Consider the following 115,343-nt stretch of genomic DNA (forward strand, 5'->3'; position numbering starts at 1 on the left):
TATGGGTGATGGCCACCAATCCCGCGATTAGCCTACCCGATGCCGCGCGGGTGCGCGCTGCGCTGGAAAAATGCCCGCTGGTGATTGTCTCTGAGTGTGCAGCCCATACTGATTTGCTGCCTTATGCAGATATCGTGCTGCCAGCCTCGGGGTGGTCAGAAAAAGATGGCACCGTGACCAACTCCGAGCGGCGCATCTCCCGCCAGCGGGGGTTGCTGCCACCCCCAGGGGAAGCTCGCCATGATTGGTGGATCATCGCAGAAGTGGCCAAACGGCTGGGGTTTGCCGAGGCGTTTAACTACTCGCACCCCTGGGAAATATTCGATGAACACGCCCGGCTGTCTGGATTTGAAAATGGGCTAGCCGGCAGCCCGAAGCGGCTTTTCGATATCTCGGGCTTGGTGGGCCTGGGCCGGAAAGACTACGATGCCTTGGCGCCGGTTCAGTGGCCGGTGACGGCTCGAGCGCCGCAGGGAACCGCGCGCTTGTTTGAAGATGGCGAGTTCGCCACGGCCAATGGCCGTGCCAAACTGTTGGCGATTAAGCCACAGGGCCCTGAACAAGCGCTCAGCGCCGCCTATCCGTTGCGCTTAAACACAGGGCGAATCCGTGATCAGTGGCACACCATGACCCGTACTGCGCGCGCCCCGAGGCTGATGAATCACCGTGCGGAGCCGTTCATGGACGTGCATCCTGATGACGCTCAGGCCGCCAGTGTGGTGGATCAAGGCTTGGCGGTGCTAAGCGCAGCGAAGGGTGAGTTTCGGGCTCGGGTGCGGGTGTCCAATGCCCAACGCCGCGGCGAAGTTTTTGTGCCTATCCACTGGACTGACTGTTTTACCCAGCAGGCCAGAAGTAGCGCGCTGATCGGCGGCATTACAGACCCGCTCTCCGGGCAGCCGGAATCAAAGCACGGTGCCGTGGCGTTGGCCCCGCTTGCCACTGAGTGGCAGGCCACTCTGCTGGTCGCCGATGGCGCCACTGAGTTGACGCCGTGGTGTACCAGTGTCTATTGGACACGCATACCTATGCGCGGCTGCCAGCGCTGGCAACTTGCCCATACACAGTCGGTTAACGATTGGTTGGCGCAGTTGAAAGAGTGGCTGCCTGGGGAAGTGGCGGTGGTCAGCCAAGACCCCACTAACGGACGGCTGCGTGCCGCCTGTGTGGAAAATGGCAAGCTGTGCTGGTGGCTGATGGTTGGCCCGCCCAACGAGTTGCCAGGGTTAGCGTGGCTGGAAGCGCGTTTTAACGAGGCGGCGCTGAGCGATACCCATCGTCGCCGCCTATTAGCCGGCTGCGACGACGGCGCCGCGGATACTGGCCCGGTGGTGTGCAGTTGCCACCAGGTGGGCCAAACTACCATCGTCAACGCTATCCGCGAGGGCGACACCAGCGTAGAAGCGTTGGGCGCCAGACTCGCTTGCGGCACCCAGTGCGGTAGCTGTATTCCCGAATTGAAATCACTGATTGAAGAGGAGCGGCCCAATGCCCGCACTAAGCAACCCCTTACTACAGAAGTGGTTTAACGCCTTTATGCGGTTATCGCACCGCGCGCTAACGCCGTTGGTTCAGCATGCTGCAGACATACGTTTGCCACTGCGCGGCGAGTGCCGCGCCGGACAGGTTTACCTGGTCGGCGCGGGCAGCGGCGATGCAGAACTGTTAACCCTCAAGGCTGCACGCTTACTTATGCAGGCGGACGCCGTGGTGTATGACCGCTTGGTAGGTGATGACGTGCTGGCGCTGATTCCTAGCGGCAGCGAGCGCTACTACGTTGGCAAAGCCCGCGGCCATCACAGCGTACCCCAAGCTGAGATCGGCGCGCTGATGGTAAAACTCGCTGGCGAAGGTAAATCGGTGGTGCGTCTGAAGGGCGGCGACCCAGCGGTGTTTGCGCGAATGGGCGAAGAGCTGGATGCCCTGGCCGCCGCCCAGATGCCTGCGGCCATTGTGCCGGGGATTACCGCCGCTTCTGCCGCCGCTGCCTGTATGGGTATTCCGCTCACCGATCGTGGCCATGCGCAGCAACTGCGCTTTGTGACTGCCCAGCTCTGCCGCGAAGACGGTACACCGGATTGGGCATCGCTGGCGCGCAAGGATGAAACCCTGGTGTTTTATATGGGGCTTTCAAAAGTGAGTGCAATTTGCCACGGCCTACGCCAGGCAGGCCTGCCGGATGAGTGGCCGATCATGCTGGTGGCTAACGCCAGCCAGAGTGAACAGCAGTCGCTGGTAGGCTCGCTGGCGGATATGCCCGAAAAACTCGCCGCAACTCCCTTACCGTCACCCTGTTTGATTGTGGTGGGCAGCGTGGTGCAAAGGGTCGCCACATCGCCCGTTGAGCTAGCCGCCGTAGGTCATTCCAGCGAAGGTGCTCGTTAGCCGATGGCAGCGCTGACCATTTCGCTCGGCCAGCACTCTGATAAAGGGCGCAAACCAAGCAATCAGGATTTTTATGGCGCTTACCTGCCCAATGCATCCCAGCGCGCCACCAAAGGCATCGCGATCGCGTTGGCGGATGGGATCAGCAGCAGCGAGGTGAGCCGAGAGGCAAGTGAAGCAGCGGTGGGCGGCTTTCTGATGGACTACTACGCCACCCCGGCCACCTGGGCGGTGAAAACCTCAGCCCAGCGTGTACTGCAGGCCACCAACGCATGGCTTTACGCCCAAACCCGACAAAGCCAGTACCGCTACAACCTGGATCGCGGCTATGTATGTACCTTGAGTGCGATGGTGATCAAGTCCACCACTGCGCATCTATTTCATGTCGGCGATAGCCGTATCTACCAGCTGGCGGGCAATACGCTGGAGCCGTTGACCGAGGATCACCGCTTCTGGGCGTCACGGGAAGTGAGTCATTTAAGCCGCGCCATGGGCGCTGGTCAGCATCTGGAGCTGGATTATCGTGCGGTATCGCTTAGTGCAGGCGATGTGTTTGTGCTCGCCACCGATGGGGTTTATGAGTGGCTGAGAGCGACCGAAATGGCGGAACTGATTCATGCCCACTGGAGCGACCTGGACGCCGCCGCCGAGGCGATGATTACCGCGGCAATCGAGAACGGTAGCGATGATAATCTGACGGTGCAGATTGTGCGCATTGAGACACTGCCCGACGGCCTTGCAGATGAGCTTTATGCAGCACTTGGTGCGCTACCCCAGCCGCCGGAACTGCGCGCAGGAAGCGAGCTGGACGGCTACCGTATCGTGCGCCAACTGCATGCCAGCAGTCGCAGCCATGTCTTCTTGGCAGAAGAGATAGCAAGTGGCCATAAAGTGGCGCTGAAGACCCTTTCCACCGAGCTAAGCCAAGACCCGGCAAGCATCGAGCGGTTTGTGCGCGAAGAGTGGATTGCCCGCCGAATCGACAATGCCCACGTGCTAAAAGCCCCCGCGCAAGAACGCCCTCGGCACTACCTTTATACGGTGCTGGCATATATCGAAGGGCACACCCTGACCCAGTGGATGCGCGATCACCCCAACGCCGACTTAGCCACTGTAAGACCTATCATTGAGCAGATCGCTAAAGGCCTTCGCGCTTTCCATCGCCTGGAAATGCTCCACCAGGATTTACGCCCCGACAACGTCATGATCGATAATCATGGCACAATAAAACTGATCGATTTTGGCGCCGCCAAAGTGGCTGGCATCGCCGAAGCAGCGGGCGAAGACCTTGCTGGCGGCGATATTTTAGGCACCGCCCAGTACACCGCACCGGAGTATTTTCTGGGCGAAGGTGGGTCGCCGCGTGCGGATCAATACTCCCTCGCCGTTATCACCTATCAGATGCTAACCGGCACGTTGCCCTATGGTACCGAAGTGGCTAAAACCCGCACTCGGGCGGCACAGCATAAACTTGCCTATCAATCGGCACTCAGCGAAAACCGTGAACTGCCCGCCTGGGTGGATGAGGTGCTCAAAAAAGCCTTGCACCCCAACCCTCACAAACGCTACCCAGCGCTGTCGGAGTTTATCTTTGAGCTGCGCTCGCCAAGCTCTGTCATGCTTAAACGCGCCCAGTTACCACTGTTAGAACGTGACCCGGTACTGTTCTGGAAAGGTGTATCGCTGACGCTGGCGATTACGGTCATTGCCCTGCTGCTGCGCTGATGAGCGATACAGGTATGGTCAGCGCGCATCGTCAAAACGGTCAACCCGGCGTAACGTCGGGAAAAGTTTCATCCAGGCGCCGACCACGGCTAGTGTACCGACACCGCCAATAACGGCCGCAGGTACGGCACCCAATCCTGCCGCCATACTGCCTGCACGAAACTCACCTAGCTCATTGCTGGAGCCGATAAACAGCATATTGACCGCATTCACCCGCCCGCGCATCTCATCGGGGGTGGCAAGTTGGATCAGCGTCATGCGTACATAGACGCTAATCATATCGGCGGCACCCGCCACTAACATGGCTATCATTGAGAGCCAAAAAAACGTCGAAAAGGCGAACACCAGGTTGGCAATACCGAAAATGGCCACCGCCATAAACATGACCAAGCCAGCACGGCGTTTGATGCCCTTTATCCCCAGATACAACCCCATCAATAGTGCGCCGACCGCAATGGCGCTGCGTAGTGCGCCCAGCCCTTCCGGGCCAACGTGGAGCACCTCCTGAGCATAGATGGGTAGCAGTGCCACGACACCGCCTAGCAGCACCGCGAACAGGTCGAGAGAAATGGCGCCCAGTATAATCGGCTGATGGCGGATATAGCGAATACCTGCGGTGAAGCGCTTCACGGCGGTGCTTTCCAGCGCTTTGGCGGTTTCAACGTAGCGAATCGGCACCGGGAGCAGCAGTATCAGTGCGGCCATAAAACAGCCTAAACATACGCTGTAGGCGAGGCTGCCACCGCCCAAGCCATACAGAATACCGCCTAATAGCGGGCCGGCGATCACGGCGATTTTCATAATCGAGCTATTCAAGGCAATGGCCGAGGCAAGCTGTGCGCGGGGCACGATATTGGGCAGCAAACTCTGCAGGGCAGGGCCAGTAAAGGCACGCGCAGCTCCAAACAACGCCAGCACCGCGTAAAATCCAGCCACATTTTGGCTACCGTTGAGTGAAAGCGTGAGCAGTAGCGCGCTACATAGCCCTTGTACTCCCCAGCTAAGCTGCAGGATGCGCTTGCGCGAGAAGCGGTCAACGACATCTCCCGCGGGCAGCAGAAGCAGCACCATGGGCAGAAACTGGGCCAGGCCGACATACGCCAGGGCCATGGGGTCGCGGGTGATATCGTAAACCTGCCAAGCTACCACGATAGCTTGAATCTGCATGGCAAAGACGGCCGCCAAGCGGGAAAGTAAAAAGCTCAAAAAGCCCGATTGGCGGTGTAGCGGCAATAAAGGTGTTGAAGGAGAAGCTAGCGCGTCGGTAGAGGAGGTCATGGCGTCTTCATGATGGGCGAGGTTTCAATAGCAAAGGGTTGAAGTAAAGCGGTTGCCACCCCATGTTAGTTAACACGCTATCAATAGAAAAGGACGTTAATGATGCAAAATGTAATGCCTAACCCTGGTTTCGGTACCTTTCGCCTGGAAGGCGAGACGCTCAAGCAGAGTATTCATGCGGCGCTTGAGGCGGGGTACCGGCACATTGATACCGCCCAGTTTTATGGTAATGAAGCTGGCGTAGGGGAGGCAATTCGCGACAGCAGCGTACCGCGCAGCGACATCTTTCTGACCACCAAGGTGTGGTTTGATAATCTTGAACCGGCAAGGCTGAAAGCCAGCGTGGACGAAAGCCTGCAGAAATTGGGCACCGACTATGTTGACCTACTGCTGATCCACTGGCCATCGCCCAAGGATGAAGTGCCGATGGCTGATTACCTGACTGCCTTGAAAGAGGTCAAAGCGGAAGGCAAGGCGCGGAACATTGGTATTTCCAACTTTACCTGTTCACAGGTAGATGAAGCGGTCAGTATTCTGGGCAAAGGTGAAATCCTCACCAATCAGATTGAGGTTCATCCTTTCCTGCAAAACCGCACGTTAGCTGAGCATTGCGAGCAGCACGGAATTCAGGTGACTGCGTTTATGCCGCTAGCTGTCGGCAAGGTGATGGACGACCCGACCCTTAAACAGATTGCCGATACGCATGGTGTGACCCCGGCGCAAATCACCCTCGCTTGGGTTAAACAACGCAATATGGTAACGATTCCTTCATCCACGAAAGCGCGTAATATCCAAAGCAATATGGCGGCCTTTGATTTAGTCTTAAGCGATAGCGAAATGGCTGAAATCGCCAAGCTGGATCGTAATGAGCGCATTGCCAACCCAGAGATTGCGCCTGACTGGGATGAGTAAGGGAAAGGAGTAAGCACACTTGGAACGCTGAAAGTGAATAGCTGTCCTAGCAAATGCCTGCGTTTAGCAGGCATTTGTAGATTAACGGAGAAAATGATGAAACAGCGAAAAATTAACGACAACGCGCTAAAAGCGCAGCTGCGAACGCCGATGTTCAAAATGCAGCAGCAAACGCCGAAAAAAGGTAAAGGCAGCTACTCCCGTAAAGGGCGTATCACTAAGCAAGGAGCTAACCTTGGGAATAAGCAGGGATATAGCCAAGCCGCTTGAAACCCGTTTTGTCCTCGACGGCTTGGTTATATCTCTGTTATTGCTTTTCAGCTCTAAATTCAGCCAATAAAACGCCCCGGCCGCTTCCTGTGACCGGGGCGTTGGCTATCCCAAACTACTCCCACAGTGTGGACATGTTTCGTAGGTGTCGCGGGTTTCAGCCTGATAGCGTGAGTTGCGCTGACTTGGTTCCTCTACACCGTGAATAGATACCAGCTGGCCCTGCTCCCAGCGTAAGCCGATATCTTTTAACAGGTGCGGGTCATGAAAGCGCGGATCTTCGTAAAAACGCCGCTGGGTACGATAGTGGGTGAAGGCGCTGAGTAGTTTGCGGGTAATGGTTGCAATCGCCATGGGGTCGGTCTCCTGGGTTAGGAGGCCGGGCAACATCGCGATCAGGGAGTCTCAAAAATAACGATAAAACAACATAGCCGCGACACTTGCCGCGGCCAATTTCCTCTCTACATCTCTGGCGCGCGACAATAATAAGCTGATACCGCATTATTAATAATGCGATGCAGCTTATTCATTCGTGTCGCGGGGATTTGCCAGCGCATGAGAAGGTCTCTGAGAAAATATCGTTAAATAATGAAGCTGCTCTTTAAAGACAGCTCTTATCTTTTAACCGATGGTTATATGAGCGTCAACTGTTTATCAGCGGTATCCTGCCGCCTGTAACTTAAACAGCTTTGCGTATCGTCCATCAGTTTCCAGCAACGCTTCATGGGTGCCACGTTCAATAATATGCCCTTGGTCGATCACTAAAATGAGATCAGCACTGCGTACTGTGGAGAAGCGGTGCGAGATCAGTATCGCCATCTTGTCGCGGCTATGTTCGCGAAAACGGGTAAATATTTCGGCTTCTGCGGCGGCATCCATGGCGGCAGTGGGTTCATCCAGGACTAAAATATCTGCGTTCTCTCGCATATAGGCCCTTGAGAGGGCGATTTTCTGCCACTGGCCACCGGAGAGCTCTTGGCCATTTTTAAACCAGCGGCCCAGTTGGGTTTTGTAGCCATTCCCCATGCGTGTAATAAACTCATCCGCCATGCCGTGACGTGCGGCTTGCTGCCAGCGCTGTTCATTGTCAAAGGCATGGGTATCGCCAACGCCAAGGTTCTCACCCACCTGTAGCTGATAGCGCACGAAGTCCTGAAAGATGACGCCGGTACGCTCATACAGTGCTTGAGCGCTCCAGTCACGTAGGTCGCTACCGTCTAATAGAATGCGGCCTTGAGTAGGTTGGTAGAGTCGCGTCAAAAGTTTGATCAGCGTGGTCTTGCCAGAGCCGTTTTCACCCACCAACGCCAAGCTCTGCCCAGGGGAGAGGTGCAGCGAAATATCGTGTAGAACTGGATCTTGCAGAACAGAGTCGCCGCCAGGATAAGAGAAACTGACATTCTCAAAGCGCAGCCCATCCCCAGGCCGTGCTCCTTGTGTGAGCGTGCCATTTTCGGCCTCAACCGGTTGCTCCAGGTACTCATAAAGATTGGATAGATAAAGGTTATCTTCGTACATGCCGCTAATGGCGGTAAGGCTAGCGGAGAGCGCCGCTTGGCCTTGCTTGAAAACCATTAAATACATGGTCATTTGACCCAACGTCAGTGCCCCGGCAATGGTTTCAATCACCACCCAGCCGTAGGCAGCGTAAAACGTTAAGGTGCCGAGCAAGCCGAGCAGAAATCCCCAGCTTTCCCGGCGAAGGGTTAAACGACGATCTTCTGCAAACAGTTGGGTGAAAATATCGCGGTAGCGTTTAAGAAACAGCCCTTCAAGACCAAACAGTTTGACCTCTTTAATGCTGTCTTCCCGTGCAAGTACCGTCTCTAAATAAATCTGCATACGGGTTTGCGGTGAACGCCAGCGGAACAACCGAAAAGCATCGCCCGAGAATTTGGCCTCCGATACAAATACCGGCAGCGCGCCAGCTACCAGGATCAGCAGTGCCCAAGGAGAGAACTGCACCAGCAGTACCCCAAAACTACCCAGGGAGATCGCATTTTGCAGCAACCCAAAGGTTTTGTTTACCAGCGCAAGTGGGCGTGTAGACGCCTCACGCCGCGCCCGGGTGAGCTGGTCATAAAGTTCTGAATCCTCAAACTGGCTAAGTGACAGCGTGCCCGCTTTCTCCAGAATCATGACGTTGACCTTCTGACCCAATAACGCTCTTAACAGTGACTGCTGAGCAGAAAGGCCGCGCTGGGCAAGCGCGATTAACCCAATGATAAGCGCCTCAACAGCCACTAGCTTGAGAACGGGGGTAATAGACGCCAACAGGTTGGGGTTTGAAGCGGCTTGATGAGCGTCCATGGCACTGACCACGCCATCCACAATCAATTGGCCTACCCAGGCCGCCACGGCGGGCAACACCCCCGCGACCAAGGTGCACAGCGCTAACCCCAACATCATCCAGCGGGAGGTTTCCCACACCAAGCCTAGGGCGCGGCGGCTATAACGAAACACACCAAAAAAGCCGCTTAGCGGTGAGGAGGAAGTAGATTCAGAAGGTGGTGGTGACATAGTTGGACAGGCAAGCAGCTAGCAAAAAAGGAGTGCCATAATGCGGTGGTTAAGCGTGGATAGCCAGCTCAACCGCCGGTTGCCTTCAACGGCAGCGCGGCGGAGAGGAAATTACCTGTATGAATGCTTATCAGGGCAGCGATTTACCAGGGAAGCACTGCCCCGTCGGTGCGCGGCTCGGTGCCGCCTTGCAGTACGCCCGTTTCAGGGTCGCGCAGAATGATTTGACCCCGGCCAAAGCTGATAGAGTCAGCAACTTTGACGATGTCATGGCCCCGGCGGGCCAGTGCAAGCGCTAAGTGATTAGGAAAGTCGGCTTCGACTTCGATAGTTTTGCCTTTGGTCCACTTCCAGCGGGGCATATCGAGGGCCGCTTGGGGGTTAAGCTGATCTTCTAGCATCGCCGTTACCACCTGCACATGGCCTTGCGGCTGCATATAGCCGCCCATCACGCCAAACGGACCAACGGCTTGGTTATCTTTGGTGATAAAACCGGGGATGATGGTGTGGTAGGTGCGTTTGCCGGGCGCCAAAGCATTAGGGTGCTGCGGGTCGAGTGAGAATGACCAACCGCGGTTTTGCAGGCTAATGCCAGTGCCGGGAACGACCATGCCCGAGCCAAAGCCTTTAAAGTTGCTTTGAATCAGCGACACCATATTGCCGTCGCTGTCGGCCGTTGCCAGATACACCGTGCCGCCCTGAATTGGGTTGCCGTGTACTGGGTCAACCGCCTGTTCGCCAATCAGTGCCGCACGCGACTTCAAATAGTCGTCGGCCAGCATCTGATCAATGGTGGGGCGCATAGAATCAAGGTCAGTAACATGTGCGAAGCCATCGACATAGGCCAGTTTGGTGGCTTCAATACGACGGTGGAGCGTTTCCACCGGATCGCGTCCTTCTTCGCCTAAGTGCTCCAGCATACCCAGCGCTTGCAGCACGATCATGCCGCTGCCGTTGGGGGGGATTTCCCAAATATCATGGCCTTTGTAGCGCACACTAATCGGGTCGACCCACTCCGGCTGGTAAGCCGCCAGGTCTTCCTTGCGCAACAGGCCGCCGTGTTCGCGGGAAAAGGCGTCGATAGCTTCAGCCAGTTCACCCTCATAAAATGCCTTGGCATGGGTATCGGCAATCGCTTTTAGGCTTTTAGCATGGCCTTTCGAGCGCCACAGTTCACCAGCTTCCGGTGCTCGACCTTCGGGGGCAAACGTATCAAACCAAGGTTTGAAAGAAGCCTCGCTATAGGCTGAATAGTTGGTGAAGGCGTCCTTCCACATTTGATGAATAACGGGAGAGACGGGGAAGCCTTCTTCCGCCAGTGTAATAGCAGGGGCTAGCAACTCAGCAAACGGCAGCTTGCCAAAGCGCTCAGACAGTGCCGCCCACGCAGCCGGAGCGCCGGGTACCGTAACAGGCAGCATGCCGTGGTTTGGCACGGTGTCGTGGCCGAGTGCTTTCAGCGCTTCAATGGTCGCCGCTTGCGGGGCAGGGCCGCTGGCATTAAGGCCATGCAGTTTGCCGTCGACCCAGACAATAGCAAAGGCGTCGCTTCCTATCCCATTCGACGTGGGTTCCACCACGGTTAATGCAGCGGCGGCGGCAATCGCGGCATCAATCGCATTGCCCCCTTGCTGCAGTATGCTAATACCCACCTGCGCCGCTAATGGCTGAGAAGTAGCGACCATGCCACGTTTGCCGAAGGTTGCCATCCGGCGCGAGGCGCTGGGGTAGAAAAGTGCATCTTGTTGCATACCAGTTTCCTTTTAAGCAGTGCTGTTGATCTAAATTATTTGAATATCAAATGTTTTCGCGCAGAGCGGCATTCTTTAAGCGCTGGATCTTACGATCCTGATAGAGCGAAAACAGAATGGAAGCGACGGCTAACGCTAAGAAAAGCGCAGAGAGTGGTCGGGTTAAAAAGGTCATCCAGCTTTCATTAAGTTCAAGAGCACGGAATAGCTGTCGCTCAAGGTTGTCGCCGAGCACCACACCCAGTATTAGCGGCGTCAGCGGGACTTCCGCTTTCCACAGCAGGTAGCCAATGATCCCGAAGATGAATAACACCCAAATATCAAATAGGTTGTTATTCAGGGCATAAGCGCCAATGGCACATAGCATTAACACAACGGGAACGAGGATCTGTTGGGGGATCAACGATATTTTGGCGAACCAGCGCACGAGCAGCAGATTGCAAAGCACCATGACCACCGCACCGATCAGCAGGCTGGCGTAGATAGCGCCCACCAATACGGGGTTCTGCTCAAACATCATTGGCCCAGGCGTAATGCCGTGCAGAATCAACACGCCCATCATGATGGCCATAGGCAAATCGCCTGGTATCCCCAGCGCCAGCGTGGGCACAAACGCACCCCCCGCCACCGCACTATTGGAGGCTTCAGAAGCCACGATGCCACTGGGTGTACCCGTGCCAAATTTCTCTGGATGCTTTGAGAATTTCTTAGCTTGGTCGTAACTCAAAAAATTCGCTACGGTGCCACCCGTGCCGGGGAGTGCGCCCACCAAGCTGCCAATTAAAGAAGAGCGCAGTGTGTTGAGCTTTTGCCCCGCCATATCTTTGAGTATCTGGCCGTAGGGAATCGTTACGTTGGTATCGATTTTCCTGGTTTCGCTCTTCTCGTCCTTAAGCTTCTCGATATTGCCAAGTAGCTGGGAGAAGGCAAAGATACCGATCATTACGGGGAGAATTTCAAACCCAGAACCCATTGCCGGAAGGCCAAAGTCAAAGCGCAGATTGCTGTTACGGTCATAACCCACGGTGGTAATTAACAGCCCTAAAGCAGCGGCCATCAGGCCTTTGAGCAGTGCTCCGCTGGAAAGTCCTGCCACCAGTGTTAAGGCAAAAACGATTAGCGCGGTGATTTCCCAGGGGCGGAAGTTCATGCTGAAGCTGGCAATTAGCGGACCGAAGAATACCAGTACCGCCACGCTGATGAGGGTACCTAAAAACGATGCCGCGACGCCAATGCCTAGGGCGCGCCCCGGTTCGCCTTTCTGTGCCATTGGATAGCCGTCATAAACGGTAGTGATAGAAGAGGGGGTCCCGGGTATGCCCAGCATGACGCCCGATACGATCCCTCCTGAATAACCACCCACAAAAACGCCCACCATTAGTGAAACACCGCTGACAGGGTCCATGGCAAACGTGAAGGGGAAAACTACCAAGATGGCCATGGTGACGGTAAAGCCAGGGATACTACCGCCCACTATCCCAAACAGAACGCCAATAACAATCAGGCCCAGGACCGATGGCGTGCCGACCTCCGCGAGTGCTTGGAGAAAAAAGTTCGTCATTATTGTCTCCAGGTTAAGGCAGCCAAACATTCAGGCCATAGCGGAAAACGACAAATATCACGATAGCCAAGGTGCAGCTAAGGGTGAGATTGATCATCCATTTACGTCGCGTGTTGATTCCCATAAGGAGTGCAAGAGAAGCGACTAAGAAGCCTATGGTGGCTGCGATATACCCCACCACTGGCAGTAGCGCGGCATAAAGCCCAAACAGCAGAAACAGAGCGAGTATGGTGCGTCGACTTTGAAACCACTCAGTAATGAGCTGTTTTGCGCCAGGCCGTTCAGGCACTTTTACCAACAAGGAGCGCACCAGTATCAGAAGCGATAACAAACCAATCACAACTAACAAGATACGAGGAAAAAGCGCCGACCCGTAAGGTTGCCAACTGGTTGGCGGACGGATATCACCCGACTCCATCCACATGACAGCCACAATCAAGAGCAGCGCCAGCGCCAAGGCGCGGTCTTTAGTTAGCGTTAGCATTAGCGATGCCTCCGGCAACCCTAGCCCACGTAGATACGAGGGCTAGGGAATGCGTCCTTAGTTCTGGAAATCAATGTTTTCGGCAGCGGCGCTAAGCGCAGCTTCGTTTTCATCCAAGAACGCTTGATAATCATCGCCCGCTAGAAATCTCACGACAGAGCCAAATTCATTTTCGATACGGCTCTGTACTTCTTCGTTTTCCAGGGCTTTTTCGTAAGCGTTAGCGATGGTGTCGAGGACTTCCTGAGGCGTTCCTTTAGGCGCAAAAATGCCGCGACTAGTGGAGTGGTCCATCTCAATGCCTTGCTCGCGCAGGGTGGCGACATCCGGCATACTTTCAAGACGTTCTGGATGAGCGATGCCAAGGGCGCGGAAGGTGCCATCTTCAAAGAAGGCACCACCTGATGGCAGGTTAAACATGGCGAAATCAACTTCTTCCGCCATCAGCGCTGATACCTGCTGGCCAGTATCGGGGTAGCCCACTAGGCGTACGTCGGCCATATCAATGCCCGTTTCCTGGAAAAATTGCGCCCAGAAAAAGTGGTCAGTGGAGCTAGGAATCATGCTGAAACGCACTTGGCCTGGATTTTCACTCACGTAGTCAGCGATTTCATCGGCGCTCTGCACAGGGTGATTGGCATGTGCGGTTGGAATATTGATGGTTTGGGTGAGTAGTGCGATGGGTTCGAAGGCATCAAATGAGTAATCGACGGTGCCTGCTAGCTTAGAAAGCGCAATGGTGTCGTGGCTGCCAAGCAGCGTGTAGCCATCGGGGTCAGCGTCTTTCACGTTGCGGGACCCCAGGGTCGCCCCTGCGCCCGCCATATTGACGGGAACGATGGATTCACCCAGCGTCTTTTCCGCCTCTTGGGAAATGAGTCGGAAAAGAATATCGGTTGCACCCCCTGGGCCGTAAGGGATGATCAAACGGATATCCTGCTCAGGATAATCAGCCTGAGCGGTGGAGGCGATTGCCATGCTAGACGCAAGTCCGATGGCGGCGAGGGTAGTACTTAGCGTCGTGCTTAGAGTAAATGTTGAACGCGTCATTCTTATACACCTTTATAGATTGAGTTTGGTGTTGTGGGATGCCGCTCCAACTGCAGCGGCGTGGTGAGCGCGTGGTCCCGTTAGCGGGTTCTTGTTGTCACCACACAATCGTCTATTTACGAGATCGTGTGTCAGTGAGTGTTAGCCGAGAAACAGCCCTCCATAAACCAAGGCGCCCATGACGACAAAGGCGGGGTGCGTTTTGAAGCGCATCAGTGCAATAGCTGCGACTACCCCAATGATAAGAGTGTGAATTGTGCCGCTAGTGTTGAGGCTTTCGAGCAGGAACCCCAGCGTTAGCCAAGCCATCATCATGGCAATGACCGGGCGAACCCATTGGCTCATGCGTTTAACTCGGGGAGAATCGCGATGACGATACAGCAGCCCTAGTGCGCCGAGCATCAAAAGCAATGTAGGAATCACCGTGGCGGACACCGCGATGAAAGCACCGCCAATACCAGCAACTTCATAGCCTACGTAGCCCGCCATTTTGGTGGCGATAGGGCTAGGCAGCGCGTTACCTAAAGCGAGGGTTTCAGCGAACGTTTGCGCGGTCATCCAGCCGTAACGGCCAACCACTTCGGCCTCAATTAGGGGGATGATGGCGGGGCCACCTCCGTAGCCGATAATGTTCGGGATAAAAAAGGCTAAGAAGAGATCCCAGTAGATCATACTGTCCCCTCCGCTTTTTTAGTGCTCGAGGATTTAGGGCCAGAGGGGCGCAATAGGGCGGCAACTAGAATGGTGCCAATGACCCAGCCGGGGTGAATGCCGAGCCAATAGATAAGCCCCGCGGCAATAACGGCCATAGCAATGCTGACCAGCCAGCCAAGTGCAGCCTGTGATTTATCAAAAAAGTCCCAGGTGAGTTGTGCCATCATTATCATTACCACAGGAACGACCGCTTGGCCCATGCCGCGAATCCAAGCCACATCGCGATATCGGCTAAAAATGCCTAACATGACAATCATAGCCACAATCATGGGCAAGATGATGGCAATGACGGCGGCGATACAGCCGGACACACCGCCCACGCGATAGCCAATATAGCCAGGCATTTTGGTCGCAATTGGACCGGGTAGGGTGTTGCCGATCGCCAGTACGTCGGCGAACTCTTCATCGGTGAGCCAGTGATGACGGGTGACAACTTCGGCACGCACCAGGGGAATCATGGCAGGACCGCCGCCGAAGCCAAAAATGCCGACGCGGAAAAAAGCCCAGAACAGTTGCCAGGAGGTGCCGCGTATTTTCATGAACGCGTATCCCGCAAAGCTAATGAGGAGATCAGAAGCATAACCAAACCTTATTTATCGTTTGTAGGTTAAAAAATCGATTATCTTGTCTAAAATATAATATAGGTAGTGCCCGATCCGACGTCAACCGTGAAAAACTGAATGGACAGCGGGAACTGAGATGAATAAAGGATATCGTCATGAATAATTCTTTACCCAAGGTAGCAACGCCAGTAGGTCCAGCAGGTACTGCATCAAGTCGCGTATTTGATAATTTACGTAAGGATCTCGTCGGTGGACGCTTTGTAGCGGGTGAAAAGCTCGCCATCAATGCACTCAAAGAGCATTACCAAGTTGGTTTGAGCCCGCTGCGGGAAGCGCTCAATAAATTAGCGGCTTATGGTTTATTAGTTCAGGAAAATCAACGTGGTTTTCGTGTGCCGAAGCTTTCCCGGGAAGAGCTCGATGATATTGCCCACATGCGCCTAGAGATGGAAGGAATGGCGTTAGAGCGGGCGATTGCTAACGGTGATTCGCTCTGGGAGGCTGATTTATTAGCCGCGGCGCACCGCCTGAAGCGGGCCGACATCACCCTGGATAAAGGCGAGGAGTGGGAGCGTCTACATACTCAATTTCATCGTACGTTAGTCGCCCCCTGTGGCTCTGTTTGGTTATTGCGTTTTATTGAGCAGTTGCATGACCAGTTTGACCGCTACCGCCGCCTGGGGCCGAAAATGCCGACGATTCGTCAAGAGCTGGACGAGCAGCATCATCAACTCGTGGAGCTGGCATTACAGCGTGATGCCAAAGCAGCGCGTGAATTAATGGATGATCATATTCATAAATCTTACGAAGTTGCCCTAAAACGTTATCAAGAGCACGCCTAGCAGGAGAAACTGCCCCGGTAGCGACGACACAGCGTGTCTGCGGTGTGTAAACTGCTGTCAATATAATGTCAGTCGTCGCCGTCCAGATGAGTAAAGAGAGTGCTATGCACACAGATAACCAAATAGTCGCGCAAACGCTGAGCTGGGTGCGCACCTTTATTGTGGCGCATGACATTTGCCCGTTTGCGCAGCGTGAGTTGGAGCGTGAAACGATTCGTGTGGAAGTGGTGCGCTCTAAAAAAATTGAAGTGGCGCTTGAGGAGCTGATGGTGGAAGTGCAGTGGTTGGATGAGCACCCCGAAACAGAAACCACGCTGCTGGTGTTCCCGACGCTGTTTAAAAGCTTTGATCACTACTTGGATTTTGTGGAGCTTGCTGAAAGCATCCTGGTCGACCAGGGCTATGAAGGTGTTTATCAGTTAGCCACGTTTCACCCAGATTATTGCTTTGACGGTGCCGAACCCGATGATGCCTCTAATTATACCAACCGCTCTCCCTACGCCATGGTGCATCTGCTACGCGAAGAGAGCGTTGAAAAGGCTATCGAGTTTTATGGCGATACCGACGCTATTCCCGAACGCAATATTGCCAAGTTAACGGCGTTGGGCAGCGACACTGCAGAGCAGCAGCTGCAACGCTGTTTCGAATCCGTTAATCAGGTGGAGTGAATAACAAGCTGATGTTTGCCTTTAGCTTTAGCCGCATACAGCGCGTCATCCGCAAGTTGCAGAACGGTATTGATATGGAGCCCGTGGTGGGGCCACTAGGCGGCGCCTAAACTGCTTCCAACGCGTGCCTGCTCGTTATCAGGTAATAAAACGGGTTGGTCGATGGAGCTCAGCAAGCGTCTGCTAATCTCATGGGTGAGCATTTCAAGATGCTCTTCCTTGGTTTTAAGCACCATAACGAACTCATCACCGCCCATTCGGGCTACCACGTCACCGCTGCGTAATGCGCTTTTCAATCGCTGGGTAATCTCAATCAACAATAGGTCGCCCGCATGATGGCCTAGCTCATCATTGACCTGTTTAAAACCGTCCAGGTCGATAAAGATGACCGCCATACTCTGTTGGTTTCTTTCCGCCTCCGGTATCGCAAGCTTTAAGTACTGATTTAAAAACGCACGATTCGGCAGGCCTGTTAACGGGTCGGTATTGGCTAAGTCTTCTAAGCGGTTAATAGTGCTGCGCTGATCCAGTAAGCGGGTGACCATGTTGCGCATAGAGGTCGATAGGTGCTTAAGCTCTGGAGAGCCATCTTCAAGCGGAATGCTATCGGCGTGTTCGCCATCCTGCATTCTGTCGGCAGCATTTGCTAAGCGAGTGAAGAGGAGCCGCTAGTCTTGACGCGATTATCCAGCCAACTATAGCAAACAGTAATGCAAGTAATAGGCCTGTTCCCATAATGGCATCTTGCAGTTTTTCAATAGGGGCAAAGGCAGTAGCTACGGGTTGACGGCTAACCGCTATCCAATCTAAACCAGGAAAATCTTCAAAGCCGCTGCTGCGTGCATACCCTGTCACAATGCGTTCGCCGTTGGGCCATGTTTCAATCGCCCATTGTGGTGCTGTCGTGGTGGAACTAGGTATGTGGTTCAGGCTGTCTAACGATTGGTCAATCAGCGTCTCTGGGCCTAATAGCACCGTGCCGTTAGCGGAGAGCAGCAGTATCTCTGTGTCTTCCAGATATCCAGAGGGAGTAAGCATGGATTGTTGGACGTACTCAGCCCATTGCCAGCTTAAATGAACGGCCAGAACGCCTTGTAACTGTTCATTGGAACCATACACAGGGGTGGCAATATCGACAAATTGCAGAGGCTCACCGCTGGTGTTGGGCAGCAATTTTGCTTAGCCGATTCTCGAGAAGCCACCCAGCCAAGCAGTAGCGTCGTGGCGAATACCAAGGCGGCAATCAAGATGATAAAACGCGAGCGCAGCGAGAAGTGCGAGAAGCTATAGAACATTACAAAAGCTTTACCGTGGTTTGAGTCATGCTCGGATGGTTAGGGCGATCAATAGATGCTTATCAACCAAACGTTTAATTTATGTTATGAGAATGACTTTACCGGAAAAGCTTTCAATATGCGCGACGTTTGCTGCAATGAAACGGTCAGAAAAAGTGTCATGTTTAGCAAAACGTCGCAAAAAGAGTCAATGTCTAAACTGATTGAGAACAGCCTGACAAAATCGCTATAGCGCCTTATACATCACATGGGTATCGACAAAACCAAGGCGCGCGTGTCGGTAGGCATTAGGAACGGTGCCTACAATCTGAAATCCCAGCTTTTGCCATAACACGACGGCAACCTCATTCGTTGCTACAACGGCGTTGTATTGCATGGCCTGAAACCCTAACTCCCTGGCCTGCGCCTGGGAATGCTCACACATGGCACGTGCTACCCCTTTTCCGCGTGCGGCGGGCGTCACCATATAACCACAGTTACAGATGTGGTCGCCGGGGCCTGCCGCGTTGGCTTTTAGGTAGTAAGCACCCAGTAGATGACCGTGTTCATCTTTAACGACCACGCTTGTTTTAGGCGTGCTGCACCATAGCTCTCGGGCAGCTTCAAAGCTGATGTCGGGGTCAATGGCATAAGTCTCTTGCGCCTCGGCAATCGCCTTGAAAGTAGGCCAAAAGCTGGTGAAGTCTTCGTCCGACATGGGAGCGAAATGCAATGTAGACATAAATGTAGACATAGTAGTGCCGCCGTTCAACGGGCGACCTCAGCCACAATCTCGTAGCTTCGCAGCCGGTCGGCATGGTTATAAAAATCGCTGTTAATCATTAATTCATCAGCACCGGTACGCGCTTGGAACTCTTCAAGTTCGGCTTTGACCGTCTCTGGGCCGCCAATAATCGCCGCCCCTAAAAACTGGCTGACTTGGGCTTGCTCAACCGGCGACCAGTCTAGTTGCTCTACAGGCGGCTGCGACTGGGTTGGCTTGCCACGGATAAGATTCAGAAATTTCTGCTGCGCGGTGGTGGCCAAGTAGTGGGCCATCGCATCGCTTTCCGCCGCCATCACGGGCAGGCCGACCATCGCATGGGGCTTATCCAAGTGCTCGGAAGGGCGGAAATTGTCGCGATATAAGCGCAGTGCCTCAAATAAATAGCCCGGCGCAAACTGAGCAGCAAACGCAAAGGGCAAGCCCAGCTTAGCGGCCAATTGTGCGCTATAGCCGCTAGAACCCAATAGCCAGATAGGCACATGAGTGCCTTGACCAGGGACGGCTTTCACCCGTTGCTGGGGCTCTGCATCGTCTAGATAACTGCGCAACTCGTTCAGCAATTGCGGAAAGTCGTCTACGCCGGCATGAGCGTTGCGCCGCATGGCTTGCATCGTCGCACCGTCTGAGCCGGGTGCGCGGCCTAACCCCAAATCTATACGACCAGGATAGAGCGTTTCCAGCGTGCCGAACTGCTCAGCAATCACCAGTGGCGGGTGGTTTGGTAGCATAATGCCGCCGCTACCCACGCGGATGGTGGAGGTTTGCCCAGCAATATGACCGATCAGCACAGCGGTGGCAGCGCTGGCGATGCCAGCAATATTGTGGTGCTCTGCTAGCCAGTAACGGGTATAGCCTAGCCGCTCGGTTAACTGTGCCAGCGAGACGCTGTCTTGGAAGGTCTCAGCGGCGCTGCCGCCCTGGCGGATAGGGGCCAGATCAAGAACGGAAAGCGCCGCGGAAGCGAGTTGGCTCATGGGTCACCTGCAAGTTAATTCGTGGGCGCATTGAGTGAAAAATTACTTAGCGCGCTTGGTAATTACACGTTATGCGGTCAGTGAACATAAATTGCAAGGTCTGAGCCATGTAGATGTGACATGTGCCGATATGGACTGGGTGAGAGCGGAGTGACGGATCATGCTTACTCTAGCGGCGGGGTGGGGCGAATAAGAATTTCATTAACGTCCACATGGGCAGGCTGCGCAAGCGCATAAACCACGGCATTGGCGATATCACGATCTTCTAGTGCATGCTCTGGTGGTTCATTAAAGAATGGCGTGTCGACCATGCCTGGCTCAATCAACGTCACGCGCATACCGGTGCCACGTAGCTCTTCACGCAGGTTATAGCCAATCCCCGTGACCGCCCATTTCGTAGCGCTATACATCGAGCCTGGGATGGTCGTGCGGCCTGCCGCTGAGCCGGTTAATAACACATGGCCTTTGCTACGCTTTAAGGCGGGTAAGCAAGCTTGAATGGTAAGCCCAACGCCATAAATATTGGTAAGAATCATCTCACGCCATGCGTCGTGATCCGCGCCGCTAAACCCGCCGGGTGAGCCGCCGCGACCGGCGTTGGCAAAGATCGCATCCAAGCGGCCAAAGGTTTCCAGTGCATGCTCAACCATCGCCTGTTGCTGCTCAAAATTAGTCACGTCCAACTCGCAGGTCAGTACGTTTTCTGGCCCCAGTTCTTGAGCAAGTGCGGTGAGTTTTTCGCTAGAACGGGCGGCCAACACCAGTTTGTAGCCTTCGCGAGAGGCTGCTCGGGCGGTAGCCGCGCCAATACCGCTGGATGCGCCGGTAATCAATAACACGCCTTTATGCATGGGTTGCACTCCTTGCTCGTTTAACTAAGTAAGCCTTTAGCATGGCTAAGGGAGTGGCATCCTGCAAACATACCTACCTAACCATTGCGGTACGGCTCTACTACTTAACGTTAGCGGGCGTGCCCATCTTCTTTGCGTTTTAGCATTGCAGAGAGATCCAGAATAGCTTGGGCCATATCCGCCATGCTTTTGCTTTGATCCATAGAGGTTTTACGCAGAAACCGGTAGGCCTCTTCTTCGCTCATCTCTTGATGAGCCATGATAAGCCCCTTCGCACGTTCAATCAGTTTGCGTTCACGCAGCGCTTTACGGGTATTTTCAAGCTCATCGCTAAGCCCTTGTAAGCGGCTGGCCTGTGCCTGGGTGAGTTCAATCAGCGAGCGCCCTAGCGGTGAGGTTAGCGCGTTGGCTGTCAGGTCACCTAATGGTTGCGCACCCGCCAGCGTTAGTAAGTGTTCGCAGGGGGCAGGCGTAGGACGACAGGGCCCTGCTTTGGCTTTTTCCAATCCATCTTCGGCCTGAGCGATTTTGCGGTGACAAAACACACTTAGCTGAGTGATCAGTGCATCCTCAACTGTTTTCATCGAGTCGATACGTAGCGTGGTCAGTTCGTACCAGGTTTCACCCAGTGAATCAGATGTGTCTTTGGGTGGTGTGTGTGATGCCGAATGACGCTGGCAGGCGATGTCGCGTAAATGGCAAATACCGGCCAGGGTGCGAGGTGAAAGCTCCTTTTGCCATGACTGCTGCGCCTCAGGCGTAGCAAACTCTACAAAAGTGTCAAAGCAGCGCTGCTGGTCAGTCACTAGCTGATTCAATAAAGCGCGGTGCGCTTCATCGAAGTGGCCATGGGTAAAGCCGAATGCGCCACAGGCTCGCTCTTGGCCAGCTAATTCTTTGCCCTGCATTAAGTGAAAAATGGCAACCAGATGGCGAGTGATATCGGGGTCGATAGAGGAGTCAGCGGCTTCAAATACAATCGCTAGCAGCCCACTGGTCAGTTGATTAAAGGCCTGAGTGGCTGCATCAGGCGAGATGGCAAAGGTGTCGATAGCCAGACGAAGTTCATCAAGCTCATCAAGGGCATACCAAACGGCGGCAATCCGGCGTAATAAGCGAGCGGCTGCCTGAGGGCGAGCCTCTTGGCTGAGCGCTTCCAGCCGCTGGCGCATTAAGGTTTCCGCCTGCTGGCTGTGTTGGCGGTAAGTATCGCGGCGGGTTTTGAAACGCTGGCCTTGAGAGGCTAGATAGATCGTTGACGCTCCTCGTTCACGTTGGAGCATATGAATAAAGCGGCTAATGTCACCGACAATATCGGCGGTGGTGGCAAGGTGAGTAAGGTTGTCGATATCGCAACGGAGGGCGGTTAAGAGCAGTTGCTGAGCTGAAGACATAGAAATTTCCTTAACGGCTCGCCGCCTAAATGTAAACACTCCCATATCGCTACCTAGCTGGATAAGGGCGTATGGGAGTGTTCTTGAGTGTATTGGAAAGCGCTTAACGTAGCGAGAGAGCGCCTGCGCCAACGTCGTCACCAACTGCATCGCGGTAAGCTTTGGCCTCTTCAGCTTCGGTGGCGTCGCTAAAGCGTACCAGCAAAACACAGGATGCCAGTGCCAGCACCGTTATTCCCAGGTAGAACAGACCTTGCTGATAGCTCAGGCTTTCGCTGCGGAACAGAAAGGCAGCGCCGACTGCCCCCACGTTGCCGCCAGCACCGACTATGCCCGCCACCGCACCCAGGGCCTTTTTATTGATGAACGGGACGACCCCATAAGTGGCGCCTTCGGCCATCTGCACAAACAGGCTAAACACCAGCATGATACCAATCGCGAGGCTGAGTACATGCATTTGCGAGAACGCTACCAGCGCAATCCCTTCGCAAATCAGGGCAATGAACAGCCAGCGTACACGCCCCTTTAGGCCGCCTTGCTTGGCGAATAAATCAGAAAAGACACCGCCCAGTGTACGGGCAAAAATATTCATCAGGCCGAATAAGCCAGCAATCAGGCCCGCCGTGGCTAAGGTGAGGTCAAATTTATCAAAAAAGTAGATAGCGGCAATATTATTAATCGTAAGCTCTACGCCAAAGCATAGGCCGTACACAACAAACAGCGCCCATACTCGAATATCTTTGGCGGCAGCTAGAAAGCTATGTTTTGCGCCGTTTTCACCGGTCGCTTCAGGCAGCTCGCCAGTTGCGCGCAGGTCACTGAAATTACCGTTGGGTGCATCTTGAGTAAAGAACCAATAACCGATCCCGGTAAAGAACATCACAACGCCGGGTACCATCATCGCTAAGCGCCAGCCAAAGGCTTCGTTGACGCCCAGCATCAGCATGCCTGAGAAGATCAGCGGCATCAGAATTTGTGTGGTACCGCCGCCTAAATTACCCCAGCCCGCGCTGGTAGCGTTGGCGGTGCCAACCACATTGGGGGCGAACATCATTGAGGTGTGGTATTGGGTAATAACGAAGGAGGCGCCAATGGCCCCAATGGCTAAGCGCGCTAATAGAAAGGTTTCAAAACTATCGGCTAAGCCAATGCCCATCACCGGAATAGCACCTAACATCAGTAACCCGGTATAGGTTTTACGCGGCCCAATACGGTCACACAGTACGCCAATGGCTAGGCGCACAATGACGGTGATCGCCACCGAAGCAATAATAGTATTGCCGATTTGTGTTTGGGTCAGTGAAAGGTCTTCACGAACAATCGCCATAAGAGGGGCGATGCCAAACCAGCCGAAAAAGCAGATATGAAACGCAAACCATGAAAAGTGGAAAGCGCGCATTTGAGGGGTCGAAAAGTTAAGCAGCCGAATGCGGTTGGCTTTGTTGCGTATGTCCATGGGATGGCCTCACGGGGCATAAAACGAGTTGATCACTACGCTAAACGCGAAAATTAGCGCTTTGCGCCAGCAATTGACGAGTACATGCCTTCTCCATTGAAGGTCAGGCTCGACGCACTCGTACCCAGTTGGGCCTGGTCCACGCCTACCACCACTGCTGAAAATATGCAGGTAGTTTGCCAGTTGAATGTTTATTGTTAAAAATCATAATCTTAATTTGTTTTTGTTGTTTTTTTTAGTGCATTGGCGAAGTGAAGATGCTGCATGAGTGGGCATGCAGTTCTTTTTTTGCGGCATCTTGGTGCTTAAAAGGGCGTTGGCCACGCGGGTAAACATCGGCGCTCTTCGCGTAGCCCGTTATATATGTAGCCCGTTATTCATGTAGGCCGCTATTCATGTAAATAGACAGCGTCTACATCGAGCGTCGAGTATTCGCCAATGGCATCGAAATGTTCACCTAGCCAGCGTTCGGCGGCGTCTTGGCCCTGTTCAAAGAGATGGCACAGAAAAGGCCACTCGGAATTGGATTTACTCGACACAGAGAGCTCTTCCAGCGCCAGCTCACCGCTGATACGGTGAAAAAGCGCCTGCTGGTAGCAATTTTCAATTCCCTGCTCATCAAGCGCATTTTTAAGCAGCGCGACCATGCGAATCTCTTTAATCAGTGCTGAATTAAACGTGATCTCGTTGAGACGGTTCATAATCGCTGACGCAGAGGTGGGTACATCATTGCGGCTAATGGGGTTGATTTGAATCAGCAGAATATCCCGTGCGCTGCACTCTTCCATGAGTGGGAACAGTGCCGGATTGCCCATATAGCCGCCATCCCAATACGCTTCGCCGTCGATCTCTACGGCTTGGAAGATAAACGGCAAGCAGGCGGAGGCCATCACGGCGTCCACACTCATCTCTTCTCGGCGAAACACGCGCTGCTTTCCTGTGCGCACGTTGGTAGCCGCCACAAACAGCTTTAGCTGTTCGCATTTTCGGACCCGTTCAAAATCAATATGCTCAGCCACGATATCGCGTAACGGGTTAATGTTGAGCGGATTGAGCTGATAGGGCGAGGCCACGCGGCTTAACAGATCCATAGCAATAAAACCGGGTGAGTGATCCAGGCTCCAATTGCCGGTCAATATATCCAGGGGTGTACGACGGATTGGGCTTGTCATACCCGCTCGACTGACGGCTTTCCAAAAGTCGTACAGCGCCTGGCGAGCCGTCTCTTTATCACCGCGTGTTAATGCATCGGCCATGACGACACCGTTCATCGCCCCGGCGCTGGTACCGCTGATCCCTTCAATTTCAATGCGTTCATCCGCTAATAGGCGATCAATCACGCCCCAGGTATACGCCCCGTGAGCGCCACCACCTTGTAATGCGAGGTCTAGCTTTTTGACCTGTGCCATATGCTTTTTCCATTGCGACTGGTGAGAAGAGTTGTTGCAGTGAAATCAGCATGGCATAGGCTACTAAAGAAGATGAAGGGCTATTTAGCAGAAAGCTCAGGGTACTCAAGGTGCTGGCTCAGTGAGAGTTATGTTTCAGCAATGGAATGCGCGTTATGTTCAGGGGGCCCCTGCTAACGGTGAGTGATGACTGGTTGAGTAGGGCGCCTCAAATATGGCGTGTTCCATAAGATTGTCCAGCTGTAGGGCTAACTGTTGGCTGGCTTCTTCCATGACGCCTAAAGCAGCTAATTGACCATTGCGGTCGCCTAGACGGGCAAACTTCAGCGCTTCAGCACCGCTTTCATGCATGCGTCTGTGCGGCGCTGTTAATGCTAGATAAGCCTCCGTGCGGGCATAGCGTTGGTAGCCCTCACCTTGCTGGTGCCAGCGCCCTAGGCGGCATTGATGATGATCTTCTAGTGGTATGTCGGTGTTGGCAGATAATAACTGCTTATAGAGGCGACATTTCCATACTGCATGGTCAAGCTTGGCGGAGTGTAAAAACGCAGCGGTAGCACTGTGATGTATCACCTTGTGCATATGCTGAGTTTGATCCGTTAACCGATGCAATGCGTGCTTAGCTGTCTGTGCCTTTTGGGCCGTGTCTTCGTCGGCTTGGCGTTTTTTCACCACTGCTTGCGAGTGCGTTCTTACCTGGCTATTGACTTGCTCCATTAGCAGGCTGAGCTGATGGCTTAGTTGCTGCATATTAAGCGCTAAGCGATGAACGTCGTCTGCAATGGCGGCTATTCCCGGTGACTGCTGGCTAGCGGAACCAGCACTCCCAAGACCTTGGCGATGGGCCGTTTCGAGTGCTGTGCTAACCGCTAATGCTTGCGCGTGACCCGCATTGCGAGCAAGCGCTACTTGCAGTTGGCTCAGGGCGTGTAGGGTTTTAGCTAATACTAACGGCGAGGCGGGGAGCGCTTCGGCATATTCAGGATCGTGACAACGCTGATCAAGGGTGTCGATGGCATGCTCGGCAGCGGCAATCAGGTTAAACGTCTCCGTTAGGGTGGCGCGTTCCCCTGCAAGCTGGTCGGCATACTCTTGAAGGCCGTTATTGAGCGAGGCTAGCATATCCGCCCCTCTCGCTTGCAGCATGCCGATGGATTGCGACGGTTTCATTAGGCTTAACAGACGACTGCTGGGCGAGGGGGTGGCGGCGTCGAGCTGAGTGCGTAAGTCGGCGACCTCCTGTTCCAGGCGGCGAATTTTTTGAAAAGGATTCATAAAGGTGAACATGGCAGAGACACCTACGGCAGGTAGCAATATTTTGTGTTGATTTGTCACAAATTATTGCAGAGGGTTCCCCATACGCTTGGTTTAGCTGCTTTAAATGATGAAATTCAGCTGCCCATAGCCTGCGAGAATGAGATTTTTAACGTCCTCTTTATTAAGAGTCTGAAGAGCGAAGAGGCTAGCCTGGATTTCTCATAGTACCTCAGCCAGTACCGCACTCAGGCTGTAACACCGCTAAACACCTACTGGCTCGACTTACATCGGCTACTTTTTAACCACTTTCCGTCCTTCAGACACACTTCCCCCTTTCCCCCATTGCGTCGGGCCGGGGGCGCCCGAGCAGTCAGTTCGGCACCAACCGCCTGACCAGATCGGATAGCGCCGTTTTATAGGGGTAGCTGTCACTCATCAACACCCGGATGCGGCGCGTATTGCGGAGGATGACCGCGCCTACTTTGATGAGCTTGAGCCTCAGGTTGCTTGGACTCATGCGCGCGAAGGGCGTGTGCTTCAGGTAAGTCCGTAACCGCTCGAACAGCGTATAAGCGAAGCCCGACAAGATCAGCCGCCACTGATTGGCCCACCAGTGCGTGCTGGAGGTCCGGTCAGCAAACAGGCTCAGTTGTTGATCCTTGATCCGGTTCTCCATGTCACCCCGGGCACAGTACTGCTCGTAGTAAAGCTTGAAGCCGTCATCGTAACGAGAGCTGATGATAAACCGGGGATTAGAGCCTAACTCACCTTCTTCTAGGCGGGCCACCACCCAGCGTGGGTATTTCCAGGAGCGGGCTTGATACTGGAAGCGGAACGTCCCCGCTACTTTCCCTCCCACCTGCCATTGGGTCTTGCGCACCAGCATCATGGGGACGTCCACTTCCTTGAGCAGCCGGCTGTTCTTTGCGATTCCCACGATGTAGTCGACGTGATGCCGATCACACCAGTTCAGCATCCGGGGACGACAAAAGTGGCTATCACCTCGTAACACGATGCGCGTATCGGGCCAGTATTGACGGATAAAGCGTACCAGTAAGGCGAGGATCGCCCAGCTATGGCGGCTGTCGCTGCGGTCACTGGTGCGCAGATAGCTCACCAGTAAGTGGCGCCCACAGAAGACATACAGTGGGAAGTAGCAGTGGTGATCGTAATAACGGTTAAAGAACTTGCCGGGTTGCTCGCCATGCACGGGGATGTCGGTGCCATCAAAGTCCAGCACGATCTCCTTGGGTGGTTCGTCATGCTGTTCAATGAAGTGATGCCACAGCAACTCATGGGCCTTCACTATTGCTTGCCGATCGGCGTTCTGCTCCACCCGGCACAGCGTCGACTTGCCTGCCAGCGTATCCTCTTCACCGAGCGCTGTCTGAAGGGCCTGATCATAGCGCAGGGCCTCATGGTCGTTGAAATCTTCATAGCCAGCGGCGACACCGAACACCCGCTGACGAACCAACGTGTCGAGCTTATGACGAACCTGTTCCGGTGAGCGGGGATCATGAAGCACGGCGGCCAAGCGGCGTGTTAGGCGATGCTGTTTATCGACTTCACGAAGCAGGAGTAATCCGGCGTCCGACGTAATGTGGCCCCCGGAGAAGTCGGCTTCAATTTGGCGGCGAGAGAGTGGCGAGAAGGTCAGCTTTTCAGGTACCATTTTGGAAGCGGCTGTTGGTGTTGGTTTTTGGTGTAAGGCCCTGAAACGTTAACACTTTCAGCCGCTTTCTTTTATACCCTGTGAGAAATCCGGGCTAGATAGCTAAAAGACTGGGTAGCTAAAAGCCAGGATAGCTAAAAGATAGAATAGCTCAACGTCGGAATAGCTAAGCGTTTGGATAGCATCAGCGACGGGCAAGTTGAGCGGCGGCTGTGCAGCCTAGAAACGCTGAGGTGGCAAGCCACTCGGCATCAGGATAATAAGCAAATACATATTGGTCTTCTTTCAGGCTATCAATCAGTGGGTAAGTAACGTCTTCACGTACTGCGGGGCAACCATGGCTACGGCCTAATCTCCCCGTTTGGGTAATGAACGCATCGCTCACATAGTCAGCACCGTGGATCACAATGGCGCGCTCGAATGCTAGGTCGTTGACGTTAGGTTCAAGGCCTTCCAGACGCAGCGAATAGCCGTTGCGACCGTAATAGCTATTCATGGTACGAAATAGGCCAATGCTGGATTGGTGGCTATCAGGCGTGTTGGAAAATGTCTCGGCCTGGGCATCGCCAGACCCTTGGCCATGAGAAACCAGCTCCTCAAAGAGCAATTCATGCTGACGTAAATCAAATACCCATAGGCGTGGTTCGGTAGACGGCAGCGAGTAGTCAATGACTGCAAGGCGCTCGGCAGTGGGATCGGCACAATTGAGTGCCTGAGCGGCCAAACGCAATGCCTCGGGCGTTGCCTGAGGGGCGAGTTGCAATAACTGGTGATGTAAAGGCAGTACGCCGCGTGGTGGTGTAGATTCAACCTGGGCAAAGAAACTGGCGGCGTGTAGCGGTAATGTAAATAATGTAAAAGGTAGAGAAAATAATAACGTGGCAACATTTAAACGAAGAGCCATAAAAGTCGATCCTACCTGCAATATCAGTCATTATGAAAATTAGCCGACTAATATAAAAAAACAGAGTCGGCGATGTGGAAGATTATAGTAACGCAAGGAGAGGGTGATGAACGAGAGACAGCCACTAAGACGATGGGCGATAGGGAGCGCTCTGTGTCTAACGCTTACCTACGGCCCTTTAGGCATCAGCCCTGTATATGCGGATTCAGCCTCAGATTCATTGCAGCAGGCGATAGCTCAACAATTAAGCTCCGCAGACGCGCGACAACTTCCTATTACTGAGTTTTATCAACTAAGTGATGGTCAGCCCGCGTGGCAGGCAGCGGCTGCAGTTGAGTCACTGGTCGAGGCGCTAAACAGTTTGGAAAACGATGGCTTGGTGCCGACAGATTATGACGCTGATACGTTGCTTGGTGAGTTTCAGCGTAGTCAGTCGGGTGATGATGCCGCACAGGCCTCGTTTGATATCAAAGCCACTCGCTCGCTATTGCTGGCGCTGGACCATTTAGAGCGCGGTAAGGTGAATCCGCGAGACGTAGAGCCACAGTGGGACGCGCCGCGACCAGAAAGCGACTACTCGCTGCTACGTGTTGTACATGCCGTTGAAGATCGTGCGCTGGATAATGCCACCGCGCTGGCCAGGCCTTCGTCAGGTGAATATCAGCAATTGCGTGACACCCTAAAGCAACATTACCAGTTGGCAAACCTGGGCAGCGCACCTTACTTAGCCACTCGGGAAGAGTCTCTTCGGCCGGGGGATGAAGCCGACGATGTTATTGTGCTGCGCCAGCGTTTGGCACTCTGGGGTGAAACGGGCTTGATGGTGGCTGACAGCAGCGCTTATCCGCTAATCGATGTGCAAGCAGCGTCTAATCAGCGCGTGTTTGATGCGCCACTTGAATCCGCTGTGAAGCGTTTTCAGCGCCGCCATTTACTACAGGAAGATGGTGTGGTGGGTGAACAGACCCGGCTGGCGTTAAATACGCCGGTGTCGGCGCGAATCGACCAACTGCAGGTCAATTTAGAACGCGCGCGGTGGATCCACCCGATGCAGTCTGCCGAGCCACGAGTATGGGTCGATATTGCTGGTTACCGGATGCACTATGTGCGTCCTAACGGCGAGCACTGGGATACCAGAGTGGTCGTCGGCTCGCCGCATCGTGAAACGCCGATCATCCACTCCACCATTAGCCATTTAACGATTAATCCATCCTGGACCATCCCGCCGACGATCATGCGTGAGGATATATTGCCTCGCGTGCGTGCGGATATCGATTACTTGGCGCGCCAAAATATTCGGGTAATTAGTCCTTCCGGTGAGCCGCTCGTGGCAGAAGAGATCGATTGGCAGCGCCCAGGCGGCGTGATGTTGCGCCAAGTGGCGGGCTCGGGTAACCCACTTGGTCGGGTCGTGGTGCGGTTTCCCAACGATGACATGATCTATTTACATGATACCCCTGCCCGAGGGCTATTTCAGCGTAACCAGCGCGCACTCAGTTCAGGCTGTGTGCGGGTAGAGGGTGTGGCTGAGCTGGCGCAAATGCTGCTGCAAGATACCGGCAGTCGTTACCAAATGAGTTCGCTGTTAAATGGGGGGAGTGATCGTAATGTGAGCTTATCCCAGCGTATACCCATTGCACTGCATTATTTAACCGCATGGCCGAATGCGGAAGGTGAAGTGGAGTTTAGGCCTGATATCTACCGCCGTGATGCAGCGCTACTAGCCGCGCTGCAGCGGCCAGTTTAGATAGGTGAAAAATAGCGTAAGTCAATGCAAAACACCGCCTAGTGGCGGTGTTTTGCGTTTGAGTATCCGGTGGCTATGAAGCGGTCGCTAGTCGTCGCTTTCCTGCTGATAATTAGCCACGCTAACCGGCCCTGTTTCGCCGCTTTCCAGTGTGGCTAATATTGGCGCTGCTTGGTTCTGAAACGCAATAAGCGTGTCGCCGCTCAAACTGGTGTTCTCGGGTAGGGGGACGGTCATCGCATTCACTGGTGAGTTGTTAACGATGACTTCATAGTGCAGGTGTGGGCCGGTGCTACGGCCTGTGTTGCCAGACAGTGCAATACGCTCGCCCATGGTCACGCGTTCACCTTGCTTCACCAACGGCCGGGAGAGGTGCAGGTAGCGCGTCCGGTAGCCATTGTCATGACGGACGACAATATAGCGTCCTGCGGCGTGATGGTTGCTGACGCGCTCAACAACACCATTGGCGGGAGCCGTTACCGGCGTGCCAATGGGCATAGCAAAGTCGGTTCCGTTATGGGGGCTAATGCGGCCAGTCACCGGGTGTTTCCGGCGTGGATTGAAGCCCGAGCTTAACCGATAGCTGCCTTCAAACGGGTGGCGGGCAAAGGCGGGATCCAAACTTCCGCCCCCAGGCGTATAGAAGTTATCGTCGTTGGCATTGCGCACTACGGTTAAGTCCATGCGTTCGCCGTCGTATTGCACCGCGAGTACGCGAGAATCAAGCGTTTCCCCATCGATCATGTCTGACTCGACTAGAACCTGGAAGCGATCACCGCGGCGGCTGTCACGCCGAAAATCGAGTTTCTTTTCGAGCAGCTTTGTTAGTTCCGTTACCGAGCCGCTGTTCAGGCCTGTTGCCTGGGCGGAGCGTGCAAAACTACCGCTGACGCTACCGGCATAAAGGCGTTGAACAGGTTCACCTTGCCGCTCAATAGTGGTGATAGCGAAGTGGTTTGCATCACGCTCCAATAAAATACCGTCACGGGTATTTTTCATCATGCGTAAGGAAAGTAAACGCCCATCTTCGTCTAGCTGGTAATCAAAGCTGTGTCCGGCGCGCCAGTTGGTTAGCATGCGTTGGTCGGGCAAATCCTCAAGCAGGGCCAACACTTCGCTGTACCCAAGGCCTAATTCATTTTGTGCCAGCAAAGCGAACGTTTCGCCAGATTCGACGATATGCGTTTCCCACTCAGGAACAAACGGCTCTTCAGCTGCCAGTTCTAAATCCAGAAATGAGATGTCACCAAATAGCTCAACACCGTAATCCTCATAAGAAGTGGCATCGGCAATTTCAACTGATGAAGCGTCGTCTGCATCCAGCATACCGCTGGAGAGGGTGCCCAGCACAATCGCCATATGCAATGCGCCGTCATCAAGCGCGCCGTCATCAAGCCCTGCGCTACTTAGCGTTGCGATATCAAGAGCAGGCGCATCCAGGGCTGCGGCATTAAGTACCGTTACTTCGTCGCCCAAGGCGGCTTGCCCGGCCATGTCTGCTTGTGCACTGGAGATAACGTTCATATCGAGATCAACGATCTCGGTGGCGGTTAATTCGCTGAGAGGAATATTGTCGCGGGTGGCGTCGAGGGCGCGTGAAGCGCGATCGATCGCTTCTGCTACCGGCGTGCGTTCTTGACGCAGGGAAGGGACCCCCGGAGCAGAATCGCTAGGAAGCGGAACCAGCACGCTTTCAAGCGGTGTGTGTGATTGATTTAGATCTTGGTATGTCGTCAGTAACTTCTGTGTGCCCAGCACAGTGACCATAGTGGCCACAGGTAACAGTAATAATTTGTGCGTGCGGGGCAGCGAATAAAGGATTCGCAACATGGGTAAATGGACCGCCGAGTTCGTGATTAAAAGCAACAGTTAAGCGCATAAACCCAGGAACCATACCCCATGAGGGCAAGGGTGAATAGACTGTATGTCTATACATAAAATTTAATTAAAAAGAATTATGGCGACAATAGACAAAGATTACTATTTATAAACACCGTTTGCTAACAAATGTAACTGAAAAAGCAGGCTAGCTACATGCTCTGTACCAATCACCTGAATCCGTGAGACCGGCCCCCGGAAGCACTTCTAACCCACTGACCTGCATGGCAATATAGCCATTATCGCCATTCACCCAGACAGTGCCATGCCCAACATAAAGTTCCGCGCCAGTCGCCGCACCCTCACCAGCCACGCCGGGCTGTCCATCATCGGGCAATGCTTCGAGATCGCTGGCGTCGACAGCATCGACAGCCGCTTCCCCACCACGCTGGGCATGCGCACCAGTGACGTGATCAAGAGCTACCTGGGCCTGCTGTGTCTGGGCATGAGCGACTATGACGCTGTCGAGAACTTCCGCCGCGACAAGCCCTTCCAACAACTGCTGACCCTGCAGAAGGTGCCGAGCGCGGCGACGCTGCGACAGCGGCTGGAGAAACTTGCCGCCAACGACCTGCAGGCGCGCACCGCCACCTGGTCCACGACCCTGCTGTCACTGATCGAAGCACCGATCACCGCCGAGACGACGCACGTCTGCCTGGACATCGACACCTTCGTCATGGACAACAGCAACTCGAAGAAGGAAGGCGTCTCGCGGACCTACCAGAAGGTCGATGGCTACACCCCGATCGCCGCCTATCTGGGCAACGAAGGGTGGTGCCTGGGTCTGGAACTGCGGCCTGGCAAGCAGCACACCATGAAGGAGAGCAACGCCTTCCTGGAGCGGGTACTGCCTCGCGCCCAATGCTTGACCAAGCAACCGATCCTGTTACGCGAGGACAGCGGCTTCGACAGCCAGGCGCACCTGGCGCTTCTCGAACAGCAACGCCAGGTCTTTGCCGACGAGGGGCGCCGGCTCGACTATGTCGTCAAATGGAACCCGCGTGGCTCGGCCACGGCTGATCGAGATACCTGGCTGGCGGTGGCGGCGGACTACTGGGAAGAGCTGCGTCCTGGCAAGCGCCAGGCGCTGTGGACGCAGACCGTCTCGATCCACGACGACAACAAGACCGAATACGTCGTCCAACGCGTGATGCGCCTGGTCGAGCGCACCGCCGATCGCGATGGCCAGTTGCTGCTCGAACCGGACTATGAGTTGGAAGGCTGGTGGACCAGCCTGGACGAGGCGCCGGAGGCGGTGATCAAGCGCTACCAGGCGCATGCCACCCATGAGCAGTTTCACAGCGAGATCAAGACCGATCTCGACCTGGAGCGCTTGCCGTCCGGCAAGTTCGCCACCAACGATCTGATCCTGCATCTCGCCCAGTTGGCCTACAACATCCTGCGCCTGATGGGACAGCTGGGCATGACCGGCGAGCTGAGCCCGGTTCGCCACCCGGCCAAGCGGCGCCGGCTGCGCACCGTGCTACAAGAGTTGGTGCACCGTGCGGCTCTCGTGATTCACAAGGCACGGCAGATCATCCTCGACTTCGGGCAGGATATCGGGCGCATGACGGTGCTCAAGACGCTGCGGAGCCGACTGCGTTATCCACGAGGAACGCCATGCTGACCGTCAATCGGCGACACTCTATCCACAAGCAGTTCCAAGCGACACGCGATCGCCAGATATGTCGTGCCTGGCGGGTGGAAAGGCATGACAAAACGGGCCGTCAGCACCGATCAGCACGGTGGGTTTTGGCAATAACGGGCTTGCGAAAGCCAACTTGCACGGGGCGAATGATCAAAAAGTGCTCGCTGGCGGTGATAGGGAAAGTGTCGGCGCCGGCTTCACGGATTCAGGAATCATAGACGAAAACTGATTTTTCTAAAGCATAAATATAGCAAGTGTCTAAAATTTATATAGTATCCGAGTGTTCAATCTTTTCAATACCCATTACTTAAGAGGAGTAACAGGCTTTTTATACACATAGGCGGCATTGATGACTGTTTCCTGGCATTCTAGTCATGTTTTTTCGAATAATAAGCGCATTGTTCCGCTGTATTGCGTTGAGGAAATCGAAATGTCCCGGGTAACACTTTCACAATGGCAAATGTTGGCTGCCGTAGTTGACCATGGTGGCTTCGCACGAGCGGCAGAAGCCGTACATAAAAGCCCTTCTACGCTCAACCATGCCGTGCATAAATTAGAAGAGCAGCTAGGCGTTCAGGTGCTGGAACCCATTGGCCGCCAAGTACGCTTAACTGAAGCGGGTGAGCTGTTGCTTCGCCGTGCGCGCCAGTTAATTGAAAGCGCAGCCTCGCTTGAAGATGTGGCTACCAGGCTAGCCGCTGGCTTAGAAGCAGAAATAGTGGTGGCCATTGATCAGGTATTTCCAACGGGTGCTCAAGCCAAGGCGCTAGAGCGTTTTTCTGAAACGTATCCTCAGGTGCGTGTTCAGTTGCACGAAAGTGTGCTCAATGGGGGCATTGAAATGCTCTACGATGGTCGCGCAGACTTGGTGGTCTCCGGCATTGAGGCGCAAGGTTTTTTGGGCGAGCCGCTGGTGACGGTTCGCTTTGTGGCTGTTGCGCATCCTCAACATGCCCTGCATCAGTTGGGCCGCTCGTTGGATCTGCGAGACCTTGCTCAACACCGCCAGTTGGTCGTACGCGACTCAGCGCTGCGTCAATCAACCAACGCGGGCTGGTTGAAAGCAGAACAGCGATGGACCGTTACTCATCTCAATACATCGCTTGATATGCTGCGGCGTGGATTGGGATTTGCTTGGATGCCAGAAACACGTATTGGTGAGGAGTTAAAAAACGGCCAATTAAAGGTATTGCCGTTACCTGCAGGCGGTATTCGTGAAGTGCCGATTCAGTTGATTTTCCGCGACCGAGACCGGGCAGGGCCTGCGGCTCATGCGATGGCCGCTGCATTAAAACAGGCAGTAATTAGCGAGTGTGCCCAGCATGATTCGATTCACTCGAACGAAAAGGCGTAAAACATCCGCTTGAGCATCCTTGAGGCGGGGGTATGCTGAAAAAAGCGTAAGGCATCTAGCCAAGCACCCGAAAGACTTTCAGGAGACGCCCAATGGGACTGCTCGTTAATGGTAAATGGCAAAACCAGTGGTATGACACAAAAAAGCACGGCGGCGAGTTTGTGCGTGAATCCGCCCAACTACGCGACTGGGTGGGCGCCGAGCCCGAAACAGATGGCGACCGTTATCCTGCAGAAAAAGATCGCTACCATTTATATGTATCGCTTGCGTGCCCTTGGGCGCATCGAACACTGATCATGCGCAAACTGAAAGGGTTGGAGCCGCTGATAGGCACCTCCCATGTCAGCCCACTAATGCTCGACCAAGGCTGGACCTACCACCAGGGTGAAGGCGCTAGTGGTGACCCGATTAACGATGTGGACTTCCATCATCAGCTTTACACCAAAACCGATCCGCACTATACCGGCCGCGTCACGGTGCCTGTGCTATGGGACAAGCAGCGTAGTGCCATTGTGAATAATGAGTCTGCCGATCTGATGCGTATGTTTAATCATGCGTTTGATGAACTGACCGGCAACGACTTGGATCTTTACCCGGAAGACCTACGCAGCGTGATTGATGACGTTAACGCTGATGTTTATGACCACATTAATAATGGGGTTTATAAATCGGGCTTTGCTACCGAGCAGGCGGTATACGAAAAACACGTGAAAGCGCTCTTTGACGCTTTGGAACGTATGGAGGCGCGTTTAGCTGAGCAGCGATACTTGGCAGGTGAATGGTTGACCGAAGCCGATATTCGTCTGTTTACCACGTTGATACGTTTCGATGCAGTTTATTACGGCCATTTCAAATGCAATTTTAAGCGTATTGAAGACTATCCCAATCTTTCCAATTACGTGAGAGAAATCTATCAGTGGCCCGGTGTGGCGGAGACCGTCAATATGGATCATATCAAACGCCACTACTATTATAGCCACGACACGATTAACCCGACGCGGATTGTGCCAGCAGGCCCGCTGCTCGATTTTGAGCGTGCCCATGACCGTGAGCGTTTGCCGGGGCAGGGCGTACGACGCAAATAGGCCACCACAAACAATTAGCATCAAAAAGGGCCGCCTATTTAGGCGGCCCTTTAAACTTCGCTCTTCAGTCAATCTAACGATAGCGTCTAACCATTACTCGTCAGCATTTACTGCTTCACGGGTACGCTGCCAAGCACTTTCAGCACCTTCTTGGGTTGTTTGCCAAGCATCACGGGCATTGGCTTTGGTTTGCTCCCACCAATCGTTGTCATAAGCGGGGAAGGCTTCGACTTCTTCCTGGCTGGCTTCGACCATAATGCGGTGCTCAGTGTCACCGTCATCTTCCGTATCAGTTTCGAGAGTGAAGTAATCAGTGCCTACAACAATCTCGCGGCCACCTAGGCCAAGCACTGAGCCACTTTCGATCACGATCGCATTAATACGCATCTCTTCATCAAACAAGATGTCATCTACATCACCAATTTCTTCACCGGAACCGCCGGCAAAGTAGACCTCTGCATCAAGGATGTCATCGGCAGAGTACATTCCTTGCGGCTCATTTGACGCATGAGCGCCGATAGCAAAACTTCCTAGTAGGGCAGTGCCAATCGCTGTTGTGAGGATTGTCTTACGCATAGCATCTCTCCATGTGGCTACGATAAATGATCAATAAAAAATGTTTACTGAAAACTTTCCTGTAAATACAGGTACTGCAAATACAGGTTTTGCAAATATAGATTTACTGCTTATCAGCCCAGTCGTCTGCCTGACGCTCTGCTTCTTCACGCTCAAGGCCATATTTTTGCTGAAGCTTGCCGACTAACTGGTCTTTCTTACCGCCAATCTGATCCAGTTCATCATCGGTAAACTCACCCCAGCTAGAGCGAGCCTTGCCCTTCATTTCTGTCCATTTGCCTTCAATCTGATCCCAGTTCATTGCATCGCTCCTTGAGGGTAGTGAACTTGATTAGGTACTTTCTAGGTTAGACCATATCTGCATGAGCGCAAGTCCATGATTCAGTATGGTGTAAGTTAAAAGTGCTGGTCAGAAGCAAAATGCGATGTTAGGATGCGCGCTCCTCGCATGTGCTGGCCCCTCCATCACGACGGTGAGCGTTTACTTGCATAGTTATTAATGAGTAGTGATTAATAGTTATCAGCAGTATCGCTTGCGGGAACATCTCGCCAATTGCTAGATGTTCATTGCTGTGTAGATGGCGCGCCTCCAGTATTTCACCACACGGGTGAAATCGGCGCAGAAGGTCGCCACAACGGTTGGCCCGCGAATGCGGTGTTTGCCAACCGGATGCTAGGTGCGACCGGCGTCTCCGACTCCATTGATGGCTATGACCGCTACGGCGGTGCCTGTTTTCGATAATGACATACATGTATGTCGTTATGCGCTAACAGAGTCAGGGACGCTTATGATGTTTTTTGCCGGTACTTACCGGCCTACCAAGGTGTGATTAATGACCTCGACTTCTGTCGCCTCGCCGAGCTTCGGCGACCTGGCTCTTTTGCCTGCCGTTCTTTCTGCTGTTGAATCACAGGGCTATTTAGTTCCCTCGCCGATTCAAGCGCAAACCATCCCTGCGCTGCTTGAAGGCCGCGATATGCTGGGCCAAGCACAAACCGGCACCGGTAAAACTGCAGCGTTTGCATTACCGTTACTGTCACGTTTAGAACTGACTCGCCGCGAGCCGCAAGTGTTGGTAATGGCGCCAACTCGCGAATTGGCTCAGCAAGTAGCTGCCTCGTTTAGTAAGTATGGTCAAAACCTGAAAGGTCTCGAAGTGGCGACCCTATGTGGTGGCCAAGAGTACCGTGAACAGCTGGGCGCCCTTAAGCGTGGCGCGCAAGTGGTTGTCGGTACCCCAGGCCGGATTATCGACCACCTGGATCGCGGTAGCCTGAAGCTTGATGGCCTGTCCGCTCTAGTGCTGGACGAAGCTGATGAAATGCTGCGCATGGGCTTTATCGACGACGTAAAACGCGTGGTTGCCGATACCCCGAAAGATGCTCAGCGCGTGTTCTTCTCGGCCACGCTGCCGGCTGAAATTGAACGCATCGTTAACCGCTATTTGGTTAACCCGGTAAAAGTGGCGATCGAGTCAGGTACCACTACCGGCGAAAACATCGAACAGCGCATTGTACGCGTTGACGGTGGCGCTAAGCTTGAAGCCGTTGCGCGTATTCTTGAAGTCGAGCCGGTCGATGGCGCTATCGTCTTTGTGCGTACCCGTGCCGCTTGTACCACGCTAGTTGAGCAACTGACTGCCCGTGGTGTTAACGCCGCTGGCCTGTCCGGTGATCTGGACCAGAGCCTGCGTGAGCGTACCATTACGCGCTTGAAGCGTGGCAAAGTCGACGTACTGATCGCCACCGACGTAGCCGCCCGTGGTCTTGACGTATCGCGTATTACGCACGTTATTAACTACGATCTGCCGCAAGATGCAGAAGCCTACACGCACCGTATTGGTCGTACGGGCCGTGCGGGTCGTAGCGGTATCGCGATTACCTTTGCTGGCTTCCGTGAAGCGCGCAAAGTGGGTTGGATGGAGCAGGCAACCGGCCAGAAAATGACCGAAATGCCGCTGCCTGATGAAGCCGCTATTCGTGCTCATCGCGATGAAGTCTTCCATGAGCGCGTGATTGCCTCCTTGACGAAAGGCGCCGAAGAGCAGCGTGCTCTGATTGAGCGTCTGATCGAAGAAGGCCATGACCCGATCGAGCTAACTTGTGCGTTTGCCGCGATGGCGCGTGCTGATGAGCCGCCGATTGGTCGCCTACAGGCACCGCGTAAAGAGAAGCCCTCGCGTGATGGCGCTCCTGCTGGTAAGCCGGGTGCCCGTCGTGAACGCACTAGCGGCCCGACCGAAGGTATGACGCGCTACCGCGTCTCCGTAGGTCATAAAGATGGCGTGAAGCCGGGTCAGTTAGTCGGCGCTCTTGCCAACGAAGGCGGCATTGAAGGCGCGCGTATCGGTCGTATCGATATCCGCAACGCGTTCTCTGTAGTCGAACTGCCGAGCGGCTTGCCCGCAACGATTCTGACCAAGATGGCACGTGCCCGTGTGGCCGGTCGTCCGTTGGAAATCAGCGAAGACAGCGCCCCGGCTGAGCGCGCTCCGCGCCGCCGTCGTGACGAAGGCGATGCGCCGGTTCGTCGTCGCGAACGCGCTTAAGCCTTCGACGTAAGGATTAATCAGCTGCCGCCAAGCGGCCACTGAGAAAATCTCAAACGCCCCCGCTCCTTTACTGGTGCGGGGGCGTTTTTTTGCTACCTTACTCTTCATTCATTGGATTGTTTATTGTCAGGGAGGATGACATGTCTGCACCGCTACACGAATGGAATTTAGCACCTAGGGAAGCGAGGGCGTTACAGACACAGTTGGCGAAGGGGTTGGAAATATCCGACCGCTTGGCCTCTGTGAAGCATATAGCGGGAGTGGATATCGGTTTTGAAGATGGCGGCGAAACAACCCGGGCAGCCGTAGTGTTGCTGGAGTGGGACCCTGCTACCGCGCCCAGTTTAAACGTGGTGGAACAAGTGGTTCATCGTGAGCCCACCCGCATGCCGTATATTCCTGGCCTGCTCTCGTTTCGTGAAATTCCGGCGGCGCTGGGGGCGTTTGAAAAGCTCAGCGTATTACCTGAACTGGTCATGGTCGACGGGCAGGGAATTGCCCATCCACGGCGCTTAGGGGTGGCGGCGCATTTAGGGCTGTGGCTGGATTTACCCACTATTGGGATTGCCAAATCACGCCTATATGGCAAACACGCTGAGGTGGGCGAGCAGCGCGGAGACTGGGTGCCGCTTTACGCGGGGCAAGAAACTATTGGGGCCGTGCTGCGCTCTCGTGCCAAGGTAAAACCGGTGTATGTGTCACCAGGGCATCGCATCACCCTGGAAACGTCGCTTGCCTGGGTGATGCGCTGTTTAGGGCGTACCAAACTGCCTGAACCTACACGGCTTGCCGATCGCTTAGCGTCGCGGCGAGATCAGCGTTAATCGGGGCTATACAAACGCGAGGAAGCGCGTGAGCAGGCTAGCTGCGTCTGATGCATCAGTCACCTTCGCTGATAGGCTTGCAGGGTTCTCACCCTGGTCGCGCAAGATAGCGCGTTGGCGCTCTATATAGGCGCGCATGACGGGCACGCTGAACTCAGGGTGGAACTGTACGCTCCATTGGCGCGGGCCATAGCGCAGCGCTTGATGGGCGTCGTGGCTATTGTGGGCCAGCACAGTGCAGCCGTGAGGCGCCTGCATGACCGACTGCGCATGGGAAAGGTGTGCCGCAAAACTTTCCGGTAATTGACTAAATAGCGGGTCTTGTCGGCCAGCCAGCGTCAGTCGCACCGTATGAGTGCCCGACTCGCGGCCTGCTGGGTGGTAATCGCTGACACCGCCAAAAGCGGCGGCCATGAGTTGATGGCCATAGCAAACGCCCAGCATGGGCATATCGTTTGCCAACGCGTCTTGCAGCCATGGTTTAAGTGCTTCGCTCCAGGGTTCTGCATCGCTGACCATGCTGTGCGAGCCAGTGATCAGTATGCCTGCCAAGGTGTCTAGAGCGGGTGGGGTAGGGTTGCGTTGCGCGTCCCATACCTGCACCTCTAAATGCGCAGGTAGGGCAGTACTTAGCTGCTTTTCAAATAGCGTTTCAAAGTCGCCGTACTGGTCGACGACTTCTGGATAAGCATCGCCGGTTTTAACGATTAATACACAGGCCATATCACTCCCTCGGTACGATGAAACGCAAATGTTAAACAAAGGTCTTTCAGGAAGAGCACAAAGGCATGATGATAGCCTACCATGGCCTCTTGGATGGTAAGAATTCATTCGTTATTAACGACATAAGGAAACGACAATGCAACAAATTACCCGTGCGGGCGAGCCGCTGGATGTGGCTGGCACACTGCCTGCTAAAGGTCAGGCAGCACCTGAAATGACACTGACCAACACTGAGCTGCAAGACGTTACGCTTGCGACCTATGCGGGCAAGCGTAAAGTGCTTAATATTATTCCCAGTGTGGATACGCCTACCTGCGCGATGTCGACGCGTCGCTTTAACGAACTGGCCTCTAACCTTGCTGACACCGTGGTATTGGTGGTTTCGGCTGATTTACCCTTCGCTGCCAAACGCTTTTGCGGTGCAGAAGGGCTGGATAACGTTGAAACGCTGTCTACTTTCCGCCACCCAGAGTTTCGTGAAGTCTGGGGCGTGGCGTTGTGTAATAACTCGATGGAGGGGCTGTGTGCCCGTGCGGTGGTGGTGCTGGATGCCGATAATCGCGTGCTACACAGTGAGTTGGTCAGCGAGCTGAAAAACGAACCAGATTACGACGCAGCGTTAGTCGTCTTGAGCTGACAGCGGGCGTTTTCTAGCATGACGTCGTGAAGCCGTCACCAGCGCGCGAATCAAGCGCTGCTGGGGGCGGTTGAAAATTAGCCATTCGGGGTGCCACTGCACGCCAATCAAAAACTCATGTTCACGTGACTCGATGCCCTGTACCAAGCCGTCCCGGTCGCGGGCGACAATCTCTATCCCTTTGCCTGCGCCATAAACAGCTTGGTGATGCAGGCTGTTAACCCGGCACCACGTCACGCCGAGCAACCGGTGTAGCTTACTCGCGCCGACAATATCGACGGTTTTGCGCGGCAGTACCGTACGGCGTCGTTTTAGCCCTTCATGTGTGGTGTAAATATCCGGGTCTAGAGTGCCACCAAGGTGGACGTTGATTAGTTGCGCGCCCCGACAAATGCCCAGTACGGGCGTATGCAGCGGAATGAACCGCTCAAGCAGCGCAAGCTCCAATTCATCCCGTGCCGGGTCGAGGCGTACATCCAGCTGCACTTCGCCGCCGTAAAGGTGGGCCTGAATATCATCTCCGCCACCAATGATTAAACCATCTAAATGGTCAGGCTGGTGGCGTGAAGGCGATAACCGCAGCGGTTTGCCGCCATGGCGCCAGACGGCGAACCAATCAAACCACCATGCTAAGTGGCTTTTGCGGTCAGAGGTGGTAATTCCGATAAGCGGCCGAGACATGCAGGTGGTTACTCACTGTGGCAAGAAATAAAGTTGAAAAACGTGAAGTTGAAAATAAGACATTAAAAAATTAGCGCTCACGACGCAGCCAACGGACCAGTTTTTCTTTTACGCGGGTCAGTATCGGTCGGTTATGTTCGGCAATATACTCAGCGCAGCGAGCGAGCAGTACCTCCGAGTTAGCGGCAAGTTTCTCAACTTCCACCCAGCGGTTCCACTCCATTGCCGAGCCCCAACCCGGTTGGGAAAGTTGGGCGTTGGGTAAGCGATAGTGAAAAGTGGGACGTGGTTTCGTGAGCTGAGCATGTAACAACTCATGGCCATGGTCAGGGCGCAGATAAGCAAACAGTGGCAACATATCCAGCTCACGGTTGCGCGTTGGATTATGATGCAGGTAGTCGTCAATCAAGGTATCCAGATCAGGTGAGTAGCGGCTATCGAGGACCTTTAGCGCGTATGCTTTGTGAAAGGGGTTGGCATGGGGCAGCACCTCGCGGGTAATATCGACTTTAATTTCATCGCGCAGCCATCCGGCAAGTAATAAATACGCGCGCAGCATGGCAAGCAAATAGTCGGCATCAAAGCGCTCTACTTCAGGGTTTAGATGCAAACCGAACCCATACATCAAGCTAGCATCGGTGCCCTTGGCGCCGTGCTCTCGCAGTGCTTCAAACAGCGCGTCTAAATCTTCAAGTTCATTCCAGGGCACCGGCGGGCAAACAATTTCGGTAGGCACTAGGCCAGTGACCATATCACCAATCAATTCGCGGGTTTTTTGATGGAACTGGATGCGTCGTTGGTGCTGGTGGCGCGCCCACTCGCTGTCTTGAGCGTGAGGGTCTTCCAGTAGGGCTTTGTCAGGGTGAGCGTACTGAGTGTCGAGTTCAATGCCAAATTCGCCCCAGCGGGTATTCTCTACTAGTAGCCGATGAGGGCTTACCACGTTAAGCTCCCCGCCAAACAGTTCACGTACGATCATCGCCGTGTCTCGGGGTGGCAGACCAGCAAATTCAATTTCGACGCCAACCTGCCGGATATTCCCATGACTGTTTAAGCGGTTAGGTGGAGCTTGTAGCGTCATCTCGGCATCCTTGAGGTGAACGTTTAAGCATCCAGCCTATCATAGTCACGCGTTGAGGCTGAGTGCATTCCTAAGGGCTATAAACTAAAGCGGCGGTAAATGGTAAGCAGGACGCCATTCAGATTAATATTCAGGAGTAAGGCGTGCGACAGCACTGGTTAATTAGCGCGGTAATAGGCGTTGTCTTGTTTGTATTGGCGAGCCTAGTACTGACGAGCATGGCAATCACTCAGGCCCAGGCGCAAGTGGTGTCGATACCCGGTTTGGGGGGTGGCTCTGAGGAACAGGAAGTTGAGGTCAGCGGCGAAGAGTTCCAGGCCTCGTTAACTGATGTCATCACCATGCTTGAAAACGAGGAGCGGCGCACTGAGCTGCTCACGTCGCTGCGCGAGCTGCAGGTAACCGCAGATGCTGCCACCGAAGACGAGGGCGTGGTGCGCCAAGGGCTGCTGGGTGCCCTCGCCGATACGCTAAGCGACCTTGGCGATCAGGCGCAGGCAGGCGACTCACCGGTTGACCAATGGGCGCGCCAGCTGGTTCAGGGGGCGGACGATTTACGCGCCCTGAACGACGATGCCGACCAAGGCGAAGCCATTCGTGCGGTTGCTGAAGGAGCTGTCCTGGCCCTGGTTTGGATCGGGCTGCTGGTGGTAATGATTGCCTTTGGGCGCATGGTCGCTACCCGCCGAGAGTGGCCGCTGGATCTGCCTCGTGACCCCAAAGCCTGGTTAATGGCTGTGCACTTCTTACGCCGTATGCTGCCCTGGGCGTTGGCGTTTGCCTTCACGCTTGGCATTGGACAAGTGCTTCCGGACAGCCCAGGGCGGACGCTGGTGCTGGTGGTGGCCTATATCTGCCTATGCGGGCGGGCGCTGTCGGTGGTGTTTGAAACGGTCATCGCCTTCTTTAGTCGCGGCCACCGGTTTACGGCGGTTCAATTACTTCAGCAGCATGCCCTGCGTGGGATGTTTGTGATTGGTGCGTTGATTGCGCTTGGTGATGCGGTCAACTCAACCCGCTTGGTTGAAATGCTGGGCAGCGAACTGTCGAGCTTGGTCTCGGTGCTTTCCAACATGCTGGCGGCGCTGCTTTCAGCGCGGTTTATTCTTAAATTCAAACGCCCTGTGCGTCATTTGATTTGCAACCGACCGTTTAAACAACGCCGTGACGCCAGCACTGCGGTTGAGATGATCCGCTCGCTGGGTGGGCTATGGCACATTCCCGCGCTGCTACTGGTGAGTGGTTCACTACTGGCGATTTTTATTACCGTTGGCGATGTCGGCACTGCGCTGGCGCGCTCAATTATCTCTGCCAGCCTGCTGGTCCTTACGCTGGTAGTGACCGGGCTGCTGCGTCGCCAAGCGGAGCGGATGGGCAAGCGCCGTCATCGTCAGAGCCAATACCGCAAACGCTTAGAGCGTTTCGGCTTTGTCCTCGCCCATATTTTTGCATGGATGGTATTTGCCGAGCTCTCGATGCAAGTGTGGGGCAGTTCGTTCTTTGGTCTGGGCCAACAAGCAGTCGCCAGTGCCCGCATTGGGCAAGCGCTGGTCAGTCTTGGCGCCACGGTGCTGTTGGCGTGGCTGGTGTGGATCTTTGCCGACACTGCTATTCAGCGGGCGCTTACCTCGTCGGCACGCTCGCGGGGGCGGCGGGTCAACCAGGCCCGGGCGCAAACCATCACGCCGATGATTCGCAACGTCATCTTTGTGACTATCTTGATTATTGCCGTCATCGCCGGCTTGGCGAACTTGGGTGTTAACGTGACACCGCTGTTAGCCGGTGCTGGTGTGATTGGTCTAGCGATTGGTTTTGGTGCCCAAACATTAGTGCAGGATTTAATCACCGGCATCTTTATTTTGATCGAAGATTCGCTGGCGGTAGATGACTTTGTGCAGATCAATAACCACATGGGCACGGTCGAGGGGCTGACGCTGCGCACGGTTCGCCTTCGCGACTTGGACGGGATCGTGCATATCATTACCTTTAGCCGCATTGAGTCGATTCATAATATGTCTCGGCAGTTCGGCATTGCGCTGATGCGTATCCGTATTCCGTTTGATATGAAAATCGACGATGCCATTACGCTGATGCAGGAAACCGCGCAGGAGCTGCGCCGTGACCCGATGATGCGTCACTACATCTGGTCACCACTGGAGATGCAGGGGGTTCAGGGGTTTGAAGATGGCTGCCCCATCCTGCGTATGCGTTTTCGCACCGCGCCAGAAATGCAGTGGGATGTTTCGCGGGCGTTTAACTTGCTGCTCAAACAGCGCATGGAAGCTCAAGAGATTGACCTGGGTGTGCCGCGGCTCAGCATCAGTATGGAATCGCGCTCAGAAGACCGCATGGAGGCGACTGCGGGCACGTCGTTTTCGCTGGACAATGGTGCACCAGAAAGTGAGCAGGGTGAGTCAGACGCTGAGCAAGAAAGCGAAACAAACACAGACGATCATAAGAAACCCGCACCACCGAAGCCGGCACCCCGCCCAACCAAGGCAGAAATACGGCGCGATGAGCAGGCGCGCAAGCACGATGAAACGCCTAATCGCGCCGCGTCACACCGGCAAAAGCCCCCAGCACAAGGCAAGCCCCAGGCCGATACCTATGCCAGTACCGGCGGAGAACACGGCGATGAGTAACCACGGCCCGCGTAAGCGGCGCCAACGGTTATACAAAGAGACCGCGTGGTTAACGCGGTCAACCAGTTCGTCGTGACGCGAGATTGCATGATCGGGAGGCAGCGAAAAGTCATTCGCCACATCGCCTTGCCAGTGAGCGCCGTGGCTGAGTCCTAAGCGTGCGCGTAACCTGCCAATATCACTCTAATAACAGCAGCTCAAAGGGTGAAAAACGGGCAATGGACATTTCCTAGCTCCACAGATGAAGAGGCGGCAGTGATCTTGTGCAGCGCCATGATTATGTTAGCCATGGTATATCATCACGTTAGACAAAGGAGTAGGAGATTGGTGGGTTGATCAACGTTGAGCGTAAAAACAGCTTTCAGCTGCGTCTTACCCGTCGGCTCAAGGAAGAGACGTCGCATAACCTCGACGTCTATCTCTTTGTGCCTGGCGAGCTGGGCCTAAGTACTCAGCTTATCTCAGAGGAGGCTTTTTATCATGCCGCCATTCATGTATCGCGCACTTACTACAGTGACGAATACCTGCTGCCACTGGTGCATAGTCGGTTGGCCAGTCGCAATCGCCTGGGGAGTGACTCTTACCGGTTGAGTTTGAGCCTATACGCCTATCAATACGTGGAAGCGATGGAGCGCACCACGCAAGCGATGTTAGTAAGCGCCAATAAGTTACGTCATACCCGCCAACAACAGCGGGAAGAGAGTAGTGAAGAGCAAGAAAGTGCGGTTGCCTTACGTGACCAACTGCATGAAATGATCGACTTGAGTGACGGAATCCTCAAGCGCCTGCGACGCAATCAGCCGGATGACGAAAGCTTCAAAAAATACTTCGCCAATATTGATAACTACCTCTCCTGGTTTACCGAACAGCAATTACTGGCGTTAGTAGCGCATATGCCCCGTGGTGGTGAGTTTACTGAGATTCGTCGACGCTTTATCAGCGTGTGCCATCGGGAGGACGAACATCGCCGCGAACAGCAATACAACGCCGAGCGAGTAATGGCGGACCCGACGCGCATGTCGAACAAAATGCGCCTACTGCGGCGTTTGATTGAACATCCGATTACGCTATAGCAAGAGGCATTGGAATTGGGCGGCGGCGAGCAGAAAGCGGTCAAAGCCCTGGCCACGGCGGTGGTAATGGGGTTTGTGACATTAGGCGTGCTGCAGTTACGTAGCGCGTTAGGGGATCTTTCTGCGCTATTCGTGTTAGCCATGGCGCTGCTCTACGCCATGCGTGAAGTTTTTAAGGATGATTTGCGCAATACCCTTTGGCGCTTGCTGCGCAAAGGCCGTCCTAAGTGGCGTCGCCAGTATCTAGACCCCACGCGAAATGCCGTGGTGGGTCGCCAGCTGGAGTGGTTTGACTACAAGCGCTTCGCTTCGCTGAGTGATGACATCCAACAATTGCGCCGTCGCAAGGTGGCCCAGCGGGAAGAGGTAGTGCTGCACTACCGCTCAAGTTCACGTATGTCACCCACGCGCTTTTTAAGCGGCTATGAGCATACGCGCGAAACACTTAATTTGGATATTTCCATGCTCACGCGGCTAATGAGTAAAGGGAAGCACCACATCTATCGGCTTAAAGATGGCCAAGCAGTGCGTGAAAGCGTCGAACGCCGCCACCTGTTTAATCTGGTGATTCGTGAAACGGGCAGTGAAGACACGCCCTACCTTGCCCGCTGGAAAGTCGTGGTAAGTCGCTCAGGCATTGTTGATGTGGAGAAAGTGGAAGAGAGTAGTGCCACAGCGGCGAACAAACCAACCGGTAAGCAGGCATAAAGCTGCGCTAGATCAAATTAGTCTCAATGCGTTCTTTTAGATAGCCAGCTGGCATAGGCAAATTTCCAGTAGCGAACTAGGCTCAAAGAGAAGGCAGGGCGAACTGCCACTGCGGCTTAGCCTTAACGAATCAGTCTTAACGAACCAGCCTCAACGTGTCAGATTTAAGTCCAAGGGCGAGTTGCGTAAGGCTGATTTAAAGGGGGCTAGGCGCCAGGAGAAGAGCCATGCAAGCTATTGATATCATGACACCCAAAGTGGTGAGTGTGGGACCCGATACGGAAGTGCGTGACATTGCGCAACTGCTGCTAAAACACCGTATCAGCGCTGTGCCTGTCGTCGATGCCGATCACCGGGTGATCGGCATTGTCAGTGAAGGCGATTTGATGCGCCGGGTAAAAGATGACAGTGACCACGGTCACTCATGGTGGTTATCGCTATTTACGGGCGGCAAGGATGCTGGCGACTATGTCAAGACGCATGGTCGTAAAGCCCACGAAGTGATGACGCCAGATCCACTGACCGTGGAAGAGAACACGCCACTGCATACCATTGCGCGAACGCTGGAAAAACACCACATCAAACGTGTACCCGTCGTGCGTGAAGGTAAGTTGGTGGGGATCGTCAGCCGCGCTAATCTGCTGCAAGGAATTGCCAATGCGGCGGTAGCGCCGACTCAGTCACCCTCGGACGATCGACACATCCGCGAGGCCATACTGGACGAGGTGGAACACAACACCGGCGTGCAAACCGAAGGCATTAGCGTGATTGTGGATGGCGGTGCAGTCGAAATATGGGGGCTGGTCGAGTCGCTTGAGCAGAAGCAGGCGGTGACGGTCGCAGCAGAAAATGTGGCTGGGGTAACTCGCGTCGAAAACCATCTAGGGATGATGCCGCGGGGCGTGGGGTATATGTGACCTTCAGCCCGCTATTTTAATAGCGGGCTTTTCCTTCCTTACTCTCTTAAGCACTCTCTTAAGCACTCTCTTAAACACGCTCTTAAACCACTGCTTTAATCGCCTGCTCTAAGCTGTTCACGCTGCGCTCTGTGTGGTGCAGCTTATCTAGGCCAAACAGGCCTATGCGGAAGGTTTGGAAGTTATCGCCTTCATCGCACATTAACGGCACACCGCCCGCTACTTGCACGCCCGCTTGGGCAAGTTTGCCCACTAAGCCGCTATCGTCGCTATAGCACACCACCACACCCGGTGCTTCAAAGCCTTCCGCAGCCACGCTCACAAAACCGTGGCGCTTAAGCATGGCACGGACTTCACGGCCAATCGCTTGCTGCTCCTCTTTCACCTTGGCAAAGCCGTAAGAGCGGGTCTCCTGCATGATATCCCGCAACTGCCGCAGCGCATCGGTAGGCATCGTGGCGTGGTAGGCGTGCCCGCCGTTCTCATAGGCTTGCATGATGCTGTGCCACTTGCCCAGGTCGCAGGCAAAGCTGTTGCTCTGGGTGTCACTCAAGCGCTGCGTGGCCCGCTCTGAGAGCATGACCATGGCGCAGCAGGGCGAACCGCTCCAGCCTTTTTGCGGCGCACTTACCACCACATCAATGCCCAGTGCCTGCATATCCACCCACAGGGTGCCAGCGGCGATGGCGTCTAACACAAACAGGCCGCCTACCTCGCGAGTGGCCTTGGCGAGCGCTTGAATATAGTTATCTGGAAGCAGCAAACCAGCGGAGGTTTCGACCTGCGGGGCGAACACCACGGCGGGTTTTTCGCTACGAATTTGCGCCACAGCCTCATCAATGGGAACCGGCTGGAAAGGCGAATGCGAGTCATCGGCATTCAGCCGTCGCGCCTTAAGCACCGTGTGCTGGTCGGTTAAACGGCCCATCTCGATAATTTGCGTCCAGCGGTAGCTGAACCAACCGTTGCGGATGACCAACGTTTTCTGATCAACGGCAAACTGCCGCGCGACGGCTTCCATACCAAAGGTGCCGCTGCCGGGAACGATGATGGCCGAGTGAGCGTTGTAGACCTCTTTCAGCGTGGCCGATATATCGCGCATCACACCTTGAAATTGCTGCGACATATGGTTCAGCGAGCGGTCCGTGTAGACCACTGAGTACTCAAGCAAGCCGTCAGGGTCGACGTTGGGCAGTAAACCAGCCATGGCGTTCTCCAAATAAATACAGTGCTCTCATCGGCACACTTCATCAAAAATATACAGTGGCTGCTAAGAGTACGAGCAATATATGCACAAAACCAGCCCGAGTGGGGCTGGTTTTGAAAGCCAAGCGGGCTGACTTAGCGTGGCGGCAACTGCTCTGGCCCAAAGGCGTCGGGCAGCAGCGTTTCCATGGTGTAGGTTTTCATCAATTCACCGCTGCCGGAAAGTACCTTGATCTGCGTCTCTGGCGTCGCGAATTCGCGAATCCGCTGACGGCAGTCGCCGCAGGGCGTGCAGAGGTGATCGCCAGGGCCCATCACGTAGACGGTCGCCAGCTGGCGCTGCCCGGCAGTGATCATGGCGGAAATGGCCGATGCTTCGGCGCATAGGCCTTTGTAGTGCGCCACCTCCACGTTAGTGCCCGCAAACTGATGACCGTCAGGGGTTACCATCACAGAGGCCACCGGGTGCGCTGAGTAGGGCACATAGGCGTTAGCCCGCGCGCTTAACAACGTTTGAACGATCTGTTCTGATACCTGTTCCATCACTTTTCCTTTTGGCCGCTTCTGCGTGCTCTTTTCAACGTTCTATGCGCGGGCTGCGTCGTCGCGAAGAACGGTGTCCAAAGCAATCAGCATCATGTCGTCGAACGTGGATTGGCGATCGGCGCTGGAGAGCGAGTCGCCTTTCAGGATGTGATCCGACACGGTGCAAATAGTCAGGGCGCGGGCGCCAAACTCAGCGGCGACGCCGTAAAGGCCAGCGGCTTCCATCTCGACGCCGACAATGCCGTAGCGCTTAAGCATTTCAGCCATGTCGGTTTGCGGGTTGTAGAACAGGTCCGCTGAGAAAATGTTGCCCACTTTGACCGGCACGTTTTTAGCCTTGGCGGCGGCAACCGCGTGCTGGGTCAGTTCAAAATCCGCAATGGCGGCGAAGTCGTGGTCGTTAAAGCGCATACGGTTGACTTTGGAGTCGGTGCTGGCGCCCATGCCGATGACCACATCGCGCACGTTGACGTCGTCGCGTACCGCGCCACAGGAGCCCACGCGAATTAGCGATTTTACGCCGTAGTCGGTGATCAGCTCTTTGGCGTAGATGGAGACCGACGGAATGCCCATGCCGTGGCCCATCACGGAAATCTCGCGGCCTTTGTAGGTGCCGGTATAACCGAACATATTGCGCACGTCATTGACCTGGCGAACGTTCTCCAGGTAGGTGTCGGCGATATATTTGGCGCGTAGTGGGTCGCCGGGCATCAGTACGGTATCAGCGAAATCACCGGGGGCGGCGTTAATATGTGGGGTTGCCATCAAAGGTCTCCTTTAAGCGGCGCTAGCCTTTAAGCGGCGTCAGGTAAAAAGCTTGTGCCATCGGCCATGGCCGGTAGCAGGAAAAAGTCGGCCAGGGTTTGGCCAATATCGGCAAAAGTGCCGCGCTCACCCAGCGAGCCGGGGGTAAAGCCGGGGCCGTGTACCAGGATGGGGATATACTCGCGGGTGTGCTCGGTGCCGTGCCAGCTGGGGTCGCAGCCGTGATCGGCGGTGAGAATCAGCAGATCATCTTCGCTTAGCGCAGCCAGGAGCTTAGGCAGTTTGGCGTCGAAGTCTTCTAGCGCGGCGGCGTAGCCCGGCACATCGCGGCGGTGGCCATAGACCGAGTCAAAATCGACAAAGTTGGTCATGATCATGGCGCGCTCGCCTTTGTCGCGCTGGCTGGTGCGCTCGATCTCGTTGAGCGTGGCTTCCATCAGCGCATCGTGGCCGCTGGCTTTTACCTTGTGGGTAATCCCGCAGTGGGCGTAGATGTCGGCAATTTTGCCAATCGAGACCACTTCGCCACCGGCATCATCAAGCTTTTGCAGCACGGTCGGTGCCGGTGGCTCAACGCTATAGTCGCGGCGGCTGCCGGTGCGGGCGAAGGTGGTGCTGTCCTCGCCGATAAACGGACGGGCGATGACGCGGCCAATGTTGTAGGGCTCTAGCAGTTCACGCACGGTTTCGCACAGTTTATAAAGCCGCTCGAGACCGAAATACTCTTCGTGGGCGGCAATCTGAAACACCGAATCCGCTGAGGTATAAACAATCGGCTTATCGGTGGCAATGTGCTCTTCACCCAGGCGGGCGATGATCTCGGTACCTGAGGCGTGGCAGTTGCCAATGACACCCGTCAGATTAGCTTCCTGGACAATAGCGTCGAGCAGCTCGAGGGGGAAGCTGTCGGTTTTATCCAGAAAGTAGCCCCAGTCAAAGCGTACCGGCACGCCGGCGATTTCCCAGTGGCCGGAAGGAGTGTCTTTGCCACTGGAGATCTCTTTAGCGTGGGCGTAAGCGGCTTCCAGGCTGTCCGGTAGCGTCACGCCTTCGGCAACGCTGCCGGTGGCGTCGCGGTGGGCGTGGAATAGCCCCATCTTGGCCATGTTGGGCAGCTTGAGCGGGCCTGAACGGTTGGCGTTATCGGCCGCATTACGGGCGCAGGCGGCGGCGATATGCCCCAGGGTGTCGGAGCCTTCATCACCAAAGGTGGCGGCATCCGGGGCGGCGCCAATCCCAAAGGAGTCCAGTACCAGGACTATCGCGCGGCTCATAAGGCTTCTCCACGGAAGGTGTCTTGTAGCAGGGTGTCGGGGGTAGCCGCCGCTTCGCCAATCGTAAACGCGGTACGGAGCTGCTCGGCGGCGCGCTCAGCGGCGGCGTCACTGCGGGCGTGCACCATGGCGATGGGGCGCTGGCTATCCACGCGCTCACCGATTTCGACGATATCGGTAAAGCCGACGCTGTGGTCGACGCTGGCATCGTTACGCAGGCGACCACCGCCCAGCTCGACCACGCTCATGCCCACGGCGCGGGTATCAATGCGCTGAACGGTGCCAGCCTGCTCGGCATATACGGGTTTAATGACTTCAGCTTTGGCCAGGTAGTGCTCGGAGCGCTCCATAAAGTCGCTGGGGCCGCCGAGTTCTCGCACCATACGGGCGAACACTTCCGCGGCAGCGCCGGAGGTCAGCGCTTTTTCAAGCTTCGACAGCGCTTCTTCTCGTGAGCCAGCCAGCTTGCCGGCAATCAGCATTTCCACTGCCAGTTCACGGGTGACTTGCATCACGCGGCTGTTGGGGCGGTCGCCACGCAGCAGGGCCAGAGTCTCCACGATTTCTACGGCGTTACCGGCGCAGGGTGCCAGCGGCTGGCTCATATCGGTAAGCAGGGCAGTGGTGGGTGTGCCTGCTTGGGTGGCCACATTGGCGATGCTTTTGGCAAGCTCCCGGGATTTTTCCGGCGTGGGCATAAAGGCGCCGCTGCCGACTTTTACGTCCATGACCAGCGCGTCCAGCCCGGAGGCCAGCTTTTTACCCAGGATAGAGGCCGTAATCAGCGGAATAGACTCTACCGTGGCGGTGACGTCACGTACGCCGTAAATGCGCTTATCGGCAGGAGCGAGGTCACCGGTTTGGCCAATAATCGCCACGCCGGTGGATTTCACCACCTCGCGGAAACGCTCTGGCGCGGGGTAGGGGTCGTAGCCGGGAATCGATTCAAGCTTATCCAGCGTGCCGCCAGTATGGCCCAGGCCACGCCCGGAGATCATCGGTACAAAGGCGCCGCAGGCGGCGACCCAGGGGCCGAGCACCAGCGATACCAAATCACCCACGCCGCCGGTGGAGTGCTTATCGACAATCGGGCCAGGCAGGTTCAAATCGCTCCACTGCATCACATGGCCGGAGTCGCGGGTAGCGGTGGTCAGCGCGACCACTTCTTCACGGCTCATGCCGTTGAGAAACACTGCCATGGTAAAGGCGCCAATCTGGGCATCGCTGATGCGGTCATCGGCAATGCCCTGGACAAAGGCTTTGATCTCTTCCGTGGGCAAGGGCTGGTTATCACGCTTGAGGCGAATCAGCTCCTGGGGGAGCAGGTTGTGTTGAGTGGCGTTGGCAGCCATTAGTAACCTCCGTCTGTAGTGGCAGCGTTGGTGTTGCCGGTCAACGTAGCCATCAGGTTGCCGAGCAGGCTAGAGGCCCCAAAGCGGAAGTGCGCGGGGGTCGCCCAGCCTGGGCCCATAATCTCGTTGGCAAGGGCTAGATACTCGGCCGCATCTTCGGCGGTTTTGACACCCCCCGCCGCTTTAAAACCAACCTCCTGGCCACTGGCTTTAATCGCCTTGAGCATAATTTCAGCGGCTTCCAGCGTAGCGTTAACAGCTACTTTACCGGTCGAGGTTTTAATGAAATCCGCGCCGCCTTCAATGGCGAGCTCGCTGGCACGTTTGATCAGCGCAGGCTCTTTGAGTTCGCCGGACTCAATGATCACTTTGAGCAGTGCTTGGCCCGCGCAGGCGGCTTTGCACATCTCGACCAGCTCAAGACCGGTCTCCTCATCGCCGGCCATTAGTGCGCGATAGGGGAACACCACATCGACTTCATGGGCGCCGGAGGCTACCGCGTCACGGGTTTCACGGGCGGCGGCCATAATGTCGTCGCCGCCGTTAGGGAAATTGGTGACCGTGGCGATCTTCACCTGGTCATTTAGCTTGTGAGCAGTCAGGGCACGCTGGGCGGTGACAATAAACTGTGGGTACACACAGACGGCGGCAGGCGTGCCAAAGGGCGTTTTCACCTGCTGGCAGAGCGCTTCAATGGTACTGTCACTGTCGCTTTCGTTCAGGCTCGTTAGATCCATGAGGGTGAGTGCTTGGCGGGCGGCTTGGACGATATGAGGAGAGGCGGTCGCAGTCATTGAATTCTCACAAATCAGTAAAAGATAAAAACGGGCACTGCGGATAAAGCCGCAGCGCCCGTCACCTTCAGCAAATCTCGCTGCGTTAAGCAGTCGCGTTACTTAGGGCGATAAAGAAGCCGGCAATCGAGGCCGACATCAGGTTGGACAGTGTACCGGCCAACACGGCTTTAACACCAAAACGGGCAATCTCTTTACGGCGGGTAGGCGCAATGCTGCCCAGGCCACCCAGCAGAATCGCAATGGAGGAGAGGTTCGCAAAGCCACACAGCGCAAAAGAGAGAATCGCCATGGTGTGCGGTGTCATCATCTGACCCGTAGCAGCCACTACCTGTTCCCCATCGATGTAGGGTGCCAGGTTGATATAGGCGACAAATTCGTTGACTACCAGTTTTTGGCCAATGAATGAGCCAGCCAGCGTGGCCTCTTCCCAGGGTACACCCAACAGGAAGGCCAGTGGGGCAAACAGCCAGCCCAGGATCAGTTCCAGGCTCAGCGAGTCAAAACCTACCCAGCCGCCCACGCCACCTAATATGCCGTTGACCAGTGCAATCAATGCGATAAATGCCAGTAGCATGGCGCCCACGTTGGCGGCCAGCATTAAACCTGAGGTCGCGCCTGATGCAGCGGCATCCAGGACGTTGGCAGGCTTATCTTCCTGGGCGTCAATCTCTTCTTCCACCTTGGAAACGCTGTCGCTGTCGGTAACGTCTTGAGTTTCCGGCATGATCAGCTTGGCAAACAGCAGCCCGCCTGGTGCCGCCATAAAGGAGGCCGCTACCAAATACTCCATGGGAATACCCAGGGCAGCGTAGCCCGCCAATACTGAACCGGCCACCGACGCCAGACCACCACACATAACGGCAAACAGCTGCGACGGTGTCATGCGGGCGATAAAGGGACGTACCACCAGCGGTGCTTCGGTTTGGCCGACGAAAATATTCGCGGTGGCGGAGAGCGACTCTGTACGTGAGGTGCCTAGCGCTTTCTGCAGCGCGCCACCCAGGATACGAATGACCCACTGCATAATGCCGATGTAGTAGAGCACGGCGATGAGTGAGGAGAAGAAGATAATAACGGGGAGTACTTTGATCGCAAATACAAAGCCGACATTATCCACATCCGCTAAGCCGCCGAATAGAAAACCGATACCGTCGTTGGCATACACCAATATTTGGCTAACACCGGACGAAATGGCCTGCAGCACCGCCTGGCCAAACGGCACGTAAAGTACAAAGGCACCGATACCCGCCTGGATAGCAAAGGCGCCCAGCACGGTACGCAGCCGGATCGATTTACGGTCATAAGAGAAGATCAGGGCAATGGCCACCAGAGTGACCATACCCACCAAGCTCATAAGGAGTGTCATAAGGAGATCCTTCGAGTCCGCGAGGGTTAAACGCGTTTAAAGTAAGTTGAGCTTGACGGAGTAGATCACCGCATTCTGATAGTCGTTGGGCGTGCCCAACTTATTCTCAGAGTAGCGGTACTGAATGCCGGTGGTGAGTAAGTCACTAGGATGCCACCACAGGCTAAGCGCACCGTTAGTGCCCACACTGCCAGCTTTGTCGCCCACGTAGTTCTGCTCCAGGTAGTCATCGTCGCGGCCAAACGTCTGTTCGTGCCAGTTGGTGACGCTGAAGTTCTGGTTGAGCGCGTTGAAATCATAACCCGCGACCCAGCCTGCCATATAGCCGTTCATACCGGTATAGCTGTTACTTTGCACCCGCGCAGCCCCGATAAAGGGCTTGAACCAGAGGCCGTTATCAAAGGTGGTACGGTAACCCAGACCCAGAATCTGATCCTGTTCGCGGCTGTTATAGCCGTAATCGCGGAAGTCATACAGGTGGGCATAAATCGACAGCGGGCTATCACCCAAGTAAATATGCGAGGTCACTTTGCCCGCAGTGCGGAAATTGTCTTTACCACCGCTTGACTCATCGAACTGGTCGTTGGTGGGGTTCTCGAAATCAAAGAAGCCATAAAACTCACCCCAGCTAAAGCCAGCGCCGCCTTCGATTTCGAGAAACATAAAGTCGCTTTTCGCCGCGTTGGAAGCGGTGCGATCTTCGGTACCGTTTGACCAATCAAGATAGTTAACCGAAACGTTGGCGAATGACCACAGCCGGTCAAGCGGATGGGGCTGAGCATCATCTGCCATTAGCGGTGTAGTGAGCATTGTCGCCAATACACCTGTTAAGCCAGCGCTAAGCGCGACAAAAGACGAGGTGTGAGAAGAGTGAGTACGAACTGTCATAGGAGCCTCAACAAGGTTATCGCGGAGCCATTTGGATGGGCTATCCGGGGGTTGTAATTGTGTGGGCTGGCGTTAATGTTAAAATTATAACATTTAGTGTTATTTTTCTAACGTTGATTTGCAAGTGTTGTCACATCAACGCTATTTAAATGTCATATGGCTCTCATTATGGCACTAATAGGATCAATGGCCGTCGTAGCAGTGGAAATTACGCCGCAGCTCGCTCAGCATAGATATGGAAATAGATATGCAAATAGCTATGCAAGTGGATGCAACACCCATGCTCCCGCTGGGAAGATCACAATAAGAGGGTTTGCCAGGAGATGCCCACCATGAATGGCCGTAGCGCGATGCGCCTTGCCAAACTTCAAGAAGCGCTTGCCAGTGGCGGCACTCTTCATCTGCGCGATGCCGCCGAACTGTGCAATGTTTCTGAAATGACCATCCGCCGCGACCTCACGACTCAGGCCACTGCCATTAGCCTGCTGGGTGGGCGCCTGGTGATGGCAAATTATCCTGGCGTTACGCCTATTTATGACTTATCCGAACAGCAGGCTAGCCACTACCAGGCTAAGTATCGTCTCTGTCAGCGGGCATTAGCCTACATAGAAGAAGGCGATACGCTGTTTATTGACTGCGGGTCAACGCTGATGCCGCTGCTAAGCCAGTTGAGCCATTTCCATGAACTGACGGTAGTCACCTATGCGCTGAATGTTGCTAATGCCGTCGCCGCTCTCCCCAACGTGCGCTTGGTGCTGTTAGGTGGGTTGTTTTATCCCGCTTCGCAGTCATTTGGCAGCGACAATATGGCCGCTGCCATCGAACGGTTGGGGATTAATAAAGCGCTGATATCGGCGGCGGGGGTAGATCTAGAGCGAGGTGTTAGCTGCTTTCACTTTCACGAGGTTGCTCCCAAACAGGCAGCCATTGCCACCGCCATGCAGCGACTGTTGGTGGTAGATGCCAGCAAGTTCGGCGTAGTACGCCCGGCCTATTTCGCTGCCCTGGAAGATTTTGATGTGGTGGTCACCGACGACGAGGGAGTGCATAGCAGTCAATACCTGGGGTGCGGCAATGCGCCACTTCTTTCATGATCTCGATCAATAGAAAATACTTTAGTCTTAACTGCTTAAGTCTTTAGTGCTTAAGCCAGCGAGGCTCGTCGCCAATTCCCATCCGGCGACGCATATTTTTCCCGGAGCAATGGAGCCCGGCGTCACGTGTGCACTGTCCTTGAGAGCGTTTTACTAGCGCGTTTTCAAGAGCGTCCTGCAGAGCATGTTTTGGGAAGAGTATGGGGTGGTAGTTAGCCTGCTATGTAGAAGGGCGGTATGGCTAGCTAGTGTTTTAAACAACCTCTGACGAGATCACACCATGCAACGACGCTCACTTTGGCGCAGGCGAGGCACGCTAGTGCTCCTTGCGCTGTGTCTGTTTCTAGCAGGCTGTAGTTCAGCGCTGCTAGACCCAAAAGGCCAGATTGGCGCTGAGCAGCGCACACTGATTCTGACCGCCTTTGGCCTCATGTTGATTGTGGTTATTCCTGTGATTGTCATGACGCTGCTGTTCGGCTGGCGCTATCGGCGTAGTAATAGCGGGGCTAAGTACCTTCCCGATTGGGCGCACTCCAACGCGATTGAAGCGGTGATCTGGATCGTGCCTTGCGCGATTATCGCGGTGCTGGCGCTGTTGACTTATAAAACGTCCCACAGCCTGGACCCCCACAAACCGCTGGAAAGCGACGTGGAGCCGATCGAAATTCAGGCCGTATCGCTGGACTGGAAATGGCTGTTTATCTATCCCGAGCAGGGCGTGGCCAGCGTTAATGAAGTGGCCTTCCCGGTCAATACCCCGGTGCGTTTTCGGGTGAGCTCCGGCTCGGTGATGAACGCCTTTTTCATTCCCCATTTGGGTAGCCAGATCTACGCCATGGCGGGGATGGATAACGATGTCCACCTTATCGCTGAGGAGCTAGGTAACTACCCAGGTCGCTCCACCAACTACAGTGGCGCGGGTTTCTCGGGCATGACCTTCGAAGCCAAGGTGACCACTCCCGACGAGTTCGATGACTGGGTTGAAACCGTGCGCGGTGCCTCTGAAACGCTGACCTACCCAGAAGGCTACGAAGCCTTGGCGGAGCCTAGCGAATCGCACCCGGTGGAGTACTTCTCGGCCATCTCGCCAGCGCTGTACGAAAGCATTTTGACAAGCTTTCACACCGGCGGTGAGCACGATATGGGTGACGATCACGCGATGGGCAGCGACCACGCTGATGCTTCTGATGGTGATAACGATCATGCCACCCCACAAGCGGCCGCGTTTGGTCACCACACCGATAACCATGCTACCCAGGATCATGCCATGCGCACGCATCCTACTAGCGTTGAAGCAGGGGGTTAAGCCGTGTTTGGAAAACTCAGTTTAGAATCCATTCCCTACCACGAACCGATCATCATGGTCGTCGCGGCCTTTATGGCCATCGGGGGGATCGCGCTGTTAGGCGCGTTAACGTACTACCGCAAGTGGGGCTGGCTGTGGAACGAGTGGTTTACCTCCGTGGACCACAAAAAGCTCGGTATCATGTACTTTATCGTTGCACTGGTGATGCTGCTACGCGGCTTCTCGGATGCGATTATGATGCGTACCCAGCAGGCCATGGCCGCCGGGGGCGCCGCGGGTTATTTGCCGCCCGAACACTACGATCAGATCTTCACCGCCCACGGCGTGATCATGATCTTCTTTGTCGCCATGCCCATGGTCATCGGCCTGATGAACTTGGTGGTGCCGCTGCAAATTGGCGCCCGCGACGTTGCTTTTCCCTTCCTGAATAACCTGAGTTTCTGGCTGTTTGCCGTCGCCGCGATCTTGGTCAATATCTCGCTGGTGGTGGGGGAGTTCGCCAAAACCGGCTGGCTGGCTTACGCGCCCTTATCGGGGATCGAGTTCAGTCCCGGGGTGGGGGTCGATTACTGGATATGGGCCTTACAAATATCCGGGATAGGCACGACGCTCACCGGTATCAACTTCTTCGTGACAATTCTGAAGATGCGCACCAAAGGCATGACCATGTTCCACATGCCGATCTTCACCTGGACCTCGCTGTGCGCCAACGTGTTGATCATTGCCTCGTTCCCGATTCTGACGGCAACGATTGCGCTGCTAACGCTGGACCGCTATTTCGGTATGCACTTCTTCACCAATGATTTTGGCGGCAACATGATGATGTACGTCAACCTCATCTGGGCGTGGGGCCATCCGGAAGTTTATATCCTGATTCTGCCTGCCTTCGGTGTGTTCTCGGAAGTCATTTCGACCTTTGCCCGTAAGCGGCTGTTTGGTTACATGACCATGGTTTGGGCGACCATCGCGATCACCCTGCTGTCGTTTATTGTTTGGCTGCACCACTTCTTCACCATGGGGGCGGGCGCCAACGTTAATGCCTTCTTTGGCATTATGACGATGATTATCGCCATTCCCACCGGGGTGAAAGTCTTCAATTGGCTGTTCACGATGTTCCGCGGCAGTTTGGAATTAACGTCGCCGGTACTCTGGACATTGGGCTTTATTATTACCTTTACGCTGGGCGGTATGACCGGTGTGATGCTGGCCGTGCCAGCCGCCAACTTCGTGCTGCATAACAGCCTGTTTGTTATCGCTCACTTCCACAACGTCATTATCGGCGGCGTGGTGTTCGGCATGATGGCGGGCCTGACCTTCTGGTTCCCCAAAGCGTTTGGCTTCACGCTGAGCGAGAAATGGGGCAAGCGTTCATTCTGGTGCTGGTTCATTGGCTTCTATGTCGCCTTTATGCCGCTTTACGTGCTGGCCTTCTTTGGTGCCGTACGCCGCATGCAGTCTTACGCGAACCCTGAATGGCAGCCGTGGATGATTCTGGCCTGGGTAGGCGCGGTAATCATCATGATGGGTATCGCCTGCACCGTGATTCAGTTCTGGGTGAGCATCCGCGACCGCAAGCTGAACGCTGATGTGACCGGTGACCCGTGGGATGGCCGTACCTTGGAGTGGTCAACCTCTTCACCCGCGCCGTTTTACAACTTCGCGCGATTGCCGGAAGTGGGCGACATCGACAGCTTCTGGTCGCAGAAAGAGCGCAGTAACGAAGAGCTGGAAGAAGCGCCTTACACTGATATTCATATGCCGCGTAACACCGTTGCTGGCCCTGTCATCAGCTTCTTTGCGCTGATCATCGGTTTTGCCTTGGTATGGCACATCTGGTGGCTGGCCGGGGTAGGCGCTATCGGTGTCTTTGTCAGCTTTATGGCACGGGTGTTTAACGACGATATCGACTACTACGTCTCCGCTGAAGAAGTAGAGCGCATCGAGCGCGCGCACCAGCAACGCGTTAAAAACTCCGACCCTTACAAGTCGTCTGCCGAGGTGGAAGGACGCGACGGTAAGCAACGCTACGTGGAGGTGAATGCGTAATGGCAACGGATACGTTACATCACGAAGGATCGGTCGTGCATCATGAGCATCACGATGCCACAGAAACCAAGCTGTTTGGTTTTTGGGTCTACTTAATGAGCGATTTGGTGATCTTCGGGTCACTCTTCGCTACCTACGCCGTGCTGATGAAAGGCACAGCCGGTGGGCCCACCGCGGCGGAGATTTTTGAACTGCCGTTTGTACTGGTCGAGACATTCCTGCTGTTGTTCAGTAGTTTTACCTTTGGCATGGGCGTGCTGGCGATGAATGCCGAACGCCTGGGTCAGGTGAAAGCATGGCTGGGTATTACGTTCGTGCTGGGCGCGGCGTTCGTGGGCATGGAAATTTACGAATTCCAGCACCTGATTCATGAAGGCTACGGCCCAGATAAGAGCGCGTTTCTTTCATCGTTCTTTACCCTGGTGGGCACCCACGGCTTGCACGTTACCTTTGGTTTGATCTGGATTTTGGTCATGCTGATCCAGCTCTCAACCAAAGGCTTGAACGACATGACCCGGCCAAGGATTCTGTGCCTCAGTCTGTTCTGGCACTTCCTGGATATCGTCTGGATCTGTGTCTTCTCCTTCGTCTACCTGATGGGGGTGCTGTGAGATGAGTCATTCTCCGACTAACCCCACTAATAACCATGGCAGCGTAAAGTCGTATGTGACAGGACTGGTATTGTCGCTGATACTGACCATTATCCCCTTTGGGGTGGTGATGAGTGGCACGCTTAGTGTTCTCACGACTGTCATCGTGGTGGCCGTGACTGCGGTATTGCAGATATTGGTGCAATTGGTCATGTTCATGCATATGAATACCAAAGCCGACGAAGGCTGGAACGTAATGTCCTTCGTCTTCACACTGACGATTCTCGTCTTAGTGGTAGGAGGCTCGCTGTGGATCATGCAGCATCTGCATCTCAACATGATGATCGGCTGATCACGGCACCTAGCCGTTGGCGGGATCTGCTCGAACTGACCAAACCCGGCATTATCGGGGGTAACCTGATTGCCACCCTGGGCGGCTACTTTCTTGCCGCACAGGGGCAGTTCGAGTGGCTCAGCTTTGTCTCGGTCATGGTGGGCATTGCATTAATCATCGCGTCGGGCTGTGCGTGTAACAACGTCATCGACCGCGATATTGATGCACTGATGGCGCGTACCCGCCATCGCCCGCTGGTCAGGGGCAGCATCTCCATCACCCAGGCATTGGGCGTTTCGGCGCTGCTGGGTGTGTCGGGGGTGGTGTGCCTGGCGCTGGGAACCAACGGATTAACCGTGGCGTTGGCAGTGATTGGCTGGGGCGTGTATGTGGGTCTTTATAGCCTTTACATGAAGCGCCGCTCCGAATACGGCACCTTGGTCGGCAGCCTTTCGGGTGCCATGCCGCCGGTGGTGGGGTACTGCGCCGTGACGGGGCAGTTCGACAGTGGCGCTATCATGCTACTGGTGATTTTTTGCCTGTGGCAGATGCCGCACTCTTATGCCATCGCGATCTTCCGCTACGCCGATTATCGCCGCGCCTCGATCCCGGTGTTGCCGGTGGTGCGCGGGGTGAAAATGGCCAAGCACCATATTCTGGGCTATATCGTGGCGTTTATTCCTGCCTCGCTGGCGCTGGGATTGGCCAGCCAAGCAGGAGCCGGATATCTCTGCGTGGCGCTGACCATGGGCGGCTACTGGCTCTACTTGGCACTGCGCGGCTATCGTTTAGACGACGATGTCCGCTGGGCCAAGAAAGTGTTTGGCGTCTCTATCCTCACTATCACCGCGATGAGTTTGGTCATGGTGCTGGAGGCGATGGTGCCGATGTGGGTCTAGGCCTCACACAGTGTTAAGTCGTTAATAAAAGGCCCCGAGCAGTTATCTGCTCGGGGCGTTTTTATGGGCGGAAGCGTTTCTGTTACTCAGCTTTCCCGCTGGCTGGCCTGAATTGCGGTTAGCGCAATGGTGTAAACGATATCGTCGACCAGTGCGCCGCGGGAAAGATCATTCACCGGCTTGTTTAAGCCTTGCAGCATGGGGCCAACGCTGATGACGCGGGCGCTACGCTGCACTGCTTTGTAAGTAGTATTGCCGGTGTTGAGGTCGGGGAATACAAACACGGTTGCTTTACCCGCGACCGGCGAGTCGGGGGCTTTCTGTTTGCCCACGCTCTCGATTGCAGCGGCGTCGTACTGAAGCGGGCCGTCGATGGCCAGGTGCGGCGCGCGCTCTTTAGCAATGCGAGTGGCTTCGCGGACTTTATCCACATCCGCACCGGTGCCGGAGTCGCCGGTGGAGTAGCTGATCATGGCGACGCGTGGCTCGATACCGAAGGCTTCAGCGGAGCGGGCGCTTTGCAGGGCGATTTCGGCCAGGGTTTCAGCATCGGGGTCGGGGTTCACTGCGCAGTCGCCGTAGACCACCACCTGTTCGGGCAGCAGCATAAAGAAGATCGACGAGACTTGGTTATACTCTGGCGCGGTTTTAATCAGCTGAAACGCTGGCCGCACGGTATTGGCGGTGGTATGGAGGGCGCCAGAAACCAGCCCATCGACTTCATCCAGCTGCAGCATCATGGTGCCGAGCACCACGTTGTCTTGTAACTGCGCTTCGGCGGTTAGCTCGTTGAGCTTGCCACGACGGCGCTCGACCATCGGGGCAATATAGCGTGCGCGGCTGCTTTCGGGGTCAATAATCGTTAACTCTTCGGGCAGAGTAAGTCCGCGGTTGCGAGCAACGCTTTCAATATCGTCACGCTTGCCCAGCAGTACGCAGTCGGCAATGCCGCGGCGCTGGCAGATGATGGCCGCTTCGACGGTGCGTGGCTCATCCCCTTCCGGCAGTACTACGCGCTTTTTAGCCGCCTGGGCAAGTTTAACCAACTGGTGGCGAAACGCCGACGGCGACAGGCGACGGGTATAACCGCGGCTTAGGCGGGATTTCAGCCACTCAAGATCGATATGAGCCGCCACATAACGGGCCACCTGTTCAGCGCGCTCGAAATCGTCCATGGGGATTTCGCTGCTTAACTGGCTCAAGTTCTGGGCCGTGGTCAGGCTGTCAGTCTCTACCGCCAATACCGGCAGACCCGTTTTGAGCGCTGGGCGGCACATCTCGATCATGTTGTCGTTAGGCATAAAGCCGTTGGTCAACAGTACGCCCGCTAGCTGAATGCCGTTCATGGTCGCGAGCGCCGAGGCCAGAACCACATCGTCACGGTCGCCGGAGGCCACTACCAGGCTACCAGGGGTAAAAATATGCAGCGCGTTGGCCGCACTGCGGGCGCAGAGGCTGGTGGAGAGTACCCGGCGGCTGGCCGCCTCGCCTTCGTTGAGCAGCTTGGCGTTAAGCGCGCGGGCCACATCCAGGGTGCGCGGGGCGCTAAGCGTTTTGCTGTAAGGCACCACGCCAATCAGGTGGAATTTATCGGTTGCCAGGGCAGGGGAGTATTGACGTAGCTCAGCCAGCACCGACTCTTCCAACTGCGGTTTGAAGGTGCCCGGCGCGGCAGAAAGATCGTCTTCCTGGGCGTAGGGCAGGTTCTTCATGCGCATCAAAATGCCGCCCAGGGTGCGGCTGGAGCTAACCCCACCAAAGCTGCGGGCGTGCATATCAAGCTGTTCGGCCAGCGCCTGGGGCTCGTTTAAATCACCGGTGCCGACGAGAATAATTCGCGCATTAAGCGCGTTGGCGAGCTGTGCGTTAGTTTGGGTGGCGTAGGTAGTGTGCTGGGTGGGTACTACGCCCTCTACCACGACTAAGTCTAGGGTGCTGCCATCGCGGTGGGCCTGCTGAACGACTTGCTCATAGAGTTCGACGGCGTTCTCCATTAGCTCATCGGTTTGGTCGTCGCGCAGCAAACGCTCCAGGCGTGCCTGGGAAATCGGCGACGGCGGGCGCTGGTTAAGTGCCCGGGAAACCAACGCGGTTGAGCGATCCAAACCTGGGCCGTTCAGCTCGTTCTGCATAAACGGCTTTAAAAAACCGGCTTTGAGGCCGATGGTATCCAGCGCTTGAATCAACCCCAGGCAGGCCGAAGTAAGCCCGACGCCCTGGCTGGTGGGCACTAGTAGAATAGCTTGTGGCTGTTCGGGGGGAAGCGTCATGCATTTGACTCCAAGCAGTGACGAGTTTCCATGGCAATACGCCCCTCTTCATCGGTAGGAATCACCCACACCTGGGGGCCTTGGTGACCAGCGCTATCCAACTTGCCCTCTTTGCCACGGATAGTCGCTTCGTTCGCGTCGTTATCCAAGGCAAAGCCAAAGTGGGGCATAAGCGACAGCACACGGCGACGCACAATAGGCGAGTTCTCACCGATGCCACCGGTGAAAATAATCCCATCAAGCTGGGGCAGTGCGCAGGAGAGCGCCGCCAGCGATTTAGCAATCCGGTAGCAGAATACTTCCACCGCCAACTGCGCAGCGGTGTGCCCCTGTTCAGCAGCCTCTTCAACTTCGCGCATATCGTTGGTCAAGCCTGACAGTCCCAGTAGGCCGCTCTCTTTATTGAGCACGTTGTCAATTTTGTCTAACGACCAGCCCAGTTGGCGGTGCAGATGGGCGTGCAGGCCGGGGTCAACGTCGCCACTGCGGGTGCCCATCACCAAGCCTTCCAGTGGCGTCAGGCCCATGCTGGTATCCTGGCTTTGATTGTTCCAAACCGCGCTGGTGGAGCAGCCATTGCCAAGGTGGGCGGTCAGCCAGCCGCCTGCATCGCGGCCGCTCAACTCGCCTGCGCGCTGGCTAACGTAAGCGTGGCTGGTGCCATGAAAGCCATAGCGGCGAATGCCATGCTCAGCATAGAGGCTTTCAGGTAGGGCGTAACGGTACGCTCGCGGCGGCATGGTTTGGTGGAAAGCGGTATCAAACACTGCCACCTGGGGCAACTCAGGAAAAACATTTCGGGTCGCCGCAATACCCGCTAAATTCGCTGGGTTGTGCAGTGGGGCAAGCGCTGCGGTGGTTTGGATAGCCGCGATAACATTGTCGTCAATAAGGGCGGCTTGGGTGAAGTGCTCACCACCATGCACGATGCGATGGCCCACCGCCGCTGGCAGGCGACCCTCCATGCGCTCAAGTATGGCATTCAGTGCTTGGGTATGGTCAGCGCCTGGAAGTGGCTGATTAAAACGTTCCCCTGCGCTGTTTTTGCCTTTTAAACGCGCCTCCTCGCTACCTAGGCGCTCTGCTATGCCCTCAAGTCGCGGTGCCTGAGGATCAGCATCAATCAGCGCGTATTTGATAGAAGAAGAGCCGCAGTTAATGACCAGCACCGGTGCGTTCATAAAAACCTTTCCACTAGGAGGTTAGTGAGCAAATGGGTAGACTTTAGTTTAACATGCTGCGCTGCGGAAAAGCAGCGCCAGTATTTCGTTAGCCTTCTATGCAAAAGCTTGGCATGCTGGATTCTTTACCTATCTACTTACACCCACTCTAGACCTTCTAACGAGCCATACCGTTCCTATGTCAGCATCCCCATTGCCCAAACTATTGCCGCGTCATTTAGCGATTTTGCTAATGATGACCGTCGCCACTATGTTCGCCGCTAACCACGTGTCGGCGCGCTTAGCGTTTGATAATGGCACGGGGCTGCTGCTAGCCGTTTTAACCCGTTCAGGAGTGGCTTGCCTAATCCTGCTAGCGCTGGTCATCGTGCAGCGAAAGCGCCTATGGCTGCCCGCTGGCTCATGGCCGTGGCAGCTCTCGGTGGGGCTGCTGATTGCGGTTCAAAGCGTCAGTTTATACTCGGCAGTGGCAAGGCTGCCGGTGGTGATTGCGCTACTGCTGGTGAATACCTTCCCGATTCAATTGGCCCTGCTCAGTTGGGCGCTGGGTGGTCCGCGCCCAACGCTGCGTAGCTGCCTGATTATGGGCACGATTTTAATCGGCTTACTGGTGGTGCTGGATATTCCCTCATGGATTGCCAGCGCCGATGGAATGGGGCCGGGTTGGATAGCAGGCATTGGGTTTGGGCTATTGGCGGCCTTCGTATTTGCCTGCGCGCTGTGGGTCACTGAGCACCGCCTCGCCGGGGTCGGCAGTACTCTGCGCAGCCTGCTGACCATGCAAACGGTGTTTATAGTGATGCTCATTGGTGGCATCGCCGGTGTGGTGCCTGGGGGAATGAGCCTGCCTGATAACAGTACCGGCTGGCTGGGTCTGACGCTTCTCGGTCTACTGTATGGTTCGGCGTTTTCAACACTGTTTATTTTTGTGCCGCGGCTGGATATGGCGCGCAATGCGCCGGTGATGAATATCGAGCCGGTTGCCTCCCTGGTGCTCGGTTACTTTGTATTGGGGCAAATGCTTAGCCCTGGCCAGTTGGTGGGTGGGGCAGTCGTCGTAAGCGGTATTGTCGTGCTGAGTTTATCCAAGGGGCGGTAATCATCTTCGTGTGATTTATTCAATATAAAGCCCTGTGGCCAATTGGTTATGGGGTTTTTTATTGTCGTCATTTAATAAGCATATTGTTAGCGTGCTAATTAATAGTTAGACTAAAGTCTTTCGTGCTATTCCCTATACGATACGTGCCCGTTGAGAGGCGCTGGCCAGGTGGTTGCCTGGTGACTAACAAGTGAGCTCTGCATGACCCCTGATCAAACATTTGCCCGCTGGGTAAAGCTAGCTATAGCTGCTTTTTTACTACTTTTTATCTATTTTCTGGTGGCCGATAGCTTTATGCCCATGACGCCGGAGGCGAGGGTGATGCGGCCGGTAACACGTATAGCGCCAGAGCTCAGTGGCCCAGTAAGCGAGGTGTTGGTGAGTGATCACCAGCATGTAGCCAAAGGTGATGTGTTGTTTCGGATCGACCCGGCGCCGTTTCGCTTAGCCGTTGAACAGGCTCAGCTTAATCGCGAGCAGGCCGAACTGGAGAATGCCCAGTTGGAAGCAGAGCTAACCTCTGCCCAAGCGGAGCTGGCCTCCGCTGAGGCCACGGCCGCCGAGCGGCAGGGTGAACTTCATCGCGCCGAAACCCTAGTGGTGCAGCAGAGTGTATCCCGCCAACAGTACGAACAGCAGGTGGCTGCTGAGCGCACCGCACAGGCTGGCGTAGCGGCAGCCAGAGCTAAAATTGTCAGCCTGGAAGTGCAGTTGGGCGATGCTGGTGAGACAAACCTGCGTTTGCGTCAAGCAGATAATGCGCTCTCGCAGGCACAGTTGGATCTTGCCCATACCCAGGTGCGCGCCGCGCAAGCCGGGCGGGTTGCCAATCTGCAGCTAGGTGTAGGTGACTTCGTTCAGGCGGGGCAGCCAGCGGTAGCGGTAGTGGCGGATGGGATAGATATCATTGCTGATTTTCGTGAAAAAAGCCTGCGCCATGTGGCTCCCAGCGATGCCGCGCAAGTGGTGTTTGATGCCTGGCCGGGTCAGGTATTTGATGCGCAAGTGCTTGCCATGGAGGCCGGTGTTCTCGAAGGGCAGTTGGCCGCCAATGGTCAGCTCGCCGATATTTCCACCACCGACCGCTGGGTACGCGATGCCCAGCGTATGCGCGTACACCTAGCGCTTACCCAGCCAATCGTGAATTTATTACCCAGCGGTGCACGCGCCACGGTGCAGCTTCAGCCCGGTGATACTGCCTTGGCGAAGCCATTTGTGTGGTTACAGGCGCATCTGATCAGTTGGCTGCACTATGTTTATTAAAATCAGTTCTAGGTCTATAAAAAATAGGCTTCCCAGATTGCGGTCTTCGAGCGTAGCGACAACTAAGCGCAAGCCCGAACTCTCAAAGAATGGCCTGCGTCAGTGCTTTAGAGTCGCCGGGGGTGGCTTGCTAGGATTTGTGGTCAGCCAATTGATGGGGTGGAACTACGGGGTGTTTTTTACCGTTTTTCCGATGTTTTTACTGGGTATGGTGCCGATTCTTAACGGCCATATCATTCGCCAGTTTTTAGCTAATATATCGATCAACGTGCTCGAAGTTAGTCTGGTGGTGGGCTTGCTCAAGCATATGCCGGTAGTGATGACTTTGGCCGTAATGGGCATTTTTCTATTTCGCTTTAACCTGATGGCGAAGGGGCCACTGTTTCTATTTGGCGCCAATGGCGTACTGACGCTCAGTATTTTGCTGCACTTTGCCAGCTACACCAATGTGGACTTGAGCGATTTACTCGCCTGTAATCTCGTCGCCAGTGGTCTGGCGGTATTTATTGCCATGCTGATGCATACGCTGTTTCCCGACGTGGAAGCACGCAAGCCGCCGCCACGGGTTACCAAAACATCCTCGCAAATTCGCCATGAAACCTTAATGGGTGGGTTAACTGCCACGCTCTCATTTGTGGTGTTTCAGGTATTCGATTTGCAGGGCTCACTGTCTGCGCAAATGGCCACCATTCTGGTGCTGTTTACGCTGGGCTACTCTGGAGCGAAAGTATCAGCCGCCAAGCGAGCGGTAGGAACGTTGTTAGGGTGTAACTTGGCGCTACTCATGCAGCTACTTCTTTATACCCAAAGTCACCATTTTTTGCTGGTGGTGTTGCTCTACTGGCTGGGGCTCATGCTCTTCGCTCGGGAGCATATTCATGAAGGCGGTGGCTCGGGAATCGGCTTTGGCGGGATGACCACCCTGGGGATTCTGTTTGGCCAGTCGCTGGGCCCGCAGCAGGACCTGGTGTATAGCGCCCTCTATCGCTTCTCTTCGATGAGCATTGCTCTGGTCCTTACACTGCTGACCTTAGCTTGCTTGCATTTTGCGTTTAACCGCTGGACGCCTACGCGTTTACCCGCGAGCAACTTGCCATAAATTAATTAGCGCAACTTTTTTAATAAAGGCTACTCTGATGAATGTGTCGACGTGTGATTAGCCGTGTTACTCGCACCTTTCACACACGGCGTTTTCCCTACTAACGGATTAGAGGTGTTCGTCATGACAACGGGTAAAGATGATAAAGCTAAAGGCGCAGGCAACAAAGCAGCAGGCAAAGTGAAAGAAGCCGCGGGCAAGGCGACGGGTAGTCATAAAACAGAAGCCAAAGGTAAGGCCCAGCAGGCGAAAGGCGAACTGCAAAAAGGCAAAGGCGAAGCCAAGGAGAGCCAGAAAAAACAGCGCTAGTGCTAGTTATGGAATACTGATACCAACAGGGGGCTTCGGCCCCCTGTTGGTGTTTATGAGCTCGGAAATTACTGTATCTCACCTTCAGTACTGAAGCATTGGGCAATAGCTTTGAAAGCCTTCCTTAGTAGTGACCCAGTAATTTCCACCACAAACCGCCGACAATTACCCAGATCACAAGATTGACCACGCTCATAATAAAGCCCGCTTTCCACCACTCGCCCAGCGTTAGGTAGCCCGACCCAAAAATGACGGGCGACGTGCCAGTGGCGTAGTGAGTTAAGGTCATCATGATGGAGGAGGTGGCGGCCATGATAAGCACAAACGGCATGGGCGGTGCGCCGAGTGTTAACCCAACGGTAAGAAAAGCCGCCATCATGGCAGTAATATGTGCGGTGGTGCTGGCAAAGAAGTAGTGAGTGTAGAGGAAAGTCAGCACTAGCAAGGCCGATGCTCCCATCCAGCCGATGCCCATCATGGTGATCCAGTCTTGCATATTGGTGGAAAACCAATCGATCAAGCCCGTCTGGTTGAGCTGGGTCGCCATCATAATTAGGGCGCCGAACCAGAGCAGGGTATCCCAAGCGTTCTTTTCTGCCAGTACATCATCCCAGGTTAATACGCCGGTCAGCAGCAGTATCGATAGCCCAATAAACGCGGAGGTGGTGGTATTGAGGGTGACCGAGTCGCCCATAAATAGCGCCGGTATATCTGCCCACAGCAGCAATAGTACCAAGAAGACAAACAGCATAATGCCTTCATCCCGGCTGATCTTCCCCATTTCGGCAAGTTTGTCCCGTGCCATCTGCGTGGCGTGTGGAGTCTGTTTAATGTCCGGTGGATAAAGCAGGTAAAGAATATAGGGCATGGCCAGAATGGCGACCAAACCAGGAAGTAGCATGGCGAGCGCCCAGGTCATCCAGCTCAGTTGGATTTCCGCCCCTGTAGCGATGGAAATTAGCTCCACGGTCAGTGGGTTGGGAGCAGTGGCAGTGACAAACATTGCTGAAGTAATCGGGTTGCTGTGATAGTTCACCAGTGCCAAATATTTGCCGATTTTGCTCGAAGTGCCGTCTTCCGGCCGTGAGTCAAAACCTTTAGCAATAGAGCGCATGATGGGGTGCATGATTCCGCCGCCGCGAGCGGTATTGCTGGGAGTAACCGGTGCAATGCAAAGCTCTGAAAACGCCAAACTATAGCCGATCCCCAGCGTCTTCTTGCCGAAGATGGAGATAAAATAGTAACCGATGCGGGCTCCTAGCCCTGTCTTGATTAGCCCCCGAGAGATCATAATCGAGATGGCAATTAACCAGATCAGCGAGTTGGAGTAGCTGCTTAAAGCATCGTTAATGGCGGTACCTGGGTTGTCGCTGGTCACCCCGCTCGCCGCCACAATCGCAATGGCAATAATTGAGATGGCCCCTATGGGCATTGCCTTACCAATAATCGCGGCAATCGTCCCCACGAAAATTGCCAGCATCAGCCAAGCGTCCGAAGTGAGACCCTCCGGCAGTGGAATAGCCAGCCATATCAGTAGAGTGATCGCCACCGCAATAGCGGTTGGCAAGGGCTTGAAAGGTAGCGTCGGCATCGTGGAACCCTATAGTAAGTAGGTGGCTGCGGTACGCTCACAGGCAATAAAGCAGTGCTTGAGTGGCTACTTAAGTCTAGAGCGGATGGGCGCTTGGCAACTTGCCTCACGTCAATTCGAAGCTTGATCTAGCGCAATCATTTCCGCTTCCAACTATGCCTTAATGGTGAGGTGCCATTGACTCCCCTCACTGAGGAAGCGACCCATGCCTACCATGATGAAAGCGGCCATCTTCGTTGAACCCGGCCGTATCGAAATTGACGATAAACCCATCCCCGAGATTGGCCCCAACGATGCCCTGATGCGCGTGACCACCACCACGATCTGCGGCACCGATATCCATATCCTGAAAGGTGAGTACCCGGTGGAGCGTGGCCTGACCATTGGCCATGAACCCGTGGGCGTGATCGAAAAACTGGGGGCCAACGTAAAAGGCTACCAGGAAGGCCAGCGGGTAATTGCTGGCGCCATTTGCCCCAGCTTTACTTCTTACGCCTGCCAGGATGATTGCTGCTCACAAGATGGCGGCCACCACGGCCACGGGTATAAACCGATGGGCGGCTGGCGCTTTGGTAACACCATCGATGGTGCCCAGGCCGAGTACCTGCTGGTACCGGATGCCCAGGCTAACCTATCGCCAGTGCCGGATGGCCTAACCGACGAACAGGTGCTGATGTGCCCGGACATTATGTCCACCGGTTTTGCCGGTGCCGAAGCCGCCGGTATCAAAATCGGCGACACGGTGGTGGTCTTCGCCCAAGGGCCGATTGGCCTATGCGCCACGGCGGGGGCGCGGCTGCGTGGGGCCGGGATGATCATTGCGGTAGACGGGGTTGATGAGCGTTTGGCCATGGCCAAGCAGATGGGCGCGGACGTAACGCTGGATTTCCGCAAGGTGGATGTGGTCGAGGAAATTCTCAAGCTCACCGGCGGGCGCGGCGTCGACTCCGCGATTGAAGCGCTTGGCCTGCAACAGACCTTTGAATCCGCCCTGCGGGTGTTAAAACCCGGCGGAACGCTCTCCAGCCTGGGCGTTTACTCCCAAGACCTAACGATTCCGCTGAGCGCTTTCTGTGCTGGCCTCGGCGACCATAAGATTATCACTTCGCTATGCCCCGGTGGTAAAGAGCGCATGCGCAGGCTGATGAGCATCATCGACGCCGGTCGGTTGGATCTTGGGCCCATGGTCACCCACCGCTATGCGCTGGAGAATATCGTCGAAGCCTACGATCTCTTCGCCCACCAGCGAGACGGCGTATTGAAAGTGGCGCTTGAGGTCTCCTGAGGTTCAAAGCTAAGATTGATGTTCAGCAGCAAGGCTGTTCTTCAGTAGGAGGTGTGCTCAGCTCACGCCTCCTGGTACAGTACTCTGCTTTTGTGGCGAAATTTCTCCGCCCGTTCTTTTATACCTGTCATCATTGCTTATCTGCGCAGAGCACTAGGCAGTGGTGGTAAGACGCAGCTGGGTTGAATTTCAATTACTATATTCGGTTAGGTCTTGATGCAAGATACGCCTGATTTCCAGAATCGCTTGGGCCGTTTCCTGGACGCTGTGCCCAGCGATAAACACTTTTTCTGATATGGCTCCCGGCAAATGTGCGCTGGCGTACGGCACTATCCCATCATCTGAAACCTCTAACGGTACACTGGTGTCACGCTGGGCAATGATAGAATGGTAGTGAACTTGAGGGGAGATAGGCAGATTGGCCGTTGCTCTAATGAACGGATCTGCCTCACTCAAATTATCGATACTGTTGGGAAGGCGCAGGTATGCCCCATCTGATTCGGCGTCAGTATTAGCCAGAGCCCTGATGACATCGTCGAACTCTTCCAGCAGGGTGAGTGGTAGACGAACGAAACGAGCGACTGCTCTCCCTAGACGATTACCGGCCACCGGTGTGCCGCGATGTGGTGCTGCGATGAAAATTGCTCGTTTTATCTCTGGTAGCGATTCGAAACGTAGTAGGGGGGCTAGGCGTTGTTGGGCGAGCTGCCTATGTGCCTTTGGCAATTGGCGTTGTTCCACGAATTCGCTCCACAACCTACCTTGGCTAGAAGAGACCATCAGGCGCGCCAATACACCCCCCATGCTATGGCCAATTAGAACGATACCTTGTGAAGCCAGCGTTTCTGTGGTGGGGTCAAGTTCCAGTAGTGTTTCATTCACAGTGCGTCGTATCGCCGTATGATTAATCGGCAGTGGCATATTGGTAGGGTAGTAGATTTGCCATACCTGAAAATGTTGCCGCAGGCTCTCATCGCCCAGCACTTCATTAGCTACATTTACCCAGGCTTCGGGACTACTGCCAAGGCCATGCAGCATGAGGATGATGCGTCGCTCAGGATCGAAGGGCTGCATCATATAAAGGTGTGGTCGGTTGATACCTTGGCTGTGGCCTAGCAGAGAGCGTATGGCCTGACGCGAAAAGCCTGAATGCGCCAGCCATAGTCCATAGCCCGCAGTGAAATTTGCGGCTAGGGGAATCTGTTGCCCATGCAACTGTATGCTGGCGTCTTGGTAGGGGTCTCTTACGATCACCTCTAGTGATTGAGTCGATAGCACCTGAGCTAAATCCTCACCGGAAAAATGGATTAGTGCGGTGAGTGCCGGAAAAGGCATTTCGCTATAAGGTCGAGCGCGATGAAGCGCGAGGCTATCGTCTATTACCGCGACCAGTTCGGCACCAAAGCCGTCACGGCGATAAGTGCTACGCAAGCCGGAAAAGACCAGTGAAGATGCTGGAACTAGGTTCTCGGGTAAGTCGATGTCGCCGGCGAAGCGTACGCCGGTGAAGTCGGTTGTAACCTTCCAGCCAGAAAGCCTAGGCGTATCCAAAGAATAGGAGCGGCTTTTATCTTCAATGGCTGAGAGATTCTGTTGAAAAAGCCATGAAACAATCTGTTGAACTGAATAGTTATAATAGTCGCGTACTTGTATCTGACGATCTTCGAAGGCGCGTTCCCCAGGAGATCGTTCGGAGAAAAACAAGTAAGCATAAGTATGTCTGGCAACCTCAATCCAAGCGTAAATGTCAGCCTCGGTACTCGGGATATCACTTGATGATCCTGCTTTTGACATCGCTTCTTGAAGCCACAGTTCTGCCAGTGCGGAAAGTCTGCGTTCTTCAGCTATGCCAGCGGTGCTGGATAATATATCTATACAGTTTTGGGAGTGCTCACGACATCTCCCTTCATCCAGCCCGATAACTTTGATGGTTTCCTGGGTAGCTGCGCTTAGCTCGCCACTGGTAAGCAGGTCTCCGCGTTTAAGCGCGATATACTCACCAGGGCTAAGCGAAGAGACGCCAACCATGGCACAACCATTCACTATTAGGATAATAAGTAGCGTGTTGAGTAAGGTGATAAGCTTAGCTGGTTTCACAACGACACCTTATTAATCGGTCATGTGGCGCTTTCGGGGCGATTTTTAGTGAATGAACTTTACCTACAGTTAACGGTGATTTGGGAGTCAACCATCAGTTGATCATGGTGCTAAGAATTCATGCAGCATTCGCAAATGGGCTCGGCGCAGCGAGCCAACGGTGGCGGCGGCAGTCGCTTCATCAAAAATCATTTGCCAAATGGCACCATATAGCGCTGGTGCCATTAGCAGCGCTGCGTCTTCAAGGAAGGCGCTGTGACGAAGGTGCCCTTTATCGGCTGCAGTTTTCAAAATGGCCTGTTGTTCTGCGAGGTATTTGTCAATTACCTCCCTGCGCCAAAAATCAACAAGATGAGGGATGCGTCGGCTTTCCGTCATCAGCAGCTTCAGCATAGCTATGACATCTGGATCACTCAGTTGGCTATAGAGGTGATCAATAAAGGATTCGATAGCTTCGCTCAGAGAGTCGCCGCCGCTGAGCACCCACTGCTGATTGTTGAACCTTGGTGTCAGGCGTTTTAATAGTAGTGCTTCAAATATCGATTCCTTGCTCTTGAAGTGAGCATAGAGGCCGCCTTTCGAGAGTTCCGCCCGCTGAGCAATATCCTCCATGCGGGCAGAGGCGAACCCGTGTTGCGAAAACTCGTACAAAGCCGCACAGAGGATCTGCTCTATACGCACATCGGGGGGGAGTCGGCGATGTTTGCGAGCTTGTTTAGTAGGAGAGGAAGGCAAGGTGCAGTTACTCATCAGTTGGTTGCTTTAATGCGGCACCTTTTATCATTTCTTTGTCTAGAGTACGAGAAATTGCTTGTGTGTTTACGTCTCTGACCAGCATGACGGGCACCGGCGCAATACGTGCCACTTGCTCGGCGTCGCTGCCGAGGAGAAGTCGTTGCATGCCACGTCGGCCATGGGTGCCTAGAATTATCAGATCGAACTGACACTTAGCTGCGTGATCCGCAACGTGTTCTGATACTCGTTTGCCCTCGGCCTCGACAAGTACTGTGGTGACATTGAGTTCTTGGGCTTCCAGCTGTATCCGAGCGTTGTCGAGCAGATCATTGCCGACTTTCAGAAAATAGGGTCTGACTTTTTTTATATAGGCGCGCGGGCTTTCGAAACCATTGGAGTACTCCATTGCATTAACCACATGTAGTAGCTCGATGCTGGCTCCCGTCAGCTTTGCTAAATAGCTTGCCTGTGCCAAGGCTAAAAGTGAGGTGCAGCTGCCGTCTATAGGTACCAGCAATTTGGTGTACATGGATGACTCCTAAGTGAATACTTCTAATATAAGTCAGGCACGCAGCTTGGCGGTTATGGCTCTCCAGGCTTGGCAGTGTTATTTTCGTTCGACCTTCCTAGGCTGCGTTTACCTGCTGTGACGATGGCTTCCTGTTCATGGGCTGCATCGTCGAACACCTTCAGCATTTGCGCTAAGCTTGCCTCTTCTTCTGGCAATAATGCTTCCGTGGCGGTCAGCATCTGCTCAAGAAGCCGCGCCTGATCGCGTATCTCGTTCGCGGCGCTGTCCGCCAGCAGTCGCGGGATGGCAGCGGTTGCAGCATCAAGATCAAGGCGCATCAGGTTGGCCTGGCGACGTACTAGCTGTCGGAATGAGGCCATATCTAAGTGGACTAGATAGTCCGGCTGTTGCAAGCTGGCCGCTAGATTAAAGCGGCGCTCGTCGGCTTCGCCACGAAAGCGGCTGACGTAGAGCAGCGCGCGGATACTGGCTTCAAGCAGGCCTCCCTGATAAATTCCGGCGCGCAGCCGCTCAATTTCTTCAGCAACGAAAGTGAGATGCTCGGGCGAGACCCCAGGATGTGTACGCGGGGGGCAGTCATCGGCAGATAGCCCTGCCATGGCTTGTACCCACGGCGATCCATAGACTACGTTGAATATTTGTTCGTAAGCGTTATCGCGCCGTTTCCTCCAATGATCCAACGCAGAGATCACGGTATCGGAATAGGCTTGTTGCCACTGCAGGAAAGGATTGTCTGCCGCTACTGGTTGGCGTGCTGCGAGGATTTTCTGTGCATATTCAGCCACTGTCAAAGCCATCGGGTTGCGGCTCGACCAGCGTTCGTAAGAGAGACGCAACGGATGTACGCTCTGCAGCCATCGTGCCGATTCGGGAGTAGTCCAGGTACGTACCCAGGGCTGAACGAACTGGCGATAAAGACCTAAGTTAATTCGCGATATATGGTTGACTGCGGCGAATTTGCGGTCGTTCTCAGCATCCACTTGCACAATCTGGCTCACATCCTCGACGCTGCGCCGCTGGATCGACATCACATAGTCACCCTCGACGAGTTCCGCAAGGGGCATATCCACTCGCTTATCCTGAATCTGCGTCTGGTAGATACCGGCGGGTAGCACATCAATTAAGTCGATATTGTTGGTGAATTCGCGGTGCTCTTTGCGGCCGACGCTGCCCGAAACAAAGATGCCCAGATGTCCAATGTTATCGTGCGTGGCATAGACAATGGTTTGGTCGTGGCTGAGTACTTCATCATCATCGCGATAGAGGTCGGTGATCCAGCCCATTGCTTGCGGCGGTGGCGAGATATTGTCGCCGTTGGAGCAAAAAACCACGATGGGCGAGCGGATATTGCGCAAGTCCAGGCGAATACCTTCGGAGGTTATCAGTTCGGAACTTGACAGCCGATTGCCGATGAAAAGGTTGTCGACGATGTATTGCATCTCTATATCGTTGAGGAATACGTAGCCACCCCAGTATTTTTCGAAGCCCAAGTAGCGTGTTGCCTCACTGTCGGCATTTGCATACAGATTGTACTGCTTGCCCCATAGTGTGTTGGCCGGATTGAGGTTCTCGAAGTTCTGAACCAGGTAAGCACCATCGAAGCGGCCATTGCCCAGGTCGCTAGCGAGTGCGGTTAGCCAACTGCCGCCGAGCAGACCGCCAGCGTAGCGCATCGGATTTTTGCCTGGCCAACCCGCCCAGTACGACACCGGCGTACCAGCCACGATGATGGGCCCGAATAGCTCGGGGCGAAGGGCTGCGGCCATCAATATCTGCCAGCCAGCCTGGCAGTTGGCGACCACTGCCGGCTTGCCCTCGCTGTGTGGATGAAGTGCGATGACTTTCTCAAGGAAAGCGACTTCGGCGAGCACCACATCTTCTATTGTCTGACCGGGCTCAGGGTCGGGGCCAAAACCGATAAAATAGCAAGGATGTCCTGCGCTGAGAGCAGCGCCAACCTCGCTTTCGGCCTTAAAGCCGCCGATGCCGGGGCCATGGCCAGCACGCGGGTCAACCACGACGAAGGGGCGTTTGCTTGTGCTTGGCGCGGGGGGAGAGCCCTCTGACAGCAGAATGCGCGCCAGCCCATAGTTGACTGGGCGCGGCAGCTCATGGCCAGATATCACTACCTCATAGGGAAAGTCGAGCACGTGAGGAGCGTCATCCTCAAGGTGTGCTTGGTACTGATCACCACGCTGACGCATCACATCGGCGTAGAGTATCGAGCGTTGCCATGCATCGGTTGTGTAGCTTAGCGCGGCAGCTACATAGTCTTGAGCCATGCTCAATAGTGGCCATGCGTCCGTATACCAGGGGCGATCATTGGAACCTTCGCTTGCCATGAGAACTTCTCCTGCGTGAGTGCGAGAAAATACCGGACGGGATAGACGACATGGCCACCCATCCCGCTAGGCCGCATGTTCAAAACATATGCTGGCCGCCATTCATTGCCACGTTGCTGCCGGTCATGAAACCGGCTTGTTCGCTGCAGATGAAGGCGACCAGCGCCGCTAACTCGTCTGGTTTGCCTAACCGCCCAACCGGGATCTGCGAGATCACCTTCGATTCCAGTATCTCCTTAGGAACCGCTAGCACCATCTTGGTCTCCAGGTAGCCGGGTGAGACGGTATTGACAGTGACACCCCGCTTTGCCACTTCCATTGCCAGCGACTTGGTGAAACCGTGGATGCCGGCCTTCGCCGCGGCGTAGTTGGTCTGGCCAAACTGGCCCTTGGAGCCGTTAATCGAAGAAATATTGACGATACGGCCCCAGTTGCGCTCGACCATACCTTCGCAAAACGGCTGGGTTACATGGAACATCGAGTCCAAATTAGTTCGCATCACTGCATCCCAGTCGACCTTGGAGAGCTTCCGGAAAGTGGTATCGCGAGTGATGCCAGCGTTATTGATCAATATGTCGACAACGGTGCCTTCGGCTTGGATATCGTTTGCGAGTCGCTGGCAGTCGTCAAAATCGGCCACATCGACAGAGTAGGCAGAGAAGTGGTAGCCCTCACTGGCCTGCTTCTGCAGCCAGGTCTGGACATGGTCGTTGTTTGGCGAATGGGTGACGAGAACGCTATGCCCTGCATCGTGCAGAGTTCGGGCGATGCTTTCACCCAGGCCACCCATACCGCCGGTGACCAGAGCTGTGTGCTGATAAGTCATCGGTTCAATCTCCTTTATTTGTTGTACCCGGATCGTCTTGCGAACTGGCGGTTAACCAGTAGAGTGCTGGGGAGACAACGCTGACAGTCTCAATCAAGGCTTTTCCCGTTTGTACCTGCCAGGCTTGCATCGTATCGAAGAGGCCAAGCAGCAGAGCGCTCTGATTATCAAAGATCTGCTGCATTGGGGGGCCGCCAGCGAAGGGTTGTGTACCCAATTCGTACCATGTCTGCTGACTTTTCTGCACTAGCGCTATCGTTTGTTGGCAAAGGTTCTGATTAGCTTGATAAAGTGCCAGAGGTAAGATGGTATTGTGGTTCATTGTATATTCCTTCTGGTGTGATGCGCCGATGTGCGCGCGGGTTGCATCAGGCCATCTGGCTGATGGTCTTGCGAAAGCGAGAGAGCGAAATGGCGAACAGAGCGCTGCCAATGACTAACAGTGTCAGAAACTGTCCCCATACAACGTCGATGCCGGCACCGCGAAACAGAATGGCCTGGCTTAGCTCGACGAAGTGGGTTGTGGGTGCCAGCAGCATAAGGTTCTGGACGAGCTCGGGCATGCTCTCGCGGGGCGTGGTGCTTCCTGAGAGCATCTGTAGGGGTAGCAGGAACAGGATCATCAGCATGCCGAACTGGGGCATGCTACGGGCCAGCGTCGCCAGGAAGATGCCCATTGAGGTGGTGGCAAACAGGTGCAGGGCCGCGCCAGCCAGAAACAGTGCAACCGATCCCTCTATCGGCACTTGAAGCAGGCCGCGTACGACGAAAGTCAGCGATAACGTCACCGCTAGCAACACCACAACCCCCATCGACCACACCTTGGCCAGCATGATTTCGGCAGGGGTCACTGGCATCACCAGCAAGTGCTCGATGGTGCCGTGCTCGCGCTCGCGAATTAGTGCCGCGCCAGTGAGGATGATTGAGAGCATGGTCACGTTGTCGATGATCGACATCAGTGAGCCAAACCATGCTTGGTCAAGGCCCGGATTGAAGCGCGCTCGTAGTGCCAAGTTGACTGGTGGGATGGTGCTTGCGCGGTAGCGGCTTACGAACTCATTGATCTCGCCCATGACGATCTGCTGTACATAACTATTACCCGAGAAGGCCTGGCTCATGCGCGTGGCGTCGATATTGAGCTGAATGTCGGGGCCGCGTCCGGCCAGCACGTCGCGCTGAAAGTTGGCGGGAATAACCAGTACGAACGTGTAGTCTCCGGCATCTAGACCCGCATCCATTTCCTGGAAGGTGATGATTTGCGGGTGCACGAACTGTGGTGGGTAGAAGGCCGATACGATACGCGTGGAAAGCGGTGAGTCGTCTTCGTCGACGATAGCGATAGGAGCGTTGTTCAGCGTCTCGGGCATTGCCGTCGCGGAAGTGTAGACCGAAGCAGTGAACACATAGACGATCAGCACCAGCATTATGGGGTCACGCAATAGACTCCAGAACTCTTTGACGCCCAGGCGATAAATGTTTGCAATCCTGCGCATCTCAGCTCTCCTGCTTTTTCAGTAGGGCGATCGCCATGCCCATGATCACCGGTACCGCCAGCAGCATCGGCAGGAACGACCCGATAAGGTCACCTAGCCCTAGGGACTTGCTGAATACGCCGCGGCTAATGGTGAACATGTAGCTGGCTGGATAAATATTGCCGATGAAGCGTCCGGTGCCTTCCAGCGACGAGACCGGATCGGTGAGGCCCGAAAATTGGATGGCGGGAATCAGCGTACCGATCATAGCGAAGAACATAGCGGCGATCTGGCTGTGGGTGATGGTCGAGGCCAGCAGGCCCATGCCGGTGGCGATGATGGAAAATACCAGGGCCGACAGCGCTAGGGTCGGGAAGCTACCGGTGATCGGTACGCCGAACAATGTGATCGCCAGCCCGGTCATCAATAAAAAATTGACCATTGCCAAGCCGATGTAGGGAATTTGCTTGCCGATCAGAAACTCGGCGCGGGTGACAGGGGTGACATAAAGGTTGATGATTGAGCCCATCTCTTTTTCACGCACCACCGAGAGTGCCGTGAGCATTGCTGGCAACATCAGCAACAGCAGTGGAATCACGGCAGGAACCATTGCTGGCAGGCTCTGAATGTCAGGATTGTAGCGGTAGCGGTTCTCGATATTGGCTGCCGCTCCGCTGACGGCGGTTCCGGATTGCCTTGCTTGCGCCAGCAGCCACTGCTGGTGGATGCCCTGTACGTAGCCTTGCACGGTTTCGGCGCGTTGAGGCATGGCGCCGTCGATCCATGCTCCGATCTCGACATTGTGGCCACGCTTTACATCACGACCAAACCCGGGGGGAATTTCGATTGCCAGGGACAGCTCCCCGCTGCGCATACGTCGATCCAACGCGGCATAGTCTGAGATAGGCGGGCGCTCTCTAAAGTAATGGGGCGATCCCGAGAGGTTCAGCGCGTAGCTCTGACTTAGCGACGTCTGGTCGCGGTCAAGGATGGCGTAGCTGAGCTCCTCCACGTCCATGCTGATGCCAAAACCCATAACGAACATCAGGATCAGCGAGCCAACCAGCGCCAGGGTCGCACGCACCGGATCGCGGCGTAGTTCGAGAGTTTCGCGCCACATGTAGCTGAGCATCCGCTGGAGACTGAAGCGTCGATGGCGTGTTGTGTCGTGATGAGTCTCTGCGGTGACGAGCGGCGTATCCGGGGCATCGCTGGCTTTTTGTGGTGAAGTCTCCTGCGCGGAATTCTCCTGATCGGCGCCAGCTTCGAGCAGGTAGCCGATGAAGGCTTCTTCCAGGGTCGCCGCACCGCGTTTCGCTACCAGTGCTGAGGGGGTATCGCTGTCGAGCACCTTCCCTGCGTGCATCATCGACATGCGGTCGCAACGCTCGGCTTCGTTCATGAAGTGGGTGGAGATGAAGATCGTCACGCGGTCGCGGCGCGACAACTCAATCAGCAGGCGCCAGAAGGCGTCGCGGGCGATGGGGTCCACGCCGGAAGTGGGTTCGTCAAGAATCAGTAGCTCGGGTTTATGGACCATTGCCACCGCCAGGGAGAGACGCTGACGGATGCCCAGTGGCAGGCTCTCCGGCAGGGCGTCGAGCGCCTGCTCGAGACTGAACCGTTCGACCATCTCGGCGACCTTTGCCGATATGTCATGTTCTGCGATCTGGAACAGGCGCGCATGCAGCACCAGGTTCTGACGTACGGTCAGTTCGCCGTACAACGAGAATGCCTGGGACATGTAGCCAACCCGGCGACGCGTGTTAATGTCGCGGGGATCCACTTCCTGGCCAAACAGCCAGGCTTGGCCCTCGCTGGCGGGTAGCAGCCCCGTGAGCATCTTCATGGTGGTCGACTTACCGCAGCCGTTGGAGCCGAGAAAGCCAAAGATCTCGCCACGCCGGATGCGGAAGCTCACATGGTCGACGGCGATGAAGTCGCCAAAACGCATGGTGAGGTCCTTGGCCTCGATGGCGACTTCATTGTCATCCTGCGCCAGCGGCGGGATGTGCACCGGCGCATAGCCGCGCTTTTTTTCTTCCGGCAACAGCTCGATGAACGCCATTTCCAGGGAGTCGCTGTGGGTGCGTGCAAGTAGTTCCTGCGGGGAGCCGGTGGCAAGTATTTTGCCGGCGTCCATAGCCACCAACCAGTCGAAACGCTGGGCTTCGTCCATGTACGCGGTGGCGACCAACACACTCATCTGCGGGCGGTCAACACGAATGCTTGCAATTAACTCCCAGAATTGGGCGCGGGCCAGCGGGTCCACGCCGGTCGTGGGCTCGTCGAGAATCAGCAGGTCGGGGTCGTGAATCAGCGCGCAGCAGAGTCCGAGCTTCTGCTTCATGCCGCCAGAGAGTTTGCCAGCGGGTCGCTCGAGGAAGGTATATAGCCCGGTGCTGCGGGTCAGGTCGTCGATACGCCGCCGGCGTTCACCGGCTCCGTGGCCGAATAGTCGGGCGAAGAACTGCAGGTTCTCCTCCACCGAGAGCGTAGGGTAGAGGTTCTTGCCCAGCCCCTGGGGCATGTAGGCAATGCGCGGGCCGATCTCGTTACGCTGGCGTGTGTTGCTCATATCGCCGCCCAGCACCGTGACCACGCCTTCCTGGACCTTGCGGGCACCCGCAAGCAGCGATAGCAGACTCGATTTGCCGACGCCATCCGGGCCAATCAGCCCGACCATGCATCCAGCCGGCAGGGCCAGATCCAGCGCGTCCAGGGCTATGGTGCGGCCGTAGCGTAAGGTGAGCGCGCTGACTTGGGCTACGGGTTGCGTCTTCTCGCTCATGGGGTGACATTGACCGCTAGGTGGTCGGGCCAGGTGGCGTCATCCTCGAGCTTCAGGTAGGCCATGCCGGGCAGGCCTGTTTTGACCTGCTCGATATGTTCAAGCAGCAACTTTGGATCGATTTGGGCGCGCACGCGGAACATCAGCTTCTCCCGTTCGCTCTCGGTTTCCACGGTTTTGGGGGTGAACTGGGCGACGCTGGCCACGAAACTCACTCGCGCCGGGATCACGAAGTCAGGGGCAGCGTCCAGCACCAGGCGTACCTCGTCGCCAATGGCCACCCGACCAGCATCTCGAGTGGGCATAAAAAAGGTCATGTAGACCTTGGTGAGGTCGATCAGGTTGAGTACCTTGCCCCCGGCACCGAGCACCTCGCCCGGTTCGGCCACCCGGAGCTGTACGCGGGCCAAACGGTCGGCTTTGAGCTCGCTGTCGTCCAAGTCGGCCTCGATGCGCTGGATCGCGGCCTGAGTGGCCTCCACTTCCGACTCGGCCTCGATGACCTGGGATTCGGTAGCGCGGATGGCAGCCTGGGCGGAGAGCACCTGGGCATTGGCCGAGGCCAGGGCGGCCTGCTGGCTCTGGTAGTCGGCCAAGCTATCGTCGAACTGCTGGCGAGAGATGGCGTTGCGCTCCACTAGGCTGGCTGAACGCTCGTAGCGCTTGCGAGAGGCGTTTAGTTCTGCCTGGCGCTGGTTGACGATGGCTCTGGCGGTTTCCAGCTCGCTCTGGCGCATGGCTACCATGGCTCGAGCTGTCTCCAGGGCGTTTTCGGCCCGGCGGGACTGTGCGCTGGCCTGAGCCAGCTCAGCCTCCAGGGTGGCGGTATCCATACGGGCGACCACTTGGCCTGGATCGACGAACTCACCTTCCTCGACCAGTACTTCCTCGAGGCGGCCAGCGACCCGGGTGGCGATGTCGATCTCGGTGGCTTCGATGCGCCCATTGCCTTGGGTGATGCCCTCGCCTAGGCCCTCCGGCTGCAGTTCCCACCAGGTCAACCAGGCCGCGATGCCTATAACAACTATGGCTGCCAGGCCCTTGAACCACTGTCTTTTACTGCTGAACTTCATAATGTTGCATCCTCGGTTGGCGGATGGCCAGACGATTGATGAGCAGCTCAGAGGATGGGCCAGGGCCAAAGGGCTTAAGCTCGTCGCTCTGTGCCAGCGGTGGCGCATCACAGAACGTAATAAACGGATTCTATTATCCTATTATTATTAATTGTGATTTTGATTTAGGTCAATTAAATACCGACTAGTCGGTATTTAATTGATAGTATTTGCTATGAGCTGGGTAGCTATACCAAGGTTTTTTTCGTCACTCTCAAATGTTAAATGAGCTACGTTGCGCAAAACTACTGTTAAGCCATACTTTTGGGGCAGCGCTAGAAAACAAAGGAGCACACAAGCGATGGGAGGTTGCGGCCATTTTTTAGCGCTCCCCAGGGAAAAGCCGCAGCAAGCAGTAAATTATCGTGCGTTGGTAGATTTAAACTTCCTGATACAGCTCACTCCCTTTGTTGCGGAACTTCTCCGCCTGCTCCTCCATGCCTTTCATCACCGCTTCCTGATCACCGTTCAGGCCGTGCTCATTGGCATAGTCACGCACTTCCTGGCTGATCTTCATGGAGCAGAACTTCGGCCCGCACATGGAGCAGAAGTGCGCCACCTTGGCGGAATCCTTCGGCAGGGTTTCATCGTGGTATTCACGGGCGGTATCCGGGTCTAGGCCCAGGTTGAACTGGTCCTCCCAACGGAATTCGAAGCGCGCCTTGGAAAGCGCGTTGTCGCGCCGCTGTGCCGCCGGATGGCCCTTGGCCAAGTCCGCTGCGTGGGCGGCAATCTTGTAGGTGATGATGCCGGTTTTGACATCGTCTTTATTGGGCAGGCCCAGATGTTCTTTCGGAGTGACGTAGCAGAGCATGGCGCAGCCAAACCAGCCGATCATCGCTGCCCCAATACCCGAGGTAATATGATCGTAGCCGGGAGCGATATCCGTCACCAGCGGCCCAAGGGTATAGAAGGGCGCTTCGTCGCAGTACTCCAGCTGCTTATCCATGTTCTCTTTCACCAAGTGCATGGGCACGTGGCCGGGACCTTCGATCATCACCTGCACATCGTGTTTCCAGGCGATATGGGTCAGCTCGCCAAGGGTCTTGAGCTCCGCCATTTGCGCTTCGTCGTTGGCATCCGCCACCGAGCCGGGGCGCAGACCATCGCCGAGGGAGAACGCCACATCGTACTGCTTGCAGATCTCGCAGATGTCCTCGAAGTGGGTGTACAGGAAGCTCTCCTGGTGATGGTACAGACACCACTTGGCCATGATCGACCCGCCGCGGCTAACAATGCCGGTGACTCGTTTGGCGGTGAGCGGCACATAGCGCAGCAGTACCCCGGCGTGAATGGTGAAGTAGTCCACGCCCTGTTCGGCCTGCTCGATCAGCGTATCGCGGAAGACTTCCCAGGTGAGGTCTTCGGCAACACCATTGACCTTCTCCAGCGCCTGATAGATAGGCACCGTGCCAATCGGCACCGGCGAGTTGCGCAGAATCCACTCGCGGGTTTCGTGGATGTTCTGCCCAGTGGAGAGATCCATAATGGTGTCCGCGCCCCAGCGGATGCCCCAGGTCATCTTATCCACCTCCTCTTCAATGGAAGAGGTGACCGCCGAGTTGCCCAGGTTGCCGTTAATCTTGACCAGGAAGTTACGGCCAATAATCATCGGCTCGCTTTCCGGGTGGTTGATATTATTGGGAATAATCGCCCGCCCGCGGGCGACTTCATCACGCACGAATTCAGGGGTAATCTCATCCGGCAAGCTGGCACCAAAGCTTTGGCCGGGGTGCTGATGGCCCAGTATCCGCTCTACCTCAGCGGTACCTAACGTTTGGCGACGCTGGTTTTCCCGTAGCGCGATAAACTCCATTTCCGGGGTAATAATCCCTTGGCGGGCGTAGTGCAGTTGAGTCACGTTCTTGCCTGCTTTAGCCCGGCGTGGTGTGCGGGTTAAATCAAAGCGCAGCTGGGCAAGCGTCGGGTCGTTGGCGCGACGGTTACCGTAATCAGACGTGGGGCCTGATAGGAATTCGGTGTCGTTGCGCTCTTCAATCCAAGCGCGGCGCAGGGCGGGCAGGCCCTGACGTAGATCAATCAGAGCATCGGGGTCGGTATAGGGGCCGGAGGTGTCGTACACCAGCAGCGGCGGGTTCTCTTCGTCAATGCTGCTGGTTTTGGTGGGCGAGAGGGTGATTTCCCGAAACGGTACGCGAATATCTGGCCGCGAGCCTTCCACGTACACCTTGCGCGAAGCGGGCAGCGGCGCAATGGCGGCGGCATCGACCTGGGCGGTTTCGGCTAGAAAATGGCTCGTTTTGCTCATGGATTGGTTCCTTTTAGTTGTTAGTAATTAATGAGAGAGGTCTTCGTCTATCAGCTCTAGGCCCATCTGCCAGAAGTCGATTTCCAGGCGGGTGGCATCGCGGAATATCTTGGCAAGCTCTTTAAAGCGGGCGGGGGTCACATCGGCAAGGCGGGCGTTGAGCCATTCAAGCTCCGCCTGCATGGCAGCCTGAAACTCCTCGCCTTCGTACATGGCAATCCAGGCATCAAAGGGGTTTTGTTTACCGCGCAGCGTGGAAGGCTGGGCGTTTAGCCAATTGGCGATTTCGCCATAGCCCACTAGGCAAGGGGCTAATGCCACATGCAAATCGAGCAGGTCGCCACGGTTGCCGGTATCTAATACATAGCGGGTGTAGGCCAGCGTCGCTCTGGCTTCGGGAAGCTCCGCCAGTTCTTGCTCGGAAATCCCCCACTCCTGACAAAAGCCCACATGCAGGCCCAGCTCCACGTCCACAATGGCTTTCAAGCCTTCATGGGCTTGGCGCAGATCCGCCAGGGTGGGGCTTTTATAGGCGGCCAGCGCGTAGGCGCGGGCGAAGTGGATCAAAAACAGGTAATCCTGTTTCAGGTAGTGGCGAAACGACGCCTCAGGCAGCGTGGCATTGCCCAACTGACGCACAAAATCGTGCTCAATATAGGCGCGCCAATCTTGCTGGCAGGCGGTGGTGAGATCGGTAAAGCGGTAGCCCATGATGCCTCCGGTAGTAATGATCCGGAGGGCAGGCGAAAAAGATCGAGGAAATGGCACGGAAAGGTGGCGTAAAGGAGCGCCGCGGCCATCGCTTGATCCCTACGCCGGTACCCGCGCCGCAACTCATGTGAGCAGCAGCGCATTAGCCGGATCAGGTTCAGCGGGACCAGCGCTCGGCAGCAAAAATGCTAGCCCTGCGCCATCTCAGCCGGATTTCACCGGCACCCCGTCAAGCTGTTCGTTAGCGGAGTCTAGGCTGCGGATGGGGGAGATGCAAGGGGGCATGATTGGAGATAAAAAATCGTGCAAGCTGCGACTTTTGGTTAAGCGGCCAAAATTGGCTTTGCTATAAAGGGAGTCTATGGGTAGAGTCAAATTGGTGGCTGCAAACCCCCAGTTAATGTGCCGTCGCGTTTATTGAAGCTGTGTGGCTAAGTATATTTAGCATGCATCTCTAGCTGCCTATATTCGCTTGAGTGTATTAATAGGTGAAAATTATTTTTTATAAGAGCTATTTTAATGAAGATAGAAGCAAGCGATAAAGAAGTTCAAGAAGTTTTTTCTTCTGGTTATTTCAAAATACCTAGATTCCAACGCCCCTATTCATGGGGTAAAGATGAAGTGGATAATTTTTGGTCTGATATTATTGGCGATAAGAGTGATAGTTACTTTATTGGGTCAATGGTTGTTTATCAGGCAAGTAAGCCATACTTTGGTATTGTTGATGGACAGCAGCGACTAACAACTATAACAATAGTTTTATCAGTAATTAGAGATGCATTTTTAAAGTTAGGCGAAGAAAATCTTGCAAAGGGTGTTCATAAGTTTATTGAAACCCCCAATAATGACTATGTGAATGAGTTTGTACTTAACGCAGAAACTTCATTTCCATATTTACAGAACCATATTCAGTCATTTGATGAATCAAGCTCTGATATCAAGATAGATTGTGAAGTTGGTGTGGAAGAATCAAATTTAAAGTTTGCCTATGAGCTTTTAACGCAAAAGCTAGGGCAACTTATACCCTTGCATCAAACGGCTGGCTCTCAGATTGAGTTTTTTGCACATACTGATCCTGTTCTTAAGTTAAAAGAGCTAAGAGATAAGTTTTTATCGCTTAAGTTGGTTTTTATCCAATTAGATAACGAGGATGATGCTTATTTGATTTTTGAAACACTTAATGCTCGCGGTCGAGACTTAAAAACCTCTGATCTTGTGAAAAATTTAGTGTTGAAAACTATTAAAAATACTCATTCAACACTTGATAGCCCGAAAGAAGCATGGAATCGCTTAGTAAAACGCTTTGATGATATTTCTGATAGTAGTGTTATTGATACATTCTTATTGCACTACTGGATTTCTAAGCATGAGTATACGACAGATAAAAAACTGTTTTCTCTCATTAAACGTTATATAAATAAGGACTTGGGTAACGCAAGGGTTTTGCTAAAAGACTTGAGTGAGCATGCTGTAAGTTACTCGAAGATGCTTAGCCCAGAGAGCTCTGGTTGGGGAAAAGAACAATATGAAGTCCAGCAATCATTGACTGCCTTAAATGGTTTTAAAGTTAAGCAGCAATCGTCTTTTGTATTGTCCTTGCTCGTAGCCTATTCAAATGGAAAAGTATCACTTAAGCAGCTTAAAACAACTCTGAAGAGAATTGAGCATTTTCACTTTGTTTTTAATGCCATTACTCAGCAAAGATCTTCAGGGAGTATAGCGACGATGTACTCACAACATTCTATTGATTTGTCAAAAGCTCACGACAATGATTCTGTGCAAAAAGTTTTATCAAGTATAACAAGAAAGCTAAAAGAAAAGCTTCCGTCATATAGTGAGTTTGAGGTCAAGTTTTTAGAGTTGAACTATCTATCAAATAGAACTAAGTATAAAAGCATCATTAAGTACTCACTTTGTAAGCTTTTAGGTAACCAGTTGAGTGGTTTAGATATTCATCATGGAAACCTGACAGTTGAACACCTAATCCCTGAGTCAAAAGCCAAACAAGGAGTAAACCCTGAAATCATTGGTAATGTGGGAAATTTGCTTTTAACTGATGCAAGTACGAATGGCCATAAGCTGAAGAATAAAGATGTAGTCGAAAAAATTGCGATACTCGAAGCTGCTGGGTATCCATTAGGTGTCAACTTTATAAATGATAATCAGTGGAGTGAGGAAAAGGTAATAGAACGAGCCGAGAAGATTGCGAAATTTGTATATTCGGAAACTTGACGCGACCAAACCCGTTGTGTAAAAAAGCGTTAAATAAGTAGTGATACCGAAGCTGGGCGATAAGCAAAGCGTCATCCGTGACTTTGTAAACCATTCGGTGTTCTTCGTTGATTCGGCTAATTACCTTTTTGTCGGTTTTCTGCCAGTACAAATAGTCTTCCCAGGCGCTCTCGGAGAAGATCAGCTTCAGTCAAGAAGTTCCTTTTCCTGACCACCTCTATGCTTCAGTTCGGCAACACTGCAATGCTCACAATATTGATGAACCGTTTTCAGCGCTGAGTCGATGACCGAAGTGCCTCTACCTTCCCGGTACAGGCACTTTTCTGCTACAAAAAATTACCTTTCGTAACCCCCTCCTTCCTTGTTGTCGAACAGTGTTTTGCCTATGTTTGATACGTGTGAATTAAACGACTATCACATTGCGTGAATCACGGCAGGATAGCCTTTCAATACCATGACGATTCATAGAATCGTTCACAGCAAGTCGTCACAAGGAGAACACACGTGAAACTCAGAACCCTACTTACCGCCTCGTTTGCCTCTACCGCTCTGCTCGCCGCGGCACCGTCGGCATTCGCCGCACCCAATGCTGATGGACTCTATTTGGGTATCGGTACCGGCTTCAGCTCGCTGGAGAACGACGACGATGAAGTCGGCGATTTCATCTCTGATGGCGCCGAAGACTTTGATCTGGACGATGAAGAAGACAATAGCTTTAAAGGTTTCGTCGGCTACGAATTCAATCCTTACTTCGCTACCGAAATCTTCTATGCCGATCTTGGTCGTACGCGCCTGAGGGGTAACAGTGACGCCAATACCGATTTGGAATCCGACGCCTATGGGGCGAGTCTGGTCGGTCAATTGCCCATCACCTCCTGGTTTACCGCCTTCGCCAAGGCCGGTGTGGCCAAGTGGCAAACCGACGTCGACGGTAACCTTGGCGGGGCTAGCGTTGATCTTGAAGATCAGGACGGCACCGATCCAGTCTACGGTGTTGGCGCGCAGTTCAACTTCGACCCCTTCTTGGTCCGTGCCGAATACGAGCGCTACGACTTCGACAGCGACTATAAGATCGACTCCTTTACCGCTTCAGCTGGTTTCCGCTTCTAACCGTCAATTTGTTTTGCCATGTGCGATATCAGCGCCGGGGCGAGCCCCGGCGCTGCCGTTTTATCTCGCGCAACCCTCGCATACTGCTAGGTGGCACGCCGCCAGCGTTGCTAAGGCGCTGATGATCATGGGTGAATGGTCTTCACAGACCTGCTCCCTGGATTTTGCTAGATTGGTTCTAGCGGCCGTAGTGCCTAACGACAAGCACGACCTTACCTTGAACACTGCCTTGCATAGCTCTCTGATGCGCAGCCGATGCTTCTGCCAACGAATAGGTACTGTCGATCACGACCCGAATGGTAAGGTCGTCAAGCAAGCGACCGGCCTGTGCCAGCAGCATTCCGTTTGAGTGCACCTGTAGTGAGGAAACCGTAATCCCTAGCCTGTCCGCTTCATCCCTGGCAGAAAAGCCCAAGGGGTTGACCAGAAAGAGTGAGCCGCCTGGTTTAATAATGCTGAGGAAGCGTTCCATGTTCGGGCCACCCACAGCGTCAAGCACCAGATCCACATCATGTGCGACCGTTTCGGCGGCTACCTTGGTGTAATCAATGAAGTCGTCAGCGCCCAGCTCGCGAAGCAGCTCTTTATGCTTGCCTGAGGCAACCGCGATCACACGTGCCCCTTTCCATTTGGCGACTTGAACCGCTACATGCCCCACGCCACCGCCAGCCCCATTGATCAAGACGGTCTTGCCTTCGAGCGGTAGAGGCACATGCCGGAATGCCTGGAATGGGTTGAGTCGGTCATGACCAGGGTCAACCAGAAATTGCCAGGCAGTAAGCAGTGACATTGGGGCACCTGCTGCCTCGACATGAGAAATGCCCTTTGGCTTCAACGCTAGTTGGCTTTCAGGAACGCTGACATATTCGGCATAGGCGCCGCTGCCCGTCATCAGGTCTTCGGGGAAACGCACCATTGCAAAGACGTGGTCACCTACGCTGACCTTGGAAACCTCGTCGCCTACGGCAGCAACGACCCCCGACACATCAGTGCCTAATATCAGCGGAAAGTTGGGGCTAGGCTGCCATTCTGGCGGTAGCGCACGATAGCCGTCGCGCAGGTAAAGGTCTGGTGGGTTAAGACTTGCCGCATGCACTTGGATAAGCACTTCACCGGCTTGTACTTCGGGGCGAGGCGTATCTTCGTAAAGCAAAACCTCTGGGCCACCGAAACTATGCAGTTGCACTGCTTTCATCATCTCGTTCATCACAACCTCACTAAAGAATAGTCACATGACAAATAGTAAGGAGGTTCCTTGCCGTTGATAATGGTGCGTAGATTCGTTTTAATAGTTCCATGAAGGAACAAATCGGATTGGAACGCCTCACGGGGCTTATTGCATTTGCTCGCGCCGGCTCTTTAGGCAGCTACACTGCTGCGGCGCGCTCGCTGTCTGTTTCGCCCTCTGCAATCAGTAAAAGCATCCAGCGGTTGGAGCGTCACTTCGGCGTCTCTCTTTTCACGCGTACGACACGCTCGCTGTCTTTCACGGCCGAGGGCCGTGACTTGCATGGACGTGTGCTAGAGCTACTGCGCCAAGCAGAAGAGATAGAACAGGTGGTGAAGTCTGCTCGTTCCGAGCCCGCGGGCACGTTACGAATTGCGACATCACTTCCACTGGGTCTGCACCTGATTGCTCCTGCTATTACGGATTTTCGAACACGCTACCCAAAGGTAACGATCGACCTGCGGCTGAGCGACCACTTCGTCGGTATGGTTGAAGAGAGCATTGATCTTGCAGTGCGGATCGGTGACCTTGCGGATTCGTCACTTTTGTCCAGGCGACTCTCACCTTACAGGCTCTCTTGCTACGCTTCGCCAGACTACCTGGCTAGGTATGGTGCTCCCGAGCATCCAGATGAACTGGTGGGGCACGAAACGATCAATTTGCGCTACCAAAGTACGGGGCAAATGTTTCGCTGGCCGTTCCGGATCGGCGAGAAGGAGGTCGAGATAGTGCCATCTTCCCCTGTCATCGTGGATTCAAGCGAAGCCGTCATAGCTGCTATGACAGCGGGTGCAGGCATTGGGATGGCTGCCAGTTTCATGGCTGCCCCGCGGGTTAGGCGAAAGGAACTGGTACCAATCCTGCCCGACTTCGATGTAGAGCGGCATAATATCGTTGCGCTATGGCCACAGAGTCGTCGCACCAACCCCGCTGTACGCGCCTTCATCGATATGTTGATCGAAAGGCTTTGAATACCTAACACTTGATACACACAAACCGCTGGAATCAGCGAACAGCAGTTTTGCCTCGCTTTCGTCAGCGTTTCAGTGCTTCGCAACAGTCCAGCATCGTGCTCAACATAGGCGCGCCAATCTTGCTGGCAGGCGGTAGTGAGATCGGTAAAGCGGTAGCCCATGATGCCTCCGGTGGTAATGATCCGGAGAGCAGGCGAAAAAGATCGAGGGAATGGCACGGAAGGGTGGTGAGAAGGTGCGCCGTGGCCATCGCTTGATCCCTACGCCGGTACCCGCGCCGCTCTTTATAGGAGCAGCACATTAGCCGGATCAGGTTCAGCGGGACCAGCGCTCGGTAGCCAAAAGCTCACCCTGCGCCATCTCAGCCGGATATCACCGGCACCCCGTCAAGCTGTTCGTTGGTGGAGTGTAGGAGGCGGGTGGGGGAGATGCAAGGGGAACGCACAAGCACACGAATTTTGGGTATGCTGCCAAAATTTGCTTTGCTACAAGAAGAATCAATGGGGTAGAGTCGATTGGGTAGCTGCAAAACCTCAATCAATGTGCCATCGCGTTTATTGAGGTTTTGCAGCGGGGAGTAGAATCACTGTTAGGCATATTTATGACTGAGCTGGGCGAGACGCTGCTCCAACTGACGGAGCTGAGATATAGACGGCTGCCGGAGCTAATGGAGCGACTTCAATCAGGCGACGATTACCTCGCTGGAGTCCTTCAGTGCCACTTATTCGTGGAAAGCCTTTTAGAAGATTTGATTCGGTTATGTCTTGGACGACACGCCGAAGCCGTTCTTTCTGTCCAACTGACCTTCAAACAGAAAGTTGCGGTAGTCGGCAAGCTAGAACTGGAGCCAGGCTGGATGTTGGTAGAGCAAGAAGCTATTGGCTCTTTGAGAAAATTGAACTCGCTACGTAACAAATTGGCACATCGCTACGGTCATGAGCTATCAGAAGATGATATTCGAGGACTTTTCGTAGGATGCGAAACCACGCTCGGGTACGGCGATGTATTGGATGCAGGAATAAAAATCGGCATCAGTCGATACGCCGCTTTTATATTCGGCAGCTTGTTGCCTAAGTATGAGCGCATCGAGGATGCCTAACAGGTCGCTGCAGTTGACCATCCAAATCGCTGGCGCGCTTTGGCCGGCAACTGAGCTTGGGCGTTATGCGCAATCAAGTTCAAAGCCCTTTACTTAGAATTAGAGTTTGTAATTAAGGATCTATGAATATATGGAAAGCCCTAAATTATTTATTTCATATAGCTGGTCTAATGCAACGCATGAGCAGTGGGTAATTGATTTGGCCAACGAGCTGACCGAATCAGGTGTTCATGTAATTCTTGATAAATGGGATCTTAAAGAAGGGCATGATGCCGTTGCGTTCATGGAGAAAATGGTTACAGATCCACAGATAACTAAGGTGGCTATGATATGCGACGAGGTATATGCATCAAGGGCTGACGGGCGATCCGGCGGTGTAGGTACAGAAACACAAATCATCTCTCGTGAAGTATATGAAAATCAAGAGCAAGGAAAGTTTGTAGCCATAATTCCTGAGAGAAATGCGCAGGGTAAGGCATATCTTCCTACATACTACAAATCGAGAATATATATCGATTTAAGTGAGCCCGATAATTATGCAGATAATTTTGAAAAATTGCTGCGTTGGATATATGACAAACCTCTTCATGCCAGGCCAGAAATAGGTAAACGGCCATCCTTTCTTGATGAGCCAGATGGAATATCTTTAGGAACTTCGGCAGCGCACAAAAGGGCTGTATCGGCTATCAAAGAGAAGAAATCGTTCGCTTCAGGGGCGCTTGATGAGTATTTGTCAACTTTTTCTAGTAATCTTGAAAAATTTAGAATCACTGAAAAGGAAGGCGAGTTTGACGATCAGGTTGTTGATAGCATAGAAAAGTTTATTCCCTACAGAAATGAACTGATTAACTTATTTGTCACTCTCGCACAGTATGCGCCGGAAGAAGAAAATATCCGCAAAGTGCACCGCTTTTTCGAATCTTTGATTCCATATATGAGCAGGCCGGAAAATGTTAACAGCTGGAGTGAGTGGGATTTTGATAATTTTAAATTCATAGTTCACGAACTTTTCTTATATGTAGTTGCAATATTCATCAAGTTTGAAAGATTTGGTGAAATTAATTTTTTGTTGGCGCAGCAGTACTACGTAGCTGGTAGAACCGATTATGGCAAGGACGTAATGGTTGGCTATGAGGTTTTCCGAGAATACTTGCGTTCATTAGAACATAGAAATAATAGATTAGAACTAAGGCGTCTATCTGTTCATGCAGACCTTCTTGAGCAGCGCAGTAAGCATTCAGGAATAGAATTTCGTTACCTTATGCAGGCCGATTTCGTACTGTTTATGCGTGCAGAAATAATGCGATCCGACTTTTATTCTCATTGGTTTCCTGACACATTGCTGTATGTAGGTCGATTTCATAGTGCGTTTGAAATATTTGCGAGATCGTCATCAAAGTCATACTTTGAAAAAGTTAAGTGCGTCCTATGTATAGATAAGCCATCAGATCTAAAAGAATTAATGGAAGCCTACAAGACAGATCGCCAACGGCTACCAAGGTGGCAGTTTGAGTCATTTAGTCCGGCTTTACTAATTGGCTACGATCAATTAGCAACCAAGGCATAACAAGTTGCCGCACTCGGAAAAATTACTCGCTGCGCACCTAATTTTCCGGTGAGCAAGGCGTTAAATCGAAAAAAGGATAGTAATGACATTGGCAGAATTTGAAGCTCTCGCGTCCTCAAAGCTCGAAAAGAACGACGAGGAATCACGCGAGGCTTTTCTTCGCTTACTTAATGATGGCTTATTGGTTTCTATCATAAATAATATGATGAAAAGTCAATCTCAACTTCATGAAGTGGCAAATAGATCGTATTGGCATAAGAACGGTTTTTTAAAAGTACTATTGCTGGATAAGCGACCAAAGTATTCTATTAGGTTACACATTTGGCCTGACTCTCCACTACAGGAAGGTGATGTGCATAACCATCCATGGAATATGTCTGGCTTAGTTCTAACTGGCTCGTACGAATGGCCAATCTATACCTTTGAGCAGGTCAAAGAAATAACAAAATTCGCATTGTATAAATGCCGATATTTGGAGGATTATTCTGGGTACTCATTCCACAGAGTTGGTAGTGTAATATTAAAGGAAGTGAAAAATTCAATTATGCAGGAAGGTGAGTTTTTTCAATTTCCGAAGGAGAAATACCATAGCGCTAAAAAAGAGAATTCTGATCCTGCGGATTCAATTATAATAACTGGCACATCAGAATCTTTGACTGCAGATGTCGTATCGAGTCGAGAAATATCTTGTGATAAAATCATGTATAATGCTCCCGTAAAAAGCTCATTTCTGAGAGAAAAATTATCTGCTTTTATGGGCAGGAATAGCTAATGGTTATTAAAGATATAATAAAAAGCCCCGCAAAGATCAGGTTGTATTTCATCACTTTGGCTGCATTTCTTGCGTTATTGATAATTGCAAATTATTATCTACTGCCTAAAGCTTTCGTTTATTTTGGCGGTGTCTACGAAGGAGCAGTTCTTTCATTTTTTAATAATATGATTGCTCTTCTGGGGTCAAGTTTGCTTGCTTCCGGTTTCTTTTGGTTTGTAACTCCTAGTGGCCTCGATAGCAGTGATGTTAATGTCATTGCACCTCATGACGTTAAAAACATATTAAATTCTATGCTAGATAAAACTGAAAGATTTTATTATTATGGTCATACTGCTAGGTGGAACAGAGCTGTTGCCTTTCCAAAAATTCTAGAAACTGCCAACGACTCTAGGACTACAAAGTATATTGAAGCACTAATCATAGATCCGGACTCTGAAGATGCCTGTAAATTTTATGCTTCGTTTGGACATGCAAATAGAGTTAAAGGACGAAATATAAGGTCGGTCAGGGACGTGAGGCTTGAACTACTTACCACAACCTTGGTCTGCTTAAGAATTAATAGTTCACCATTTATCAATTTTGAGCTGTCGGTCACAAATAAAGTTGCCATTTCCAGATTAGATATCTCAGATAGTGCTCTGATTATGACAAAGCCGTATCCTGGTGATCCTGCACTCCATTTTCCGAAAGATACATTTTTTTATGCTTCCTATAAGGAAGAGTTTAATATAGCTAAACAGCAAGGCAGAAAAATTAATATGGAAGCCTCAAAAATTGATATCAGTAGTGAAAATATCAAGGAAATATTATTTGAGGCGGGATTTGACGTGAGTTATTTTGATGTTGATTTTGAGAGAGATCTTCTTCATGCGTTAAACAATATCGAAAAGCCATATTGATTTAACAAGACGCTGTTGTCGGACAATTTTTACACCGCCTTGCGGCTCCAAAACTGCCGCAAAGCTCCACGTTAAATCAGTAGTGATAACGCAGCTGAGCAATAAGCAAAGCGTCATCCGTAACTTTGTAAACCATACGGTGTTCTTCGTTGATTCGCCGAGACCAATAACCGGCGAGGCTGTGTTTGAGAGGCTCTGGTTTACCGACACCTTCAAACGGCTCTCGCTTGGTTTCTTTGATTAGCTTGTTAATTCGGCCAAGAATCTTCTTATCGGTTTTCTGCCAGTACAGATAGTCTTCCCAGGCGTTCTCAGAGAAGATCAGTTTCATTCAAGAAGTTCCTTTTCTTGACCACCACCTTGTTCCAACTCGGCAACGGACTCCAGCAAACGGCGAGCGTTCTTAGGTGCGCGCAGGAGATAGGCTGTCTCTTGCAGTGCCTCATAGTCTTCGAGAGAGATCATTACCACGGATTGCGCCTTGCTTCGGGTGATGATCATAGGTGAGTGGTCTTCACAGACCTGCTCCATAGTTTTTGCTAGATTGGTTCTAGCGGCCGTGTAGCTGATGGCATCCATAAGGTAGCTCCTGTACGGGATGTTGTTAATGTACAGAATATCGTACGTTATGAGTTTTGACAATCGCCTGCACAGCGTTCGGTTTTCCGCCGCTTAAAACCAGCGGCTGAGCCCAGGCGTTAGGGGTTAAATTGTCGATAAACCAGAGCCTTGCATACGTTCATTATCTAAGATGCTGCGGCGTTATCGCTTGGCCTTGATGGATTTCCAAACAAGCCCAACCAGCACAATCGCCAGTACGGCGAACAGCACAGCGGCGCCCGTCAAACCCAGCACCTGCAAGGTCAGGCCTGAAACTACCAGCCAGAGCGCTGGAATGATGACGGCGATCCATAGGGAGAAACCCCGAAGCATGATAAGCACCATGCCCAGCGTGGTAACCGCCGAGGGGTCGGCATGAATGCCGAATACTTCTGCCTGGTACCAGGAGCCGCCGCTTAGCGGTGCCATCAGCGGCATTATTATCAGGCCGAAGAGGGTGATGGCTATGCCTATCGCAACCGGTGGGTTTGTTGCGCGTGGCGCGTTATCTGTTCCCCATCCCGTTAGCGCTATCACTACCAGCAATACGGCCTGGGCGATAAAAGCGTAGCCAATATAGCCCCCGGCCCAGTTGAGTTCTGCATAGCGCTGAATGAAAAAAGCGACGGCGACGAAGGCCCAGAGCGGGGCGGGGAGCAGGCAGGCGAGTCGCGGGCGGTGTTTCAGTGCCAGCACAAGGGTGGCGGCGCCCAACGCCATGGTCAGCAAATGCAGCGGCCAGAAGGTTTCGCCCATGCGCTCCAGCAGGCGAAAGTAAACCTCCGCCGTGAAGGGAATAAAGTCCTGCAGTTGGTAGCTTGTCCACACGTTCATAGCGACTCGATATAGGCGGCCATCCGCTGCCGGGCATCGGCCGAGGGCATGGGGGTGTGGCCAGCGCGCATGTTCTCGCGCAGGTGCTCGACCTGGGTGGTGGCGGGTATCGCGCAAGTGATCGCCGGGTGGCTGACGATAAACTTCAGCAGGAAGTCCGCCCAGGTTGTGCAGCCGCATTCCTCATTGGCCCACTCGGGCAACGGCGCGTTACGGCGCTTGAGGTTCTTGATCAGGCTGCCGCCATCGTAAGGCCGATTGGCGATCACGCCGATGCCCCGTTCTTCTGCCAAGGGGAGTAGCCGGTTTTCGGCCTCGCGGTGGGTGATGTTGTAGGTGAGCTGAACGAAGTCGATATCCTCTGACGTCATGATCTGCTCGATCTCGCTGTGGCGTCGCCCGTGCGAGGTAGTAATGCCGATATGGCGGATGATGCCTTCGGCCTTCATCTCCTGCAGCGCTGCCAAGTGCTCGCGCCAGTCGGTCAGATTGTGTACCTGCACCAGATCGAAGTGCACCACCTTCCAGCGCTCTTTAAGCTCCGCCACCTGCTCGCGGGCTGAACCACCGGCGGGGCTCCAGACCTTCTCGGCGGAAAACAGGCTCTCGGGCGTGCCGAGCTGCTGCAGGGTATAGCCCACCACATCCGGCGCCGAGCCATACATGGGCGAAGAGTCGATCAGGCCACCGCCATGCTCGAAAAATGCCTTGACCACCTCGGTGCGGGCATCGAGCAACGCTGGGTCGTTGCCGACATTGAACGTTCGCCAGGTGCCCATGCCAATCACGGGCAGCTTTTTGTCCGTGCTCGCAAAGGTTTTCTGGCGCATCCCGCCCGTGTTGGCAAGAAGCGGCACGGTTGGCAGCATCATGGCGGTCAGCGTGGCGCCGATGAGCGTAAGGCTTTGTCGGCGCGTGATGCGATGTTTGATGTGAGGGGTCATAGCGGTCGCTCCTTCCGATGTTTTTGAACCGGCAGGGTGGAGGCCAACACCAGCACAAAGCAGGTCAGCACAAACACCTTATTCACAAACCAGTTGGTGCGCCAGATCGACCATTCGGGGTCGGCGAGAAAACGCACGAACAAAGTGCTGATGATGAGGATTTCAATCACGGACATGCCCACCGCCAAGGCACGCGTATAGCGAGGCTGCTTTAGCAGCGCCCCGCCGAGCCAGATGTGCGCCAGGGGCCATAGATCCCAATAGATATACGTCGCCCATGGCTCGCCGTAGGCCAGCGCGTAACCCACGGGAAACAGGTATTTGATGAACAGCGTCCACGCCGCGAGGATAAACAGCAGGTGGGCGAGAAAGCTGATCCACCCATTGGGTTGTGGGGCGGGCAGTGACATGACAGTGCTCCTGTCCTAGTCCGTTAATCCTAGTCCGTTAATAGCTCGGCCTCACACCATCTGCAAAGAGTGCTTGCGCGTTGGCGGTGGGTAGGCGGCGTCGATCTGTGCCAGATCATCGTCGTCGAGTCTGACCTTATCAGCATCAACGTTCTGTTTGAGGTGCTCCAGATTTACGGCTTTGGGAATAGCGATCACGCCGGGGTGGCGCAGTGCCCAGGCGAGGGCGACTTGCGCGGGGGTGGCGCTGTGTTTGTCGGCGATGCGTTGCAGGGCGGCGTCATGCAGTAGCGCGCCGCCTTGCCCGATCGGGCAATAGGCCATGAGCGGCATGTTGTGTTGTGCTTGCCAGGGTAGCAGGTCGTATTCAATGCCCCGTGCTTCAGGGTTGTAGAGCACCTGATTGGTGGCGCAAGCGGGCGCGTCGAGCTCTGCTAAGTCGTCAATGTCAAAGTTCGACACGCCCCAACGCAGGATCTTGCCCTGCTCACGTAGCCGCTCAAACGCTTCCACGGTTTCGCTCAGCGGGTACTGGCCGCGCCAGTGCAGTAGGTAGAGATCGATCGTATCGGTGCCCAATCGGCGCAGGCTGCGCTCGCAGGCGGCTTGAACACCCTGGGTGCTGGCGTTGTGCGGGTAGACCTTGCTGACCAGATACACCTCATTGCGCCGGCCCAGGATCGCTTGACCAACGACTTCTTCAGAACCGCCCTCGGCATACATCTCTGCAGTATCGATCAGCGTCATGCCCAGATCCAGCCCTTCACGCAGCGCCCTGACCTCAGCCTGCCGTTGCCCGGCATCCTCGCCCATGTGCCAAGTGCCTTGGCCAATACGGGGTACGCTGTCTCCGCCTAGTTCAATCGTCTGCATATTGCCCTCTCTATAGTATTAGGCATCAATGTGGCTCCCCAAGGTTCAAATATCGCTTCAGAAAAATGACGTTGGAGGTACGCTTTTACCGTCTGATGCGTAAAATCAATGCATGGCAGGCGCAGTCGACTTCCATTCCGGCTGCGCTTTCTTAAGCTCCTCTGGTAATCTAAGTTATTGGTAGCCTAGCAGTAATTGATAAGGCTTTGACAATGACACTGGGAATGACTTGATGAACCATCCGCAACCTAATAACCCTTTGCATGGTTTAAGCCTCGAAACGATATTAACTCGCTTGTTCGAGCGTTACGGCTGGGCTGGCTTATACGAAGAAATCAACATCAACTGCTTCTACAGTGATCCTTCCATCAAATCCTCGTTGAAATTTTTACGTAAAACACAATGGGCGAGAGATAAAGTTGAAGCGCTGTATATTAAGACGTTTGCCGATTAATGCGGCAATATTGATCCATGAGAAGAAATCGAGGACTCCGCGTTTTCAGCGAAATTGTAAAAGGCTGAAGGAGGTTACGGTCATGTGGAATAAGACACTATAAATCGCGCGATCCAAACCAAGCACAGTCCGTAGTTGAAGGGGTGCTTGGCGAATCAATTGTCGTTATTTAGCGGGTAAATGTCATGTCGAAGAAAGTAGTCATGTTTGAGTACGAGAAAGAAACCAAAAACAGCGTTCGTTACAAGGAAGTGCCTGATGAAGGAACCGCACCTATCGTGGGCACTCTGTATGTACAGAAATGGTTTGCTGGCGATAGCAAAACGATTGAAGTAACGATAGACAAAAAAGACTAGCTGTCTGGCCACATTTACTATCGTTACAGTGTTAATTGTTTGAAAAATTAGTGGTTCTTCTTCAACGCCAAATAATGCTCGATGCCTGAGATCTGATCTTCCGCGTGGTGGTTAACGTAGAGCACGGTGGTTTCTGAGCCCTGACAGATTTTTTCGATCAGGGCCAGGACGAGTTGGCGGTTGATGTCGTCCAGGCCAAGGCAAGGTTCATCTAGAATCAGCAGGGGCGGATGTTTGACCATGGCGCGGGCAATGAGCAGTAGGCGCTGGTCGCCGTAAGAGAGCTTGTTAAACGGCTGATCGGCGCGGTCTTGCATACCCAGTAGTGCGAGCCATTGGTCGGCAATTTTTTTCTGGCTGTCGGTGGACTTGGTGTACATACCGATGCTGTCGTAGAAGCCGGAAATAATCACGTTTTTGCAGCTGGTGCTCACCCGATATTCCCACTGCAGGTTAGTGGAGACATAGCCGATAAACTGTTTAACCTGCCAGATGCTTTCGCCATTACCGCGCTGGAAGCCAAATACGAAAATATCGTTGGTATAGCACTGCGGATGATCGCCGGTGATCAACGATAAAACGCAGGTTTTGCCGCTACCGTTAGGGCCGCTCAGTTGCCAATGTTGGCCACGTTCTATCGTCCAATCCAGCTTATCGACAATCACCGTGTCGCCGTATTGGATGGTCGCTTGGGTTAGTTTGACTAATGGCTGGCTCGGGTCGAGAGCGGGTAGCTTATGGGTGGGGTCGGCCTCCGGCACGCTTAGGTCGGTGGTTTTTAAATGCAGTAATTGGTAAAGCTCGTTGAAGGCGGCGTCGTCCTGACGGTCGACCGTGAGCTTCAGGCGGCCTTTGTCTCCTCGCTGTTTATCCGAACGGTCTTTATCCCCACGCTCTTTATCCTCACGTTCTTTATCTAAATAGGCCACATGGGTGATGAAGTCCGGCATTTCATCAAAGCGGTTCAGCACCATGACCATGGGAACGGTGTCGATGAGTGAGGCTAGGTGTGCTTGCAGCATGGCGAGGGTGTCGACATCCAAACCATCGAACGGCTCGTCTAAAATAAGTAAATCAGGCTGGTTGGCCAGTGCGCGAATCAGCATGACTTTACGGGTTTCGCCGGTGGAAAGTTTGCGAAACGCACGATCGAGCAGTTTGCTTAGGCCAAATTTTTCGACCAGGGATTGGGCAAGTTCAGTGTCTTGGCAGTGGTCGAAAATCATTTCACTGACGGGTGTGCCGAGTGAAATGACGTCCATAATGTCGGCGTCGTCTTTCTTCAACTCTTGGGCGATGAGCTCCGCCTGGACTTCAAAAGAGACGATTTCCACGTTGTTGGGAAGGCCTTGAATGCTCCCACTCTGGATGTCGCCAATGCCCGCAAGGGCAGCCGCTAGTGCGGATTTACCCGCGCCATTGGGACCAGTGATAACCCAGTGTTGTTCTGGTGTAATGGTCCAATCAATCTCGCTTAGCGTGAAACGATCATCAAAGCTGACCGTCGCTTTTAATAGGCGGATAGGGTTTTGGTGAATATCGTCTAGGTGGGTTAACGAATCCATTACTCTCTTCCTTACGCTGTTCTAGGAACAAAAAAGCCGAGCATATCGTGATGATATCTCGGCTTTTTTTGGCGGCCTAGGTGTTGAAGACCTGAACGTCTATCGGTTAATCAGGCGATTAAACGATTTTTTTCATGTCAGCCATGTAGCCACGAAGAACCGAGCCAACGGCTTCTACGGGGTGTGAACGAAGGGCGGTGTTAACTTCGATCAGGCGTGCGTTATCAACGCCGTTGTCGTCTAGCGAAAGCCCTTTACCGATCACGTCGGATTTGATGCCTTTCATAAAGTCTGCCAACAGCGGCACACAGGCGTGGTTGTAGAGGTAGCAACCGTATTCCGCCGTATCCGAGATAGTCGCGTTCATTTCGTACAACTTCTTACGCGCGATGGTGTTCGCGATGAGCGGCGTTTCGTGCAGCGACTCGTAGTAAGCAGACTCAGCGATGATGCCCGCTGCGGTCATGGTTTCGAAAGCAAGCTCAACGCCAGCTTTCACCATTGCCACCATCAAAATGCCGTTATCGAAGAACTCTTGCTCGGTGATTTCGACATCACCAGCGGGTGTTTTCTCAAAGTTAGTTTCAGCGGTTTCGGCGCGCCATTTGTGAAGGTTAGCGTCATCGTTCGCCCAGTCTTCCATCATCGTTTTAGAGAAGTGGCCGCTCATGATGTCGTCTTGGTGCTTGTTGTACAGCGGACGCATGATCTCTTTTAACTCTTCAGAAAGATCGAACGCTTTGATCTTCGCTGGGTTAGAAAGACGGTCTAGCATGTTCGTCACGCCGCCGTATTTCAGCGCTTCGGTGACGGTTTCCCAGCCGTATTGAATCAAACGTGAGGCGTAACCCGGGTCGATACCTTCTTCGACCATCTTGTCGAAGCAAAGCAGGGAGCCCGTTTGCAGCATGCCGCAAAGGATCGTTTGCTCGCCCATCAGGTCGGATTTAACTTCCGCGATGAAAGAGGACATCAGCACGCCCGCTTTGTGGCCGCCAGTACCGACTGCGTAGGCTTTGGCGAGCGCAAGGCCTTCACCTTTAGGGTCGTTGTCTTCGTGAACAGCGATTAAGGTGGGAACACCGAAACCACGCACGTATTCAGCGCGAACTTCAGAGCCAGGGCACTTCGGTGCCACCATGATGACGGTTAAGTCATCGCGCACTTTCATGCCTTCTTCTACGATGTTGAAACCGTGAGAGTAAGATAGGCAAGCGCCTTCCTTCATCAGCGGCATCACCGTGTTCACTACCGAGGTGTGCTGCTTATCAGGGGTGAGGTTCAACACAACGTCTGCGGTGGGGATCAATTCTTCGTAAGTACCTACCACAAAACCATTTTCAGAGGCGTTTTTCCAAGACTGACGCTTTTGCTCGATAGCTTCAGGGCGCAGTGCGTAAGAAACGTCCAGGCCGCTGTCGCGCAGGTTCAAGCCTTGGTTAAGGCCTTGTGCACCACAGCCGATCACTACCATCTTTTTGCCTTTCAGCGCTTCGACGCCGTCAGCAAACTCAGCGGTGTGCATGAAGCGGCATTGCGCTAGCTGAGCCAATTGCTCGCGTAGCGGTAAGGTATTGAAATAGTTAGCCATCGTTAGCATCCTAATTTTATGATCAATGTGTCGATGTAAGGTACACCGATATTAAAAAGGGTGACACCGTCGCTAGGGGTGAACGCTAGCGCTATGTCTTTAAGATCATGCGAGTAGGGGTAATGTATACAAGTACGACTCTTTCTTAAATTGATATATTTGCAATAACACGTCCCATTATTAGCAACGGTCGGTTAGTATTCGGATATCGCCATGAGCGCAAACGCGGAGCGCCATCTTTTGTATGAATATTAAACTGTTAAAGCAATTCCTCGCCTTGGCAGAAACGCTGCATTTCGGGCGCGCCAGCGATGAGTGTCATATCAGCATTTCTGCGCTGTCGCGCAATATTCGTCATTTAGAAGACGAGCTGGGTGTGCCGTTGTTTAATCGCGACAATCGAACCGTGGCGTTGACCCAGGAAGGCCAGAAATTTCTTAAATACGCGCGTGATACCAGCAGCCAGTGGAACTTGATCCGCCATGAGTTAACCGACAACGCTGATCAATTAAGTGGTGAAATCAGCTTGTACGGTTCCGTCACCGCGAGCTACAGCTTTCTATACGAGCTGCTGCGCCGCTTTCGTATTGCCTATCCTGCGATTGAAATAAAGCTGCGCACGGGGGATCCGGAACACGCGATTGCGCATGTGCTGGATGGTAAAGAAGACCTTAGCATCGCGGCACGCCCCGCCAACCTACCTCGCGGGTTAGCCTTTAAGCCCATTGCGACGTCGCCGTTGTTATTTATTGCCCCGCTTGAGCAGCAAGTGCCGAACGTTCCCACGACTTCGCCAACTGCATCGGAAGAGTGGGCGAGTATCCCAATGATCTTATCGGAGAGCGGTGTCTCAAGAGCGCGTGTAGACGAATGGTTTCGCCAACGTGATATTGCCCCGCGCATTTATGCACAGGTAACGGGAAATGAGGCGATTGTGAGTATGGTGAGCTTGGGCTTCGGCATTGGCGTGGTGCCAAAAATTGTACTCGATAACAGCCCATTGGTGGATCGTATTCGGGTGCTCGACGTGACGCCGGAGCTGGAACCCTACGATATTGGCTTGTTTACGTTGAAGAAAAACTTAAAAAATCCGCTGGTCGATGCTTTTTGGAGCTTGATGTAGGCCTATAAGTCACGGCAGTCCTTTGCCGCACTTATTTCCCCTACTACTTGCTCATCTATGAATAACTATGTCACACCAGCTCACGCTTATCACGTCGTGCAATGCGGATGTCTTTGACGGTGGCGATGCCGATGATCGCGAATATGGCGAGTGATATTAACGGCCAGATCAGTACGTATAACGCCAAGATAAAGGTTTGCATGGGCTTTCCTATTGTCTGGCTGGTGCGCTTGGCGCACCAGCGGATGAAGTGACTCTAACGTAATGCCGGGCTTAGCCTTGTGTAGCAGGCTTGGCCGGATCGTAGTTGATCACTTTCTGATCGATCTGCGAGAAGTCGAACTTGCTCGAACTCATCAGACTGACCGCGATGCAGACGATGGTGCTGACGCCGTAGGCCATTAAGGAGGCCAGTAGCACCGTGTAGTCGCGCAGGAATCCAAGACTGTAGTAGGCCAGCGCAATGGCGCAGAGTGTGCCGAAGACCAAGCCAACCCGGCGTCCGCAGAACCCGAAGGCCATTAAACCGAGCACTACACCACCACCGACGGCGGCGAGTAGTTCAAACAGCCCCGCAGTGACGCCCACCATGGGTACGAGCTCGAAGCGTGCGACACAGAACATGACCAGGCCCGCGATCACCGCAGAGGTGAAGGCCTTATTGGTCACTCGATCCCAGAAGCAGCTGGCGATGACCGGGAATACAATGGCGCCCCAGAGTGCGCCAACGAAAACCAGCATGATCAGAATATCCATCGAGAAGCTGGCGAGAATCACCCCGATCAGCGTCGCGACGATCATGGTCAGTCGGCCGATAAACAGCATCTTGGTCGGGTCAGGTTTGTTTTTGGCGATGTTCTTGCCGTACACATCGGCCATCACTATCGCGGACATGGCGGAGAGATCCGAGTCAGCGGTAGAGGAGAGCGAACCGATCACCAGGATAAAGAACAGCCCGATAAACACCGGCGAGAGGTACATCGAAACCATCTGCGGGATCAGGTTGTTCATGTCGCCACCAATGGGCTCCATGCCGGTCATCAGCGCCATCAAACCAATCATGCCCAAACCGATAACGATCGCACCGTAACCAATGGTCGCGGTGATAAAGGTCGGTTTGATGTGGTCTTCACGCACGGCAAATAACCGCTGGGAGATGGTCTGGTTACCAATCGCGTAAGCCAGCACCGCCACAAAGAAGGGCGCGCCTTGATTGAGGATCGCATCCATCGAGAACAGGTTGGCTTGCTCTGGCGTAAGGAGACTCATGCCATCTGACAGCGTTTCCGGGCCGCCGAGGGCGAACATCACCGCTGGAATAATTAGAATGGCCACGGCCATCATCGCCATTAGCTGGGCGAAATCCGTCAGCACCGAGGCGCGGAAACCTGACCACAGCGTATAGGAGAGCACCCCGACCCCGGCAATCACTACACCGGCCTGGAACGAGAGGGGCGAAAGCACCGAGACCAGCGCGCCGGAAGCCGTAAAGTTCACCATCAGACTGATGATGCTGCCCAGAATGTTGGATGAGGCGAGAATTAACTGGCTGGAAGAGCCATGGCGGGCGTGGATCAGCTCACCGAGGGTGTGGGCGTTGGGCGCCAGTTTGCGAAAGCGACGGCCAAAGGGGTAGATGAACAGAATCATCAACGCGCCCCACAGCCCGTAGTGCAAAGGGCCGGAAATGCCGTAGGTGTAACCTGAAGTGGCCGCGCCGTAGAACGAGGCCGCCCAGATCCAAGTGGCGGTCATGCTGGCAGCGCCAAGGCCAAAACCGATCTGGTGATTGGACACCATGAAGGCGTCGGTATTCTCCTTTTTCTTCTTGATCAGCAGAGTGAGCAGGTAAGTGCCGCCATAAAAAGCCGCCAGTAAGGCGAGCACAGTCAGAGTAGAGAATTGATAGAAATTTTCTTCGTTCATTGAATACCCGTAGGCTTTGCAGCCCTAGCATCCTAAATAGCAACCACAGTTCCCTTTACGGGGTGGCCGCGACAGGACGTAAGTAAAAAACAGAACATCTTTCTAGGTATGTCTGTAGCGAGATGAGACTGCGGTTGGCAGCCTGGTCGTGCAAGTTCAGGCGTTGGAAGCGCCTTAATAGAGGGGCCGGATTAAACGCGCGCAGAAACTGCAATAAAGCAGCAACAAAGCGCTGAGAGGATCAATCCGGATGGCTACCCTACTCCCTAAGGCTTGAACAGTACAGGTAGACGCGCTAACGAGCTGGGGAAGTAGGAAGCCTGAAGGGGAGGGAATTCTTCAAAAAAACGCGGTGTGTTCTGCCAATACTGCTAAACCAATACCAATCAATACGACGCCGCCAATCAACTCCGCCCAGTGGCCAACAAACTTGCCGAGTTTGTGGCCCAGGAAGGTGCCCATGGAAGCCATGACGGTGGTGGCGAGGCCAATCGCTAAGCTGGTGGCGACAATGTTGGCATCAATAAACGCAAGGCTGGCGCCCACGGCCATGGCATCAATACTGGTCGCCGTGGCGGTTAACACTAATAACCAGAGTGTTTGTTTGCGCTGTTCTATCTTGTCGTCTTTTTTGAGTCCGGCATACATCATATGCAGGCCAATAATCGAGAGCAGCGTAAAGGCCACCCAGTGATCCCAGGCCTGCACATACTGCTGCGATGCCTTACCCGCCGCCCAGCCAAGCACCGGTGTTATTGCTTCGATCACGCCAAATACCAAACCAATACCGATAGCATGCCGGAAACGGGGCTTTTGCAGCTCGGCGCCTTTGCTGATAGAGGCCGCAAAGGCGTCTGCCGACATGGAAACGGCCAGGAATAGCAGGGTGATAGGCGTCATAAAATATGAACTCGCTCGCTGAAAAAAGTACCGCGCAGAACCCCGTCAGCATGGAAGCAGACACCATACTTGAGTTTAATTGTCGGGTATTTAATAGCGCTGAATCCTATCAGCTTTTAATGAACAAACAAGACGGAGTTTTAAAAATAAAGTTTGTAATAGTGAACTAATATAGCCTTGGCTAACAATGTGTCTGACAGCTTATTTCATTGCTTTTTAATATTTTAAACTCTTTTAAATAGTTAGTTGTTTTGCATTTTTAATGGTAGTTATTAAATAAAATTTGTTATTTTTATTGTCGGTTAATGTTAAGCATGAATGGCGTTAGTAATGACCACACCGACAATAACGCCGACCATGGTCAGAACTCGTTAGCCACGGTTGACCGTCTTTGCTCGTCCCGCAGCTTGACGATTTCGGTGTTGAATCCTTCAATATATCTGATGGCTCATGGGATCTTTCAATGGTGTCGCAGGCCTGACCGGGTTTCGAAAACAGGGTTTCGACAACCGTTTTTCGACACTTGGTGCGACCAGAATTACCAACTTGAGAGGAGAATGACGTGTCTGATCAAAAGCCTACACGCCAGGAGTGGGGCGCACGTACTACGCCACGTCTGCAAGGCAACGAGCACTGGTGGCCTGACCAACTCAACCTTAACGTCCTGCATCAGAAACACCCGGATGCCAACCCCTTTGGTGAAGGTTTCCGCTACGGCGAGGCGTTTTCGCAGCTCAATGTTGACGAGCTAAGCGCCGATGTCGACGCGCTGATGACCGATTCCCAAGCATGGTGGCCTGCCGATTGGGGGCACTACGGCCCGTTCTTTATCCGTATGTCGTGGCACGCGGCGGGCACTTACCGTGCGTTGGATGGTCGCGGCGGCGGCGGCACCGGGGCACAGCGCTTCGCCCCGCTCAACAGCTGGCCGGATAACGGCAACCTGGATAAGGCGCGCCGCCTGCTGTGGCCAATCAAAAAGAAATATGGCGAGAAACTCTCCTGGGCCGACCTGCTGGTTTTCGCTGGTAACCGCGCGCTTGAAACCATGGGCTTTAGAACCTTTGGCTTCGGCTTCGGCCGTGCTGACATCTGGGCGCCCGAAGACGACATCTATTGGGGCCCCGAGACCGAATGGCTCGCGACCGAAGATCAGCGCTATACCGGCAGCTTCGAGGACGGCAATCGTGTGCTCGATAACCCGCTCGCCGCGGTGCAGATGGGGTTAATTTACGTCAATCCCGAAGGGCCCAACGGCGTACCCGACGCCGCGAAAGCGGCGCTGGACGTACGCGAAACCTTTGCCCGAATGGGAATGAACGACCGCGAAACCGTCGCGCTGACCGTGGGGGGCCACACCTTCGGCAAGATGCACGGCAATGGGCCGGCGAATGCCGTCGGCGGGGCGCCTGAAGAAGCCAAACTCTACGAAATGGGGATTGGCTGGGCCAATAAACACGAGACTGGCCTGGGTGAATATACCATTACCTCGGGGCTTGAGGGTGCTTGGACTCCTACGCCTACTAAGTGGGATAACACCTACCTTGAAACGATTTTCGCCCACGAATGGGAGGTCAAAAAATCACCGGCTGGCGCGAATCAGTGGGAGCCGGTAGAGGTAAAAGAAGGGTTCTGGGTGCCCGATGCGCACGTTGAAGGCAAAAAGAATCCGCCAGTGATGAACGCTGCCGACATGGCAATGATCGTCGACCCGATCTACCTCGAAATATCCAAGGAGTTTCGCGAGAATCCGGACGTTCTGGCCGATGAGTTCGCCCGCGCTTGGTATAAGCTGCTACACCGCGATATGGGTCCACGTGCCCGTTACCTTGGCCCGCAGGTGCCCAGCGAAGTGCTCGTTTGGCAAGACCCCGTACCTGAACATGAAGGGCCGTTGGTTACTGATGAGCAGGTCGCCACGTTAAAGCAGGTGCTCGCCAACGCTGGACTAACCGCCAAACAGTTGGTGGGAACGGCCTGGGCCTCAGCCTGTACTTACCGACAGACCGACCATCGCGGGGGCGCCAACGGCGCGCGCGTTCGGCTCGAACCGCAGCTTGGCTGGGACATCAACGTGCGCGCTGGTGTGGCGGGCGTGATCGAGCGGCTGGAGCAAATAAAAAACGACTCCGACGCGAATATCTCGCTGGCGGATATGATCGTTCTTGCGGGCAGTGTCGGGGTCGAGATGGCCGCAAAAGCCGCGGGACACGAGCTCACCGTGCCGTTCACCCCTGGCCGCACCGACGCTTCTCAGGAGATGACCGAGGTCGATACCCACGCCTACCTTGAGCCGAGACACGATGCGTTTCGTAACTATATGCAGGCGCAGTCGACGTCCATTCCCGCCGAGCACCTGATGATTGACCGGGCGTTTATGCTGAACCTCAGCGCACCGCAGATGACGGCGCTACTGGGCGGCCTGCGAGCCATCGGTGCCAACGCCGAGGACCATAATAGCGACGGCATTCTTACCGCTCGTCCGGGCCAATTGACGAATGACTTCTTCGTCAATCTTATCGATATGGGCACTGTCTGGGAGCCGGTTGATGAGAACGAAGAGCGCTTCGTGGGTCGGGATCGCTCGTCCGGTGAGACCAAGTGGACCGCCTCGCGGGTTGATCTCGTTTACGGCTCGAATTCGCAGCTGCGCGCCATTGCAGAGGAGTTCGCAGCGAATGGCGGCGAACGCCATATGATCGACAAGTTCGTCGCTGGTTGGGTCAAAGTGATGGAGAACGACAGGTTCGACCTGCACCGCTAAGGATTAACGAGTGGAAAGTTAACTAAACGGACTCTGATGCCACCGCGGCGCCCCGTAGTTGGCTAACATCTGCCCGCGGTGGCGCGCCAAACATGCGGCTATATTCGCGGCTGAAGTGGGAAGGGCTTTCGTAACCCACACGATAGCTGGCGGTGGCCGCTTCCAGCCCCTCGGCGAGCATTAACCGCCGGGCTTCGTGCAAGCGCAGTTTCTTCTGGTACTGCAGGGGCGACATGCGAGTGACTTGACGGAAACTGTGATAAAGCGTCGATTCGCTCATATTGGCTGCATCTGCCAGCTCACGAATCTTAAGCGGCTGGGCATAGTGCTCTTTAAGGGTGTAGATAACCTGCGCAATCCGATTAGCCTGGGAATCCGAAGCGGCAAACCGGCGCATATGGGGTCCCAATGCGCCCATTAATGCCCGATAGATCAGCTCCCGCCGGGCCAAGGGTGAAAGCACCTTAATATCTTCCGGGGAGTCGAGCAAGCTTAATAAGCGAAAGAGCGCGCCCTGCATACGAGCATCCATAGCGGCCGACCTTAATCCGCAGTCCATCTCAGGGCAGATAGTATCACTCCCCCCGGGCGGTGCCTTATCACCCAGTTCCAGTATTAGCCCCGCTACTTCCTGAGGATCCACAGAGACTTTTACCGCCAGGAAGGGTTTTTCCGGGGAGGCATGGTCAATCCTGCCTACCACCGGTAAATGAACGGCGCTCGCCATGTAGCTGGGCCCGGTGTAGACGATCTCCTTGTCACCCAGTAATACGGTCTTGCTGCCCTGAATGACAAAGCACAGGCACGGTTCATAGACAGCGCAGTGAAAACTGGTAGGGGCGTCAGTGCGCACCAGTTGAACCTCGGCAATCGCCGTGTCCTGAAGTGCTTCCAGGGGCGACCAGCGACGGACGACTTGGCTTAATTGCTGTGGCAGGCTGTCGCTGAATTGGGTGATCTGTTCAGGTGCGATGACGGTCACGGGCTCTCCTCCTTAACAGTTTGCAGTATATGCCCTCGCTTGAGGAATCGAAGGCTTTTCGGCTGGTTTTGCAGAATCAGGCAAGCACCCCGTAGAAACCGACAATTCGCACTAAGTGTCATCACCTTGTCATCGTGCCTATGCACCGAAATAGGTCGTTATCTCGCCTCACCCTCTTATTTACGTTTTCACTCGCCACGACAGAATTAGGCAATCTTCCCGCAGGAACCTGATACCTCGAATGCGTTCGCGTCGCCTATGGTAAGTAACGTCTGATTGACAGTAAGGCACTGCTCAATCATGCCAGCCCATTCAGTCCTCCTGTTAACAATAAATGACTGTCGATTCTGACGTTACTTAAACGACTAGTTAATCGTCAACCGCCTGCGCGGTGCGCAATGTACAACGAACGTTGCTATCGGTTTTCGGTAGCCATTGGAGCAAGTAAGCATGGGAAGTCTGTCTCAAAGAACCCGCTTTGTAAGCAGCCGGGCAGTGATTCTGTTCCTGCTACTAACGGCCTTGTTGACCGGGTGCGAGGCCAAGAGTGAGGAGGCAGCAGCGCCTTCGTCACCGCCGCCGCCGGAAGTCGACGTCGCGGAAATCATCGCTCAGCCGGTGGTGTTGAGCGAGTCGTTTACCGGGCGAGTGGAAGCGGCTGAAACGGTCGAGTTAAGAGCCCGGGTTAGCGGTTATATCCAGGCAGTGGCATTTGAAGAGGGCGAACTGGTCGGGCAGGGGGATCTGTTGTTTCTGATCGATCCGCGTCCCTACCAGGCCCGTGTTAGCGCCGCCCAGGCGGATCTTGCCCAGGCCAGGAGCCAGCAGGCTCAGGCAGGCAGTGAAGCCGAGCGCGCACGGGTATTGCTGGGGCGTCAGGCCATTTCTCAGGAAGTACATGATCAGCGCCAATCGGCCCTGAGTAATTCCCGCGCCATGGTCGATGCCGCCACGGCTGCGTTGCAGACCGCCGAGCTTGACCTTGAGTACACCCGTATAACGGCACCAGTCAGTGGCCGCATCGGACGGGCGATGGTGACTCGCGGCAACCTGGCCAATGCCGATCAAAGCCTGCTGACCACGCTGGTAAGCATTGATCCAGTACACGTTTACTTTGAAGCGGATGAGCAGGCCGCGTTTGCCAGCCAGACCCTATTAACCGTTGACGCGCCGAATAACCTGACAATCGAGCTGGGCGGCGACCCGCAGCGGCAGTACAAGGGCACCCTGGACTTTATCGACAACCGCTTAAACCCCAATACGGGCACCCTGCAATTCCGGGCGGTGCTGGCCAACCCGGAGGGCCGCATTCGGCCTGGAGAGTTTGCACGGGTCGAAATGCCGGTCGCTCGTTTAGAGCAAGCCTTACTGGTAGACCGCAAGGCAGTGCTGACTAATCAGGATCGCCGCTACGTCTATGTCGTCAATGAGAATAACCAGGCAGAGCAGCGCCAGGTAACCACAGGGCGGCAGGTGGCAGAACGAACAGTCATCACCGAAGGGCTTCAAGCGGGTGATCGAGTGATCGTCAATGGCGTGCAAAAAGTGTTCTTCCCCGGAATGGAAGTGAGCCCGCAAAGCGTAGCGGCCGCCCCGGCGGCTGATGCCCCTATTTCCGACGATCAGCCCACCATTGCGGCCAGGGAGGAGTAAACCGCCATGAATTTCTCCCGTTTCTTCGTTGACCGACCGATTTTTGCGGCGGTGCTGTCGATCATTATTCTGGCGGTGGGGCTGATCTCTATTCCCAACCTGCCGATCAGCGAGTACCCGGATGTAGTCCCGCCTTCCGTAGTGGTGAGAACGGTTTACCCCGGCGCCAACCCGAAGGAGATCGCCGAGACCGTGGCGACGCCGTTGGAA

General features: G+C 54.3%; 103 protein-coding genes, 2 pseudogenes and 2 riboswitches (2 of these 107 running past the window's edge). Of the genes and pseudogenes, 43 read left to right on the forward strand and 62 right to left on the reverse strand.

Annotated features, from left to right (window positions below):
- The 3 genes in view from ACXUPB_RS05010 to ACXUPB_RS05020 are tightly spaced (at most 3 nt apart) and all read left to right on the forward strand, a layout consistent with a single transcriptional unit that may run on beyond the window.
- A protein-coding gene (locus ACXUPB_RS05010) for a nitrate reductase (RefSeq protein WP_035559206.1) crosses the window boundary here: on the forward strand, positions 1–1,529 show its 3' portion. 1,186 nt of this gene lie to the left of the window's left edge; the window shows 1,529 of its 2,715 coding nt (coding positions 1,187–2,715); its start codon lies beyond the left edge, outside the window; it ends in the stop codon at positions 1,527–1,529.
- Positions 1,489–2,385, forward strand: a complete 897-nt coding sequence (gene cobA / locus ACXUPB_RS05015) for a uroporphyrinogen-III C-methyltransferase (protein ID WP_035559209.1) — start codon at positions 1,489–1,491, stop codon at positions 2,383–2,385. The genes ACXUPB_RS05010 and cobA overlap by 41 nt, the downstream gene beginning before the upstream one ends.
- A 3-nt stretch (positions 2,386–2,388) precedes the next feature.
- The gene (locus ACXUPB_RS05020) at positions 2,389–4,110 is read left to right on the forward strand and encodes a bifunctional protein-serine/threonine kinase/phosphatase (RefSeq protein WP_035559211.1); all 1,722 of its coding nucleotides are present in this window, start codon (positions 2,389–2,391) and stop codon (positions 4,108–4,110) included.
- A gap of 18 nt (positions 4,111–4,128) precedes the next feature.
- On the opposite strand, the gene ACXUPB_RS05025 is transcribed toward ACXUPB_RS05020, so the two are convergent.
- Positions 4,129–5,388, reverse strand: coding sequence for an MFS transporter (locus ACXUPB_RS05025; RefSeq protein ID WP_045812158.1), 1,260 nt, complete (start codon positions 5,386–5,388; stop codon positions 4,129–4,131).
- 102 nt (positions 5,389–5,490) lie between these two features.
- Here ACXUPB_RS05025 and dkgB point away from each other — a divergent pair, with 102 nt between their 5' ends.
- Together dkgB and arfA are read left to right on the forward strand one after the other, a co-directional pair.
- Positions 5,491–6,300: a 2,5-didehydrogluconate reductase DkgB gene (dkgB, locus tag ACXUPB_RS05030; RefSeq protein WP_035559214.1), complete on the forward strand. Its 810-nt coding sequence runs from the start codon at positions 5,491–5,493 to the stop codon at positions 6,298–6,300.
- A gap of 96 nt (positions 6,301–6,396) precedes the next feature.
- Positions 6,397–6,570 carry an alternative ribosome rescue factor ArfA gene (gene arfA, locus ACXUPB_RS05035; protein ID WP_082072620.1) on the forward strand — a complete coding sequence of 58 codons (174 nt, stop codon included), beginning with the start codon at positions 6,397–6,399 and terminating at the stop codon, positions 6,568–6,570.
- 105 nt (positions 6,571–6,675) lie between these two features.
- Here arfA and ACXUPB_RS05040 read toward each other — a convergent pair whose 3' ends face one another.
- The 8 genes from ACXUPB_RS05040 to ACXUPB_RS05075 form a co-directional block, all read right to left on the reverse strand.
- Complete coding sequence (locus ACXUPB_RS05040; protein WP_035559217.1) at positions 6,676–6,924, reverse strand: hypothetical protein; 249 nt, start codon at positions 6,922–6,924, stop codon at positions 6,676–6,678.
- A 300-nt stretch (positions 6,925–7,224) separates the two neighbouring features.
- Positions 7,225–9,090 carry an ABC transporter ATP-binding protein gene (locus ACXUPB_RS05045; RefSeq protein WP_035559221.1) on the reverse strand — a complete coding sequence of 622 codons (1,866 nt, stop codon included), beginning with the start codon at positions 9,088–9,090 and terminating at the stop codon, positions 7,225–7,227.
- A 143-nt stretch (positions 9,091–9,233) separates the two neighbouring features.
- Positions 9,234–10,841 (reverse strand): gamma-glutamyltransferase family protein, encoded by a 1,608-nt coding sequence (locus ACXUPB_RS05050; protein ID WP_035559224.1) that lies wholly within the window; start codon positions 10,839–10,841, stop codon positions 9,234–9,236.
- 46 nt (positions 10,842–10,887) lie between these two features.
- Positions 10,888–12,402: a tripartite tricarboxylate transporter permease gene (locus tag ACXUPB_RS05055; protein WP_472955730.1), complete on the reverse strand. Its 1,515-nt coding sequence runs from the start codon at positions 12,400–12,402 to the stop codon at positions 10,888–10,890.
- 13 nt (positions 12,403–12,415) lie between these two features.
- Positions 12,416–12,886 (reverse strand): tripartite tricarboxylate transporter TctB family protein, encoded by a 471-nt coding sequence (locus ACXUPB_RS05060; protein WP_035559230.1) that lies wholly within the window; start codon positions 12,884–12,886, stop codon positions 12,416–12,418.
- Positions 12,887–12,943: 57 nt separating this feature from the next.
- Complete coding sequence (locus ACXUPB_RS05065) at positions 12,944–13,936, reverse strand: Bug family tripartite tricarboxylate transporter substrate binding protein (protein ID WP_235272407.1); 993 nt, start codon at positions 13,934–13,936, stop codon at positions 12,944–12,946.
- Positions 13,937–14,077: 141 nt separating this feature from the next.
- Positions 14,078–14,608, reverse strand: coding sequence for a chromate transporter (locus tag ACXUPB_RS05070; RefSeq protein WP_035559233.1), 531 nt, complete (start codon positions 14,606–14,608; stop codon positions 14,078–14,080).
- Positions 14,605–15,189 (reverse strand): chromate transporter, encoded by a 585-nt coding sequence (locus ACXUPB_RS05075; protein ID WP_035559236.1) that lies wholly within the window; start codon positions 15,187–15,189, stop codon positions 14,605–14,607. Before ACXUPB_RS05075 ends, ACXUPB_RS05070 begins: the two co-directional genes overlap by 4 nt.
- Before the next feature lie 179 nt (positions 15,190–15,368).
- Between ACXUPB_RS05075 and ACXUPB_RS05080 the strand changes: the two genes are divergently transcribed.
- Both ACXUPB_RS05080 and ACXUPB_RS05085 read left to right on the forward strand, forming a co-directional pair.
- Positions 15,369–16,055 carry a GntR family transcriptional regulator gene (locus tag ACXUPB_RS05080; RefSeq protein ID WP_035559238.1) on the forward strand — a complete coding sequence of 229 codons (687 nt, stop codon included), beginning with the start codon at positions 15,369–15,371 and terminating at the stop codon, positions 16,053–16,055.
- A 104-nt stretch (positions 16,056–16,159) separates the two neighbouring features.
- Positions 16,160–16,723 (forward strand): DUF1415 domain-containing protein, encoded by a 564-nt coding sequence (locus ACXUPB_RS05085; protein ID WP_035559240.1) that lies wholly within the window; start codon positions 16,160–16,162, stop codon positions 16,721–16,723.
- A gap of 95 nt (positions 16,724–16,818) precedes the next feature.
- On the opposite strand, the gene ACXUPB_RS05090 is transcribed toward ACXUPB_RS05085, so the two are convergent.
- The 11 genes from ACXUPB_RS05090 to ACXUPB_RS05140 form a co-directional block, all read right to left on the reverse strand.
- Positions 16,819–17,352 (reverse strand): GGDEF domain-containing protein, encoded by a 534-nt coding sequence (locus ACXUPB_RS05090; protein WP_052703789.1) that lies wholly within the window; start codon positions 17,350–17,352, stop codon positions 16,819–16,821.
- The gene (locus ACXUPB_RS05095) at positions 17,327–17,896 is read right to left on the reverse strand and encodes a cache domain-containing protein (protein ID WP_052703788.1); all 570 of its coding nucleotides are present in this window, start codon (positions 17,894–17,896) and stop codon (positions 17,327–17,329) included. Before ACXUPB_RS05095 ends, ACXUPB_RS05090 begins: the two co-directional genes overlap by 26 nt.
- A 348-nt stretch (positions 17,897–18,244) precedes the next feature.
- Complete coding sequence (locus ACXUPB_RS05100) at positions 18,245–18,739, reverse strand: GNAT family N-acetyltransferase (protein WP_035559667.1); 495 nt, start codon at positions 18,737–18,739, stop codon at positions 18,245–18,247.
- Between the two features lie 26 nt (positions 18,740–18,765).
- Positions 18,766–19,758 carry an LLM class flavin-dependent oxidoreductase gene (locus tag ACXUPB_RS05105; protein WP_035559243.1) on the reverse strand — a complete coding sequence of 331 codons (993 nt, stop codon included), beginning with the start codon at positions 19,756–19,758 and terminating at the stop codon, positions 18,766–18,768.
- Positions 19,759–19,922: 164 nt separating this feature from the next.
- Complete coding sequence (locus ACXUPB_RS05110; protein ID WP_008957710.1) at positions 19,923–20,609, reverse strand: SDR family oxidoreductase; 687 nt, start codon at positions 20,607–20,609, stop codon at positions 19,923–19,925.
- A gap of 110 nt (positions 20,610–20,719) precedes the next feature.
- Positions 20,720–22,003: a nitrate regulatory protein gene (locus ACXUPB_RS05115; RefSeq protein WP_035559245.1), complete on the reverse strand. Its 1,284-nt coding sequence runs from the start codon at positions 22,001–22,003 to the stop codon at positions 20,720–20,722.
- 103 nt (positions 22,004–22,106) lie between these two features.
- Positions 22,107–23,459: an MFS transporter gene (locus ACXUPB_RS05120; RefSeq protein WP_035559246.1), complete on the reverse strand. Its 1,353-nt coding sequence runs from the start codon at positions 23,457–23,459 to the stop codon at positions 22,107–22,109.
- A 389-nt stretch (positions 23,460–23,848) separates the two neighbouring features.
- Positions 23,849–24,868 carry a patatin-like phospholipase family protein gene (locus tag ACXUPB_RS05125; RefSeq protein WP_472955736.1) on the reverse strand — a complete coding sequence of 340 codons (1,020 nt, stop codon included), beginning with the start codon at positions 24,866–24,868 and terminating at the stop codon, positions 23,849–23,851.
- Positions 24,869–25,027: 159 nt separating this feature from the next.
- On the reverse strand, positions 25,028–26,155 hold the full coding sequence (locus ACXUPB_RS05130) for a CZB domain-containing protein (RefSeq protein WP_472955738.1): 1,128 nt from the start codon (positions 26,153–26,155) through the stop codon (positions 25,028–25,030).
- A gap of 340 nt (positions 26,156–26,495) precedes the next feature.
- Positions 26,496–27,797 (reverse strand): IS1380 family transposase, encoded by a 1,302-nt coding sequence (locus ACXUPB_RS05135; protein WP_179917458.1) that lies wholly within the window; start codon positions 27,795–27,797, stop codon positions 26,496–26,498.
- A gap of 184 nt (positions 27,798–27,981) precedes the next feature.
- Positions 27,982–28,701, reverse strand: a complete 720-nt coding sequence (locus ACXUPB_RS05140; protein WP_035559253.1) for a murein L,D-transpeptidase catalytic domain family protein — start codon at positions 28,699–28,701, stop codon at positions 27,982–27,984.
- A 106-nt stretch (positions 28,702–28,807) separates the two neighbouring features.
- Between ACXUPB_RS05140 and ACXUPB_RS05145 the strand changes: the two genes are divergently transcribed.
- On the forward strand, positions 28,808–30,448 hold the full coding sequence (locus ACXUPB_RS05145; protein WP_472955741.1) for a L,D-transpeptidase family protein: 1,641 nt from the start codon (positions 28,808–28,810) through the stop codon (positions 30,446–30,448).
- A gap of 87 nt (positions 30,449–30,535) precedes the next feature.
- Here ACXUPB_RS05145 and ACXUPB_RS05150 read toward each other — a convergent pair whose 3' ends face one another.
- Complete coding sequence (locus ACXUPB_RS05150; RefSeq protein ID WP_472955744.1) at positions 30,536–32,278, reverse strand: peptidoglycan DD-metalloendopeptidase family protein; 1,743 nt, start codon at positions 32,276–32,278, stop codon at positions 30,536–30,538.
- 313 nt (positions 32,279–32,591) lie between these two features.
- On the opposite strand from ACXUPB_RS05150, the gene ACXUPB_RS05155 reads away from it, so the two are divergent.
- The 3 genes from ACXUPB_RS05155 to ACXUPB_RS05165 all read left to right on the forward strand — a co-directional run bounded on the left by ACXUPB_RS05155 (position 32,592) and on the right by ACXUPB_RS05165 (position 36,413).
- The gene (locus ACXUPB_RS05155) at positions 32,592–33,953 is read left to right on the forward strand and encodes an IS1380 family transposase (RefSeq protein ID WP_074210231.1); all 1,362 of its coding nucleotides are present in this window, start codon (positions 32,592–32,594) and stop codon (positions 33,951–33,953) included.
- Between the two features lie 451 nt (positions 33,954–34,404).
- Positions 34,405–35,328 (forward strand): LysR family transcriptional regulator, encoded by a 924-nt coding sequence (locus ACXUPB_RS05160; protein WP_035559260.1) that lies wholly within the window; start codon positions 34,405–34,407, stop codon positions 35,326–35,328.
- 92 nt (positions 35,329–35,420) lie between these two features.
- Complete coding sequence (locus tag ACXUPB_RS05165) at positions 35,421–36,413, forward strand: glutathione S-transferase family protein (protein ID WP_472955746.1); 993 nt, start codon at positions 35,421–35,423, stop codon at positions 36,411–36,413.
- Between the two features lie 93 nt (positions 36,414–36,506).
- Here the strand turns inward: ACXUPB_RS05165 and ACXUPB_RS05170 are convergent, their stop codons facing one another.
- Both ACXUPB_RS05170 and ACXUPB_RS05175 read right to left on the reverse strand, forming a co-directional pair.
- Complete coding sequence (locus ACXUPB_RS05170) at positions 36,507–36,989, reverse strand: PRC-barrel domain-containing protein (protein ID WP_179915729.1); 483 nt, start codon at positions 36,987–36,989, stop codon at positions 36,507–36,509.
- Between the two features lie 103 nt (positions 36,990–37,092).
- Positions 37,093–37,290, reverse strand: a complete 198-nt coding sequence (locus ACXUPB_RS05175; RefSeq protein ID WP_008957698.1) for a CsbD family protein — start codon at positions 37,288–37,290, stop codon at positions 37,093–37,095.
- Between the two features lie 252 nt (positions 37,291–37,542).
- Between ACXUPB_RS05175 and ACXUPB_RS05180 the strand changes: the two genes are divergently transcribed.
- The 3 genes from ACXUPB_RS05180 to nfi all read left to right on the forward strand — a co-directional run bounded on the left by ACXUPB_RS05180 (position 37,543) and on the right by nfi (position 40,365).
- Positions 37,543–37,731: a hypothetical protein gene (locus ACXUPB_RS05180; protein WP_035559269.1), complete on the forward strand. Its 189-nt coding sequence runs from the start codon at positions 37,543–37,545 to the stop codon at positions 37,729–37,731.
- Between the two features lie 91 nt (positions 37,732–37,822).
- Positions 37,823–39,538 carry a DEAD/DEAH box helicase gene (locus tag ACXUPB_RS05185; protein WP_035559272.1) on the forward strand — a complete coding sequence of 572 codons (1,716 nt, stop codon included), beginning with the start codon at positions 37,823–37,825 and terminating at the stop codon, positions 39,536–39,538.
- 143 nt (positions 39,539–39,681) lie between these two features.
- Positions 39,682–40,365, forward strand: coding sequence for a deoxyribonuclease V (gene nfi / locus ACXUPB_RS05190; protein WP_035559275.1), 684 nt, complete (start codon positions 39,682–39,684; stop codon positions 40,363–40,365).
- Between the two features lie 6 nt (positions 40,366–40,371).
- Here nfi and ACXUPB_RS05195 read toward each other — a convergent pair whose 3' ends face one another.
- A complete protein-coding gene (locus tag ACXUPB_RS05195) occupies positions 40,372–41,088 on the reverse strand; it encodes a glutamine amidotransferase (RefSeq protein WP_035559278.1) in 717 nt (238 codons plus the stop codon).
- A gap of 136 nt (positions 41,089–41,224) precedes the next feature.
- On the opposite strand from ACXUPB_RS05195, the gene tpx reads away from it, so the two are divergent.
- A complete protein-coding gene (gene tpx, locus ACXUPB_RS05200) occupies positions 41,225–41,725 on the forward strand; it encodes a thiol peroxidase (RefSeq protein ID WP_472955749.1) in 501 nt (166 codons plus the stop codon).
- Here the strand turns inward: tpx and ACXUPB_RS05205 are convergent.
- Positions 41,708–42,406: a gamma-glutamyl-gamma-aminobutyrate hydrolase family protein gene (locus ACXUPB_RS05205; protein ID WP_472955752.1), complete on the reverse strand. Its 699-nt coding sequence runs from the start codon at positions 42,404–42,406 to the stop codon at positions 41,708–41,710. The two genes, tpx and ACXUPB_RS05205, sit on opposite strands and share 18 nt — an antisense overlap.
- Before the next feature lie 70 nt (positions 42,407–42,476).
- Positions 42,477–43,487: an amidoligase family protein gene (locus tag ACXUPB_RS05210; RefSeq protein WP_472955755.1), complete on the reverse strand. Its 1,011-nt coding sequence runs from the start codon at positions 43,485–43,487 to the stop codon at positions 42,477–42,479.
- Positions 43,488–43,630: 143 nt separating this feature from the next.
- Here ACXUPB_RS05210 and ACXUPB_RS05215 point away from each other — a divergent pair, with 143 nt between their 5' ends.
- The 3 genes and pseudogenes from ACXUPB_RS05215 (at position 43,631) to ACXUPB_RS05225 (ending at position 48,827) form a co-directional block, all read left to right on the forward strand.
- Entirely contained in the window at positions 43,631–46,129 is a 2,499-nt protein-coding gene (locus ACXUPB_RS05215) for a mechanosensitive ion channel domain-containing protein (protein ID WP_472955756.1), read from the forward strand.
- A gap of 332 nt (positions 46,130–46,461) precedes the next feature.
- Positions 46,462–47,910: pseudogene (locus tag ACXUPB_RS05220) on the forward strand (hypothetical protein).
- A 227-nt stretch (positions 47,911–48,137) separates the two neighbouring features.
- Positions 48,138–48,827, forward strand: coding sequence for a CBS domain-containing protein (locus ACXUPB_RS05225; protein WP_472955758.1), 690 nt, complete (start codon positions 48,138–48,140; stop codon positions 48,825–48,827).
- Positions 48,828–48,909: 82 nt separating this feature from the next.
- Here the strand turns inward: ACXUPB_RS05225 and ACXUPB_RS05230 are convergent, their stop codons facing one another.
- The 8 genes from ACXUPB_RS05230 to ACXUPB_RS05265 all read right to left on the reverse strand — a co-directional run bounded on the left by ACXUPB_RS05230 (position 48,910) and on the right by ACXUPB_RS05265 (position 57,021).
- Entirely contained in the window at positions 48,910–50,034 is a 1,125-nt protein-coding gene (locus tag ACXUPB_RS05230) for an aminotransferase class V-fold PLP-dependent enzyme (protein WP_335597315.1), read from the reverse strand.
- A 134-nt stretch (positions 50,035–50,168) separates the two neighbouring features.
- Positions 50,169–50,576 (reverse strand): cytidine deaminase, encoded by a 408-nt coding sequence (gene cdd / locus ACXUPB_RS05235; RefSeq protein WP_179915736.1) that lies wholly within the window; start codon positions 50,574–50,576, stop codon positions 50,169–50,171.
- 42 nt (positions 50,577–50,618) lie between these two features.
- Positions 50,619–51,344 carry a purine-nucleoside phosphorylase gene (gene deoD, locus ACXUPB_RS05240; RefSeq protein WP_472955760.1) on the reverse strand — a complete coding sequence of 242 codons (726 nt, stop codon included), beginning with the start codon at positions 51,342–51,344 and terminating at the stop codon, positions 50,619–50,621.
- Between the two features lie 29 nt (positions 51,345–51,373).
- Positions 51,374–52,618, reverse strand: coding sequence for a phosphopentomutase (locus ACXUPB_RS05245; protein ID WP_472955761.1), 1,245 nt, complete (start codon positions 52,616–52,618; stop codon positions 51,374–51,376).
- Positions 52,615–53,970, reverse strand: a complete 1,356-nt coding sequence (gene deoA / locus ACXUPB_RS05250) for a thymidine phosphorylase (RefSeq protein WP_472955762.1) — start codon at positions 53,968–53,970, stop codon at positions 52,615–52,617. Before deoA ends, ACXUPB_RS05245 begins: the two co-directional genes overlap by 4 nt.
- Positions 53,970–54,764 carry a deoxyribose-phosphate aldolase gene (deoC, locus tag ACXUPB_RS05255; protein ID WP_472955764.1) on the reverse strand — a complete coding sequence of 265 codons (795 nt, stop codon included), beginning with the start codon at positions 54,762–54,764 and terminating at the stop codon, positions 53,970–53,972. Before deoC ends, deoA begins: the two co-directional genes overlap by 1 nt.
- A gap of 85 nt (positions 54,765–54,849) precedes the next feature.
- The gene (locus ACXUPB_RS05260) at positions 54,850–56,133 is read right to left on the reverse strand and encodes a NupC/NupG family nucleoside CNT transporter (protein WP_386082670.1); all 1,284 of its coding nucleotides are present in this window, start codon (positions 56,131–56,133) and stop codon (positions 54,850–54,852) included.
- Between the two features lie 36 nt (positions 56,134–56,169).
- On the reverse strand, positions 56,170–57,021 hold the full coding sequence (locus ACXUPB_RS05265) for an outer membrane protein OmpK (protein WP_444675385.1): 852 nt from the start codon (positions 57,019–57,021) through the stop codon (positions 56,170–56,172).
- 332 nt (positions 57,022–57,353) lie between these two features.
- On the opposite strand from ACXUPB_RS05265, the gene ACXUPB_RS05270 reads away from it, so the two are divergent.
- From ACXUPB_RS05270 to cyoE, 6 genes are all read left to right on the forward strand, one after another.
- The gene (locus tag ACXUPB_RS05270; protein ID WP_444675384.1) at positions 57,354–58,115 is read left to right on the forward strand and encodes a DeoR family transcriptional regulator; all 762 of its coding nucleotides are present in this window, start codon (positions 57,354–57,356) and stop codon (positions 58,113–58,115) included.
- A gap of 280 nt (positions 58,116–58,395) precedes the next feature.
- The gene (gene cyoA, locus ACXUPB_RS05275) at positions 58,396–59,421 is read left to right on the forward strand and encodes a ubiquinol oxidase subunit II (protein WP_472955767.1); all 1,026 of its coding nucleotides are present in this window, start codon (positions 58,396–58,398) and stop codon (positions 59,419–59,421) included.
- 3 nt (positions 59,422–59,424) lie between these two features.
- Positions 59,425–61,467, forward strand: coding sequence for a cytochrome o ubiquinol oxidase subunit I (cyoB, locus tag ACXUPB_RS05280; RefSeq protein WP_472955769.1), 2,043 nt, complete (start codon positions 59,425–59,427; stop codon positions 61,465–61,467).
- Positions 61,467–62,078, forward strand: a complete 612-nt coding sequence (gene cyoC / locus ACXUPB_RS05285) for a cytochrome o ubiquinol oxidase subunit III (protein ID WP_295712520.1) — start codon at positions 61,467–61,469, stop codon at positions 62,076–62,078. Before cyoB ends, cyoC begins: the two co-directional genes overlap by 1 nt.
- Before the next feature lies 1 nt (position 62,079).
- On the forward strand, positions 62,080–62,409 hold the full coding sequence (gene cyoD / locus ACXUPB_RS05290; protein WP_290696349.1) for a cytochrome o ubiquinol oxidase subunit IV: 330 nt from the start codon (positions 62,080–62,082) through the stop codon (positions 62,407–62,409).
- Positions 62,367–63,290, forward strand: coding sequence for a heme o synthase (gene cyoE / locus ACXUPB_RS05295; RefSeq protein WP_295712524.1), 924 nt, complete (start codon positions 62,367–62,369; stop codon positions 63,288–63,290). The genes cyoD and cyoE overlap by 43 nt, the downstream gene beginning before the upstream one ends.
- Before the next feature lie 86 nt (positions 63,291–63,376).
- Here cyoE and pta read toward each other — a convergent pair whose 3' ends face one another.
- Positions 63,377–65,560 carry a phosphate acetyltransferase gene (gene pta / locus ACXUPB_RS05300; RefSeq protein WP_472955772.1) on the reverse strand — a complete coding sequence of 728 codons (2,184 nt, stop codon included), beginning with the start codon at positions 65,558–65,560 and terminating at the stop codon, positions 63,377–63,379.
- Positions 65,557–66,741: an acetate/propionate family kinase gene (locus tag ACXUPB_RS05305; protein WP_101145908.1), complete on the reverse strand. Its 1,185-nt coding sequence runs from the start codon at positions 66,739–66,741 to the stop codon at positions 65,557–65,559. The genes pta and ACXUPB_RS05305 overlap by 4 nt, the downstream gene beginning before the upstream one ends.
- Before the next feature lie 178 nt (positions 66,742–66,919).
- Between ACXUPB_RS05305 and ACXUPB_RS05310 the strand changes: the two genes are divergently transcribed.
- The 4 genes from ACXUPB_RS05310 to ACXUPB_RS05325 all read left to right on the forward strand — a co-directional run bounded on the left by ACXUPB_RS05310 (position 66,920) and on the right by ACXUPB_RS05325 (position 70,511).
- Positions 66,920–67,840: an EamA family transporter gene (locus tag ACXUPB_RS05310; protein ID WP_295712533.1), complete on the forward strand. Its 921-nt coding sequence runs from the start codon at positions 66,920–66,922 to the stop codon at positions 67,838–67,840.
- Positions 67,841–68,041: 201 nt separating this feature from the next.
- Positions 68,042–69,103: an HlyD family secretion protein gene (locus ACXUPB_RS05315; protein WP_295712536.1), complete on the forward strand. Its 1,062-nt coding sequence runs from the start codon at positions 68,042–68,044 to the stop codon at positions 69,101–69,103.
- Positions 69,093–70,202, forward strand: a complete 1,110-nt coding sequence (locus tag ACXUPB_RS05320) for a DUF2955 domain-containing protein (RefSeq protein ID WP_232774705.1) — start codon at positions 69,093–69,095, stop codon at positions 70,200–70,202. Before ACXUPB_RS05315 ends, ACXUPB_RS05320 begins: the two co-directional genes overlap by 11 nt.
- 123 nt (positions 70,203–70,325) lie before the next feature.
- The gene (locus tag ACXUPB_RS05325) at positions 70,326–70,511 is read left to right on the forward strand and encodes a CsbD family protein (protein WP_280106013.1); all 186 of its coding nucleotides are present in this window, start codon (positions 70,326–70,328) and stop codon (positions 70,509–70,511) included.
- 124 nt (positions 70,512–70,635) lie between these two features.
- On the opposite strand, the gene ACXUPB_RS05330 is transcribed toward ACXUPB_RS05325, so the two are convergent.
- Positions 70,636–72,102 (reverse strand): DASS family sodium-coupled anion symporter, encoded by a 1,467-nt coding sequence (locus ACXUPB_RS05330; protein WP_472955776.1) that lies wholly within the window; start codon positions 72,100–72,102, stop codon positions 70,636–70,638.
- A 205-nt stretch (positions 72,103–72,307) separates the two neighbouring features.
- Between ACXUPB_RS05330 and ACXUPB_RS05335 the strand changes: the two genes are divergently transcribed.
- The gene (locus ACXUPB_RS05335) at positions 72,308–73,387 is read left to right on the forward strand and encodes an NAD(P)-dependent alcohol dehydrogenase (RefSeq protein ID WP_035559355.1); all 1,080 of its coding nucleotides are present in this window, start codon (positions 72,308–72,310) and stop codon (positions 73,385–73,387) included.
- A gap of 189 nt (positions 73,388–73,576) precedes the next feature.
- Here ACXUPB_RS05335 and ACXUPB_RS05340 read toward each other — a convergent pair whose 3' ends face one another.
- The 9 genes from ACXUPB_RS05340 to ACXUPB_RS05380 form a co-directional block, all read right to left on the reverse strand.
- On the reverse strand, positions 73,577–75,484 hold the full coding sequence (locus ACXUPB_RS05340) for an esterase/lipase family protein (RefSeq protein ID WP_045812157.1): 1,908 nt from the start codon (positions 75,482–75,484) through the stop codon (positions 73,577–73,579).
- Positions 75,485–75,586: 102 nt separating this feature from the next.
- The gene (locus tag ACXUPB_RS05345) at positions 75,587–76,234 is read right to left on the reverse strand and encodes a TetR/AcrR family transcriptional regulator (RefSeq protein ID WP_045812156.1); all 648 of its coding nucleotides are present in this window, start codon (positions 76,232–76,234) and stop codon (positions 75,587–75,589) included.
- Positions 76,227–76,748, reverse strand: coding sequence for a universal stress protein (locus ACXUPB_RS05350; RefSeq protein WP_041157794.1), 522 nt, complete (start codon positions 76,746–76,748; stop codon positions 76,227–76,229). The genes ACXUPB_RS05345 and ACXUPB_RS05350 overlap by 8 nt, the downstream gene beginning before the upstream one ends.
- A gap of 53 nt (positions 76,749–76,801) precedes the next feature.
- Positions 76,802–79,093: a DUF3141 domain-containing protein gene (locus tag ACXUPB_RS05355; RefSeq protein WP_141439712.1), complete on the reverse strand. Its 2,292-nt coding sequence runs from the start codon at positions 79,091–79,093 to the stop codon at positions 76,802–76,804.
- Positions 79,094–79,172: 79 nt separating this feature from the next.
- Entirely contained in the window at positions 79,173–79,919 is a 747-nt protein-coding gene (gene phbB / locus ACXUPB_RS05360; protein WP_035559361.1) for an acetoacetyl-CoA reductase, read from the reverse strand.
- A gap of 4 nt (positions 79,920–79,923) precedes the next feature.
- Complete coding sequence (locus ACXUPB_RS05365) at positions 79,924–80,241, reverse strand: hypothetical protein (RefSeq protein ID WP_041157795.1); 318 nt, start codon at positions 80,239–80,241, stop codon at positions 79,924–79,926.
- A 46-nt stretch (positions 80,242–80,287) separates the two neighbouring features.
- Positions 80,288–81,412, reverse strand: coding sequence for an ABC transporter permease (locus tag ACXUPB_RS05370; RefSeq protein ID WP_035559367.1), 1,125 nt, complete (start codon positions 81,410–81,412; stop codon positions 80,288–80,290).
- A gap of 1 nt (position 81,413) precedes the next feature.
- Complete coding sequence (rbbA, locus tag ACXUPB_RS05375) at positions 81,414–84,182, reverse strand: ribosome-associated ATPase/putative transporter RbbA (protein ID WP_472955782.1); 2,769 nt, start codon at positions 84,180–84,182, stop codon at positions 81,414–81,416.
- Positions 84,179–85,027: an HlyD family secretion protein gene (locus ACXUPB_RS05380; RefSeq protein WP_472955785.1), complete on the reverse strand. Its 849-nt coding sequence runs from the start codon at positions 85,025–85,027 to the stop codon at positions 84,179–84,181. Before ACXUPB_RS05380 ends, rbbA begins: the two co-directional genes overlap by 4 nt.
- On the opposite strand from ACXUPB_RS05380, the gene ACXUPB_RS05385 reads away from it, so the two are divergent.
- On the forward strand, positions 85,028–85,153 hold the full coding sequence (locus ACXUPB_RS05385; RefSeq protein ID WP_472955787.1) for a hypothetical protein: 126 nt from the start codon (positions 85,028–85,030) through the stop codon (positions 85,151–85,153).
- 520 nt (positions 85,154–85,673) lie between these two features.
- Here the strand turns inward: ACXUPB_RS05385 and thiC are convergent.
- A complete protein-coding gene (gene thiC, locus ACXUPB_RS05390; RefSeq protein WP_336273153.1) occupies positions 85,674–87,563 on the reverse strand; it encodes a phosphomethylpyrimidine synthase ThiC in 1,890 nt (629 codons plus the stop codon).
- A 27-nt stretch (positions 87,564–87,590) separates the two neighbouring features.
- Positions 87,591–88,274, reverse strand: coding sequence for a thiaminase II (gene tenA / locus ACXUPB_RS05395; RefSeq protein WP_336273154.1), 684 nt, complete (start codon positions 88,272–88,274; stop codon positions 87,591–87,593).
- A 79-nt stretch (positions 88,275–88,353) separates the two neighbouring features.
- A riboswitch (TPP riboswitch) is annotated at positions 88,354–88,513 on the reverse strand.
- A 280-nt stretch (positions 88,514–88,793) separates the two neighbouring features.
- On the opposite strand from tenA, the gene ACXUPB_RS05400 reads away from it, so the two are divergent.
- Positions 88,794–90,506 carry a DUF262 domain-containing protein gene (locus ACXUPB_RS05400; RefSeq protein WP_336273155.1) on the forward strand — a complete coding sequence of 571 codons (1,713 nt, stop codon included), beginning with the start codon at positions 88,794–88,796 and terminating at the stop codon, positions 90,504–90,506.
- Between the two features lie 37 nt (positions 90,507–90,543).
- Here the strand turns inward: ACXUPB_RS05400 and ACXUPB_RS05405 are convergent.
- Positions 90,544–90,696: pseudogene (locus ACXUPB_RS05405) on the reverse strand (type II toxin-antitoxin system YoeB family toxin); the annotation flags it as partial.
- Positions 90,697–91,010: 314 nt separating this feature from the next.
- Between ACXUPB_RS05405 and ACXUPB_RS05410 the strand changes: the two are divergent.
- Positions 91,011–91,616 (forward strand): outer membrane beta-barrel protein, encoded by a 606-nt coding sequence (locus tag ACXUPB_RS05410; protein WP_336273156.1) that lies wholly within the window; start codon positions 91,011–91,013, stop codon positions 91,614–91,616.
- A 178-nt stretch (positions 91,617–91,794) separates the two neighbouring features.
- Here ACXUPB_RS05410 and ACXUPB_RS05415 read toward each other — a convergent pair whose 3' ends face one another.
- Entirely contained in the window at positions 91,795–92,823 is a 1,029-nt protein-coding gene (locus ACXUPB_RS05415) for an NADP-dependent oxidoreductase (protein ID WP_336273157.1), read from the reverse strand.
- Positions 92,824–92,930: 107 nt separating this feature from the next.
- Here ACXUPB_RS05415 and ACXUPB_RS05420 point away from each other — a divergent pair, with 107 nt between their 5' ends.
- The 5 genes from ACXUPB_RS05420 to ACXUPB_RS05440 all read left to right on the forward strand — a co-directional run bounded on the left by ACXUPB_RS05420 (position 92,931) and on the right by ACXUPB_RS05440 (position 98,158).
- Entirely contained in the window at positions 92,931–93,815 is an 885-nt protein-coding gene (locus tag ACXUPB_RS05420) for a LysR family transcriptional regulator (RefSeq protein WP_336273158.1), read from the forward strand.
- A 243-nt stretch (positions 93,816–94,058) separates the two neighbouring features.
- Positions 94,059–94,214, reverse strand: a riboswitch (TPP riboswitch).
- A gap of 205 nt (positions 94,215–94,419) precedes the next feature.
- Positions 94,420–94,917, forward strand: coding sequence for a hypothetical protein (locus tag ACXUPB_RS05425; RefSeq protein WP_336273159.1), 498 nt, complete (start codon positions 94,420–94,422; stop codon positions 94,915–94,917).
- A gap of 130 nt (positions 94,918–95,047) precedes the next feature.
- Positions 95,048–96,484, forward strand: coding sequence for an SEFIR domain-containing protein (locus ACXUPB_RS05430; protein ID WP_336273160.1), 1,437 nt, complete (start codon positions 95,048–95,050; stop codon positions 96,482–96,484).
- Between the two features lie 82 nt (positions 96,485–96,566).
- A complete protein-coding gene (locus tag ACXUPB_RS05435) occupies positions 96,567–97,256 on the forward strand; it encodes a hypothetical protein (RefSeq protein ID WP_336273161.1) in 690 nt (229 codons plus the stop codon).
- Positions 97,256–98,158, forward strand: a complete 903-nt coding sequence (locus ACXUPB_RS05440) for a hypothetical protein (protein ID WP_336273162.1) — start codon at positions 97,256–97,258, stop codon at positions 98,156–98,158. Before ACXUPB_RS05435 ends, ACXUPB_RS05440 begins: the two co-directional genes overlap by 1 nt.
- Positions 98,159–98,234: 76 nt before the next feature.
- On the opposite strand, the gene ACXUPB_RS05445 is transcribed toward ACXUPB_RS05440, so the two are convergent.
- The 6 genes from ACXUPB_RS05445 to ACXUPB_RS05470 form a co-directional block, all read right to left on the reverse strand.
- Positions 98,235–98,489: a Txe/YoeB family addiction module toxin gene (locus tag ACXUPB_RS05445; RefSeq protein ID WP_472955791.1), complete on the reverse strand. Its 255-nt coding sequence runs from the start codon at positions 98,487–98,489 to the stop codon at positions 98,235–98,237.
- Entirely contained in the window at positions 98,486–98,737 is a 252-nt protein-coding gene (locus ACXUPB_RS05450; protein WP_022520613.1) for a type II toxin-antitoxin system Phd/YefM family antitoxin, read from the reverse strand. Before ACXUPB_RS05450 ends, ACXUPB_RS05445 begins: the two co-directional genes overlap by 4 nt.
- A gap of 183 nt (positions 98,738–98,920) precedes the next feature.
- Positions 98,921–99,592, reverse strand: coding sequence for an MFS transporter permease (locus ACXUPB_RS05455; RefSeq protein WP_472955794.1), 672 nt, complete (start codon positions 99,590–99,592; stop codon positions 98,921–98,923).
- Positions 99,589–100,536, reverse strand: coding sequence for an aldo/keto reductase (locus ACXUPB_RS05460; RefSeq protein ID WP_472955795.1), 948 nt, complete (start codon positions 100,534–100,536; stop codon positions 99,589–99,591). The genes ACXUPB_RS05455 and ACXUPB_RS05460 overlap by 4 nt, the downstream gene beginning before the upstream one ends.
- Entirely contained in the window at positions 100,533–100,946 is a 414-nt protein-coding gene (locus ACXUPB_RS05465) for a hypothetical protein (protein ID WP_472955797.1), read from the reverse strand. Before ACXUPB_RS05465 ends, ACXUPB_RS05460 begins: the two co-directional genes overlap by 4 nt.
- Before the next feature lie 51 nt (positions 100,947–100,997).
- The gene (locus tag ACXUPB_RS05470; RefSeq protein WP_472955800.1) at positions 100,998–101,819 is read right to left on the reverse strand and encodes an aldo/keto reductase; all 822 of its coding nucleotides are present in this window, start codon (positions 101,817–101,819) and stop codon (positions 100,998–101,000) included.
- A gap of 232 nt (positions 101,820–102,051) precedes the next feature.
- On the opposite strand from ACXUPB_RS05470, the gene ACXUPB_RS05475 reads away from it, so the two are divergent.
- Both ACXUPB_RS05475 and ACXUPB_RS05480 read left to right on the forward strand, forming a co-directional pair.
- Entirely contained in the window at positions 102,052–102,273 is a 222-nt protein-coding gene (locus tag ACXUPB_RS05475) for a VF530 family protein (RefSeq protein WP_035559405.1), read from the forward strand.
- A gap of 185 nt (positions 102,274–102,458) precedes the next feature.
- Entirely contained in the window at positions 102,459–102,629 is a 171-nt protein-coding gene (locus ACXUPB_RS05480; protein ID WP_336268669.1) for a hypothetical protein, read from the forward strand.
- Positions 102,630–102,676: 47 nt separating this feature from the next.
- On the opposite strand, the gene modF is transcribed toward ACXUPB_RS05480, so the two are convergent.
- Positions 102,677–104,194, reverse strand: a complete 1,518-nt coding sequence (gene modF, locus ACXUPB_RS05485) for a molybdate ABC transporter ATP-binding protein ModF (protein ID WP_472955802.1) — start codon at positions 104,192–104,194, stop codon at positions 102,677–102,679.
- Positions 104,195–104,312: 118 nt separating this feature from the next.
- Entirely contained in the window at positions 104,313–105,785 is a 1,473-nt protein-coding gene (ilvC, locus tag ACXUPB_RS05490) for a ketol-acid reductoisomerase (protein WP_472955805.1), read from the reverse strand.
- A gap of 244 nt (positions 105,786–106,029) precedes the next feature.
- On the opposite strand from ilvC, the gene ilvY reads away from it, so the two are divergent.
- Entirely contained in the window at positions 106,030–106,908 is an 879-nt protein-coding gene (ilvY, locus tag ACXUPB_RS05495) for an HTH-type transcriptional activator IlvY (RefSeq protein WP_035559413.1), read from the forward strand.
- Positions 106,909–106,978: 70 nt separating this feature from the next.
- On the opposite strand, the gene ACXUPB_RS05500 is transcribed toward ilvY, so the two are convergent.
- From ACXUPB_RS05500 to ACXUPB_RS05510, 3 genes are all read right to left on the reverse strand, one after another.
- Positions 106,979–107,110 carry a putative transporter small subunit gene (locus ACXUPB_RS05500; protein WP_235272403.1) on the reverse strand — a complete coding sequence of 44 codons (132 nt, stop codon included), beginning with the start codon at positions 107,108–107,110 and terminating at the stop codon, positions 106,979–106,981.
- A gap of 71 nt (positions 107,111–107,181) precedes the next feature.
- On the reverse strand, positions 107,182–108,834 hold the full coding sequence (locus ACXUPB_RS05505; RefSeq protein ID WP_472955808.1) for a sodium:solute symporter family protein: 1,653 nt from the start codon (positions 108,832–108,834) through the stop codon (positions 107,182–107,184).
- A gap of 339 nt (positions 108,835–109,173) precedes the next feature.
- Positions 109,174–109,734, reverse strand: coding sequence for a manganese efflux pump MntP (locus tag ACXUPB_RS05510; RefSeq protein WP_472955810.1), 561 nt, complete (start codon positions 109,732–109,734; stop codon positions 109,174–109,176).
- 562 nt (positions 109,735–110,296) lie between these two features.
- Between ACXUPB_RS05510 and katG the strand changes: the two genes are divergently transcribed.
- Positions 110,297–112,498 carry a catalase/peroxidase HPI gene (katG, locus tag ACXUPB_RS05515; RefSeq protein WP_472955812.1) on the forward strand — a complete coding sequence of 734 codons (2,202 nt, stop codon included), beginning with the start codon at positions 110,297–110,299 and terminating at the stop codon, positions 112,496–112,498.
- A 22-nt stretch (positions 112,499–112,520) separates the two neighbouring features.
- On the opposite strand, the gene ACXUPB_RS05520 is transcribed toward katG, so the two are convergent.
- Positions 112,521–113,480, reverse strand: coding sequence for an AraC family transcriptional regulator (locus tag ACXUPB_RS05520; RefSeq protein ID WP_472955814.1), 960 nt, complete (start codon positions 113,478–113,480; stop codon positions 112,521–112,523).
- A gap of 450 nt (positions 113,481–113,930) precedes the next feature.
- Between ACXUPB_RS05520 and ACXUPB_RS05525 the strand changes: the two genes are divergently transcribed.
- The gene (locus ACXUPB_RS05525) at positions 113,931–115,133 is read left to right on the forward strand and encodes an efflux RND transporter periplasmic adaptor subunit (protein ID WP_472955817.1); all 1,203 of its coding nucleotides are present in this window, start codon (positions 113,931–113,933) and stop codon (positions 115,131–115,133) included.
- A gap of 6 nt (positions 115,134–115,139) precedes the next feature.
- Positions 115,140–115,343: the beginning of an efflux RND transporter permease subunit gene (locus ACXUPB_RS05530; protein WP_472955820.1), read on the forward strand. It continues 2,979 nt past the right edge of the window; 204 of the gene's 3,183 nt are visible here — the first part of the coding sequence; the start codon lies at positions 115,140–115,142; its stop codon lies off the right edge, out of view.

The sequence above is a fragment of the Vreelandella sp. DA03-1M genome, from assembly GCF_055725665.1.

Bases quoted from the DNA above. Each gene is read 5' to 3' on its own strand.
- cobA (WP_035559209.1), top strand. From the start codon at position 1,489: ATGCCCGCACTAAGCAACCCCTTACTACAGAAGTGGTTTAACGCCTTT.
- ACXUPB_RS05020 (WP_035559211.1), top strand. From the start codon at position 2,389: ATGGCAGCGCTGACCATTTCGCTCGGCCAGCACTCTGATAAAGGGCGC.
- ACXUPB_RS05025 (WP_045812158.1), bottom strand. From the start codon at position 5,388: ATGACCTCCTCTACCGACGCGCTAGCTTCTCCTTCAACACCTTTATTG.
- dkgB (WP_035559214.1), top strand. From the start codon at position 5,491: ATGCAAAATGTAATGCCTAACCCTGGTTTCGGTACCTTTCGCCTGGAA.
- arfA (WP_082072620.1), top strand. From the start codon at position 6,397: ATGAAACAGCGAAAAATTAACGACAACGCGCTAAAAGCGCAGCTGCGA.
- ACXUPB_RS05040 (WP_035559217.1), bottom strand. From the start codon at position 6,924: ATGGCGATTGCAACCATTACCCGCAAACTACTCAGCGCCTTCACCCAC.
- ACXUPB_RS05045 (WP_035559221.1), bottom strand. From the start codon at position 9,090: ATGTCACCACCACCTTCTGAATCTACTTCCTCCTCACCGCTAAGCGGC.
- ACXUPB_RS05050 (WP_035559224.1), bottom strand. From the start codon at position 10,841: ATGCAACAAGATGCACTTTTCTACCCCAGCGCCTCGCGCCGGATGGCA.
- ACXUPB_RS05055 (WP_472955730.1), bottom strand. From the start codon at position 12,402: ATGACGAACTTTTTTCTCCAAGCACTCGCGGAGGTCGGCACGCCATCG.
- ACXUPB_RS05060 (WP_035559230.1), bottom strand. From the start codon at position 12,886: ATGCTAACGCTAACTAAAGACCGCGCCTTGGCGCTGGCGCTGCTCTTG.
- ACXUPB_RS05065 (WP_235272407.1), bottom strand. From the start codon at position 13,936: ATGACGCGTTCAACATTTACTCTAAGCACGACGCTAAGTACTACCCTC.
- ACXUPB_RS05070 (WP_035559233.1), bottom strand. From the start codon at position 14,608: ATGATCTACTGGGATCTCTTCTTAGCCTTTTTTATCCCGAACATTATC.
- ACXUPB_RS05075 (WP_035559236.1), bottom strand. From the start codon at position 15,189: ATGAAAATACGCGGCACCTCCTGGCAACTGTTCTGGGCTTTTTTCCGC.
- ACXUPB_RS05080 (WP_035559238.1), top strand. From the start codon at position 15,369: ATGAATAATTCTTTACCCAAGGTAGCAACGCCAGTAGGTCCAGCAGGT.
- ACXUPB_RS05085 (WP_035559240.1), top strand. From the start codon at position 16,160: ATGCACACAGATAACCAAATAGTCGCGCAAACGCTGAGCTGGGTGCGC.
- ACXUPB_RS05090 (WP_052703789.1), bottom strand. From the start codon at position 17,352: ATGCAGGATGGCGAACACGCCGATAGCATTCCGCTTGAAGATGGCTCT.
- ACXUPB_RS05100 (WP_035559667.1), bottom strand. From the start codon at position 18,739: ATGTCTACATTGCATTTCGCTCCCATGTCGGACGAAGACTTCACCAGC.
- ACXUPB_RS05105 (WP_035559243.1), bottom strand. From the start codon at position 19,758: ATGAGCCAACTCGCTTCCGCGGCGCTTTCCGTTCTTGATCTGGCCCCT.
- ACXUPB_RS05110 (WP_008957710.1), bottom strand. From the start codon at position 20,609: ATGCATAAAGGCGTGTTATTGATTACCGGCGCATCCAGCGGTATTGGC.
- ACXUPB_RS05115 (WP_035559245.1), bottom strand. From the start codon at position 22,003: ATGTCTTCAGCTCAGCAACTGCTCTTAACCGCCCTCCGTTGCGATATC.
- ACXUPB_RS05120 (WP_035559246.1), bottom strand. From the start codon at position 23,459: ATGGACATACGCAACAAAGCCAACCGCATTCGGCTGCTTAACTTTTCG.
- ACXUPB_RS05125 (WP_472955736.1), bottom strand. From the start codon at position 24,868: ATGGCACAGGTCAAAAAGCTAGACCTCGCATTACAAGGTGGTGGCGCT.
- ACXUPB_RS05130 (WP_472955738.1), bottom strand. From the start codon at position 26,155: ATGTTCACCTTTATGAATCCTTTTCAAAAAATTCGCCGCCTGGAACAG.
- ACXUPB_RS05135 (WP_179917458.1), bottom strand. From the start codon at position 27,797: ATGGTACCTGAAAAGCTGACCTTCTCGCCACTCTCTCGCCGCCAAATT.
- ACXUPB_RS05140 (WP_035559253.1), bottom strand. From the start codon at position 28,701: ATGGCTCTTCGTTTAAATGTTGCCACGTTATTATTTTCTCTACCTTTT.
- ACXUPB_RS05145 (WP_472955741.1), top strand. From the start codon at position 28,808: ATGAACGAGAGACAGCCACTAAGACGATGGGCGATAGGGAGCGCTCTG.
- ACXUPB_RS05150 (WP_472955744.1), bottom strand. From the start codon at position 32,278: ATGTTGCGAATCCTTTATTCGCTGCCCCGCACGCACAAATTATTACTG.
- ACXUPB_RS05155 (WP_074210231.1), top strand. From the start codon at position 32,592: ATGCCCAACATAAAGTTCCGCGCCAGTCGCCGCACCCTCACCAGCCAC.
- ACXUPB_RS05160 (WP_035559260.1), top strand. From the start codon at position 34,405: ATGTCCCGGGTAACACTTTCACAATGGCAAATGTTGGCTGCCGTAGTT.
- ACXUPB_RS05165 (WP_472955746.1), top strand. From the start codon at position 35,421: ATGGGACTGCTCGTTAATGGTAAATGGCAAAACCAGTGGTATGACACA.
- ACXUPB_RS05170 (WP_179915729.1), bottom strand. From the start codon at position 36,989: ATGCGTAAGACAATCCTCACAACAGCGATTGGCACTGCCCTACTAGGA.
- ACXUPB_RS05175 (WP_008957698.1), bottom strand. From the start codon at position 37,290: ATGAACTGGGATCAGATTGAAGGCAAATGGACAGAAATGAAGGGCAAG.
- ACXUPB_RS05185 (WP_035559272.1), top strand. From the start codon at position 37,823: ATGACCTCGACTTCTGTCGCCTCGCCGAGCTTCGGCGACCTGGCTCTT.
- nfi (WP_035559275.1), top strand. From the start codon at position 39,682: ATGTCTGCACCGCTACACGAATGGAATTTAGCACCTAGGGAAGCGAGG.
- ACXUPB_RS05195 (WP_035559278.1), bottom strand. From the start codon at position 41,088: ATGGCCTGTGTATTAATCGTTAAAACCGGCGATGCTTATCCAGAAGTC.
- tpx (WP_472955749.1), top strand. From the start codon at position 41,225: ATGCAACAAATTACCCGTGCGGGCGAGCCGCTGGATGTGGCTGGCACA.
- ACXUPB_RS05205 (WP_472955752.1), bottom strand. From the start codon at position 42,406: ATGTCTCGGCCGCTTATCGGAATTACCACCTCTGACCGCAAAAGCCAC.
- ACXUPB_RS05210 (WP_472955755.1), bottom strand. From the start codon at position 43,487: ATGACGCTACAAGCTCCACCTAACCGCTTAAACAGTCATGGGAATATC.
- ACXUPB_RS05225 (WP_472955758.1), top strand. From the start codon at position 48,138: ATGCAAGCTATTGATATCATGACACCCAAAGTGGTGAGTGTGGGACCC.
- ACXUPB_RS05230 (WP_335597315.1), bottom strand. From the start codon at position 50,034: ATGGCTGGTTTACTGCCCAACGTCGACCCTGACGGCTTGCTTGAGTAC.
- cdd (WP_179915736.1), bottom strand. From the start codon at position 50,576: ATGGAACAGGTATCAGAACAGATCGTTCAAACGTTGTTAAGCGCGCGG.
- deoD (WP_472955760.1), bottom strand. From the start codon at position 51,344: ATGGCAACCCCACATATTAACGCCGCCCCCGGTGATTTCGCTGATACC.
- ACXUPB_RS05245 (WP_472955761.1), bottom strand. From the start codon at position 52,618: ATGAGCCGCGCGATAGTCCTGGTACTGGACTCCTTTGGGATTGGCGCC.
- deoA (WP_472955762.1), bottom strand. From the start codon at position 53,970: ATGGCTGCCAACGCCACTCAACACAACCTGCTCCCCCAGGAGCTGATT.
- deoC (WP_472955764.1), bottom strand. From the start codon at position 54,764: ATGACTGCGACCGCCTCTCCTCATATCGTCCAAGCCGCCCGCCAAGCA.
- ACXUPB_RS05260 (WP_386082670.1), bottom strand. From the start codon at position 56,133: ATGACACTCCTTATGAGCTTGGTGGGTATGGTCACTCTGGTGGCCATT.
- ACXUPB_RS05265 (WP_444675385.1), bottom strand. From the start codon at position 57,021: ATGACAGTTCGTACTCACTCTTCTCACACCTCGTCTTTTGTCGCGCTT.
- ACXUPB_RS05270 (WP_444675384.1), top strand. From the start codon at position 57,354: ATGAATGGCCGTAGCGCGATGCGCCTTGCCAAACTTCAAGAAGCGCTT.
- cyoA (WP_472955767.1), top strand. From the start codon at position 58,396: ATGCAACGACGCTCACTTTGGCGCAGGCGAGGCACGCTAGTGCTCCTT.
- cyoC (WP_295712520.1), top strand. From the start codon at position 61,467: ATGGCAACGGATACGTTACATCACGAAGGATCGGTCGTGCATCATGAG.
- cyoD (WP_290696349.1), top strand. From the start codon at position 62,080: ATGAGTCATTCTCCGACTAACCCCACTAATAACCATGGCAGCGTAAAG.
- pta (WP_472955772.1), bottom strand. From the start codon at position 65,560: ATGACGCTTCCCCCCGAACAGCCACAAGCTATTCTACTAGTGCCCACC.
- ACXUPB_RS05305 (WP_101145908.1), bottom strand. From the start codon at position 66,741: ATGAACGCACCGGTGCTGGTCATTAACTGCGGCTCTTCTTCTATCAAA.
- ACXUPB_RS05310 (WP_295712533.1), top strand. From the start codon at position 66,920: ATGTCAGCATCCCCATTGCCCAAACTATTGCCGCGTCATTTAGCGATT.
- ACXUPB_RS05315 (WP_295712536.1), top strand. From the start codon at position 68,042: ATGACCCCTGATCAAACATTTGCCCGCTGGGTAAAGCTAGCTATAGCT.
- ACXUPB_RS05320 (WP_232774705.1), top strand. From the start codon at position 69,093: ATGTTTATTAAAATCAGTTCTAGGTCTATAAAAAATAGGCTTCCCAGA.
- ACXUPB_RS05325 (WP_280106013.1), top strand. From the start codon at position 70,326: ATGACAACGGGTAAAGATGATAAAGCTAAAGGCGCAGGCAACAAAGCA.
- ACXUPB_RS05330 (WP_472955776.1), bottom strand. From the start codon at position 72,102: ATGCCGACGCTACCTTTCAAGCCCTTGCCAACCGCTATTGCGGTGGCG.
- ACXUPB_RS05335 (WP_035559355.1), top strand. From the start codon at position 72,308: ATGCCTACCATGATGAAAGCGGCCATCTTCGTTGAACCCGGCCGTATC.
- ACXUPB_RS05345 (WP_045812156.1), bottom strand. From the start codon at position 76,234: ATGAGTAACTGCACCTTGCCTTCCTCTCCTACTAAACAAGCTCGCAAA.
- ACXUPB_RS05350 (WP_041157794.1), bottom strand. From the start codon at position 76,748: ATGTACACCAAATTGCTGGTACCTATAGACGGCAGCTGCACCTCACTT.
- ACXUPB_RS05355 (WP_141439712.1), bottom strand. From the start codon at position 79,093: ATGGCAAGCGAAGGTTCCAATGATCGCCCCTGGTATACGGACGCATGG.
- phbB (WP_035559361.1), bottom strand. From the start codon at position 79,919: ATGACTTATCAGCACACAGCTCTGGTCACCGGCGGTATGGGTGGCCTG.
- ACXUPB_RS05365 (WP_041157795.1), bottom strand. From the start codon at position 80,241: ATGAACCACAATACCATCTTACCTCTGGCACTTTATCAAGCTAATCAG.
- ACXUPB_RS05370 (WP_035559367.1), bottom strand. From the start codon at position 81,412: ATGCGCAGGATTGCAAACATTTATCGCCTGGGCGTCAAAGAGTTCTGG.
- rbbA (WP_472955782.1), bottom strand. From the start codon at position 84,182: ATGAGCGAGAAGACGCAACCCGTAGCCCAAGTCAGCGCGCTCACCTTA.
- thiC (WP_336273153.1), bottom strand. From the start codon at position 87,563: ATGAGCAAAACGAGCCATTTTCTAGCCGAAACCGCCCAGGTCGATGCC.
- tenA (WP_336273154.1), bottom strand. From the start codon at position 88,274: ATGGGCTACCGCTTTACCGATCTCACCACCGCCTGCCAGCAAGATTGG.
- ACXUPB_RS05400 (WP_336273155.1), top strand. From the start codon at position 88,794: ATGAAGATAGAAGCAAGCGATAAAGAAGTTCAAGAAGTTTTTTCTTCT.
- ACXUPB_RS05415 (WP_336273157.1), bottom strand. From the start codon at position 92,823: ATGAACGAGATGATGAAAGCAGTGCAACTGCATAGTTTCGGTGGCCCA.
- ACXUPB_RS05425 (WP_336273159.1), top strand. From the start codon at position 94,420: ATGACTGAGCTGGGCGAGACGCTGCTCCAACTGACGGAGCTGAGATAT.
- ACXUPB_RS05430 (WP_336273160.1), top strand. From the start codon at position 95,048: ATGGAAAGCCCTAAATTATTTATTTCATATAGCTGGTCTAATGCAACG.
- ACXUPB_RS05435 (WP_336273161.1), top strand. From the start codon at position 96,567: ATGACATTGGCAGAATTTGAAGCTCTCGCGTCCTCAAAGCTCGAAAAG.
- ACXUPB_RS05440 (WP_336273162.1), top strand. From the start codon at position 97,256: ATGGTTATTAAAGATATAATAAAAAGCCCCGCAAAGATCAGGTTGTAT.
- ACXUPB_RS05445 (WP_472955791.1), bottom strand. From the start codon at position 98,489: ATGAAACTGATCTTCTCTGAGAACGCCTGGGAAGACTATCTGTACTGG.
- ACXUPB_RS05450 (WP_022520613.1), bottom strand. From the start codon at position 98,737: ATGGATGCCATCAGCTACACGGCCGCTAGAACCAATCTAGCAAAAACT.
- ACXUPB_RS05455 (WP_472955794.1), bottom strand. From the start codon at position 99,592: ATGAACGTGTGGACAAGCTACCAACTGCAGGACTTTATTCCCTTCACG.
- ACXUPB_RS05460 (WP_472955795.1), bottom strand. From the start codon at position 100,536: ATGACCCCTCACATCAAACATCGCATCACGCGCCGACAAAGCCTTACG.
- ACXUPB_RS05465 (WP_472955797.1), bottom strand. From the start codon at position 100,946: ATGTCACTGCCCGCCCCACAACCCAATGGGTGGATCAGCTTTCTCGCC.
- ACXUPB_RS05470 (WP_472955800.1), bottom strand. From the start codon at position 101,819: ATGCAGACGATTGAACTAGGCGGAGACAGCGTACCCCGTATTGGCCAA.
- ACXUPB_RS05475 (WP_035559405.1), top strand. From the start codon at position 102,052: ATGAACCATCCGCAACCTAATAACCCTTTGCATGGTTTAAGCCTCGAA.
- ACXUPB_RS05480 (WP_336268669.1), top strand. From the start codon at position 102,459: ATGTCGAAGAAAGTAGTCATGTTTGAGTACGAGAAAGAAACCAAAAAC.
- modF (WP_472955802.1), bottom strand. From the start codon at position 104,194: ATGGATTCGTTAACCCACCTAGACGATATTCACCAAAACCCTATCCGC.
- ilvC (WP_472955805.1), bottom strand. From the start codon at position 105,785: ATGGCTAACTATTTCAATACCTTACCGCTACGCGAGCAATTGGCTCAG.
- ilvY (WP_035559413.1), top strand. From the start codon at position 106,030: ATGAATATTAAACTGTTAAAGCAATTCCTCGCCTTGGCAGAAACGCTG.
- ACXUPB_RS05500 (WP_235272403.1), bottom strand. From the start codon at position 107,110: ATGCAAACCTTTATCTTGGCGTTATACGTACTGATCTGGCCGTTAATA.
- ACXUPB_RS05505 (WP_472955808.1), bottom strand. From the start codon at position 108,834: ATGAACGAAGAAAATTTCTATCAATTCTCTACTCTGACTGTGCTCGCC.
- ACXUPB_RS05510 (WP_472955810.1), bottom strand. From the start codon at position 109,734: ATGACGCCTATCACCCTGCTATTCCTGGCCGTTTCCATGTCGGCAGAC.
- ACXUPB_RS05525 (WP_472955817.1), top strand. From the start codon at position 113,931: ATGGGAAGTCTGTCTCAAAGAACCCGCTTTGTAAGCAGCCGGGCAGTG.